87 protein-coding genes and 6 tRNA genes are annotated in these 93,497 nt (G+C 66.9%); 29 read left to right on the top strand and 64 right to left on the bottom strand.

Annotated elements, in window-relative coordinates; translation table 11 throughout:
• Positions 1–133: 133 nt before the first annotated feature.
• The 16 genes from J8I33_RS26640 to hpnI form a co-directional block, all read right to left on the bottom strand.
• Entirely contained in the window at positions 134–928 is a 795-nt protein-coding gene (locus J8I33_RS26640; protein WP_050011412.1) for an ABC transporter substrate-binding protein, read from the bottom strand.
• 329 nt (positions 929–1,257) lie between these two features.
• Positions 1,258–2,286, bottom strand: coding sequence for a succinylglutamate desuccinylase (astE, locus tag J8I33_RS26635; protein ID WP_176016678.1), 1,029 nt, complete (start codon positions 2,284–2,286; stop codon positions 1,258–1,260).
• Between the two features lie 7 nt (positions 2,287–2,293).
• The gene (gene astB, locus J8I33_RS26630) at positions 2,294–3,634 is read right to left on the bottom strand and encodes an N-succinylarginine dihydrolase (RefSeq protein ID WP_209939438.1); all 1,341 of its coding nucleotides are present in this window, start codon (positions 3,632–3,634) and stop codon (positions 2,294–2,296) included.
• 14 nt (positions 3,635–3,648) lie between these two features.
• Positions 3,649–5,112, bottom strand: a complete 1,464-nt coding sequence (gene astD, locus J8I33_RS26625) for a succinylglutamate-semialdehyde dehydrogenase (protein WP_209939437.1) — start codon at positions 5,110–5,112, stop codon at positions 3,649–3,651.
• A gap of 7 nt (positions 5,113–5,119) precedes the next feature.
• Positions 5,120–6,151 carry an arginine N-succinyltransferase gene (gene astA / locus J8I33_RS26620; protein WP_209939436.1) on the bottom strand — a complete coding sequence of 344 codons (1,032 nt, stop codon included), beginning with the start codon at positions 6,149–6,151 and terminating at the stop codon, positions 5,120–5,122.
• The gene (aruF, locus tag J8I33_RS26615; RefSeq protein ID WP_209928744.1) at positions 6,148–7,215 is read right to left on the bottom strand and encodes an arginine/ornithine succinyltransferase subunit alpha; all 1,068 of its coding nucleotides are present in this window, start codon (positions 7,213–7,215) and stop codon (positions 6,148–6,150) included. Before aruF ends, astA begins: the two co-directional genes overlap by 4 nt.
• A gap of 31 nt (positions 7,216–7,246) precedes the next feature.
• Positions 7,247–8,479, bottom strand: coding sequence for an aspartate aminotransferase family protein (locus J8I33_RS26610; RefSeq protein WP_209939435.1), 1,233 nt, complete (start codon positions 8,477–8,479; stop codon positions 7,247–7,249).
• A 1,017-nt stretch (positions 8,480–9,496) separates the two neighbouring features.
• A complete protein-coding gene (locus tag J8I33_RS26605) occupies positions 9,497–10,537 on the bottom strand; it encodes a GlxA family transcriptional regulator (RefSeq protein ID WP_089488286.1) in 1,041 nt (346 codons plus the stop codon).
• Between the two features lie 21 nt (positions 10,538–10,558).
• Positions 10,559–11,359 carry an ATP-binding cassette domain-containing protein gene (locus tag J8I33_RS26600; RefSeq protein WP_006488736.1) on the bottom strand — a complete coding sequence of 267 codons (801 nt, stop codon included), beginning with the start codon at positions 11,357–11,359 and terminating at the stop codon, positions 10,559–10,561.
• Between the two features lie 20 nt (positions 11,360–11,379).
• The gene (locus J8I33_RS26595; RefSeq protein ID WP_006476443.1) at positions 11,380–12,093 is read right to left on the bottom strand and encodes an ABC transporter permease; all 714 of its coding nucleotides are present in this window, start codon (positions 12,091–12,093) and stop codon (positions 11,380–11,382) included.
• Complete coding sequence (gene hisQ / locus J8I33_RS26590; RefSeq protein WP_011544981.1) at positions 12,090–12,779, bottom strand: histidine ABC transporter permease HisQ; 690 nt, start codon at positions 12,777–12,779, stop codon at positions 12,090–12,092. Before hisQ ends, J8I33_RS26595 begins: the two co-directional genes overlap by 4 nt.
• 364 nt (positions 12,780–13,143) lie before the next feature.
• Entirely contained in the window at positions 13,144–13,698 is a 555-nt protein-coding gene (locus tag J8I33_RS26585) for a hypothetical protein (protein ID WP_050011421.1), read from the bottom strand.
• A gap of 85 nt (positions 13,699–13,783) precedes the next feature.
• Positions 13,784–14,833, bottom strand: a complete 1,050-nt coding sequence (locus J8I33_RS26580; protein ID WP_209939434.1) for a lysylphosphatidylglycerol synthase domain-containing protein — start codon at positions 14,831–14,833, stop codon at positions 13,784–13,786.
• Positions 14,830–15,714: a hopanoid biosynthesis-associated protein HpnK gene (gene hpnK, locus J8I33_RS26575; protein WP_050011423.1), complete on the bottom strand. Its 885-nt coding sequence runs from the start codon at positions 15,712–15,714 to the stop codon at positions 14,830–14,832. The genes J8I33_RS26580 and hpnK overlap by 4 nt, the downstream gene beginning before the upstream one ends.
• 3 nt (positions 15,715–15,717) lie before the next feature.
• The gene (gene hpnJ, locus J8I33_RS26570; protein WP_050011424.1) at positions 15,718–17,139 is read right to left on the bottom strand and encodes a hopanoid biosynthesis associated radical SAM protein HpnJ; all 1,422 of its coding nucleotides are present in this window, start codon (positions 17,137–17,139) and stop codon (positions 15,718–15,720) included.
• 155 nt (positions 17,140–17,294) lie between these two features.
• Positions 17,295–18,470 (bottom strand): bacteriohopanetetrol glucosamine biosynthesis glycosyltransferase HpnI, encoded by a 1,176-nt coding sequence (gene hpnI, locus J8I33_RS26565; RefSeq protein ID WP_209939433.1) that lies wholly within the window; start codon positions 18,468–18,470, stop codon positions 17,295–17,297.
• A 637-nt stretch (positions 18,471–19,107) separates the two neighbouring features.
• On the opposite strand from hpnI, the gene J8I33_RS26560 reads away from it, so the two are divergent.
• Positions 19,108–20,106 carry an LLM class flavin-dependent oxidoreductase gene (locus J8I33_RS26560; protein ID WP_124556936.1) on the top strand — a complete coding sequence of 333 codons (999 nt, stop codon included), beginning with the start codon at positions 19,108–19,110 and terminating at the stop codon, positions 20,104–20,106.
• A gap of 36 nt (positions 20,107–20,142) precedes the next feature.
• On the opposite strand, the gene J8I33_RS26555 is transcribed toward J8I33_RS26560, so the two are convergent.
• The gene (locus J8I33_RS26555) at positions 20,143–21,204 is read right to left on the bottom strand and encodes an alpha/beta hydrolase (RefSeq protein ID WP_124629910.1); all 1,062 of its coding nucleotides are present in this window, start codon (positions 21,202–21,204) and stop codon (positions 20,143–20,145) included.
• 194 nt (positions 21,205–21,398) lie between these two features.
• On the opposite strand from J8I33_RS26555, the gene pdxY reads away from it, so the two are divergent.
• The 3 genes from pdxY (at position 21,399) to J8I33_RS26540 (ending at position 26,241) form a co-directional block, all read left to right on the top strand.
• Positions 21,399–22,259: a pyridoxal kinase PdxY gene (gene pdxY, locus J8I33_RS26550; protein WP_050011428.1), complete on the top strand. Its 861-nt coding sequence runs from the start codon at positions 21,399–21,401 to the stop codon at positions 22,257–22,259.
• A gap of 320 nt (positions 22,260–22,579) precedes the next feature.
• Positions 22,580–24,724: a phospholipase C, phosphocholine-specific gene (locus J8I33_RS26545; RefSeq protein ID WP_209939432.1), complete on the top strand. Its 2,145-nt coding sequence runs from the start codon at positions 22,580–22,582 to the stop codon at positions 24,722–24,724.
• A 368-nt stretch (positions 24,725–25,092) separates the two neighbouring features.
• Entirely contained in the window at positions 25,093–26,241 is a 1,149-nt protein-coding gene (locus tag J8I33_RS26540) for a branched-chain amino acid ABC transporter substrate-binding protein (RefSeq protein WP_209939431.1), read from the top strand.
• A 135-nt stretch (positions 26,242–26,376) separates the two neighbouring features.
• Here the strand turns inward: J8I33_RS26540 and J8I33_RS26535 are convergent, their stop codons facing one another.
• Positions 26,377–27,126: a FadR/GntR family transcriptional regulator gene (locus tag J8I33_RS26535; protein ID WP_011544971.1), complete on the bottom strand. Its 750-nt coding sequence runs from the start codon at positions 27,124–27,126 to the stop codon at positions 26,377–26,379.
• A 362-nt stretch (positions 27,127–27,488) separates the two neighbouring features.
• Here J8I33_RS26535 and gudD point away from each other — a divergent pair, with 362 nt between their 5' ends.
• Entirely contained in the window at positions 27,489–28,841 is a 1,353-nt protein-coding gene (gene gudD, locus J8I33_RS26530; RefSeq protein ID WP_050011431.1) for a glucarate dehydratase, read from the top strand.
• A 22-nt stretch (positions 28,842–28,863) separates the two neighbouring features.
• Here the strand turns inward: gudD and J8I33_RS26525 are convergent, their stop codons facing one another.
• From J8I33_RS26525 to J8I33_RS26515, 3 genes are all read right to left on the bottom strand, one after another.
• On the bottom strand, positions 28,864–29,328 hold the full coding sequence (locus J8I33_RS26525; protein ID WP_209939430.1) for a DUF2214 family protein: 465 nt from the start codon (positions 29,326–29,328) through the stop codon (positions 28,864–28,866).
• Between the two features lie 38 nt (positions 29,329–29,366).
• Positions 29,367–30,176 (bottom strand): hypothetical protein, encoded by an 810-nt coding sequence (locus J8I33_RS26520; protein WP_209939429.1) that lies wholly within the window; start codon positions 30,174–30,176, stop codon positions 29,367–29,369.
• Positions 30,177–30,402: 226 nt separating this feature from the next.
• A complete protein-coding gene (locus tag J8I33_RS26515) occupies positions 30,403–31,467 on the bottom strand; it encodes a glycosyltransferase family 4 protein (protein WP_006476459.1) in 1,065 nt (354 codons plus the stop codon).
• A gap of 561 nt (positions 31,468–32,028) precedes the next feature.
• Here J8I33_RS26515 and J8I33_RS26510 point away from each other — a divergent pair.
• On the top strand, positions 32,029–33,861 hold the full coding sequence (locus J8I33_RS26510) for an ABC transporter ATP-binding protein (protein WP_204383731.1): 1,833 nt from the start codon (positions 32,029–32,031) through the stop codon (positions 33,859–33,861).
• Between the two features lie 87 nt (positions 33,862–33,948).
• Here J8I33_RS26510 and otsA read toward each other — a convergent pair whose 3' ends face one another.
• Both otsA and otsB read right to left on the bottom strand, forming a co-directional pair.
• Positions 33,949–35,334, bottom strand: coding sequence for an alpha,alpha-trehalose-phosphate synthase (UDP-forming) (gene otsA / locus J8I33_RS26505; protein ID WP_204383729.1), 1,386 nt, complete (start codon positions 35,332–35,334; stop codon positions 33,949–33,951).
• Positions 35,331–36,083: a trehalose-phosphatase gene (gene otsB, locus J8I33_RS26500; RefSeq protein ID WP_124556928.1), complete on the bottom strand. Its 753-nt coding sequence runs from the start codon at positions 36,081–36,083 to the stop codon at positions 35,331–35,333. The genes otsA and otsB overlap by 4 nt, the downstream gene beginning before the upstream one ends.
• Before the next feature lie 281 nt (positions 36,084–36,364).
• Here otsB and J8I33_RS26495 point away from each other — a divergent pair, with 281 nt between their 5' ends.
• The 3 genes from J8I33_RS26495 to J8I33_RS26485 are packed head-to-tail and all read left to right on the top strand — an operon-like array spanning position 36,365 to position 38,314.
• Positions 36,365–36,979 (top strand): SCO family protein, encoded by a 615-nt coding sequence (locus J8I33_RS26495; RefSeq protein WP_124556927.1) that lies wholly within the window; start codon positions 36,365–36,367, stop codon positions 36,977–36,979.
• 8 nt (positions 36,980–36,987) lie between these two features.
• Positions 36,988–37,434 carry a copper chaperone PCu(A)C gene (locus J8I33_RS26490; RefSeq protein ID WP_050011440.1) on the top strand — a complete coding sequence of 149 codons (447 nt, stop codon included), beginning with the start codon at positions 36,988–36,990 and terminating at the stop codon, positions 37,432–37,434.
• A 10-nt stretch (positions 37,435–37,444) separates the two neighbouring features.
• The gene (locus J8I33_RS26485) at positions 37,445–38,314 is read left to right on the top strand and encodes a cytochrome c oxidase assembly protein (RefSeq protein WP_209939428.1); all 870 of its coding nucleotides are present in this window, start codon (positions 37,445–37,447) and stop codon (positions 38,312–38,314) included.
• Positions 38,315–38,336: 22 nt separating this feature from the next.
• Here the strand turns inward: J8I33_RS26485 and J8I33_RS26480 are convergent, their stop codons facing one another.
• Both J8I33_RS26480 and J8I33_RS26475 read right to left on the bottom strand, forming a co-directional pair.
• The gene (locus J8I33_RS26480; protein WP_089488277.1) at positions 38,337–38,828 is read right to left on the bottom strand and encodes a GNAT family N-acetyltransferase; all 492 of its coding nucleotides are present in this window, start codon (positions 38,826–38,828) and stop codon (positions 38,337–38,339) included.
• Positions 38,829–38,963: 135 nt separating this feature from the next.
• Complete coding sequence (locus J8I33_RS26475) at positions 38,964–39,830, bottom strand: pirin family protein (RefSeq protein ID WP_050011444.1); 867 nt, start codon at positions 39,828–39,830, stop codon at positions 38,964–38,966.
• Between the two features lie 111 nt (positions 39,831–39,941).
• Between J8I33_RS26475 and J8I33_RS26470 the strand changes: the two genes are divergently transcribed.
• A complete protein-coding gene (locus J8I33_RS26470; protein ID WP_050011446.1) occupies positions 39,942–40,859 on the top strand; it encodes a LysR family transcriptional regulator in 918 nt (305 codons plus the stop codon).
• 103 nt (positions 40,860–40,962) lie between these two features.
• Positions 40,963–41,466 (top strand): GAF domain-containing protein, encoded by a 504-nt coding sequence (locus J8I33_RS26465; RefSeq protein ID WP_089488276.1) that lies wholly within the window; start codon positions 40,963–40,965, stop codon positions 41,464–41,466.
• Between the two features lie 109 nt (positions 41,467–41,575).
• On the opposite strand, the gene map is transcribed toward J8I33_RS26465, so the two are convergent.
• Together map and J8I33_RS26455 are read right to left on the bottom strand one after the other, a co-directional pair.
• Complete coding sequence (gene map / locus J8I33_RS26460; protein WP_089488275.1) at positions 41,576–42,382, bottom strand: type I methionyl aminopeptidase; 807 nt, start codon at positions 42,380–42,382, stop codon at positions 41,576–41,578.
• The gene (locus tag J8I33_RS26455; RefSeq protein ID WP_050011449.1) at positions 42,382–42,618 is read right to left on the bottom strand and encodes a ParD-like family protein; all 237 of its coding nucleotides are present in this window, start codon (positions 42,616–42,618) and stop codon (positions 42,382–42,384) included. The genes map and J8I33_RS26455 overlap by 1 nt, the downstream gene beginning before the upstream one ends.
• Before the next feature lie 146 nt (positions 42,619–42,764).
• Between J8I33_RS26455 and J8I33_RS26450 the strand changes: the two genes are divergently transcribed.
• From J8I33_RS26450 to J8I33_RS26435, 4 genes are all read left to right on the top strand, one after another.
• Entirely contained in the window at positions 42,765–43,385 is a 621-nt protein-coding gene (locus tag J8I33_RS26450) for a helix-turn-helix domain-containing protein (protein ID WP_209939427.1), read from the top strand.
• 48 nt (positions 43,386–43,433) lie between these two features.
• Positions 43,434–43,982 (top strand): GNAT family N-acetyltransferase, encoded by a 549-nt coding sequence (locus J8I33_RS26445; RefSeq protein ID WP_209939426.1) that lies wholly within the window; start codon positions 43,434–43,436, stop codon positions 43,980–43,982.
• An 817-nt stretch (positions 43,983–44,799) separates the two neighbouring features.
• Positions 44,800–45,489: a hypothetical protein gene (locus tag J8I33_RS26440; protein ID WP_050011453.1), complete on the top strand. Its 690-nt coding sequence runs from the start codon at positions 44,800–44,802 to the stop codon at positions 45,487–45,489.
• A gap of 87 nt (positions 45,490–45,576) precedes the next feature.
• On the top strand, positions 45,577–45,807 hold the full coding sequence (locus J8I33_RS26435; protein WP_080334137.1) for a hypothetical protein: 231 nt from the start codon (positions 45,577–45,579) through the stop codon (positions 45,805–45,807).
• A gap of 975 nt (positions 45,808–46,782) precedes the next feature.
• Here the strand turns inward: J8I33_RS26435 and J8I33_RS26430 are convergent.
• The 6 genes from J8I33_RS26430 to uvrC form a co-directional block, all read right to left on the bottom strand.
• Positions 46,783–46,856: transfer RNA gene (locus tag J8I33_RS26430), tRNA-Cys, on the bottom strand.
• Between the two features lie 98 nt (positions 46,857–46,954).
• A tRNA-Gly gene (locus J8I33_RS26425) sits at positions 46,955–47,030 on the bottom strand.
• 51 nt (positions 47,031–47,081) lie between these two features.
• Positions 47,082–47,157: transfer RNA gene (locus J8I33_RS26420), tRNA-Gly, on the bottom strand.
• Positions 47,158–47,208: 51 nt separating this feature from the next.
• A tRNA-Gly gene (locus J8I33_RS26415) sits at positions 47,209–47,284 on the bottom strand.
• Between the two features lie 141 nt (positions 47,285–47,425).
• A complete protein-coding gene (pgsA, locus tag J8I33_RS26410; RefSeq protein ID WP_006482193.1) occupies positions 47,426–48,013 on the bottom strand; it encodes a CDP-diacylglycerol--glycerol-3-phosphate 3-phosphatidyltransferase in 588 nt (195 codons plus the stop codon).
• A 90-nt stretch (positions 48,014–48,103) separates the two neighbouring features.
• Positions 48,104–50,149: an excinuclease ABC subunit UvrC gene (uvrC, locus tag J8I33_RS26405; protein WP_209939425.1), complete on the bottom strand. Its 2,046-nt coding sequence runs from the start codon at positions 50,147–50,149 to the stop codon at positions 48,104–48,106.
• A gap of 76 nt (positions 50,150–50,225) precedes the next feature.
• On the opposite strand from uvrC, the gene earP reads away from it, so the two are divergent.
• The 3 genes from earP (at position 50,226) to J8I33_RS26390 (ending at position 53,767) form a co-directional block, all read left to right on the top strand.
• Positions 50,226–51,419: an elongation factor P maturation arginine rhamnosyltransferase EarP gene (gene earP / locus J8I33_RS26400; protein WP_209939424.1), complete on the top strand. Its 1,194-nt coding sequence runs from the start codon at positions 50,226–50,228 to the stop codon at positions 51,417–51,419.
• Between the two features lie 137 nt (positions 51,420–51,556).
• Positions 51,557–52,114, top strand: a complete 558-nt coding sequence (efp, locus tag J8I33_RS26395; RefSeq protein WP_044844759.1) for an elongation factor P — start codon at positions 51,557–51,559, stop codon at positions 52,112–52,114.
• A 267-nt stretch (positions 52,115–52,381) separates the two neighbouring features.
• Positions 52,382–53,767: a sigma-54 dependent transcriptional regulator gene (locus J8I33_RS26390; RefSeq protein WP_050011458.1), complete on the top strand. Its 1,386-nt coding sequence runs from the start codon at positions 52,382–52,384 to the stop codon at positions 53,765–53,767.
• Between the two features lie 101 nt (positions 53,768–53,868).
• Here J8I33_RS26390 and nagZ read toward each other — a convergent pair whose 3' ends face one another.
• The 22 genes from nagZ to J8I33_RS26280 form a co-directional block, all read right to left on the bottom strand.
• Positions 53,869–54,897, bottom strand: coding sequence for a beta-N-acetylhexosaminidase (gene nagZ, locus J8I33_RS26385; protein WP_209939423.1), 1,029 nt, complete (start codon positions 54,895–54,897; stop codon positions 53,869–53,871).
• Positions 54,898–54,913: 16 nt separating this feature from the next.
• Entirely contained in the window at positions 54,914–55,384 is a 471-nt protein-coding gene (acpS, locus tag J8I33_RS26380; protein WP_209939422.1) for a holo-ACP synthase, read from the bottom strand.
• 81 nt (positions 55,385–55,465) lie between these two features.
• The gene (pdxJ, locus tag J8I33_RS26375; protein ID WP_050011462.1) at positions 55,466–56,242 is read right to left on the bottom strand and encodes a pyridoxine 5'-phosphate synthase; all 777 of its coding nucleotides are present in this window, start codon (positions 56,240–56,242) and stop codon (positions 55,466–55,468) included.
• Positions 56,239–57,075 (bottom strand): DNA repair protein RecO, encoded by an 837-nt coding sequence (recO, locus tag J8I33_RS26370; RefSeq protein WP_209939421.1) that lies wholly within the window; start codon positions 57,073–57,075, stop codon positions 56,239–56,241. The genes pdxJ and recO overlap by 4 nt, the downstream gene beginning before the upstream one ends.
• Entirely contained in the window at positions 57,062–57,961 is a 900-nt protein-coding gene (gene era / locus J8I33_RS26365) for a GTPase Era (RefSeq protein ID WP_050011463.1), read from the bottom strand. The genes recO and era overlap by 14 nt, the downstream gene beginning before the upstream one ends.
• A gap of 60 nt (positions 57,962–58,021) precedes the next feature.
• Positions 58,022–59,257 (bottom strand): ribonuclease III, encoded by a 1,236-nt coding sequence (gene rnc / locus J8I33_RS26360; protein ID WP_209939440.1) that lies wholly within the window; start codon positions 59,255–59,257, stop codon positions 58,022–58,024.
• 154 nt (positions 59,258–59,411) lie between these two features.
• Positions 59,412–60,305 (bottom strand): signal peptidase I, encoded by an 894-nt coding sequence (gene lepB, locus J8I33_RS26355; protein WP_050011465.1) that lies wholly within the window; start codon positions 60,303–60,305, stop codon positions 59,412–59,414.
• A gap of 16 nt (positions 60,306–60,321) precedes the next feature.
• Positions 60,322–62,115 (bottom strand): translation elongation factor 4, encoded by a 1,794-nt coding sequence (lepA, locus tag J8I33_RS26350; protein WP_069620550.1) that lies wholly within the window; start codon positions 62,113–62,115, stop codon positions 60,322–60,324.
• Between the two features lie 196 nt (positions 62,116–62,311).
• Entirely contained in the window at positions 62,312–62,548 is a 237-nt protein-coding gene (locus J8I33_RS26345) for a glutaredoxin family protein (protein ID WP_050011469.1), read from the bottom strand.
• 7 nt (positions 62,549–62,555) lie between these two features.
• Positions 62,556–64,058: a DegQ family serine endoprotease gene (locus J8I33_RS26340; protein WP_124651223.1), complete on the bottom strand. Its 1,503-nt coding sequence runs from the start codon at positions 64,056–64,058 to the stop codon at positions 62,556–62,558.
• A 16-nt stretch (positions 64,059–64,074) separates the two neighbouring features.
• Complete coding sequence (locus J8I33_RS26335) at positions 64,075–65,127, bottom strand: MucB/RseB C-terminal domain-containing protein (RefSeq protein ID WP_050011471.1); 1,053 nt, start codon at positions 65,125–65,127, stop codon at positions 64,075–64,077.
• A 5-nt stretch (positions 65,128–65,132) separates the two neighbouring features.
• A complete protein-coding gene (locus tag J8I33_RS26330; protein WP_209939420.1) occupies positions 65,133–65,750 on the bottom strand; it encodes an RseA family anti-sigma factor in 618 nt (205 codons plus the stop codon).
• Between the two features lie 86 nt (positions 65,751–65,836).
• Positions 65,837–66,436: an RNA polymerase sigma factor RpoE gene (rpoE, locus tag J8I33_RS26325; RefSeq protein ID WP_006490873.1), complete on the bottom strand. Its 600-nt coding sequence runs from the start codon at positions 66,434–66,436 to the stop codon at positions 65,837–65,839.
• A 91-nt stretch (positions 66,437–66,527) separates the two neighbouring features.
• On the bottom strand, positions 66,528–66,992 hold the full coding sequence (locus J8I33_RS26320) for a hypothetical protein (protein ID WP_050011473.1): 465 nt from the start codon (positions 66,990–66,992) through the stop codon (positions 66,528–66,530).
• Positions 66,993–67,003: 11 nt separating this feature from the next.
• Positions 67,004–68,236, bottom strand: a complete 1,233-nt coding sequence (gene fabF, locus J8I33_RS26315) for a beta-ketoacyl-ACP synthase II (protein WP_050011474.1) — start codon at positions 68,234–68,236, stop codon at positions 67,004–67,006.
• A gap of 164 nt (positions 68,237–68,400) precedes the next feature.
• On the bottom strand, positions 68,401–68,640 hold the full coding sequence (gene acpP, locus J8I33_RS26310; RefSeq protein WP_004197638.1) for an acyl carrier protein: 240 nt from the start codon (positions 68,638–68,640) through the stop codon (positions 68,401–68,403).
• Positions 68,641–68,784: 144 nt separating this feature from the next.
• Complete coding sequence (gene fabG / locus J8I33_RS26305; RefSeq protein ID WP_006476504.1) at positions 68,785–69,534, bottom strand: 3-oxoacyl-ACP reductase FabG; 750 nt, start codon at positions 69,532–69,534, stop codon at positions 68,785–68,787.
• Between the two features lie 36 nt (positions 69,535–69,570).
• Positions 69,571–70,503 (bottom strand): ACP S-malonyltransferase, encoded by a 933-nt coding sequence (gene fabD / locus J8I33_RS26300; protein ID WP_012492432.1) that lies wholly within the window; start codon positions 70,501–70,503, stop codon positions 69,571–69,573.
• An 84-nt stretch (positions 70,504–70,587) separates the two neighbouring features.
• Positions 70,588–71,577 carry a beta-ketoacyl-ACP synthase III gene (locus J8I33_RS26295; protein ID WP_209929184.1) on the bottom strand — a complete coding sequence of 330 codons (990 nt, stop codon included), beginning with the start codon at positions 71,575–71,577 and terminating at the stop codon, positions 70,588–70,590.
• Complete coding sequence (gene plsX, locus J8I33_RS26290) at positions 71,578–72,684, bottom strand: phosphate acyltransferase PlsX (protein ID WP_124556911.1); 1,107 nt, start codon at positions 72,682–72,684, stop codon at positions 71,578–71,580.
• Positions 72,685–72,813: 129 nt separating this feature from the next.
• The gene (rpmF, locus tag J8I33_RS26285; RefSeq protein WP_006051932.1) at positions 72,814–72,993 is read right to left on the bottom strand and encodes a 50S ribosomal protein L32; all 180 of its coding nucleotides are present in this window, start codon (positions 72,991–72,993) and stop codon (positions 72,814–72,816) included.
• Between the two features lie 97 nt (positions 72,994–73,090).
• A complete protein-coding gene (locus J8I33_RS26280; protein ID WP_050011478.1) occupies positions 73,091–73,726 on the bottom strand; it encodes a DUF177 domain-containing protein in 636 nt (211 codons plus the stop codon).
• 230 nt (positions 73,727–73,956) lie between these two features.
• Between J8I33_RS26280 and J8I33_RS26275 the strand changes: the two genes are divergently transcribed.
• Both J8I33_RS26275 and J8I33_RS26270 read left to right on the top strand, forming a co-directional pair.
• Positions 73,957–74,589 carry a Maf-like protein gene (locus J8I33_RS26275; protein WP_209939419.1) on the top strand — a complete coding sequence of 211 codons (633 nt, stop codon included), beginning with the start codon at positions 73,957–73,959 and terminating at the stop codon, positions 74,587–74,589.
• Positions 74,586–75,308 (top strand): SAM-dependent methyltransferase, encoded by a 723-nt coding sequence (locus J8I33_RS26270; protein ID WP_209939418.1) that lies wholly within the window; start codon positions 74,586–74,588, stop codon positions 75,306–75,308. Before J8I33_RS26275 ends, J8I33_RS26270 begins: the two co-directional genes overlap by 4 nt.
• Positions 75,309–75,419: 111 nt before the next feature.
• Here the strand turns inward: J8I33_RS26270 and J8I33_RS26265 are convergent, their stop codons facing one another.
• The 4 genes from J8I33_RS26265 to J8I33_RS26250 are packed head-to-tail and all read right to left on the bottom strand — an operon-like array spanning position 75,420 to position 78,491.
• Positions 75,420–76,412, bottom strand: coding sequence for a S49 family peptidase (locus J8I33_RS26265; protein ID WP_050011480.1), 993 nt, complete (start codon positions 76,410–76,412; stop codon positions 75,420–75,422).
• A gap of 12 nt (positions 76,413–76,424) precedes the next feature.
• A complete protein-coding gene (locus J8I33_RS26260; RefSeq protein WP_050011481.1) occupies positions 76,425–76,826 on the bottom strand; it encodes a Rieske 2Fe-2S domain-containing protein in 402 nt (133 codons plus the stop codon).
• The gene (locus J8I33_RS26255; protein ID WP_209929188.1) at positions 76,823–77,482 is read right to left on the bottom strand and encodes an HAD-IA family hydrolase; all 660 of its coding nucleotides are present in this window, start codon (positions 77,480–77,482) and stop codon (positions 76,823–76,825) included. Before J8I33_RS26255 ends, J8I33_RS26260 begins: the two co-directional genes overlap by 4 nt.
• A 4-nt stretch (positions 77,483–77,486) precedes the next feature.
• Positions 77,487–78,491: an RluA family pseudouridine synthase gene (locus J8I33_RS26250; RefSeq protein WP_209929190.1), complete on the bottom strand. Its 1,005-nt coding sequence runs from the start codon at positions 78,489–78,491 to the stop codon at positions 77,487–77,489.
• Positions 78,492–79,211: 720 nt separating this feature from the next.
• On the opposite strand from J8I33_RS26250, the gene J8I33_RS26245 reads away from it, so the two are divergent.
• The 6 genes from J8I33_RS26245 (at position 79,212) to J8I33_RS26220 (ending at position 86,505) form a co-directional block, all read left to right on the top strand.
• Complete coding sequence (locus tag J8I33_RS26245) at positions 79,212–82,409, top strand: Rne/Rng family ribonuclease (RefSeq protein WP_209939417.1); 3,198 nt, start codon at positions 79,212–79,214, stop codon at positions 82,407–82,409.
• A gap of 132 nt (positions 82,410–82,541) precedes the next feature.
• On the top strand, positions 82,542–83,654 hold the full coding sequence (gene moaA, locus J8I33_RS26240) for a GTP 3',8-cyclase MoaA (protein WP_124594702.1): 1,113 nt from the start codon (positions 82,542–82,544) through the stop codon (positions 83,652–83,654).
• Positions 83,655–83,682: 28 nt separating this feature from the next.
• A complete protein-coding gene (gene mobA / locus J8I33_RS26235) occupies positions 83,683–84,300 on the top strand; it encodes a molybdenum cofactor guanylyltransferase MobA (protein ID WP_050011486.1) in 618 nt (205 codons plus the stop codon).
• 111 nt (positions 84,301–84,411) lie between these two features.
• Complete coding sequence (gene glp, locus J8I33_RS26230; protein ID WP_209939416.1) at positions 84,412–85,710, top strand: gephyrin-like molybdotransferase Glp; 1,299 nt, start codon at positions 84,412–84,414, stop codon at positions 85,708–85,710.
• A 37-nt stretch (positions 85,711–85,747) separates the two neighbouring features.
• On the top strand, positions 85,748–86,023 hold the full coding sequence (locus J8I33_RS26225) for a hypothetical protein (protein ID WP_006476519.1): 276 nt from the start codon (positions 85,748–85,750) through the stop codon (positions 86,021–86,023).
• The gene (locus tag J8I33_RS26220; protein WP_209939415.1) at positions 86,020–86,505 is read left to right on the top strand and encodes a GNAT family N-acetyltransferase; all 486 of its coding nucleotides are present in this window, start codon (positions 86,020–86,022) and stop codon (positions 86,503–86,505) included. Before J8I33_RS26225 ends, J8I33_RS26220 begins: the two co-directional genes overlap by 4 nt.
• Positions 86,506–86,587: 82 nt before the next feature.
• Here the strand turns inward: J8I33_RS26220 and rmuC are convergent, their stop codons facing one another.
• From rmuC to pncB, 5 genes are all read right to left on the bottom strand, one after another.
• Positions 86,588–88,066, bottom strand: coding sequence for a DNA recombination protein RmuC (gene rmuC / locus J8I33_RS26215; RefSeq protein ID WP_050011489.1), 1,479 nt, complete (start codon positions 88,064–88,066; stop codon positions 86,588–86,590).
• Positions 88,063–89,052, bottom strand: a complete 990-nt coding sequence (locus J8I33_RS26210; RefSeq protein WP_050011803.1) for a D-glycerate dehydrogenase — start codon at positions 89,050–89,052, stop codon at positions 88,063–88,065. The genes rmuC and J8I33_RS26210 overlap by 4 nt, the downstream gene beginning before the upstream one ends.
• Before the next feature lie 81 nt (positions 89,053–89,133).
• Positions 89,134–90,564: a sodium:proton antiporter gene (locus tag J8I33_RS26205; protein ID WP_209929003.1), complete on the bottom strand. Its 1,431-nt coding sequence runs from the start codon at positions 90,562–90,564 to the stop codon at positions 89,134–89,136.
• A gap of 43 nt (positions 90,565–90,607) precedes the next feature.
• A complete protein-coding gene (locus J8I33_RS26200) occupies positions 90,608–91,270 on the bottom strand; it encodes a lactate utilization protein C (protein ID WP_050011491.1) in 663 nt (220 codons plus the stop codon).
• Between the two features lie 87 nt (positions 91,271–91,357).
• Complete coding sequence (gene pncB / locus J8I33_RS26195; RefSeq protein WP_050011492.1) at positions 91,358–92,557, bottom strand: nicotinate phosphoribosyltransferase; 1,200 nt, start codon at positions 92,555–92,557, stop codon at positions 91,358–91,360.
• A gap of 286 nt (positions 92,558–92,843) precedes the next feature.
• On the opposite strand from pncB, the gene fdxA reads away from it, so the two are divergent.
• The 3 genes from fdxA (at position 92,844) to J8I33_RS26180 (ending at position 93,497) form a co-directional block, all read left to right on the top strand.
• Entirely contained in the window at positions 92,844–93,167 is a 324-nt protein-coding gene (gene fdxA / locus J8I33_RS26190) for a ferredoxin FdxA (protein WP_011544919.1), read from the top strand.
• Between the two features lie 106 nt (positions 93,168–93,273).
• Positions 93,274–93,349 (top strand) — tRNA-Asn (locus tag J8I33_RS26185).
• Between the two features lie 72 nt (positions 93,350–93,421).
• Positions 93,422–93,497 (top strand) — tRNA-Asn (locus tag J8I33_RS26180).

The following is a 93,497-nucleotide window of genomic DNA, read 5'->3' as shown; positions in this document are numbered from 1 at the left end:
TGGCTAACACTTCCCCTTGCCGGGCGTGTAGAGGACTTTCACCTCCAAGTGAGTGCGCCCTGCCGGGCGCACCAAAAGCAAACCGGCCGCATCAGCGGCCGGTTTTTTACCATCGTGCGATCGAGCGAGGCGCTTACTTGAGCGTGACAGGCACGCTGAAGTACTTCTTCGCGAGGTTGTCGATCGTGCCGTCGGCCTTCAGGTCCTTCAGCGCCTGATCGAGCGCGGTCTTCAGCGCCGCGTCGTTCTTGCGCAGGCCGAAGCCGACGCCCGAGCCGAGGATCTCGGCGTCGCTGACCGTGCCGCCCGCGAACGCGAAGCCCTGGCCTTGCGGCTTCGTCAGGAAGCCCTTCGAGCCCGCTTCCGAATCCTGGAACGTCGCGTCGAGACGGCCCGACTTCAGGTCGGCATACGCCAGATCCTGCGTCTGATACGGCACGACATCAACGCCGGCCGGCGCCCACTTCTTCTTCGCGTACGCTTCCTGGATCGTGCCCTGCAGCACGCCGACGCGCTTGCCCTTCAGCGATTGCGGGGTCGGCAGCAGGCCGCTGCCCTGCTTCGCGATCAGTTGGTTCGGAATCGTGTAGATCGGATCGGTGAACGCGATCGCATGCTTGCGCTGGTCGGTGATCGTCATGTCCGAGTTGATCGCGTCGAACTTGCGCGCCTGCAGCGCCGGGATCAGGCCGTCGAAGTCGTTCTCGACCCACACGCACTTCGTCTTCAGCTTCGCGCACACCGCGTTGCCGATGTCGATGTCGAAGCCGGTCAGCTTGCCGTCGGGCGTCTTGTATTCGAACGGTGCGTACGAGGCCTCGACGCCGAACCGGATCTCCTTCAGATCCGCGGCAAACGCGCTGCCTGCCGCCACCGCCGATGCCGCTACCACCGCGTGCGCGGCCACTTTACGCCAATCCAACTTCATCAGGTGTTCTCCTCGATACTCGAATGTTCCGGAACGACGGACGCATGCATCATTGCAGGGTCGAATGCCCCCGACAATGCCCACGCGGCGCCGTGATGCGGCGCAACAGCCGCAAGGCCGCGATTGTACCAATCCGCGCGGCCCGATACGGCAAAGCGGCCGCCGGTGCGCGATGCTGCGCTGCGCGCACGGCGGCCGCCGCGCGACCCGTCGAACTTGCAAGACGGTGTCGCAAATATGCAAGCGCGCCGTCCGCGCGGCGGGCGGGCGTCATCGCAAAAAATGAATCGACTGCCGGACGATGCGCGGTCCGTACGATTGCACGTCGATCAGACGAGCGCCGCCAGCGTGTCGCGCGTCGTATCGACGACGAGCAGGCCCGCGCGCAAACCCGGCTTCACGGTCGGGTTCGGAAATACGATGCGTTCCTCGTCGTGCTTCACCGTATAGCGGTAGTCGCCGTCCTGCGCGAGCACCGTGCCGCGCGCGAACGCGGTGAAGTTCGCGACGTCGGCCGCGACGAACAGCTCCAGCGCATCGCTCTGCTTGGTGATCTGATCGATCACCGTGAACACCCGCGGCAATGAGGCGTCGACGTCACGCCGCTCACCCGACACGAGCTTGCGCACCGCGCGGTCGGCCGGCGCGAAGCGCGTCAGGTCGTTCTGGCCGAACGGCCGCACCTTGCCGAGTTCCAGCGTGCACGCGAGCGCGCCGCACTGCTCAGCCGTGAAATGCGAATACGTGTTGCCCTTCGCGGTATGCAGCAGCACGGCCGCGATGCGTGCATCGCCGAGCCATTCGACCATCGCGCGCGTCGGCGGCGTGCCCGTATGCGGCAGCAGCGCGAATTGCTCGAAGACCGATGCGCGAATCGCCGTGTGCATGTCGATGTGCCAGCGCGCGCTGCCTGCCGGCGCGGCCGCGAAGAATGCGGCGGCCGCCGCCTCGAGCTGCGCGGCGCGCGGCGCTTCGCGGCTCGCGCTCACCTGCGCGTGACGGCCGCTGAACAGGCGGTTCAGGTCGTCGTCGAGATAGCGTTCGCCCGCACGCATCGCCGGCACGTTGCCGAGCACGACCAGCAGCCGGCACGCGAGCGGCAGCGCGCCCGCCGCGAGATCGCGCACCAGCATCGACAGCAGCTCGATCGGCGCCGTCTCGTCGCCGTGCACGCCGGCCGACACGAGCACGCTCGCGCGCGCCGCCGCGTCGGCGGCTGCCGGTTCGAACGCGAGCAGCCCGTCGCCGAGCCAGCGCCAGCGCACCGCGCCGCCCGCGCACGCGCCGTCCCGTTCGGCCGGCGCGCCACCGGCCAACGTGAACGCGAGGAAGTCGTCGAGCAGCGCGGCGGCCGGCATCCGTGCCTCAGCGCTGGAAGTCATACAGCGAACCGACGCGCAGGATCTGCGTGAGCTCATCGAGCGCCGTGCGCGATTCGTCGAGCAGCGCCGGATCGGCGAGGTCTTCCGGGGCGAGGCGATCGCGATAGTGCGTGTCGATCCACGCGTCGAGCGACGCGAACAGCATGTCGTTGATCCACACGTTCGACGTGACGGCCGCGCGCTCGGCTTCGGTCAGCACGACGCGCAGACGCAGGCACGCGGGGCCGCCGCCGTTCTTCATGCTTTCGCGCAGGTCGAACACGAGCACGTCGTGAATCGGGCCGTTGCCGGCAGCCAGTTGATCGAGATAGGCGGCGACCCGCTCGTTCTCGCGGCATTCCTGCGGCACGACGAGCACCTGCGAGCCGTCCGCGCGCGACAGCAGCTGGCTGTTGAACAGATACGACGTGACCGCATCGTTCACGCTCACCGCTGCGTCGGGCACCTCGATCACGTTCAGGCGCGCCCCGCGTGCGTCGAGCGCGGCGGTCAGCGTGTCGTAGATCGCCTGCTTGTTGACGAACGCGCGTTCGTGCGTGAACAGCGTGTCCCGGTTGCCGACCGAGATCACGTCGTTGTGGAACACGCCCGCGTCGATCACGTCCGGATCCTGTTGCGCGTAGACCGTCGCTTCCTCGGCGAGCCCGTGGCGATGCGCGACTGCGCGGCTCGCCTCGAAGGTCTGCCGTGCCGGGAAGCGCTTCGGCTCGGGGCCGCGGCGGTATTCGGCGCGGCCGTACACGAAGAATTCGACGCCCGGCTTGCCGTATTCCGCGCAGAAGCGCGTGTGGTTCGCCGCGCCTTCGTCGCCGAGCGCCGGCGTGCCCGTCAATGCTTCGTGCACCGCGAAGTGCGTGGGGTCCGCGAACAGCGTCGACAGCGTGCGGCGCGTCGCTTCGTGCTCGATCGCGCGATGCAGCTTGCTGCACAGGTTCGCCGGCGTGAAATGCACGCGGCCGTCGCTCGTGTCGGCCGACGGGCTGACGGTGGCCGCGTTCGCGGTCCACATCGCCGACGCCGAGCTCGCCGCGGCGAGCAGTTCGGGCGCCTGCTTCGCCGCCTTCGCGATCACGTCCGCGTCTTTGCCGGAGAAGCCGAGCTCGCGCAACAGGCGCAGCGACGGCCGCTCCTGCGGCGGCAGCACGCCTTGCGCGAAACCGAGGTCCGCGAGCTGCTTCATCTTGCGCAGCCCCTGCTTCGCGGCGGCCTTCGGGTTCGCGGCCGACTTCTCGTTGTTCAGCGACGCCACGTTGCCGAACGACAGCCCGGCGTAGTTGTGGGTCGGGCCGACGAGCCCGTCGAAATTGGCTTCTTGTGCGTTCATCGTCGCTCCCTCGATCAGAAATGCAGGCCCGGCGACAGGCTCGCGGGCAGAGTCAGTTGCGTGCTTTCCACCGACGCCATCGGGTACGCGCAATAGTCGGCCGCGTAGTACGCGCTCGGCCGATGGTTGCCCGAGCGGCCCGTGCCGCCGAACGGCGCGGCCGACGATGCGCCGTTGGTCGGGCGGTTCCAGTTGACGATCCCGGCGCGGATCGTGCGGCGGAAGTGATCCCATGCGTTGGCGTCATCGGCCAGCAAGCCCGCGGACAGGCCGAACGCCGTGTCGTTCGCGCGCTCGATCGCTTCGTCGAACGTCGCGTAGCGGACGATCTGCGCGAGCGGGCCGAAATGTTCTTCGTCGGGCAGGTTCGCGACGCCCGTCACGTCGACGATCGCCGCGTTCACGAAGCCGAGGCGCGGATCGCGCTGCGTCATCGCGATGATCGGCTTCGCGCCCTGCTCGACCAGGCGCGCCTGCGCATCGACCAGCTTCGCGGCCGCACGTGCCGAGATCACCGCGCCCATGAACGGCTGCGGATCGGCATCGAACACGTCGGCGGTGATTTTCGACGTGACGTCGGCAAAGCGTGCGAGCAAGCGATCGCCGAACGCGCCCTGCGGCACGAAGATGCGGCGTGCGCACGTGCAGCGCTGGCCGGCCGACAGGAACGCCGACTGGATCGTGTGATGCACGGCGGCGTCGATGTCCTCGACCTCGCCGATCACGAGCGGGTTGTTGCCGCCCATCTCGAGCGCGAGCACGATTTCCGGACGGCCGCCGAACTGCTTGTGCAGCAGCGTGCCGGTATCCGAGCTGCCGGTGAAGAATAGCCCGTCGATCTGGCGGTGATTCGCGAGCGCGATGCCGGTGTCCTTCTCGCCCTGCACGAGATTCAGCACGCCGGCCGGCAGCCCGGCTTCGCGCCACACGTCGACCGTCGCGCGCGCGACGCCCGGGGCAAGCTCCGACGGCTTGAACACCACGGTGTTGCCGGCGATCAGCGCCGGCACGATATGACCGTTCGGCAAGTGGCCGGGGAAGTTGTACGGGCCGAACACCGCGACGACGCCGTGCGGGCGGTGACGCAGCACCGCGACGCCGTCGGCCATGTCCTGGCGCTTCTCGCCGGTGCGTTCCTGATAGGCCTGGATCGAGATGCCGACCTTCGCGGCCATCGCCGCGACTTCGGTGCGCGCTTCCCACAGCGGCTTGCCGGTCTCGCGGCCGATCGCGGTCGCGATCGCTTCCTTGCGTTCGGTGAGCAACGCGGCAAAGCGCTTGACGATTTCGCAGCGCGCTTCGAAGTCAAGCGCCGACCAGCCGGCGAATGCGCGGCGTGCGCTCGCGACCGCACGGTCGACGTCCGCTGCCGATGCGCTGCCGCCCTGCCATGCGATTTCATCGGTACCCGGGTTGCGCGACGCGAAGACGGGGCCCGAGCCTGCGACCCAGGCGCCGTCGATGAAGAGTTCCGTCATGATTCGTTTATCCCTGTTTGACTTTGAGCGGCAGCACGCGGACCGGATCGCCGGCCTTCACGTCGAGCGCGGCGGCATCGTCGGCCGACAACACGAACGCGCCGTTCTCAACCACGCCCGGCGCGACGCCGACGCGGAAATCGCCGAGCGACGTGTTCGACACGAGCGACCGGGGCGCGTTATCGCTTGCATCCGGCACGCCGATCGCAACCGGCACGACGACGCTCTCGCGCACCGTGCGCAGGTCGTTCACATGGCATTCGAGCACCGGGCCCGCGTCGAAGATGTCGACGTGATTCTGGTAGCGCAGCCCTTCCGCTTCGAGCATCTTGCGGGCCGGCAGCGTGTCGCGATGCGTGAGGCCGACCGCGTCCTGCGCGTCCTGCGGCAGCAGGTCGACGTACACCGGGTAGCGCGGCATCAGTTCCGCGAGGAACGACTTGCGGCCGTGCGAGCTCAGGTAATCGGCCGCGTTGAAATCGATCTGGTAGAAGTGCGAACCGACCGCGCGCCAGAATGGCGACGTGCCGTCCTCGTCGAAGTGGCCGCGCAGTTCCGCGCAGATGCGTTCCGGAAAGCGGTCGCGGAACTGCGCGATGAACATGAAGCGCGAGCGCGACAGCAGGCCGCCGACGCCGCCCGTCCGATAGCGCGGGCTCAGGAACAGCGAGCACACTTCCGCGTAGCCCGTCAGGTCGTGCGAGATGTTCAGCGCGGACATCCGCGTCCACACGCCGAGCTCCTGGCTCGCATGCACGACCGTGCTCACGCGATAGTTGTAGAACGGTTGTTCGAGGCCGACCTGCGTCTCGATTCCGCACACGCCCGCGATGTCGCGCGTCTTCGAATCTTCCATCACGAAGAAGTAGCCGGCCTCGCCGGGCGCCGCGTGGCCTTCGAGCGTGCGGCGCGAGCGTTCGATGCGCGCGGCCAGCGCGTCGCGGTCGGGCTTGAACGTGGTCAGGCCCGGCCCGGTTTCCTGCGCGAGCGACACGAGCGCGTCGACGTCGCCCGTTTGTACGACCCGAACGACGATCATGCTGCGTCTCCCTTCAAATCTTCATCGTCGCGGCGATGCAGCGGCACGCAGCGCACGACATCGCCTTCCTTCACATCGAGCGCCGCGCGCACGTCGCCGGCGAGCGGCGCCTCGGTGCTCCGCGCATCGGCCGTGTCGCCCGGCAGGTCGGCCAGCACGCAGCGGAACGATTCGCCGCTGCCCGTCGACACCATGTACGCGACGTCGCCCTGCTGATGCGCGGCCTCGCGCACGACGCGCTCCGACGCCTGCTTCACGCACGCGGTGCGGTCGACCTGCGCGGTCAGCACCGGGCCCGCGTCGAAGATGTCGACGAAGCGGTCAGGCTCGAAGCCTTCCTCGAGATGGATGTCGTACGCGAGCAATGCCGTTTCGTTCGGCTCGCCGAGCACGCGCTGAGCGGCTTCCGGCAACAGCGGCACGTACAGCGGATAGGCCGGCATCACTTCCGCGATGAACGTGCGGCTGCGACCGCCCGATGCGATGTCGACGTCGGTGAAGTCGCGGCCGAAGAACTTGCGGCCCACCGCTTCCCAGAACGGCGACGCGCCGTTGCCGTCGCTCACGCCGAGCAGCAGCGTGAACACTTCCGGCGTGAAGCGGCGGCGGTTCGCGGCGATATACATCATCCGGGCGCGCGAGATCAGGTGCGCGGCCGCGTCGCCGCGCAGCGACGGATCGACGTAGAAGCCCGCGAGCCGGCTCTTGCCGGTCAGCTCGTGCGACATCGTGAGCGCGTGGATCTTGCGGTTCACGTGCAGCTCGCGCGACGCGTGGATCAGCGCGTCGTTGCGGAACGCGTAGAACGGTTCCGAGTAGCCGGCCGCGGCCACGATGCTCGCCGTGCCGAGCAGCTTGCCGGTTGTCGAATCCTCGAGCACGAAGAGGTAGAACTCCTCGCCGGCGAAGTCGACGTCCGCGCGAAACGAATCCTCGGAGAGCGCCACGCGCGCTTCGAGCGCCGCGCGGTCGTGCGGCAGCGAGTGCAGGACCGGCTGCGCGGTGCGCGCCATGTGCGCGAGCGCATCGAGATCCGTGAGTTTGCCGGGGCGAACAAATAGCATCGTCGTTCCTGTCTGCGATGGGGGGCGCCGATCAGCGCGCGGTGGCTTCCTGTGCGGCAAGCACTTGTTCGACCGCCTTCTCGAAGCGCTTCACGCCTTCGTCGAGCAGGTCGAACGGGATCACCAGCGACGGAACGAAGCGCAGCACGTTCGGGCCGGCGATCAGCATGATCAGCCCGTGCTCGGCGGCGGCGGTGACGAAATCCTTCGCGCGACCGTCGAATGCGGCGGTGAGTTCCGCGCCGACCAGCAGGCCCTTGCCGCGGATGTCCTTGAAGATGCCGAAGCGCGCGTTGATGCGTTCGAGTGCGCCCTTCAGGCGCACGCTGCGTTCGCGCACGCCTTCGAGCAGCGCCGGGTCGCCGATCAGTTCGACGACCTTGTCCGCGATCGCCGATGCGAGCGGGTTGCCGCCGTACGTCGTGCCGTGCACGCCGACCTTGAAGTGCGCGGCCAGTTCGTTCGTCGTCAGCATCGCGCCGATCGGGAAGCCGTTGCCGAGCGCCTTGGCGGTCGTCAGGATGTCCGGCGTGACGCCCGTGTCCATGTAGGCGTAGAACTGGCCGGTGCGGCCCACGCCCGTTTGCACTTCGTCGAAGATCAGCAGTGCGCCGTTGGCGTCGCACGCTTCGCGCAGTGCCTTCAGGAATGCCGGATCGGCCGGGATCACGCCGCCCTCGCCTTGCACCGGCTCGACGATCACGGCGCAGGTTTTCGGGCCGATTGCGGCCTTCGCGGCTTCGATGTCGTTGAACGGCAGGTGCTTGATGCCTTCCGGCACCGGGCCGAAGCCTTCCGAGTATTTCGGCTGGCCGCCGACGCTGACCGTGAAGAACGTGCGGCCGTGGAACGACTGCACGAACGACACGATTTCGTATTTGTCTGCGCCGTGGCGGTCGAACGCGACGCGGCGCGCGAGCTTCAGTGCGGCTTCGTTCGCTTCCGCGCCCGAGTTCGCGAAGAATGCGCGGTCGGCGAAGGTCAGCGATTCGAGGCGCTTCGCGAGGCGCAGCACCGGCTCGTTCGTGTAGCCGTTGCCGATGTGCCAGAGCTTGCGGCCTTGTTCGTCCAGCACCTTCAGCAGTTCCGGGTGGCCGTGGCCCAGCGACGTGACCGCGATGCCGCACGCGAAATCCACGTACTCGCGGCCGGCCGTGTCCCACACGCGGGAGCCCTCTGCACGGTCCGGCACGAACGGCGCGGGAGAGAATACCGGCACCATCACTTCGTCGAATGTCTGGCGGGTCACGGTCGAGGTCGTCATGGTCGTTCCTTTCGGTTTCGTAAGAGGGTTCAACAGGATCAAGTTTAGGGAAGGGTGACGCAAGCGTCTTGCGGAATTGCGACGGGTTCTATCGGAAGGTTTTGGTTTTGCCCTTTCGGGCTGGCCGGGGCGGCTACGCCGTGTCGGTATTTTGGGGCTTTTTCTCGCTCGTCTGGGGTCGGCTTCCCGGGTCGTGACGCACCTGCGATCGTGTCGGTCTATTAGCGTCGCCCCTCCGCGGGGCAGCGGTCACTTTTCTTTGTCTTGCCAAAGAAAAGTAACCAAAAGAAAGGCGCTCGGATATCGCATAACCTCCCGGTGCCATCGCCAACGAAGTGGTCCGCACAAAAGTGTCCGCGCCAGTCACGAAACCGGAGTGGTTCGAGCAATGGTTCTGACACCACTGCCTGCCCCACGGAGCGGTATACCGCTCGCTAGCTCCGTCCTCGCTTCGCTCGGCCGATAGGTCCATCCCGGCCAATGCCGCCATCTTCCGCCCGTTGCAAGGCACTCGCTCTACTTTCGATAAACGGGAATTCGCTGCTCTGCCCGTGAAAAAATGGGGGACACAAATACATCGTCTCGCGCAGACATCGATCGTCAAACGATCCGGTCATACAAATGCGGAGAGCAGAAAAAGTGCCTGGCAGTCGACAGTTCATGCAGGAAGCAAGAGCGCCCTCCCCGCCCTGAAGTACCTTCCAGCCGAGCGTAGCGAGGATGGAGCTAGCGGACGGTATACCACTCCGTGGGGTAACGAGAGATGTCAGAACCATTGCTCGAACCACTCCGGATTCCTGACTGGCGCGGACACTTTTGTGCGGACCACTTGGGGTGCCATGGCACCGGTAAGTCATGCGTTATCCGAGCGCCTTTCTTTTGGTTACTTTTCTTTGGCAAGACAAAGAAAAGTGACCGCTGCCCCGCGGAGGGGCGACGCTAATAGACCGACACGATCACAGGTGCTTCACGCCAACCGCGGGCGGACCGCCAACCAAACCAAGTCAAACCCGGATCTCAATCCTTCCCGCGCTCGACGAGCGCCCCACCCCGAGGTTCGCTGCCGCCGCCGGTCTGCTTCTCGAGCCACGCTCTTCGATCCTCCCGAGGCGTAACACCAAACCTTTCGCGATAAGCGTTAGAGAAGTGCGCAGCAGAAGAGAACCCACAAGCGAGAGAAACCTGAACGACAGACTTGCTGGTCCGCTGCAACTGCGTCCTTGCCTTGAGCAACCGAAGATTGAGGTAATACTTCGAGGGCATTGCCCCGAGATACTGTCGAAAGAGCCGCTCCAGTTGCCGGCGTGAAACGCCGACGAGCCCGGCGATCTCATCGGTAGTAAGCGGATCCTCGATATTGGCTTCCATCAAAAGCAAAGCATCATTCAACCGAGGATGTCGCTCACCGGGCGCGGTAACAAAAGGAATCCGTTGGCGCTCCTCACCACTCCGCAGCGTCCCGGCCCCGAGCGCATCAGCAATCCGCTCCGCGAGATCCACCCCATGTTCCCGGCCAATCATGGCCAACATGAAATCGACGGTCGCCTGCCCACCGGCACAGGTGGCCCGATCGCGATCGATCTCGAAGATCTGCTGCGTGACGATCGACCGCTCGAACTGCTCGGCGAACTGCTGATACGTCTCCCAGTTCACGCTCACGCGATACCCGGAAAGCTGCCCGGCCATCGCCAGCCACCACACGCCGTGATGAATGCCGGTCACAACGGGCGTACGCTGCCCGACCCGCGCGAGACTCGCGAGAAACAACCGGTAATCGGCAAACTGCTGAAACCGCTCGGACACGACGATTACCCAGTCGCACGCGATCGCATCGTTGAACGCCGCATCGGCATGCCACTGCGCGCCGCCCGCGAGCGGCACCGGCCGACCGTCCCACGAACACACCTGCCAGCGATACAGCAGGCGTCCGTCGATCTCGTTCGCGAGATTCAGCGCATCGACGATCGGACCCACGCCCGACATCGACACGGGCGGCAATGCAACGATCGCCACCTGCGTCGTGCGGGTGGCGCCTGCGGGACGAGACACCGGTACCACGTTGAAACCTGCCCTGTCGCGTTACTTGAGGCTGCCCGACAGGAACTGCTTGAGCCGCTCGCTCTGCGGGCGCACCAGCACCTCCTTCGGATCGCCCTCTTCCTCGGTCCGCCCCTGATGCAGGAACATCACATGATTCGACACGTTGCGCGCGAAACCCATCTCGTGCGTGACGACGATCATCGTGCGGCCTTCCTCGGCCAGCTTCTGCATCACCTTCAGCACTTCGCCCACCAGTTCCGGATCGAGCGCGGAGGTCGGCTCGTCGAACAGCATCACGTCCGGATGCATCGCCAGCGCCCGCGCGATCGCCACGCGCTGCTGCTGGCCGCCCGACAGATGCGACGGATACTGCTTCTCGACGCGCGGCGGCAGACCGACCTTCTCCAGGTACTCGCGCGCACGCTCCTCGGCTTCCTTCTTCGAAATGCCGAGCACGTGCACGGGCGCTTCCATCACGTTCTCGAGCACGTTCATGTGCGCCCACAGGTTGAAGTGCTGGAACACCATCGCGAGCTTCGTGCGGATGCGCTGCAACTGCTTGTGATCGGCGACTTCGAGCGCGCCGGCGCGGTCGGTCTTCGTGCGCACGGCCTCGCCGTCGACGACGATCTGCCCCGCATTCGGCCGCTCGAGAAAATTGATGCAGCGCAGGAACGTGCTCTTGCCCGAGCCGCTCGCGCCGATGATGCTGATGACGTCGCCGGCCTTCGCGTTCAGCGACACGCCCTTGAGCACCTCGTTGTCGCCATAGCGCTTGTGGATGTCGACCGCGGCAAGCTTGACGGAAGCGGACGCGCTCGTTTGAGTGATCTCGGCCAACTGGCTCTCCTCGAAGTAATTCAATGACGGGCGGCCGCGAGATACGCGAGCCAGTGGCGCTCCGCGCGGCGAAACGCCGCGACGAGTGCGAACGATACCGCAAGATAGATCAGCGCGGCGATCCCGAACGACTGGAACGCCATGTAGGTCGCGGAATTGGCGTCGCGCGCGACCTTCAGGATGTCCGGCACGGTCGCGGTGAACGCGACGGTCGTCGCGTGCAGCATCAGGATCACCTCGTTGCTGTACAGCGGCAGCGCGCGGCGCAGCGCCGACGGCAGGATCACGCGGCGGTACATCGTGAACGGCGACATCCCGTAGGCCCGCGCCGCCTCGACCTCGCCGTGCGGGATCGCACGAATCGCGCCGGCGAAGATCTCGGTGGTGTACGCGCAGGTGTTCAGCGCGAACGCGAGGATCGCGCAGTTGAAACCGCTGCGGAAAAACGCGTCGAGCAGCGAGTGCGAGCGCACGAACTCGAGGCTGTACATGCCCGTGTACATCAGCAGCAGCTGCACGTAGAGCGGCGTGCCGCGGAACACGTACGTGTAGAACCGCACGGGCATCGACACCCACTTGTTCCTCGACACGCGCGCGACCGCGAGCGGCACCGCGCACACGAAGCCGAGCGAAATCGACGCGACGAGCAGCCACAGCGTCACCGCGAGGCCGGACAGGCGCTGGCCGTCCCAGAAAAGGAACGCCTTGCCGAATTCCTGGAGGATCTCGATCATAGTTCTGCGTGCCGCACGCCCATGGAATAACGCTTCTCGAGCTGGATCAGCACGAGGTTGGAGACGGTCGTGATCGCGAGATAGATCAGCGCCGCGACGAGGATGAAGAAGAACATGTTGAACGTGCTCTTGCCGGCGTCCTGCGCGGCCTTCACGACGTCCGCGAGACCGATGATCGACACCAGCGCGGTCGCCTTCACGAGCACCTGCCAGTTGTTGCCGATGCCCGGCAGCGCAAAGCGCATCATCTGCGGAAACATGATCCGCACGAACACGCGCGCGCCGCTCATCCCGTAAGCCGAACCGGCTTCGAGCTGGCCGCGCGGCACCGACAGGAACGCGCCGCGAAACGTCTCGGTGAAGTACGCGCCGTAGATGAAGCCGAGCGTCAGCACGCCGGCCACGAACGGATCGATGTCGATCTGGTTCCAGCCGACGAGGTCGGTGAACTGATTCAGCCAGATCTGGATGCTGTAGAACAGCAGCAGCATCAGCACAAGGTCGGGCACCGAGCGGATCAGCGTCGTATAACCGGTCGCGATCGCTCGCAGCACCCGGTTGTGCGACAGCTTCGCCACCGCGCCGATCAGCCCCAGCGCCACCGCAGTGGCGAGCGACAGCACCGACAGCTCGATGGTCTGCACGGTGCCGGCCCAGAGGACGGGACCAAAGCCGTAAAGGAACACGCGCGTCTCCAGAGTTGAATGAATGCCGACGCGTATGCCTGTCCCGCGCCGGGCTGACGCGGATAGTCGCAAGCGAAATTATTTGCCTCAAATCACCGTGCGCGCGATTGCTGCGTCGCAACAATTCGTCCCATCATTTCTGCGCACGGCCTACGCCGCTGTTTCAAAAGGAAAAAACCCGCTTCCTGACAGTCCGATGACGCGCCGGGAAGCGGGCTTTTTGCAATTTTCCGGTCGCTTTTTCGATATAGCGCCGGCTTGGCCGTCAGGCCGAATGGGCAGATCCGGACCGACGCCACACAATCGCTCGCTCATGCCCGCGACGCGCTGCGCGGGCTGGCTGAAGAAGCGCCGCGCGTGAGCGTCACCGCCCTTTCAGGATGTCGGAGCGCGATGTCGTATAGACGAGCCCGTCCGGGCCGAAATGGACGTTGAAGAACGCGTCGGTGTTGACGCCGTCCTCGAGCCAGCGCCAGCTCCAGACCGTCTCGGGTTTCAGCGGATACTGCGCGACGTCGCCGGGCTTGCCGAGCAGGCGCCGCACCTCGTCCTCGTCCATCCCCGGGCGCACTTTCGCGAAATTCTCGGCGGTCAGCACCTGCGTCGCGCCCGTGTAGCGCCCGTTCGCGTCGAGATCGACGAACCACGTCTGGTTGCCCATCGGGCCGCGCGGATATTCGAGACGCTTCGAGCCGTCGGTGAACGTGCGCTCGGTCTCGGGTTTGCCCATCGTGCCACGCACGTCGGCCTCGGTCGATTCGCCGACCTTCAGCCCCTTCAGCAGCAGCGGCGCGGGCTTGATCGCGTTGAAGAAGTCCCTGATACGTTGCACGTCGAGATGGCCTTGGTCGTCGCAACCGGTCAGCGCCAGCGCGGCGGCCAGCATCGTCACGGAAAGCAGCCGGAAACGAAAAATCATCGGAAGAATGGAGCGTGGAGAAACACGCGAAGGATACCCGCGCGGCGCCGAAAGCGCGAGACGGGCCGCGCGGCCCGTCGGAGGTTCAATGCGTCGTTTCGGTTTCGGTCCGGGCTTCGGACGCCCGAGTCGCCGGCGGCGCCGGGCGCGGCCCACTCGGCGGCGCGCCCGGACGGCCGCGCGTGCGCACCAGCTCGGCAAGCTGCCACGAGCCGAGCGCGAGGCAGCCGAACAGCACTTCGCGGCCACGCTTGACCACCGCGAGCGACAGCGCCGTCTCGCGGTCGACGCCGAACATCTGCGCGAGCAGCACGACGGTCGCCTCCTGCACGCCGAGCCCGCCCGGCACCATGAACGCCGCATGCCGGACGGCCTGCGTCATCGCCTCGATCGCGATCGCGCCGCCGATCGACACCGGATGGCCGAGCAGCGCGAGCGCCCAGTAGATCTCGAGCGCGCCGAGCACGTAGCCGGCCAATTGCCAGAAGAACGCGCTGAACAACAGACCCGTGCGCGACATCAGCGAATCGATGTCGGCGTCGAGCCGGCGGCCGTCGACGCCCTGCAGCAGCCGGTGCGAATCGCCGAGCAGGCGGCCCGCGAAACGCTCGATCGCATGGAAGATGCCGCCGCGCCGCATCAGCACGACGCCGAGCACCGGCAACGGCAGCGTCAGCAGCAGCGCGAGGCCGATCGTGCCGCCGCCCATGTTGTCGGTCGTCGCGAGCAGCAGCACGAGGCCGAGCGCCGCGAACGCATACTGGACGACGATCGTCACGAGCACCTCGACGATCACCGACGCGGTCACGCGGCTCGCGTCGGGCACCTGCCAGCGCGCGAGCCGGATGCCGACGATCTCTCCGCCGATCCCGACCACGGGCAGCAGCCGGTTCACGGCCTCGCGCACGGTCGCGATCCACCACAGGAACGCCAGCGACGCGCGCCGGTCGAGCAACTGGTGCCACGCGTATGCATCGAGCAGCAGCGGCAGCGCGTGGAACGGCACGAGCCACAGCAGCGCGTAACCGGCGCGCGCGAGCATCTGCGACACGTCGCCGACGCCTTCGTGCAGCCCCAGCGCGAGCAGGATGCCGATGCCGATCGGCCAGCCGAGCCACTTGATCCACTTGCTCATGACGGCTGCGCTCCCGGTGCGCGCGACGCATGCGCGCCGCGCCGGGCCGCGGGCCCGCCGAACACGTCGGCAAAGCCGCCGGTCGCGACGCCCGCCGCCTTCAGCGCGGCCGCGACACGCGGCGACAGCAGCGCATCCAGTTCGTCGACCGGTCGGTAGCCGGCCATCGTCGGCGTGATCGGACCGTCGCCGGCTTCGGCCGGATGGCAGTAGATCTCGCCGACGCCCGGCGGCAGCTTCGCGAGCGCGTCGAGCAGCACGGCCTCGTCCATCGCACCCGTATGCTCGATGCCGACCACGTAGTCGTTGTGCGCGAGCCCGGCCCGGTCGAGCCGCGCGCGCACCAGCGCGATCCACGGCTTGAGCAGCGCGGGCGCGCTCGTTTCGTACGGCAGCCGCACCGCGCGCAGCCCGTAGTCGCGGCCGATCTCGACGATCATCGACAGCACGGTCGGGTGCAGGTGGAAATGCTTGTGCGCGTTCACGTGATCGAGCGGCAGGCCGCTCGCCGCGAACGCGTCGAACTGCGCACGGATCTCGCGGCGCAGTTGCGCGCGCACGTGCGGCAGGAAGAAGAAGCGACAGCCGTCCTTCGCCATCGCGTCGCCGAAGCGCCCGTCAAGGCCGACGAGCGCGGGAATCTCGTGCGCGGGCAGCGTGGCCGGCCCGTCCGCGAGCACCAGATGCAGGCCGACCGCGAGCGACGGCAGCCGCCGCGCGCGCTCGATCGCATCCTGCGCCGCAGGCGCACCGACCATCAGGCTGGCGGCGTTCAGCACGCCGTCGCGATGCGCACGCTCGACCGCCGCGTTGACGCGCGGGTGCAGCCCGAAGTCGTCCGCGGTAAAGATCAGCGCCCGCGCCGCCCGCTGCGTCGTCACGGATCAGGCCTCGTGCGCGCGCAGGAAACGGAAGAACTCGACGCCTTCGCGCAGGCGACGCTTCATCATGTCCCAGCTCGTCAGCATCTCGCGCACGATTTCCCAGATCTTCGACGGGCGGAAGTAGAACTGGCGATAGAACTGCTCGAGATGGTGATAGATCTCGTCGCGCGACAGGTGCGGATAGCCGATCGCCGCGAGCTGCACGCCTTCCTTGCTGACCAGGTTGATGGTCTTGTTCTCTTCCATCCAGCCGTTCTCGACGGCCTGCTTGTACAACGTCGTGCCCGGATACGGCGCGGCGAGCGACACCTGGATCGTGTGCGGGTTGATTTCCTTCGCGTACTCGATCGTCTTCCTGATCGTCTCCTGCGTCTCGCCCGGCAGGCCGAGGATGAAGGTGCCGTGGATCTTGATGCCGAGCTTCTTGCAGTCCGCGCTGAAGCGGCGCGCGAAATCGGTGCGCACGCCCTTCTTGATGTTCACGAGGATCTGGTCGTCGCCCGATTCGAAGCCGACCAGCAGCAGGCGCAGGCCGTTGTCCTTCATGATCTTCAGCGACTTGTACGGCACGTTGGCCTTCGCGTTGCACGACCACGTGATGCCGAGCTTGCCCAGGCCGATGGCGATGGCTTCGGCGCGCGGCAGGTCGTCGGTGAAGGTGTCGTCGTCGAACATCAGTTCCTTCACTTCCGGCATGTTGTCGCGGATCCACTTCGCTTCCGCGAGCACGTTCTCGACCGAGCGCGTGCGGTAGCGATGGCCGCTGACCGTCTGCGGCCACAGGCAGAACGTGCAGCGCGACTTGCAGCCGCGGCCCGTGTAGATCGACACGTACGGATAGTTCAGGTAGCCGATGAAGTAGTTGTCGATCTTCAGGTCGCGCTTGTAGACGGGCGCGACGAACGGCAGCTCGTCCATGTTCTCCAGGATCGGACGCGCTTCGTTGTGCTCGATCGAGCCGTCCTTCGCGCGCCAGCTCAAGCCCTTGATTTCGGGGAACGGCTTGCCTTCGGCGATTTCCTTGCAGGTGTAGTCGAATTCCTCGCGACACACGAAGTCGATCGCGTCGCTCGCCGTCAGCGAGTTGTGCGGATCGACCATCACCTTCGCGCCGACCATGCCGACCCGCATCGACGGCTTCATCTTCTTCAGGTCCTGCGCGAACATCGCGTCGGTCGGGAACGACGGCGTGCTCGTATGGATGATCACGAGGTCGTAGTCGTTGGCGATCTTCAGCGTTTCCTCGACCGACAGCCCGTCGGCCGGCGCATCGACGACGCGGCTGCCCGGCACGAGCGCGGCCGGCTGCGCGAGCCAGGTCGGATACCAGAAGGAACGGATTTCGCGCTTCGCCTGATAGCGCGAGCCGGCTCCGCCGTCGAAGCCGTCATACGAAGGGGCCTGCAAGAACAGCGTTTTCATGAATGCTCCGGTAGCCTGCATAGTTCGTTTCGTTACAACGATTCAGTCAAAAAACCGCGGGCCGCCCTGCCGGCGCCCGCCTCTCTGTCATGTCGCGCCGCGCGGCTTCGCCGTGCGACGCGTCTCGGCCCGCGGGCCGGGTTCGATCGACGGCGCTAGCGGCCGTCCACTGCTTCCACGGCCGCCGTCGCGCGTTCGCCGCCGACGACCGTCATCCTGGCGCCGCGCCACACGACCTGCGTGCCGAACACGGCCACGAGCCACTCGAGCGCGAGCAGCGTGTCGCGCACCGCGACGAGCGGCAGGTCGCGCCAGAACGCGCGCCAGCCGTCCTCGCCGCGCGCGTGCAGCACGAGCCGCCCGAATGCGCCGACCGCGGCCGCCCCGCCCGCCAGCGTGCCGGCGAAGGTGCCGTCGAGGCGCAATGCCAGCACCGCGCCGATCGCGAGCCACGGCACGGTAAACGTGATGAACAGGAACGCGAAGCCGGCCCGGTTCAGCGAACGAATCGTGCGCAGCCAGCGCGTCTCGCGGTGCCACAGCGGCCCGAACGACGGTTCGATCACGTCGGTCGCGACCTCGACCTCGGACAGCACGGTGCGCCGCCCGAGGCGGCGCGGCAGCTCGGCCAGCCAGAAATCGTCGGCCAGCTCGTCCTTCAGCGCGAAGAGACCGCCGATCCGGTCGAGCGTGTCGCGCGTGAGCGCGAGCGTCGCGCCGAAGCCGAAGCGGCTCGAGCGGCCGAGGTGGGTGATCCGCACCGACGGCGCGAACCACGCGTCGACGAACTGCGCGCCGATCCGCGTCCAGAAGCCGCCGACGCTGCGCGCATGATACAGGCACGTGACGACCCCGACCGACGGGTCCGCGAGCGGCGCCGTCACGCGCTCCAGATAGTCGGGCTGCACCGCGATGTCGCTGTCCGCGATCACGATGCGGCCGTATTTCGCGCGCTCGGCGAGATTGATGAGGTTGCTGACCTTCAGGTTCTTGCCGTGCACACGCGCGTCGATCACGAGCGTGATGTCGCAATCCGGATGATCGGCGCGCAGCCGCTCGACGACGGCCGCGGCCGGATCGGCCGACGATGCGACGCCGAACAGCACCTCGTAGCGAGGATGGCGCTGCGCGCAGAAGGTCGCGAGGTTTTCATACAGGTGCGGCTCCGCGCCGCACAGCGGCTTCAGCACGCTGACCGGCTCGAAGCCGTCGCGCACCGTCGTGCGCGGCGTGCGCGGCCGCGGCGCGAAGGCCGCGACGAGCGCATAGCCGGCCGCGGCCAGCGTGAACGCGATCAGGAGCCAGTCGAGCAGCGTGGCGGTGGGCGTCATGTGCGATGCCTCCCGGCGACGTGGGCGCCATGGCAAACGCTTGAGCGTGATTGAGCGTGATGCGGTATTCCGACAACGACGAACGCGGGCACGACCCGACTCCTTGTTCCAGCAGCGTCTGTAAGGGGAAGGCGCGACCCGTTGTTCGGGTTCGGCCATGCCCGGCTTCGCGTGGCGTATCCCCGCGCAGCGCCCGGACGGCATGCGGGAAGACTCGAATGGCTCCATCGGCACAAGATGGGCAGGCGGCGGATTTTAGCAGTCTGCGCCCCCCCGCGCGCGGTGCTACGCGAAACGGACTAGTGCAATTCCGGCAAAGCTGAGCGGTCGACGAGCCTGATCGGCCCGGCCACGTTCACATTAGCGTAAGCACTTTGCAGGCGTATTGCAGTCTTTAAAATCAAACGTTTCGTGCAAATTTGTATGTCGATGCGGTTTCACTTCCAATCGCCGTAAAGTTTGGTAATTAATCAGCGATTAGATTGATTTTCGCAACGATGGTCGCAAGCAACCCTGCACCCCTGTAAGGCGCATGGGTATCCGCGCGCCGCCAGCACGTTCCGGAACCCTTTGGCAAAATCCTTGGCGTCTGTTGCGTCAGCGCATCACCACGCCACCCCGTTTCGAAGGTCTTCCGATGACACCGTTTTCCGTACTCGATCTCGCGCCCATTCCGGCCGGCGCCGACGCCTCGCAGGCGTTCCGCAACACCGTCGATCTCGCGCAGCACGCGGAGCGCTGGGGCTACCGGCGTTACTGGCTGGCCGAGCATCACAACATGCCGGGGATCGCGAGTGCGGCCACCGCCGTCGTGATCGGCCACGTCGCGGGCGCCACGCAGACGATCCGGGTCGGCTCGGGCGGCATCATGCTGCCGAACCATGCGCCGCTCGTGATCGCCGAGCAGTTCGGCACGCTCGCGTCGCTGTATCCGGGGCGCATCGACCTCGGCCTCGGCCGCGCGCCCGGCACCGACCAGACCACGTCGCGCGCGCTGCGCCGCGACCTGATCGGTAGCGCGGATTCGTTCCCGGACGACGTCGCCGAACTGCAGCGCTACTTCGCGGAGCCGGTCCCCGGCCAGCGCGTGCGCGCGGTGCCTGGCGCGGGGCTCGACGTCCCGGTGTGGCTGCTCGGTTCGAGCCTGTTCAGCGCGCAGCTCGCGGCGATGCTCGGGCTGCCGTTCGCGTTCGCGTCGCACTTCGCGCCCGACTATCTGATGCGGGCGCTCGAGATCTATCGCGCGCAGTACCGGCCGTCGGCCGCGTGGCCGAAGCCGCATGCGATGGTCGGCGTCAACGTGTTCGCGGCCGAGACCGACGACGAGGCGCGGCGCCTGTTCACGTCGCTGCAACAGCAGTTCATCAACCTGCGGCGCGGCACGCCGGGCAAGCTGCCGCCGCCCGTCGACGCGCTCGAGGCGAACGAACTCGAACTCGCGACCGTCGCGCATTCGCTGTCGTTCGCGGCGGTCGGCTCGCGCGACACGGTGCGCGACAAGCTGCGCGACCGTATCGCGCAGACGGGCGCCGACGAGCTGATCATCACCGCGCAGATCTACGATCATGCCGCGCGGCTGCGCTCGTTCGAACTGGCCGCGCAGATCCGCGACGAACTCGCGAGCGAGGCAAGCTGACGGCACGATCGCGCGCGGCCGGCCGCCCGCGCCGCGTCACTGCGGGCGCACGGCGTCCAGCCCGTCGAGCAGCGCCTTGTGGAACGCGTCCGGGTCCTGGATCTGCGGCGCGTGGCCGAGCGCCGGGAATTCGACGAGCTGCGCGCCGGGAATCGCGGCCTGCGTGCGCTTCGCGAGTTCCGGATAGCGGCCGAGCTTCGCGTGCACGTCGGGCGGCGCGACGTCCTTGCCGATCGCGGTCGTGTCCTTGTCGCCGATCATCAGCAGCGTCGGCACGCGAATCGCGCCGAATTCGTAGACCACCGGCTGCGTGAGGATCATGTCGTAGATCAGCGCGGAGTTCCACGCGACCGCGTCGCGGCCGGCGCCGCGATACATGCCGGCGAGCATCTGCACCCAGCGCTCGTACGACGGCGCCCACTTGCCCGCGTAGTAGGTCGCCTGCTCGTAGCGGCGGATGCCGTCGGCGTTGGTCTTCAGCTCGCGCGCATACCAGTAGTCGACCGACAGCGGCGGCACGCCGAGCGCCTTCCAGTCCTCGAGGCCGATCGGGTTCACGAGCACGAGCTGGTCGGTCGCCTTCGGATACATCAGCGCGTAGCGGATCGCGAGCATCCCGCCCGTCGAGTGGCCGACGATCGTCGCCGATTTCACACCGACCGATTCGAGCAGCGCGTGCGTGTTGCGCGCGAGTTGCTGGAAGCTGTACTGGTAGCGCTCGGGCTTCGACGACTTGCAGAAGCCGATCTGGTCGGGCGCGATCACGCGATAGCCGGCGCGGCTCAGCACGCCGATCGTGTCCTCCCAGGTCGCCGCGCAGAAGTTCTTGCCGTGCAGCAGCACGACGGTGCGGCCGTTCGGGTGCGCGGGCTGCACGTCGAGGTACGCCATCTCGAGGGTTTCGCGCTGCGACACGAACGCGTATTCGTGCACGGGCGCCGGATACGCGAACCCTTCCAGACGCGGGCCGTACGCGGGCCCGTCGTTGGCGGCGGGCGTCGCGGCGACGCTCGCAACGGGCATCGCGCACGCGGCGGCGGCGCTCGCGCCGAGCACGGCGGCGCGCGCGGCGGACAGGATCTTGCAAATCGAAAGCATGGCGATCACGGTGATGGGGGGACGCGCGCGGGCTGCCGGGTTGCCGCGGGCTGTCTCGGGCTGTCTCGCGCCCCGCGATTCTACGCGGTCGCGTGACGACGGCGCGCAACACTCCAACGCCGCGCGACTTCCGCGCGTACGACGAACTCGGGTATCGTGTGACGTGACCCTGAAACGCGTGCAGGCGAATTCCCATGAAAAACGTCCTCAGCATTCAGTCGCACGTCATCTACGGCCATGCCGGCAACAGCGCGGCCGTGTTCCCGATGCAGCGCCTCGGCGTCAACGTCTGGCCGCTCAACACCGTCCAGTTGTCGAATCACATGCAGTACGGCCACTGGGCCGGCAGCGCGATCGACGCCGCGAAGATGGAACAGCTCGTCGACGGCATCGCCGCCATCGGCGCGCTCAAGCGTTGCGACGCGGTGCTGTCCGGCTTCCTCGGCTCGCCGCCGCAGGCACGCGCGGCGGTCGAGATCGTGCGCTCGGTGAAGGCGATGAATCCGAACGCGTGGTACTTCTGCGATCCGGCGATGGGCCAGACGGGCGGCGTCCGGCCCGAGCCCGGCGTCGAGGAATTCATCGTGCAGGAGGTGCCCGCGCTCGCGGACGGCATGTCGCCGAACCATACCGAACTGCAGAAGCTCGCCGGGCGACGCATCGAGACCGTGGCGGAAGCCGTCGACGCGTGCCGCGCGCTGATCCGCCGCGGCCCGAAGATCATCCTCGTCAAGCACCTGCACGACCGCAACAGCCCGGCCGACCGCTTCAACATGCTCGCCGTCACCGAAACCGAAGCGTGGATCGGCCAGCGGCCGCTGTATGCGTTTCCGCGCCATCCGGTCGGTGTCGGCGACCTGACCAGCGCGATCTTCGTCGCGTGCCGGCTGCGCGGCGACTCGGTGCGCGCCGCGTTCGAACACACGCTCGCGGCCGTGCACGCGGTCGTGAAGGCCACCTACGACGCACGCCGCTACGAGCTCGAGCTCGTCGCCGCGCAGGATGAAATCGCGCGGCCGAGCGAATGGTTCGGCGCGTGGGTGACCGACGCCTGACGCGTGCGCATCGCCCTGCTCGCCGCGGCTGCCTGCTGCCGCACCTCGGCCGTCCTGCGGCTCCCTCGCTGTTCCCGCTGTCCGCGTGCCGCGCAGCACCCGCCTCGCCCGTTGCCGCTGCCCCGCAGTCCGTGCGGCGGCGCACCGCCGGCTGCAACCCGGTCCACGCGTGCAAACGTTTCCGGACTTCACATGAATGACACCGATTCCTCGCTATGCTCGCGGCGGCACGCATCGGCGCAGCCGCATCCTGCGACCCGGTGTGCGCCTTTTCCGCAGGTCCCGCCAATCGGCTCCCTCTTTACCCCACGATAACGACCATGACCCGATCGAACCGTCGTGACTTCCTGCGCGTCGCCGCCGGCACTGCCGGCGCCGCCGCGCTGAACCTGTTTCCGCCCGTGATCCGCGATGCGCTCGCGATTCCCGCGAACCGCCGTACCGGCACGATCCGCGATATCGAACACATCGTGATCCTGATGCAGGAGAACCGCTCGTTCGACCATTACTTCGGCACGATGCGCGGTGTCCGCGGCTTCGGTGACCCGCGCCCGCTGCGCCTCGCGAACGGCAAGTCGGTGTTTCACCAGCCGGTCGGCCCGGCCGAACTGCTGCCGTTCCACCCGGGCGCCGACAAGCTCGGCCTGCAGTTCCTGCAGGACCTGCCGCACGGCTGGCAGGACATGCACGCTGCCTGGAACAAGGGCCGCTACGACCAGTGGGTGCCGAACAAGGGCACGACGACGATGGCGTACCTGAAGCGCGACGACATCCCGTTCCACTACCAGCTCGCCGACGCGTTCACGATCTGCGACGCGTACCACTGCGCGTTCCCGGGCTCGACCGACCCGAACCGCTATTACATGTGGACCGGCTACGTCGGCAACGACGGCACGGGCGGCGGCCCGGTGCTCGGCAACGATGAAAAGGGCTACGGCTGGACGACCTATCCGGAAGTGCTCGAACAGGCCGGCGTGTCGTGGAAGATCTACCAGGACGTCGGCACGGGGCTCGACGCGAAGGGTTCGTGGGGCTGGACGTCCAACCCGTACATCGGCAACTACGGCGACAACGCGCTGCTCTACTTCAACCAGTACCGCACCGCGCTGCCGGGCACGCCGCTGTACGACAAGGCGCGCACCGGCACCAACATCAGCGCCGGCGGCACGCTGTTCGACGTGCTGCAGCAGGACGTGAAGAACGGCACGCTGCCGCAGGTGTCGTGGATCTGCGCGCCGGAAGCATATTCCGAGCACCCGAACTGGCCGGCCAACTACGGCGCGTGGTACATCGAGCAGGTGCTGAAGGCGCTCGTGTCGAATCCGGACGTGTGGAGCAAGACCGCGCTCTTCATCACGTATGACGAAAACGACGGCTTCTTCGATCACGTGCCGCCGCCGTTCGCGCCGCAGTCGCGCGACAACGGGTTGTCGACGGTCGCGACGACCAACGAGGTCTATGCCGGCGACGCGTCGCACATGGCCGGTCCGTACGGGCTCGGGCCGCGCGTGCCGATGCTGGTCGTGTCGCCGTGGACCAAGGGCGGCTGGGTCTGCTCGCAGACCTTCGATCACACGTCGCTGCTGCAATTCATCGAGGCGCGGTTCGGCGCGCAGTATCCGATCACGGCCGCCAACGTGTCGCCGTGGCGCCGCGCGGTGTGCGGCGACCTGACGTCGGCGTTCGAGTTCGCGACCGCGGACGCCGCGTGGCCGACGCTGCCCGACGCGAGCGGCTACGCGCCGCCCGACCGCGTGCGCCATCCCGACTACATCCCGGTGCCGCCGGTGCTGCAGAAGCTGCCGAAACAGGAAGCCGGGCTGCGTCCGGCGCGCGCGCTGCCGTACGAGCTGTTCGTGCACGGCCGCGTCGAAGCCGCGAACGGGCAGTTCCGGCTGACCTTCGTGAACACGGGCCGCGCAGGCGCCGCGTTCCAGGTCCAGTCGCGCAACCGCGTCGACGGCCCGTGGGCGTACACGGTCGAAGCCGGCAAACGCATCGCCGATACGTGGAGCGCCGCCGCGTCGCTCGGCCTGTACGACCTCGACGTGTACGGCCCGAACGGCTTCTACTGCCATTTCCGCGGCCCGTTCGCGACCGGCGTCGGCAGCGCGAGCGTGAACCCCGAAGTGATCTACGGCTACGACGTCGCGAACGGCAACATCACGCTGCGCCTGATGAACCGCGGCCACAAGGCCGTGCGGCTGAAGGTCACGAACGCGTACGGCCACGGTCACGCGCGCACGTTCGACCTCGCGCCGGGCGCGCACGTCGACGATTACTGGGACCTGCGCGGCAGCCACGGCTGGTATGACCTGACCGTCAGCGACGGCCGCCAGCTCGGCTTCCTGCGCCGCTTCGCGGGCCACGTCGAAACGGGCCGCCCGAGCACCAGCGACCCGCTGATCCGCACGACCGCGTCGCACGACGACGCCGAAGCCGCATCGGACGCCCTGTCCGACTGACGTCGACCCACGCGCGGCGCGGCCCCGGCGGGCTGCGCCGCGTCTTTGCCCCGCAGCACTCCCCCCTCTGCGCCCGTTCCGTTCGCGACGGGAAACTCCCGATACCGGCCGCCCGCGCTCGCGCGGAAGCTATGCGCAAATCCGCATCGAATGCGCGACAAATTTCCAAGACCCGCGCATATCGGCGACCTATATATCGAAGCAATCGGGGCTCTTCACGGAGCCTGACGGGAGATGTTTCCGAGGATCACGCTGCCGACCTCCCTGCCCGATTCCGAGAAGCGGTCGAACCGCCCGCCCGTCGCACGCGCCCGGCCCGCCCGGACGCGCGCGGTACCCACTCGCCGGTGTCGAACAAGAGGAACAACATGAAATTCCGTCATTCCCTGCTGTCGGTGTCCATTGCCTCCGCGCTTGCCCTCCTCTCGCAACAGGCTGCTCACGCTGCCGACGCAACCGACGTGAAGGTCGGCTTCGCCGCGCCGCTCACGGGCGTGAACGCCGGCTACGGCAAGGATCTGCAGAACGGCGTGCAGCTCGCGCTCGACGATGCGGTCGCGCAGAAGGTGCAGATCGCCGGCAAGCCTGCCCACTTCAATCTCGTCGTGCAGGACGACCAGGCCGACCCGCGCATCGGCGTGCAGGCCGCGCAGGCGCTGGTCGACCAGAACGTGTCGGTCGTGGTCGGCCACTTCAACTCGGGGACGACGATTCCGGCGTCGGTGGTCTACGACAAGGCCGGCATTCCGGTGATCGACCCGGCCGCGACCAACCCGACGCTCACGTCGCGCGGGCTCGCGAACATGTTCATGGTGATCGCGACCGACGGCCAGAACGCCGGCAACGCGGGCAAGTACGCGGTCGACGTGACGAAGGCGAAGCGCATCGCGATCATCGACGACCGCACCGCGTTCGGCCAGGGCGAGGCCGACGAATTCGAGAAGGCCGTGAAGGCTGCCGGCGGCACGATCATCGGACGCGAGTTCACCAACAACCAGGCCGTCGATTTCCGCGCGCAGATCACGAGCCTGAAGGGCAAGAACCCGGACCTGATCTTCTTCGGCGGCCTCGATTCGCTCGCCGCGAACTTCATCAAGCAGATGCGTCAGCTCGGGCTGAACGCGCAGTTCGTCGGCGGCGGCGGCGTGAAGGACAACGAGTTCATCAAGATCGCGGGCCCGGCCGCCGAAGGCGCGATGGCATGGGAATACGGCCGGCCGCTCGACGAGCTGCCGCAGGGCAAGGATTTCGAGGCGCGCTTCAAGAAGCGCTTCGGCGTCGACGTGCTGTCGTACGCGCAGTTCGGCTATGACGCGGCGTGGGCGGCGATCAAGGCGATGCAGGCGGCCGGTTCGACCGACCCGAAGGCCTATCGCCCGGCGCTGAAGAAAGTCGACTTCGAAGGCGTGACCGGCCGCATCTCGTTCGCGAACGACGGCTCGCTGAAGAGCGGGATGTCGACGCTGTACCAGGTGAAGAACGGCGCGTGGAAGACGATCGTGACCAAGGGAGGCTGATCGGCGAGGCAGGCGGCCGGCGGCGGGCACGCCGCCCGGCCGTGAAGATCGGCGGAATCACCCCGATCTCATATGACGACTGATGTTAAAGCGATTTCACCCGCGCGCAGCCGCGCGGGCTCCGCAACCCGGCGGTCAGCCGGCTTCGGCCTCCGCCGCCTCGTGCGCGCGGCGCAGCCGCTCGCGGCTGTTCGTGAGATGCGTGCGCATCGCGGCGCGGGCCGCTTCCGGGTCGTGGCGCGCGATTGCCTCGTAGATGTCCTCGTGCTCGTGATTCAGCCGGCCGACGTAGCGCTCGAGGTCGTCGCCGGCAAAGCGCGCCGAATTCACGCGCGTGCGCGGGATGATCGACGTGCCGAGCTGCGTCATGATGTCGACGAAATAGCGGTTGCCGGTGGATTGCGCGATCTGCAGGTGGAACTGGAAGTCGAGCTGCGCGGTGTCGCGGCCGCCGCCCGCGCCCGTCGCGATCGCGTCGAGCGCGCGCCGCAGCGCGGCGAGGTCGGCATCGTTCGCGCGCTGCGCGGCGAGGCTCGCGCACTCGCTTTCGAGGCTGATGCGCAGCTCCAGCACCGCGAGCACGTCGCGCAGCGTCGTGATCGTCGCGGGATCGATGCCGAGCGTCTGGCGGCGCGACGGCTCGAGCACGAAGCTGCCGATGCCGTGGCGCGTCTCGACGAGGCCGCTCGCCTGCATCCGCGAGATCGCCTCGCGCACGACCGTCCGGCTCACGCCCTGCGCCGCCATGACTTCGGTTTCGGTCGGCAGCTTGTCGCCGGGACGCAGCGTGCCGTTTTCGATCTGCGCGGTCAGCGCGTCGACGACATCTTGTGCGAGGCTGCGTGCGCGACGGCGCGGCGCTGCGGGAAGCGTAGGCACGGACATGTGGCCGGTTCCTTTTTGAATGATCGTAATGTGAGCCGAGGGTTTACGCGGGGTTTGAGCGAAAGCCGATGATTCATTATACTGCGTCACAAGTCATCCGACGACTGATGATCGGCGCACAGTCTCCTGTCGACTCAGGTCGGCTGTTCAGTCCCGCCTGGTCCCGTGCGTAACGATCGATCGACCCGTGTTCGCGTGCTGCGCTCCATGGGCCCGGTTGTCGCTTCCACCCCGTGTTCGGGTTGCGTCGACATGCGGGGCTTGCGCGCCGCGCACGTCGGTTGTCGAATGATCGCACCTCACGCCGCGCGCGGCAAAGCTTTTGCCGCACGGCATCGCCTACTTTTTCGCCATCGCCGCCCATGAACGCCGTCACTGCCTCGCCTTCCCACGACACGCCGCGCATCGTCGACCTGCAAGCGATTCCGGTCGCCGGCCACGACAGCATGCTGCTCAACCTGAGCGGCGCGCACGGCCCGTTCTTCACCCGCAACCTCGTGATCCTGAAGGACAGCGCGGGCCGCACGGGCGTCGGCGAAGTGCCGGGCGGCGAGAGCATCCGCCGCACGCTCGACGACGCGCGCGCGCTCGTCGTCGGCCAGCCGGTCGGCAACTATCACGCGGTGCTCAACGACGTGCGTCGCACCTTCGCCGACCGCGACGCGAGCGGCCGCGGGCTGCAGACCTTCGACCTGCGCACGACGATCCACGCGGTCACCGCGCTCGAAGCCGCGCTGCTCGACCTGCTCGGCCAGCATCTCGGCGTGCCGGTCGCCGCGCTGCTCGGCGAAGGCCAGCAGCGCGAGCGGGTCGAAATGCTCGGCTACCTGTTCTACGTCGGCGATCGCACGAAGACGGCGCTCCCCTATCGCGACGGCCGCGGCGCGACCGACGACTGGACCCGCGTGCGCGACGACGCCGCGCTGACGCCCGAAGCCGTCGTGCGGCTCGCCGAAGCCGCGCATGCGCGCTACGGCTTCAACGACTTCAAGCTGAAGGGTGGCGTGTTCGACGGGGCGAGCGAGATCGAAGCCGTGACGGCGCTCGCCGAGCGCTTCCCCGACGCGCGCGTGACGCTCGATCCGAACGGCGCATGGTCCCTCGACGAGGCCGTGCGACTGTGCCGCGATCAGCATCACGTGCTCGCGTATGCGGAAGATCCGTGCGGCGCGGAGAACGGTTACTCGGGCCGCGAGGTGATGGCCGAATTCCGCCGCGCGACGGGGCTGCCGACGGCCACCAACATGATCGCGACCGACTGGCGGCAGATGGGCCATGCGGTGCAGTTGCACGCCGTCGACATCCCGCTCGCCGATCCGCATTTCTGGACGATGCAGGGCTCGGTGCGGGTCGCGCAGATGTGCCGCGACTGGGGCCTCACGTGGGGTTCGCATTCGAACAACCACTTCGACGTGTCGCTCGCGATGTTCACGCACGTCGCGGCCGCGGCGCCCGGCCAGGTCACCGCGATCGACACGCACTGGATCTGGCAGGACGGCGAACGGCTGACGCGCGAGCCGCTGAAGATCGAGAACGGGCTGGTGGAAGTGCCGAAGCGGCCGGGGCTCGGCATCGACATCGACATGGATGCGGTCGCGCTCGCGCACGAGTTGTACAAGCAGCACGGCCTCGGCGCCCGCGACGACGCGGCGGCGATGCAGTATCTGATCCCGGGCTGGACGTTCAACAACAAGCGCCCGTGCCTCGTGCGTTGAGGGCGCGACGAACCGGGCGCCCCTAGCCGGGCGCCCCTAGCCCCCGCGCCATCCCCGACGCGGCGAACACGATGACGATCACCAGCACCGCCTGCCAGTGGCCGATCCGCACATAGGTGCGCGCACGGCCGATATCGGGCATCTGCTGCCGCCGCGCGGCGACACGCCAGCGGATCAGCCCCAGCATCGGCACGACCTCGAGCAGCAGGATCAGCACGAGCGCGGTCATCTTCAGGTGAAAGAGCGGTTCGTGCAGGTAGTACGCGGTGCCTTTCTCGAAACCGCCGAACGCGCGTGCGACGCCCGTCGCGATCAGCACGAGCGCCGACACGCCCCAGACCGCGTCGGCCTTGAACACGCCGGGCAAATCGACCGCCTGCGCGGATGCGATGAGCCGGCGCAACGCGCGGTTACGCGCCGCGATCGCGGCAAACGCGACGCCGAACGCACTCAGGTGAATGGCAGCCAGCAACCAACGGACGATCATCGCGCCTCCTTGTCGCCCGCGCCCGGTGCGCGAGCCTGTCAGACGATTTGCTTGAGCGCCGCGTCGAGCGCGAGCACCGCGACGCGGTCCCCTTCGGTCGCGAGCGGCGTGCGCATCACGACCTGCCGGTTGTGGCCGACAGCCGCCGGCGAATCCCACAGCAGTTCCACCTTCGGCCGATTGAACAGGCTGCCGCGACGCGGCGGCACGACCGCCTGCTGCGCGCCCTGCTCGCCCGCGGCGGGCGCGGCAGGTGCGACCCGGCCGGGCCAGCGCACCGACAGTTCGCGCGCGTCGTACTGGCCGACCTTGCGGCTTTCCATCCAGACGATCGCGGTGCGCGTCAGCACGTCGAGCGAGATCGCATACCGGCCGACCGCGAAGCGGCGCGCGGCCACGTTGGTCCGCCACAGCGGCCGCGGCCGGCAGATCCAGACGATCGCCGCGTACAGCGCCGGCGCGGCGACGAGCCAGCCGTTGGTCGCCGTCACCGCATGCAGCGCGCGGCGCCAGCCGGCCGCCCACGTGAACGCGCCGATCGACCACGCGGCAAACAGGAAACCGATCAGCGCGAACACGCGCAGCGCCTGGCGCAGCCACTGCGGCAGCGGATGGAACGGCCGCTCGGGCCGCGCGGCGGCGCCCGGCAGCGCGAGCAGCAGGAAGATCAGGATGAGGTAGAGGAATGCCCACGGCGACGACACCATCGCCGACAGCGACGAGCGATAGCCCATCTGGGACATCGAGAACAGCCAGCGCGCGAGCAGCACGAGACCGATCGCGCGCAACGCGAAGATCACGCCGGCGCCGGGGGCCGGCGCTGCGCGCGTGGTTTTCGTTCTCGCCAAGACTGCTCTCCTCTGGATAGTCGTACCGGGCCGGATTTCACGGCACGGCCATTATAGGGACATTACCGTCTGGACAGACGGCAGGATGGCGTGCCGGGCCGCTTCGGAGGCCGTTCGCAGCGTCGGGCGCGGCGAGAATACAACAGATCCGCGCCGCAGATGTGACAACGCCCCGCCGGAAAACCCGGACGGGGCGTCGTGGCGGCCGCGCGGCGGCGGCCCGCAATCAGCTTGCGTTGACTTCGCGGAGCACCGTGCGGCGCTTCTGGCGCAGCAGTTCCTCGTAGCCCTTCACGTAGTTCTGCGCCATCACCTTCGACGAAAAACGGGCTTCGAACGCGGCGCGAACCTTCTCGCGCGGCAGCGTATCGAGACGCTTGAGCGCGGCGACGGCCGACAATTCGTCTTCGACGACGAAGCCCGACACGCCGTTGTCGATCACTTCCGGCACCGAGCCGCGCTTGAACGCGATCACCGGCGTGCCGCAGGCCATCGCCTCGATCATCACCAGGCCGAAGGGCTCCGGCCAGTCGATCGGGAACAGCAGCGCATGCGCGTTGCCGAGGAATTCGGTCTTCTCCGACTCGCTGATTTCGCCGATGTACTCGACGTGCGGCAGCGCGAACAGCGGCTTGATCTTCTCTTCGTAGTACGCGCGGTCGGCCTTGTCGAGCTTCGCGGCAATCTTGATCGGCAAGCCGGCCTGCTCGGCGATGCGGATCGCCGTGTCGACGCGCTTCTCCGGCGAGATGCGGCCGAGGAACGCGAGGTAGCTCGGCTTCACGTTCGGGATCGGCGTCAGCAGGTTTTCCGGCAGGCCGTGGTAGACGGTCGACAGCCAGTTCGCCTGCGGCAGCGGGATGCGCTGGTTGTCGGAGATCGACACGACCGGCACGTCGCTGAACGCGTTGAAGATCGGCTGCAGTTCCGGCAGGTCGAGACGGCCGTGCATCGTCGTCAGATGCGGGACCGGCTGGCGCGAGAACAGCGAGAACGGGTAGTAGTCGATATGGCAGTGCAGGACGTCGAACTCTTCCGCGCGGCGGCGCACCTGCTCGAGGAGCAGCATGTGCGGGGCCATCACGTCGCGGATCGTCGGGTCGAGGCGCAGCGCCTGCGGCCAGCACGCTTCGAGCTTCGCGGAGGTTTGCGAATCGCCGCTCGCGAAGAGCGTGACGTCATGCCCCATCTCGACGAGTGCTTCGGTCAGATAGGACACCACTCGCTCGGTACCGCCGTACAGTTTCGGGGGCACCGCTTCATGCAACGGAGCGATTTGGGCGATTCGCATGCGTAACTCCTAAAAAATCGGCAAAAAACCAGGTATGGGTCGGCAACCTGCCGGTGGTCCGGGCTGGAAACATGTCGTCCGAACCTCGGACGAATCAGCCTGCCGGGGGCGTCGAACCCGCGCTGCTCAAGGAGCGTCGGCGACGCGACAGGCATAGAACGTTTGAAACGAAGACCCGTTGACAGGGGTTCGTAAAAAAACCTGGAATCGAACCCGGAGCCGATTATCTAGGGTTATTCCCGATACGGCGCACGACATTTCAAACACTTTACTTTGTTACAAAGGCGCAACACTTTGCAACCCGCGGACTCGGGCGTCCGTTCTAGAGTGGAAGGCCGTTTTGGCGATCCTTGTTAACCCGCAGCTGCCGGCAGCGTGATTCCGGCACGGAGGACGGGATGCCGGATTTTATCTCAAAATCGAGCGCGAGCCCCTGGCCAAGGCAAGATTCGCGCAGCGCGACGCGCGGCGTTGTTTACAATGCCGGATTATTCAGTCCGGGCGAACGCCGGCCTGCGACCCAGCCGCCCCGCTCAATCACCGAATCACCGCACCCATATTTTGGAATCTCTCACCCCCGCCCAGCGCAACGCCCACAACGCGAAGCTGTCGAGCTACGCGCATCGGCCGATCGCGTTCCTGTTCCGCTACATCCGCCTCCACCCCGTCGCGCACCTGGTCGTGCTCTGCAGCGTGCTGGCCGCCGTCGGCTGCGCGCTCGGCTCGCAATATGCGATCAAGCACCTGATCGACGTGCTCGCGACCGGACGCCATCACCCGGGCCCGCTGTGGAGCGCGTTCGCGCTGCTCGTCGGGCTGATCGCGGCCGACAACCTGCTGTGGCGCGTCGGCGGCTGGGTCGCCGCGCACACGTTCGTCGCGGTCACCGGCGACCTGCGGCGCGACCTGTTCCAGTACCTGATCGGCCATTCGCCGACGTATTACTCGGAGAAGCAGCCCGGCACGCTCGCCAGCCGCATCACGGCCACGTCGAACGCGGTCTACACGTCGGAGAACACGATGGCGTGGAACGTGCTGCCGCCGTGCATCGCGGTGATGGGCGCGATCCTGATGATCATCGTCGTCAATCCGCTGATGGCGGCCGGCCTGCTCGGCTGTTCGGCCGTACTGTCCGTCATCCTGTTCAAGCTCGCCGGCCGCGGCTCCGCACGCCATCACGCGTTCGCGGCGAAGGCCGCGGCGGTCGACGGCGAGCTCGTCGACGTGATCGGCAACATGGGCCTTGTGCGCGCGTTCGGGATGACGCTGCGCGAACAGAAGCGCTTCAGCGCGACGGTGAAGGCCGAGATGGACGCACGCCAGCAGAGCCTGCTCTATCTCGAAAAGCTGCGGCTGCTGCACGCGGTGATCACCGCGATGCTGTCCGCCGGCCTGCTTGGCTGGGCGCTGTGGCTGTGGGACCAGGGCCGCGCGACGTCGGGCGACATCGTGCTCGTCAGCTCGCTCGGCTTCACGATCCTGCACGGCACGCGCGACCTCGCGGTCGCGCTCGTCGACGTCACGCAGCACGTCGCGCGCCTGTCCGAAGCGGTGAAGACGCTGCTCGAGCCGCACGGGATGCCGGACCGCTCGGACGCGCAGCCGCTGTCGGCCACGGGCGGCCGCGTCGACTTCGAGCGCGTGACGTTCGCGTACCCGCACCGCCGCGCGATCCTCGACCACTTCGACCTGCATATCGAGCCGGGCCAGCGCGTCGGCCTGATCGGCAAGTCGGGCGCGGGCAAATCGACCGTGCTCGCGCTGCTGCAGCGCTTCTACGACACGCAGGACGGCGTCGTGAAGGTCGACGGCCAGGACGTGAAGGCCATCACGCAGGACAGCCTGCGCCACGCGATCGCGCTGGTGCCGCAGGACATCTCGCTGCTGCACCGGACCATCTACGACAACATCGCGTACGGCCGCCCCGACGCGACCCGCGACGAAGTGCTCGCCGCAGCGCGCGACGCGCGCTGCGCGGAGTTCATCGAGGCGATGCCGGAAGGCTATGACACGATCGTCGGCGACCGCGGCGTCAAGCTGTCGGGCGGCCAGCGCCAGCGCATCGCGATCGCGCGCGCGATCCTGAAGAATGCGCCGATTCTGCTGCTCGACGAAGCGACGTCGGCGCTCGACAGCGCATCCGAGGAAGCGATCCAGAGCGCGCTCGACCGACTGATGGTCGGCCGCACGGTGATCGCGATCGCGCACCGCCTGTCGACGCTGCGCAACTTCGACCGCATCATCGTGATGAGCAACGGCAAGGTGATCGACGACGGCCCGCCCGAGGTGCTGCGCAGCCGCCCCGGCCTGTACCGCGATCTGCTCGCGAAGCAGCACGGCCGCCATCATGCGGCCACCGACGGCAACACGCCGACCGGCGAACGCGTGGCCTGACGCGCGTCGGCATCCGGCCAACGAAAAAGCCGCCGTGCTTGCTCGCACGGCGGCTTTTTCAATTGCAGCGGCAGCAATGGATCGGGATCAGACCTGCTGCAGATCGCGCAGAAAATTGTCCCGCCACACCGACACGTTGTTCTCGCGAAGCTGCGCGATCATGTCCGCATAGCGTGCGCGCCGTTCGGCGAGCGGCATCGTCAGCGCCTGCGACAGCGCATCGGCCATCCCGTCGATATCGATCGGATTGACGATCAGCGCGCCCGTGAGCTCGCGCGCGGCGCCCGCGAAGCGCGACAGCACCAGCACGCCCGGATCGTCCGGATTCTGCGCGGACACGTACTCCTTCGCGACGAGGTTCATCCCGTCGCGCAGCGGCGTCACGAAACCCACGCGCGCGAGCCGGTACAGCGCGGCCAGCAGCTGCCGGTCGTACTGGCGGTGAATGTAGAGGATCGGCGCCCAGTCGAGCTCCGCGTAGCGCCCGTTGATGCGCCCCGACTCCGCTTCGAGCTGCAGCCGGATGTCCTGATACGCGCGCAGGTCCGCGCGCGTCGACGGCGCGATCTGCAGGAACGACACGCGGTTGCGAATCGACGCCTGATGCTCGAGCAGCTTCTCGAACGCCCGGAAGCGCTCGACGAGCCCCTTCGAATAATCGAGCCGGTCGACGCTCATGATCAGTTGCCGCCCGCGCAGCGACGTCGCGAGCGTGCGCACCGCCTTGCCGTGCTCGCCCGCCTGCGCGAGCGACGCGATCTCGTCCGGATACACGCCGATCGGATAGGCGGCCGCGCGCAGCGTCTGGCCGAACGCCCGCACGTGCGCCGTGTGCCCGTCGTGCTCGACCTCGCCGTCCGCCTCGAACGCGATGTAGTCGCAGAACGCGCGCAGATCGGGCTCGGTCTGGAAGCCGAGCAGATCGAACGCGCACAGCGACTCGACGAGCTCGCGGTGCGGCGGCACGTTGACGAGCACCTGCGCGGCCGGAAACGGGATGTGCAGGAAGAAGCCGATGCGGTTCTTCACGCCGGCGTCGCGCAGCGCGCGCGCGAACGGAATCAGGTGATAGTCGTGCACCCAGATCACGTCGTCGTCCTGCAGCAGCGGCACGAGCTGCTGCGCGAGCCACACGTTGACGCGGCGGTAGCCGTCGAATTCGTGGCGATCGTACTGGATCAGGTCCGCGCGGTAGTGAAACGCGGGCCACAGCGTCGCGTTCGAGAAACCGCGGTAGTACTGGTCGTAATCGCGGCGCGACAGCCCGACGGTCGCGAACGTCACCGGCCCGCGCTCCTCGATGCGGATCTGCGGCTGCGGCGCGCCGGACGCGACCACTTCGCCGCTCCAGCCGAACCACATGCCGCCGGTTTCCTTCAGCGCGTCGTAGACGCCGATCGCGAGGCCGCCCGCCGCCGGTTCGCCTTCCGAAATCGGTGCGACGCGGTTTGAAACGATGATGAGCCGGCTCATGCGTGCGGTTGCCCCGCGTCGAGCCAGCGTGCGATCTGCTCATGCAGTGCGTCGACCGAATCGAGCCGCATCCGCGCGGACGTCTCGCCCGCGCCGACCTTGATCGACAGGCCGCCGCGCGCGTTGACCACCGCGAAGCCCTTCTCGTCGGTCAGGTCGTCGCCCGCGAACAGCGGCACGCGGCCCGCAAACGGCGGCTCGTCGAGGAACGCGGCCAGCGCGCGCCCCTTGTCGACGCCCTTCGGCTTGATCTCGAACACCATCTTGCCGGGTTGCAGCACGTACGCATCCGGATAGTCGGCGACGAGGCGCTCGGCCGCTTCGCGCGCCACCGCCTCGCGCTCGGGCGCATTGCGAAAGTGCAGCGCGACGGCCGCACCCTTGATTTCGAGCAGCATGCCCGGATGGCGATCGACCACGCCCGCGAGCTCGCGCTCGATGCGCAGCAGGCGCTCGTCGTTGAAGCCGATGCGCTGCGTGTCGCCGTTCGCGTCGCGGCGCTCCGCGCCGTGCAGGCCGGCGATCGGCAGCCCGGGCATCTTCAGGAACGTGTCGAGGTTGTCGATCCCGCGTCCGGACACGATCGCGACCGCGCCGTGCGAGCGGCGCGACAACTCGTCGAGCAGCGTCAGCAGCGACGGCGGAACGTGAATGCTGTCGGGGGTCGGCGCCAGCTCGACGAGCGTGCCGTCGAAGTCGAAGAAGAACGCGGTATCGGTCAGGGACAGGGAAGCCGGAACGGATTGCATCGATTCGATAGTCTGAGGGCGGCCGGCACATGCCGGCCGCCGCTGCGCGAATGGAGTTGTGCGCATCTTACCGCGCCTGCGCCCCCAGATGGGCGAAACCGGGGCAGCGCGGACGTCGCGCCGCCCGCCGCGTCAACTGCGACATATTGCCCCGCTCGCCGGCCCCGTACCGGTTTCAAAAGGACGCAGGCGCGCGAATTGCGCTACAGTCGCAACCGCCTGCCGCGCGACGCATGGCATCGCGCCGGCCGGTCACCCATTTCGCCCGATCGAGCCCCAGGATGCCGTCTCGCCTCTCCCGCCTCATCCGCACGGCCGCGGCCCTCGCCGCCGCCGTGGCGCTCGCCGCGTGCACGCACGACGAGCCGCGCTGGAACCTGACCAACGTCACCGGCCACCTGCCCGACCTGTCGTTCGAGCTGACGGGCGGCGACGGCCGTCCCGTCGACGCCGACGCGTTCCGCGGCCGCGTCGCGCTCGTCTACTTCGGCTACACGCACTGCCCCGACGTCTGCCCCGAAACGCTGGCGCGGTTGATGGAAGTGCTGGCGAAGCTCGGCCCGCAGGCGGATAACGTGCGCATCCTGTTCGTCTCGGTCGACCCCGCGCGCGATACGCCGCAGGCGATGCAGTCCTATGTCGCCGCGTTCGACGCTGCGCATGCGCGTGGCCTGACCGGCACCGATGGCCAGATCGAATCGCTCGCGAAGCGCTATCGCGTCGCGTACCAGATGGAAAAACGCGATCCGTCCGGCGGCTACGAAGTGACGCACAGCTCGGCCGTCTACGTCTTCGACGCGACCGGCCGCGCACGCCTGCTCGCGACCGATCGCGATTCGCCCGACGCCATCGCCGCCGATGTGCGCCGGATCATCGACACTGCCTCAACGACCTGAATTCCGCCATGAACACGAAAACGACCTTCAAGACGTTCGCCCTCGTCGCCGCGCTGTGCGCCGGCGCGCACGCGTATGCCGCCGGCGCGATCAGCGCTCAGAACGCGTGGGTGCGCTGGCTGCCGAACAAGCTGCCCGCGGGCGGCTACGTGACGCTCGTGAACACCGGCGACAAGCCGATCGACCTCGTTGACGTCGACAGCCCCGACTACGGGATGGCGATGCTGCACCAGACGGTGTCGAACGGCTCGACGCAGAAGATGGAAATGGTCGACAAGCTGACGATCCCCGCGCGCGGCAAGGTCGACATCGCGCCGGGCGGCTATCACTTCATGCTCGAGGAACCGAAGCACGCGATCAAGCCCGGCGACACCGTGCACCTGCGCCTGAAATTCTCCGACGGCGAAACGGTCGATGCGCCGTTCGCCGTGAAATCGCCGGCCAAGACGAAGTGATGCGCGCGCGATGAACGTCCTGTACTGGCTCGATCCGTGGGAACCGTCGCCGACCGTGGTCATCGCGGTGCTGACGGCCGCCGTGCTGTTCGCGCGCGGCGCGAGGAAGGCGAAGGTGTCGCCGCTGCGGCAGTTCTCGTTCTGGTTCGGGCTGACCGCGCTCTACATCGCGCTGCACACGCGGCTCGACTACTTCTTCGAGCACGAATTCTTCCTGCACCGCGCGCAGCACCTCGTGCTGCACCATCTCGGGCCGTTCTTCATCGCGCTGTCCTATCCGGGCGCGGCGATCCGTGCGGGCATTCCGTTCCGCTGGCGGCAGCGCTTCGTGCGCCCCGCGCTCGCGTGGGCGCCGGTGCGGGCGACGCTCGACGTGGTGTTCCATCCGGTCGTCGCAGTCGTGCTGTTCGTCGGGCTGATCTATTTCTGGCTGCTGTCGCCGATCCACTTCATCGCGATGCTCGACTGGCGCCTCTATCGCGTGATGAACTGGAGCATGGTGATCGACGGGCTGCTGTTCTGGTGGCTCGTCGTCGATCCGCGCCCCGCGCCGCCCGCGCGGCTGTCGCCGGGCCGCCGGATCCTGATCGTCGTCGCGGCGATCCCGCCGCAGATCGCCCTCGGCGCGCTGATCTTCTTCACGCCGCACGAGCTGTATCCGATCTATTCGATCTGCGGCCGCGCGTTCACGTGGCTGAGCCCGCTGCGCGACCAGCAGATCGGCGGCCTGCTGCTGTGGATTCCCGGCTCGATGATGAGCGTGATCGGCGCGCTGATCGCACTGCGGCACTGGCTGCGGCTGTCCGCGCGCGGGCGCCTGATCGGCGAACGGGTCGTGCAGCGCGCGGACAAGCCGCCGGTCGCACGCACCGCGCACTGACCGCCGCGGCGCGCGGCGCGCGTCATGCTCGCGCGCTGCTCATCCACACGTGCGGGATGCCGTCCTCGTCGTGCACGTCCGAACTCGGCGTGAAGCCGAATGCCCCGTAGAAACGCTGCAAGTGGGCCTGCGCATGCAGGCTCACCGGCGTATCCGGCCATTGCGCGCGGATATGCTCGAGCGCGCGCGACAGCAGCCCGTTGCCGAGGCCCGCGCCGCGAAACGCGGCGGTCGTCAGCACGCGGCCGATGCGCACGTCGGTGTGCTGCGCGTCCGGCAGCAACACGCGCAGATAGCCGGCCAGGCGGCCGGCCGGATCGAAGGCGGCCAGGTGCCACGCGGCCTGGTCCGCATCGTCGATGTCGCGATACACGCAGTTCTGTTCGACGACGAATACGGCGCTGCGCGCTTCGAGGATCGAATAGATTTCGCGTGCCGTCAGCGCGTCGAAGGGTTTCCAGCGCCAGTCGAGATCGGCGGCGCTCGGGGATGCGGCGGGTGCGGAGGCGTTCATGTGCGGTCCTGATTCGGGCGCGCCGGCCGGCGCGCGGCAACCGTCGATTATGCCTCGAAGCACGCGTCGCGCGCGACCGCCTGCCCGCGCGCGAAAAAAAGGCCCCGCATCGCGCGGGGCCTGCTCGTCATGCGGTCATGCCGGCATCTGGCCGAAGCGGCCGCTGTTGAAATCGTCGATCGCGGTCCGGATTTCCTCTTGCGAATTCATCACGAACGGGCCGTAACCGACGACCGGCTCGTCGATCGGCTCGCCGCTCAGGATCAGCAGCTTCGCGTCGCCGTTCGCTTCGATCTCGACGTCGCTGCCGTCGCGGCCGAGTTGCACGAACTGCGCTTCGCGCGCCACCGTCTCGCCGTTCACCAGCACGGTGCCGCTCAGCACGACCACCGCGAGCGTGCGCCCTTCGGCGACCGGGAACCGCGCATGGCCGCCCGCCACGAGCCGCACGTCCCACACGTCGATCGGCGTGTGCGTGCGGGCCGGGCCGCGCCGCCCGTCGAACTCACCGGCGATGATCCGCGCGCGCCCCGCGCCGTCCGGCAGCTCGACCACCGGGATATCGGCGTTCAGCAGCGTCTGGTAGCCGGGCGCGCCCATCTTGTCCGCGGCGGGCAGGTTCACCCACAGCTGCACCATCTCGAGCGGGCCGCCCCGCGTCGTGAACGCCTCCGAGTGGAATTCCTCGTGCAGGATCCCGCTCGCGGCCGTCATCCACTGCACGTCGCCCGGGCCGATCGTGCCGCCCGCGCCCGTCGAGTCGCGGTGCGCGACTTCGCCGTCATAGACGATCGTCACCGTTTCGAACCCGCGGTGCGGATGCTGGCCGACACCGCGCGGCGCGCTCGCCGGTTCGAACGTCGCCGGACCGGCGTAATCGAGCAGCAGGAATGGGCTCAGGTGCGTGCCGTGAGACTGGTAGCTGAACATCGAACGCACCGGGAAACCGTCGCCGACCCAATGGCCGCGCGGCGCACTGTACACACCCTGGATCTTCTTCATTTGCCTTCTCCGAATTGCGGCGAAACCCGTGTTTCGCATCCTTGAGCGACAATATAGAGATGGAACGATCGATCCGGTAGACTGCCGGAATCGCACTCAGCGTTCCATTTCATGAACGATAAAGCGCGGGATCTGAACGATCTCTACTACTTCGTGCAGGTCGTCGAACATGGTGGCTTCGCGCCGGCCGGGCGCGCGCTGGACATGCCGAAATCGAAGCTGAGCCGCCGTATCGCGCTGCTCGAGGCGCGGCTCGGGATGCGGCTGATCCAGCGTTCGACGCGCCGCTTCACGGTCACCGACGTCGGGCAGACCTATTACGCGCATTGCCGCGCGATGCTCGTCGAGGCCGATGCCGCCGACGAGGCGATCGCGCTGCTGCACGAGGAGCCGCGCGGCATCGTGCGCGTCAGTTGCCCGATCGTGCTGCTCGATTCGCTGGTCGGCACGATGATCGCCGCGTTCATGGCCGCGTGCCCGCGCGTCGAGATTCACCTGGAAGCCACCAACCGGCGCGTCGACGTGGTCGGCGAAGGGATCGACGTCGCGATCCGCGTGCGGCCGCCGCCGCTCGAGGACAGCGATCTCGCGCTGCGCGTGCTCGCCGAGCGCGGCCAGTGCCTCGTCGCGAGCCCCGCGCTGCTGCGCGAGCATGGCGTACCGGCCGTTCCCGCCGATCTGACGCGCCTGCCGAGCCTCGATCACGGCGTGCCGCAGTCCACGCACGTGTGGCGGCTGCGCGGGCCCGACGGCGCGCACGCGGAAATCCATCACCAGCCGCGCTTCGTGACGGGCGGCATGCTCGCGCTGCGCGCGGCGGCCGCCGCGGGCGTCGGCGTCGTGCAGTTGCCGACGATGATGGTGCGCGACGAGGTGTCGCGCGGTGAACTGGTCACCGTGCTGCCCGACTGGGCGCCGCGCCGCGAAATCGTGCACGCGGTGTTCGCGTCGCGCCGCGGGCTGCTGCCCGCGGTGCGGGCGTTGCTCGATTTCCTGGCCGAGCGGTTCGCCGAACTCGAACCCGACTGAACGCGCCGCATCACGCACAACCGTGCGCTGCAGACCGCGCGCGCGTGCCGTAGACTGCGGTACGCGCAATGCGCATTTTCACAACCCCTATCGCTTTCCCGCCATGTTCACGCTGTCCAACGACCCTACCGCCTCCAAGGCCGATCAATACGCGACGCTCGTCGAGCAGGCACGCGCGCTCGTCGAATCCGAACGCGACCTGACCGCGAACGCCGCGAATTTCTCCGCGCTCGTGTATCACTCGCTCGATCGCCTGAACTGGGCGGGCTTCTACTTCTTCGACGGCACCGAGCTCGTGGTCGGGCCGTTCCAGGGCAAGCCCGCGTGCGTGCGGATCGCGCTCGGCAAGGGCGTGTGCGGCACGGCCGCGCAAACGCGCGAGACGCAGGTCGTGCGCGACGTGCACGACTTCCCGGGCCATATCGCGTGCGATGCGGCGTCGGAATCGGAAATCGTCGTGCCGCTGGTGGCCGCCGACGGCACGCTGATCGGCGTATGGGACGTCGACAGCCCGGTCGCCGCGCGCTTCGACGACGAAGACCGCCAAGGGATGGAAGCGCTGTGCCGCGTGTTCGTCGAACACGCGTGGCAGAAGGCGCGCGGTTAGGCGTCGCGGCGCCGCGGCGCCGCGGCGCTGGCCGCCGAACGACACGGGCCCCGCGAAGGGGCCCGTTTCATTGCAATGCCGCGCCGCCGTCTGCGGCGCACGACCGGCGTCAGGCTGCGTGCGTGCCCGAAAGCGCGGCGAACCCCTGCGGCTTCGCGTCCTCGGTCAACACCTCGAAGCCCGTTTCCGTCACCACGACCATGTGCTCCCACTGCGCGGACAGCGAATGGTCCGCCGTGACGACGGTCCAGCCGTCGGCCAGCATGCGCGTGTCGCGCTTGCCCGCGTTCAGCATCGGCTCGATCGTGAAGATCATCCCCGGCCGCAGCGGCAGGCCGGTGCCCGGGCGACCGTAATGCAGCACCTGCGGCTCGTCGTGATAGACGTCGCCGATCCCGTGTCCGCAATACTCGCGCACCACGCTGAATCCTTCGCGATGGGCGACCTGCTGGATCGCATAGCCGACGTCGCCGAGCGTCGCGCCGGGACGCACCGCGCGGATGCCGGCATGCATCGCCTCGTAGGTCGACGCGACGAGCCGCCGCGCGAGTTCGTTCGGTTCGCCGACGAAATACATGCGGCTCGTATCGCCGAACCAGCCGTCCTTGATCACCGCGATGTCGAGGTTCACGATATCGCCGTCACGCATCGGCCGCGACGTCGGAATGCCGTGACAGACCACGTGATTGACCGACGTGCACAGCGTCTTCGGATAGCCGTGGTAGCCGATGTTCGCGGGGATCGCGCCCAGTTCGTCGACGATGTATTCGCGGCAGCGCGCGTCGAGCTCGTCGGTGGTGACGCCCGGCTTCACGTGCTCGGTGATCATCGTCAGCACCTGCGACGCGAGCTTCGCGGCTTCGCGCGACTTGGCGATTTCCGCGGCACCGCGGATCGGAATTTCGCGTTTCGCCATTACGCCACCTGCTCGATGCTCTGCGCGACCGTCTCGGCCGGCCCCACGTCGCCGCCCCGCGCCTCGGCCTCGATCAACATCTTGCAGATGTCGCCGTAGGAGAGCGCCGGATTGAGTTCCGCCAGCATCCCGACGCGCAGCCAGTGTTCGGCCTGTGCATTGATCGAACGGCTCAGCGCCGTGCTCGTCGAGCGCAGCCGTTCATGCATGTGCTCGGAAATCTTGATGATGCCCATATATCCCCAATTAAACGAAACGTAGCTGTTTTGTATATTACGCCGTGCACGACGACCGAGCAAGCCGTTCGCGCCCGCCTCCCGCCGCCCTGCGGCCGGAAATGCCGTTGACATCAAATTCCAGTTTGCTGGAAAATCAATCCATCATGAAAGAATCAACGATCACCGCGGCCGACGATACCGGCATCAACGAGCGCATTGCCCGGCGCGTGCGCGACCTGCGCACCGTCCGAGGCTACACACTCGACGCGCTGGCCGCGCGTTCCGGCGTCAGCCGTTCGATGATCTCGCTCATCGAACGCGCGGCGGCCAGCCCGACGGCCGTCGTGCTCGACAAGCTCGCGGCCGGCCTCGGCGTGTCGCTGGCCGGGCTGTTCGGCGGCGACCGGGACGACGCGCCCGCCCAGCCGCTCGCACGGCGCGCGCAGCAGGCCGAATGGCGCGATCCGGCGTCCGGCTATGTGCGACGCAACCTGTCGCCGGCCGGCTGGCCGTCGCCGATCCAGCTCGTCGAGGTCGATTTCCCGCCCGCCGCGCGCGTCGCGTACGACAGCGGCGGGCGCGAAAGCGCGCTGCATCAGCAGGTGTGGATCATCAGCGGCCGCGTCGACGTCACGTTCGGCGATACGCTTCACGAACTTCGCGAAGGCGACTGCCTGGCGATGCGGCTCGACCAGCCGCTGATCTTCAGCAATCCGTCGCCGCATGCGGCGCGCTATATCGTCGCGATTTGCGATGCATCCGCCGCCGGCATGCGCGGCGCGTAATGCGCGCGCCGTGTGTGCAACCGGTTTAGCCAAACAGGAAGGAAACGTATGAATTCCCCGACACAGCGCGACGACGTGCGCCTGATCGATTGCAGCGAGGCCGAACACGCGGCGGCCATTCTCGAGATCCTGAACGACGCGATCGTGAACTCGACCGCGCTGTACGACTACCGGCCGCGCCCGCCGGAAGCGATGATCACGTGGTTCGCGACGAAGCGCGCGGGCGGCTTTCCGATCATCGGCGCCGTCGACGCGGCGGGCACGCTGCTCGGCTTCGCGAGCTGGGGTACGTTCCGCGCGTTTCCGGCGTTCAAGTACACGGTCGAGCACAGCGTCTACGTGCGCAACGATCAGCGCGGTCGCGGGCTCGGCGAACTGCTGCTGCGCGAAGTGGTCCGGCGTGCGCGCGAAGCGCAGGTCCACGTGCTGGTCGGCTGCATCGACGCGGCCAACGCCGGCAGCATCGCACTGCATACGAAACTGGGGTTCGAGCACGCGGGCACGATCGCGGAGGCCGGATTCAAATTCGGCCGTTGGCTCGATGCGGCGTTCTATCAACTGAAGCTCGAGACGCCGGAGCAGCCGGTGGATGGGTAATTACTTTGCGGCCGGCGCATAAATCGACGCCAAGACTTACCCCACCTCACCCGCATCGTTTTGCCACCGGACGCTCTCTTCCGACCAGTCTCTCGACCCACTATGTAACGACGCGCGAGCGGCACGGGCAATTTTCAGCAGAGCGGCAACGGCAGCCGTATTTTTATTGATCAGGCATTCACCTTGAATGCCGCCTTCTTTTACGTGGAAATATAATCGACGCAAGATGCGACGGCTAGCATTTACTGCGGCAACCGTCTTTAAATGCGCAATAGAGATCGGTCACGCAAGCACGTCTGATGCAGATATCGTGATCTGCACCTGAATTCGAAGCCGAAACTACAACGCCCAGTGCTGACAAAAATAATCTTCATTTCCAATGGAGAAACATTCAATTTAATTGGATATAAAATCATCAAATCAATTGCTACGGGTAAACGATAGATAGCTTGTCACACCTTATTTAAGGAAATTTCCTAATATGATCTGACGGGGATCCACAGATCTGATTATTGCTTGCCACATGAAAATCATTACGGCACCATTTTTTTAAAATTATCGGGAAATTTCACCAGGACCCCTGGCGGCCGCAGACAGGGCAGAAAGACCTATTGCCGACGAAAAAACATTTTCTGGGCGCGAACGCTGAACATTGCCGAAAATATACAGCCCGAATCGCAGATGCCGTGAATTTTGCCTGCCAAAGAGTATCGGATCGTCAATCGCAGATTGCGGAGGCGTTTATGTAAAAAATCAAGCCATCCATGAACCGAGTGTGGCGAAACACCAAATCCATCTTTCATCGTGGAGACCGAAAATGACTTCCTATTATGTCGACTTCAACAACGACACCAAGCAAACCTGGACCATGGCTGTATATCAGACCCTGCCGAGTTCCATTGGATTGGAAAGCGTGTCGTGGAAGCAAACGACCGTTCCTCAAAGTGGCGCCAGCGGTGTGACGTGGGATATTTTCTATAACGTCGCCATTGCCAATTACCAGCAGATTGGCGGCATCGGAGTCTACAAAGCCAGTCAGACGCTGACGACGGAATTGGGGACGTCATGGGACTGCATTTTTAAAGACAACGTCCAGCAATTGGTGCCGGGGTCCGGTTCCGTACCTCCGGATTCCGTCCTGATCAACAACAAGTCGACCAATCTCGCGAACCTTGGTATCGGCATGAGCGGTCAGGGATCCGTGTTCAAGAAGGGCGTGGTCAGCGGCGCATCGGCTCAGTTCCAGGTGACACCGACTTATTGGGTCGGCTTGTTCAATTCACTCGTCCTCGGCGAAGTGATCTCGAGCAACGTCGTCGTGGGTCCGCTACAGCTGTCTTATCCCAGCGGGCAGAACCTCGCAACCGTCAATGCATACATGGACGGCAACACGATCAAGCTCAACGTCACATATGGCCAGCAAGTGGCCGTCGAAAATAGTGTGGTGGACAGAATCATTGCTGCGCAACCGACGCGATCAGGGATTTTGCTCGAGTACGGCAACTAAACGGCTACGTGCTCTTGTCATGCGAGGGACAGGCGCCGTTACGGCGCCTGTCTTGTTACACAAAATTTTCCGATGTGGACAATTGATATGCGAACCATTGCCAAGATTCTCTTTCCGACCTTGATGGCCTGCCTTGTATTCAACGGAGAAGCCGGCGCCGCCGAAAAATCCTTTTGCTATTACCATCACAATTGCCCTGCCGACGGAAAACTGCCGAAAGGTCAATTGCCCGAGCAATATACCAAGCGCCAGTGCACGAACGGTGGAGGAAAGAGCTGGGGCGACGGCCCGAAGAGCTGTGAGAACGTAAACGATTGACGGGCCTTGGTATTGAGGGACGACTTCAGACGTGATTGCACGAATTTCGACGATGCCGACATTTTTGCCGGACCGAACCCGTCGGCAAAGGAATTTTCCTGTGAACCGCCCTGGTTATTCGGAGATTTTCTGTCGATACCGCCTATGTCGATTGACACGTAGCAATCCATCGCGACGAGATCGACGGTCAATCGTCCCTCAAAATCACAATGCCTGCCCGGACGATGCAATAGCAGGAAGAATGGCGTAGTTATTTAACATCCCAACGACTGCTTTTATATTTGTGGCGCATCTTTATCTCGTGCCTAAACGGTGCGCTCGCAGCCCCCTGCCACTTCCCTCGTTGTGGCAGGGGTTTTTTAGTGTCTTCCGATATTACGGCCGCACGGTCGGGCCCTGCCATAGAAAGACCTTCCAAACGGGTTGGACGAGTTGCGCGGCGGCTGGAGCGCAGCCACCTTCAAGAAATGACGCTCGAACAGCCCTTCGTGCCGGAACTCTGCATGTGCGCCCGAAGCCGGAGGGCGGCGCGACCGCCACCATTGATGGAAAGCCCATTACCGGCGGCGGCCGCAAGCACCACTCCTCCCCGCAGTACGAAGCCCTCGTTCCGATCCTGCGGCCACGGGGCGGTATTACCCTCACACGTTCGACGGCCGAAAAATCGCCATCGATGGCATGAAAACCGCGTGTGGAGCGACGCTGATCGCATCCTGGTCGTCCCGACGTCGGCTCGGGTAACGCGACGACTGGTGTCGCTACGTCCGCCCAGTAACCCTGAAACCCGATGCGGTGAGGAACGGTGCCCGTTCCTGACCATGCCCGAGCCGATGCTTCGCCTGCAGGCGTGGTTACGCGTGCCTCTTGAGTGGTTCGAGGCGGCTTTGTATTGCTCCGGGTGATTTACTTACGAGAATGAAAGCGCCGCAGAAAAAAGAAAAGCCCTGACGAATCAGGGCTTTATCTCGTTCTACCTGGAGGCGCGAGCCGGAGTCGAACCGGCCTAAACGGCTTTGCAGGCCGCTGCATAACCGCTTTGCTATCGCGCCAAAAGCGGACTGTCCGGATGCCGTGAGGCAAGCGGCAGATTTTTATTCGAGGACCGGAAGTCCATCAAATAAAAAGGGAAGCGTGGCTTCCCCATTACTGGAGCGGGAGACGAGTCTCGAACTCGCGACCTCAACCTTGGCAAGGTTGCGCTCTACCAACTGAGCTACTCCCGCATTGTCCTGCACCTGCAGCGCTTCGCCGACCAACACGCTGCCAGAAAAATCTGGAGCGGGAGACGAGTCTCGAACTCGCGACCTCAACCTTGGCAAGGTTGCGCTCTACCAACTGAGCTACTCCCGCATTGTCCTGCACCTGCAGCGCTTCGCCGACCAACACGCTGCCAGAAAAATCTGGAGCGGGAGACGAGTCTCGAACTCGCGACCTCAACCTTGGCAAGGTTGCGCTCTACCAACTGAGCTACTCCCGCGTATTGCTGCGCTACTGCTTCCCCGTCACACACTTAATTCGTCGTGCAGCGGAGAAGCGAGATTATGTCGAAGGCACATTCGTGTGTCAAGGGCTTTTCCAGCCCTTTTTACAAAAACCGCTGCCGAACCGGCGCAGCAGGTCACGCGCCGCCGCGCTCGCGAATCTGCGGCCATGCGAGCTTCATGTAGTACAGCATCGACCAGATGGTCAGCACCGCGGCCAGGTACATCAGCCACTCGCCCCACACGCGCGTATCGATCGTCACGATGCCGAGCGGCAGCGGCCCATAGAACAGCAGCATCGGAATCGCGACCATCTGGCACGCGGTCTTGAACTTGCCGAGCTGGTTCACCGCGACGCTCTTCGACGCGCCGATCTGCGCCATCCATTCGCGCAGCGCCGAAATCGCGATCTCGCGACCGACGATCACGAGCGCGATCGCCGCGTCGACCCGCGAAATCTGCACGAGGATCAGCAGCGCGGCCGTGACCATCAGCTTGTCCGCCACCGGGTCGAGAAACGCGCCGAACGACGACGTCTGGTTCCACTTGCGCGCGAGGAAGCCGTCGAACCAGTCGGTCAGCGCGGCGAGGATGAAGATCGCCGCCGCCGCGAGATTGCGGTGCGCGCCGCCCATCACCGTGTCCGGCAGATAGAACACGCCGACGACGAGCGGAATCAGCACGATCCGTACCCACGTCAGGAAAATCGGGAAATTGAACGGCATGGCATGCGGGACAGTAAAGGATTCGCAATTGTGCCGTGTCGACCGGCCTGCCACAAGAACGCTGGCAACGCCGCCGGCCGCACGGCCGCGTCAGTGAAGCTGCTTGTAGATCTGCTCGGCGAGCGCGCGCGAAATGCCTTCGACGCTCGCCAGTTCCTCGACACTCGCGGCCACCACGCCGCGCAGCCCGCCGAAGCGCGCGAGCAGCCGCTGCCGGCGCTTCGCGCCGACGCCTTCGAGCTCCTCGAGCCGCGACGTCTGGCGCGCCTTCGCCCGCTTCGCCCGCATGCCGGTGATCGCGAAGCGGTGCGCCTCGTCGCGGATCTGCGCGACGAGCATCAGCGCGGCGCTCTCCTTGCCGAGTTCGAGCGGCGCGCGGCCGTCCGCGAACACGAGCGTCTCGAGGCCGACCTTGCGCCCCTCGCCTTTCGCGACGCCGACCAGCATCGACGTGTCGAGGCCGAGCTCGGTGAACACCTGCCGCGCGATCTCGACCTGACCCTTGCCACCGTCGATCAGCACGATGTTCGGCAGCAGGCTCGACGCTTCGGCCTCGCGCGTCGATTCGCCGTCGATGCCGGCCGCTTCGTCGGCGGCCGCCGCCTGCGCGGCCTGCTCGACCATCTTCTCGTAGCGGCGCGTGAGCACCTGCCGCATCGCCGCGTAATCGTCGCCCGGCGTGATGCCCGTGATGTTGTAGCGGCGGTATTCGCTCGACTGCATCTTGTGATGGTGATAGACGACGCACGACGCCTGCGTCGCCTCGCCCATCGTATGGCTGATGTCGAAGCATTCGATCCGCAGCGTCGCCAGATCGTCGCTGTCGTAGCTGAGCGTGTCCGCCAGCGCACGTGTGCGCGCCTGTTGCGAGCCCTGCTCGGACAGCAGCCGCGCGAGCGCGAGCCGCGCGTTCTGCTCGGCCATCGACAGCCACGCGCGCCGCTGTCCCTGCGGCTGCCGCACCAGCGACACCTTGTAGCCGGCCTGCTCGGACAGCAGCTCCAGCAGGTCGCGGCTCGCCGGCGCATGGCTGACGACGAGCACGGGCGGCACGCGGTTGCCGAGATAGTGTTGCGCGATGAACGCATCGAGCACCTCGGCCTCGACCGACGCTGCGGCCGCGCCGCGCGCGCCGCCGGCCTCTTCCGCAGCCTGATCGGGCACCGCATCGACCGTCGAGCCGACCGTCGCACCGACCGCATCCACCGGTTCGGCCTCTTCGCCGAGACCGCCCTCGGCGAGCGTCAGTGCGCTTTCGACATGCGTCGGGAAATATGCCTTGTCGCCGAGGTGCCGGCCGCCGCGCACCATCGCGAGGTTCACGCACACGCGTCCGCCCAGCGCGACGACGGCCAGGATGTCGACGTCGCTGTCGCTGCCGACCTCGATCGCCTGCTGGTGCAGCACCGTCGCGAGCGAGCTCATCTGGTTGCGCACGGCCGCCGCCTGCTCGAATTTCAGCTCGGCCGCGAACGCGTGCATCTTCTGCTCGAGTTCCTTCATCACTTCGGACTGCCGGCCGAGCAGGAACCGCGCGGCGTTCGACACGTCGACCGCGTAATCCTCGCCGGAGATCGCGCCGACGCACGGCGCCGTGCAACGCCCGATCTGATGCAGCAGGCACGGCCGCGTGCGGTTGTTGAAGACGGAATCCTCGCAGGTGCGCAACTGGAACACGCGCTGCAGGATCTGGATGCTCTCGCGCACGGCCCATGCGCTCGGGAACGGCCCGAAGTACTGGTTCTGCTTGTCGACCGAGCCGCGGTAGTACGCCATCCGCGGAAAACGGTGCGCGGTGAGCTTCAGGTACGGATACGACTTGTCGTCGCGAAACAGGATGTTGTAACGCGGCGCGAGCGCCTTGATCAGGTTGTTCTCGAGCAGCAGCGCTTCGGCTTCCGAGCGCGTGACCGTCGTTTCGATGCGCGCGATGCGCGTGACCATCATCGCGATGCGCGGCGACAGTTGCGTCTTCGTGAAATAGCTCGACACGCGCTTTTTCAGGTCGCGCGCCTTGCCGACGTAGAGCACGGCGCCCGCCGTGTCGTAATAGCGATAGACGCCCGGCATATGCGGCAACTGCGCAAGGATCTTCTTCGGTTCGAACGGAGTATCGGAGGCTTCTGGGGATGTCATGCGTGATCCGGGCGCCTTGTAACGCGGAACGGGTCTATTAGAATCGCCAGTTTAGAGCATTCACCCGCCCGCTTCGATGCCACACCCCGCCGCTGCCCCCCTCTCCGCCGTCCCGCTCGCGCCGGGCGAACCGATCGCCTGCGACCTCTTCTGCACGGTGATCGACAATTTCGGCGACATCGGCGTGTGCTGGCGCGTCGCGCGCCAGCTCGCGCACGAGCACGGCTGGCAGGTTCGGCTGTTCGTCGACGACCTGCACACGTTCGCGCGCCTGCTGCCCGAAGTCGATCCCGACGCGGGGCGGCAAACGGTCGATGCGATCGTGATCGAGCACTGGCACGCGGAAGTCGGCGACGCGCTGGACATCGCCGATGTCGTGATCGAGGCATTCGCGTGCGAACTGCCCGGCCCGTATCTCGCGGCGATGGCGCGGCGCGCGCGGCGCCCCGTGTGGATCAACCTCGAGTACCTGAGCGCCGAGGACTGGGTCGCCGATTTCCATTTGCGGCCGTCGCCGCATCCGCGCTACCCGCTGCTGAAGACGTTCTTCTTCCCGGGCCTGTCGGCCGGGACCGGCGGCGTGCCGAAGGAGCGCGACCTCGACACGCGCCGCGCGGCCTTCGACGCCGATCCGTCAGCGCGCGCCGCGTGGTGGCAGCGCGCGACCGGCGGCCCGCCGCCGGCGCCCGGCACGACGGTCGTCAGCCTGTTCGCCTACGAGAATCCGGCCGTCGACGCACTGCTCGCGCAGTGGCGCGACGGTCCGTCGACGGTCGTTGCGCTCGTGCCGGTCGGGCGGCTGTCGCCCGCCGTCGCGCGGTTTTTCGGGGTCGAAGCGTTCGAGGCGGGCGCCCACGTGCACAGCGGCAACCTGAGCGCCCATGGCCTCGCGTTCGTGCCGCAGGCCGACTACGACCCGCTGCTGTGGGTCGCCGATCTCAATTTCGTGCGCGGCGAGGATTCGTTCGTGCGCGCGCAATGGGCGCGCAAGCCGTTCGTGTGGCACATCTACCCGCAGGCCGACGACGTGCACCTGCCCAAGCTCGACGCCGCACTCGCGCACCTGTCGGCCGGCCTCGCCGATGCGCCGCGCGTGGCGCTCGAACGGTTCTGGCATGCATGGAACGGCGCCGGCACGCCCGACTGGGCCGATTTCTGGCAACATCGCGCCGCGCTGCACGCCAATGCACGCCGCTGGGCCGACGCGCTCTCGGCCGTCGGCGATCTCGCGGGAAAGCTGGCGGAATACGCAAAATCTCAGTTAAAATAAGCGGTTATCCGACGGCTGACCACGCAAGCGCTCGCGTTTGGGCGCTTGGCGCCCCCCGGAACGCCCCGCCGCTTGCGCCGTCAGCCGTTGCGCAACGCTCAGGCACCTATTTATTTGATTGGATCAGGACAGTTTTTATGAAGACCGCACAGGAACTCCGCGTAGGCAACGTCGTGCAGATCGGCAGCGAAGCATGGGTCATCGCAAAGGCGGAATACAACAAGTCGGGCCGTAACTCGGCCGTCGTCAAGATGAAGATGAAGAACCTGCTGACGAACGCAGGTCAGGAATCGGTCTACAAGGCTGACGACAAGTTCGACGTCGTCGTGCTCGACCGCAAGGAAGTGACGTACTCGTACTTCGCCGACCCGATGTACGTGTTCATGGACGCCGACTACAACCAGTACGAAGTCGAAGCCGAAATGATGGGCGAAGCGCTGAACTACCTCGAAGACGGCATGGCTTGCGAAGTCGTGTTCTACAACGAGAAGGCGATCTCGGTCGAACTGCCGACGATCCTCGTTCGCGAAATCACCTACACGGAACCGGCCGTGAAGGGCGACACGTCGTCGGGCAAGGTGCTGAAGAACGCGAAGCTGGCGACCGGCTTCGAACTGCAAGTGCCGCTGTTCTGCAACACCGGCGACAAGATCGAAATCGATACGCGCACGAACGAATACCGCAGCCGCGCGTAATCGTCGGCGATACCCGCATCGAACAAAGCGCCCTTCGGGGCGCTTTTTGTTTGTCTGGCGTCAACAGCTGCCACAACTCGGCGCCGGAAGCAGCACAAAAGCCACCGGTAAAGATATTCAATTTGTATCATCGGTAACTGTTTTATAGCGCCGGAGAAATAATGCGCGTGACGCGTTCGGTGGGGCATAAAATCAGTCTTTAATCCGACATGCGGCTGCGGTCCGCTGGCCGACAGCCCGCCTCTCTTGACTCGACTCGCGTCCACCATGCCACACGCCCTGATTGTCGAAGACGATCCCAACAGCCTGTCAGGCCTCACCGCGCTGCTCGCCGCAGACGGCTTCTCGGTCGACACGGCCACGTCGCTCGCCGAAGCGCGCACGGCGCTCGGCCGCTCGATTCCCGACGTCGTGCTCGTCGACCTGAACCTGCCGGACGGCAGCGGGTTCGACCTGCTCCAGCACCTGCCGCAGCAACAGCCGAACGGCTCGCTGCCCGTAATCGTGCTGACCGGCAACGCGACGGTCGAGAGCGCCATCGAGGGCCTGCGTCACGGCATCTGGGACTACCTGCTCAAGCCGATCAACATCCCGCGTCTGCGCAGCCTGCTCGCGCGGATTCCCCGCCCGTACGAACTGATCGACGAAGTGCAGTCGCTGCGTGCGTCGCTGCGCCATCTCGGCCGCTTCGGCGCGCTCGTCGGTCGCAGCGACGCGATGCAGCACGTGTACGACATGATCGAGCACAACGCCCGCACCGAAACGGCCGTGCTGTTCTCGGGCGAAGCCGGCACCGGCAAGAAGCTGGCCGCGCGCACGCTGCACGAACTGAGCCGGCGCCGCAAGGGGCCGTTCGTCTCGTTCGACTGCCGGATGCTCGCGCAGGCCGGCCGGCACGGCGCGTCGCTCGACAGCGTGCTGTTCGGCCATGAACGCGGCGCGTTCGACGGCGCCGAACGCCGCGAATCGGGCCTGTTCGAGCAGGCCGGCGGCGGCACGCTGTTCCTCGACGAAATCACCGCATTGCCGCTCGTGCTCCAGGAAGCGCTGCTGCACGCGCTCGATTCGCAGAACTTCATGCGGATCGGCGGCACGAGTTCGATCACCAGCGATTTCCGGCTGATCGCGGCCACGCGCCGTCCGGCGCGCGAAGCGGTGGCGAACGGCACGCTGCGCGAGGATCTGTGGCTGCGTCTCGACGCGGCGTCGATCACGATGCCGCCGCTGCGCGAGCGCGACGGCGATGCGCTCGCGATCGCGGACGCGCAGATCGACGAACTGAACCGCGAAGCGCGCGCGACCGGCCGCAGCACGACCGACAAGCGCGCGGCGCCAGGCTTCGTGCGCGATTGTCTGTCGTACGAATGGCCGGGCAACGTGCGCGAACTGCAGGAACGCGTGCGTTTCGCGTACGACGCATCGGGCGACTTCATCGAGACGCTGCGTGCCGGCGAGGCCAGCTTCTCCGCCGGCGCCGCGCTGAACGGCAGCAGCGTGCAGATCAAGGTCGGCACGCCGCTGTCGGACGTCGAGGATCTGCTGATCCGCGCGACGCTCGACGCGGTCGGCGGGACGCGCCACCGTGCGGCGACGCTGCTCGGCATCAGCCCGAAGACGCTGTACAACAAGTTGCAGCGCATGAAGGTGAACTGAGCGGCGGGCGCCTGAATACGGGCGCTGGTCGGATCTGACCGTTAGTTGCGTTCAAATTCATTCCGGCGACCGGAACGGCGCTGCGCGCCATCCCTGTCCGCTTACGCCAGCGCGCTCTTCAGCAGCGCCTGCGCCCGCAGATACTCGGGCTGCGCGATCAGCTTGTCCCATTTGAGCGCCTTGCCGTGCGCGCGCATCCGCTTGATGCGCCGCACCGATTCGGCCGAAGCCCGCGCCTTCAATCCGTTCAGCACGACTTCGGCCGCGTCCGGCTGGTTACACACGAGCACCATGTCGCAACCGGCGGCGAGCGCGGCGTCGGCCGCCTGCGTGAGCGTGCCGCCTTCGCGGGCAGCCTCCATCGACAGGTCGTCGCTGAAGATCGCGCCCGTGAAGCCGAGCTTGCCGCGCAGGATGTCCTGCAACCACACGCGCGAGAATCCGGCCGGCCGCTTGTCGACCTGCGTGTAGATCACGTGCGCCGGAATCACCGCGGCAAGCGACAACCCGAGCCAGTCGTACGGCGCGACGTCCTGCTCGATGATCGCATCGAGCGGGCGGTCGTCGGTCGGCAGCGCGACGTGCGAATCGGCCTCCGCGAAACCGTGCCCGGGAAAATGCTTGCCGCAGTTCGCCATGCCGGCGAGCGACAGCCCGTGGTTCAGGCTCTTCGCGAGCAGCGTGACGACGCGCGGATCGCGATGGAACGCACGATCGCCGATCACCTTCGAGTGCCCGTAGTCGAGGTCGAGCACGGGCGTGAAGCTCATGTCGATCCCGCACGCGCGCAATTCGGCAGCGAGGATGTAGCCAACGGCGGTCGCGACCTTCGTCGCGAGCAGCACGTCGCGATCCCACAGTTCGCCGAGGCGGCGCATCGCGGGCAGCACCGTGAAGCCGTCGGTGCGGAACCGCTGCACGCGCCCGCCCTCGTGATCGACGGCGATCAGGATGTCTTCGCGCACCGCGCGGATCGCGTCGGTCAGCGCGGTCAGTTGCGCACGATTCTGGAAGTGCCGCGCGAACAGGATCACGCCGCCGGTATTCGGATGCGCGAGGCGCCGCGCGTCGTCGCGCGACAGGGTCGTGCCGACGACGTCGAGCATGACCGGGCCGGGAGTCGTTTTCATCAGATCGGGAATTCCGTCAGGAGGAGGTTCGGGAAACAGGTGCAGGGGCACGCGCGGCGGCCGTTTCAGCGTCCGTTTTGGCGTCCGTTTTGGCGTCCGTCTCGGCGACCACGAACGACACCGCGTAGTCGCGTTCGTCGCTGACCGTCACGCGCGCCGTGATGCCACGCGCGGCCAGCCAGTCGGCCAGCTCGCCCGATGCGACCACGTACGGCTCGCCGCTCGGATGGTTGAGCGTCTGCAGCGCGCGCCACGTCATCGGCCAGTGCATGCCGAGCCCGATTGCCTTCGAGAACGCTTCCTTCGCGGAAAAACGCGTCGCGAGAAACGCGATGCCGCGCGCCTCGGAGCGTGCGCGCCGCGCATGGAACACGCGCAGTTCGTCGGGGCCGAGCACCTTCTCGGCAAACCGGCCGCCCGTGCGTTCGAGCACGGCCGCGACGCGGCTCACCTGCGCGATGTCGGTACCGATGCCGTAGATCGCCATGTCAGCCTCCGCCGGAGTGGCCCGGCAAGGCCGGGGCAGGCGCGTCGCACACGCCGTGCGGGGCGCGGCAGCCTCGCATCGTCAGCGTGCGCCGCCGTGCAGCGCGGCGACGCGTGCGGCGACCATGATCGCCTTCATCTCGCGCACCGCGTTGTCCCAGCCCGCGAAGATCGCGTGCGCGACGATCGCGTGGCCGATGTTCAGTTCGACGATGCCGTCGATCGCGGCGATCTGCTGCACGTTCGTGTAGTGCAACCCGTGGCCCGCATTGACCTTCAGGCCCAGCCGCGCGCCGGCCTGCACGCCCGCGACGATACGCTCATATTCGCGCTGCTGCTCCGCTTCGTCGTGCGCTTCGGCGTAGCGGCCCGTATGCAGCTCGATCACCGGCGCGCCGGCTTCGTGCGCGGCGCGGATCTGCGTGTCGTCCGGGTCGATGAACAGCGACACGCGCACGCCCACGTCGGCGAGCTGCTTGCACGCCGCGCGCACGGCCTCGAAGTGGCCGGCCACGTCGAGACCGCCTTCGGTCGTCAGTTCCGCGCGCTTCTCCGGCACGAGGCACGCGTCGTGCGGACGCACTTCGCACGCGATGTCGAGCATCTCGGCCGTCACCGCGCATTCGAGATTCATGCGCGTCTTCAGCAGCGGGCGCAGTTCGCGCACGTCGGCGTCGACGATGTGACGACGATCCTCGCGCAAATGCAGCGTGATCGCGTCCGCACCGGCCTCTTCGGCGGCGAGCGCCGCGCGGATCGGATCGGGATAGCGCGTGCCGCGCGCATTGCGCAGCGTCGCGACGTGGTCGATGTTCACGCCAAGGTCGATGGCGGTGGGCGTGGTCAGGAAGAAGCTCATAGGTTTTGCAGGTCGATCAGGATCTGACGCGTGGCGAGCGGCGTGCCGCCGAGATAGGTGTTCAGCAGGAAGCGCATCAGCGTCTTGCTCTGCGCGACCGTCTGGGCTCGATGGTAATCGTCCTGCTCCATGTCGAGCAACGTCTGCCCGGTGATGACCGGCCAGTGCGACGGCACGTCGTCGTCCGCATTGCGCACGCCGCGCTCCGGATCGAACACGTAGCGGCGCTCGGGTTCGACCGCGCGACGCGCGACCGTGCGGTTCAGCGCCATCGCATAGCCGGTCTCGCGCAGCAGCACGCGCTCGAACGAGCGCAGCACCTGCACGGCGGGCTCGCCGTGCGCGAGACGCGTGAGCGTCAGCACGTAATGATTGAACAGCGGCGGCTGCGGATCCTCGCGCGCGCAGAATTTCACGAGCAACTCGTTCGCGTAGAAACCGCACAACAGTCCGTCGCCGCCGAGCGGCAGCATCCCGCCGACCCACTCGGCGCCCGTCAGCGTGCGCACCTCGGATTTGCCGGACCACGACAGCAGTAGCGGCTGGAAGGTCTGCAATACGCCGCGCAACGCGGAGTGCGGGCGCTTCGCGCCCTTCGCGACGAGCGCGAGCCGGCCATAATCACGCGTCAGCACGTCGACGATCAGGCTCGTTTCCCGATACGGGTAGCTGTGCAGCACGAACGCCGGCTGCTCGGCGACGCGGAAATCGGACGTGCGAGACGTCGCGCGCCGCGCTTTGCGCGGCGGTTCAGGCGGTGCCGGCAGCGGCGCGTCGTTCGCGCCGGCCGTCACCGCGTCTTCAGTCGACGTCAGCGCGTCATTCGTACCCATAGGCGCGCAGCCCCGCCTCGTTGTCGGCCCAGCCGCTCTTCACCTTCACGAAGGTCTCGAGGTACACGGGGCCGTCGAACAGCTTTTCCATGTCCATCCGCGCCTCGGTGCTGATCTGCTTGAGTTTCTCGCCCTTCTTGCCGATCACCATCGCCTTGTGCGAATCGCGCTCGACGAGGATCGTCGCGAAGATGCGCTTCAGGCGGCCCTCCTCCTCGAACTTGTCGATCAGCACGGTGCTCGTGTACGGCAGCTCGTCGCCGGTCCAGCGGAATACCTTCTCGCGCAGGATTTCGGCCGCGAGAAAGCGCGAGCTGCGGTCGGTCAGTTCGTCCTCGCCGTAGATCGGCTCGCCTTCCGGCAGGTACGGCTTGATCGTGTCCAGCAGGCGCTTGATGTCTTCCGGCTTCTGCGCGGACAGCGGCACGAGCTCGGTGAACTCGCGCAGCCCGCTCACCTTCTGCATGAACGGGAACAGCGTGGCCTTGTCGTTCACGCGGTCGATCTTGTTCGCGATCAGCAGCGTCGGCATGCCGGGCGGGATCAGGTCGAGCACCTTCTGGTCGTCGGGCCCGAAGCGGCCGGCCTCGATCACGAACAGGATCACGTCGACCGACGTCAGCGTCGACGTGACCGCGCGGTTCAGCGAACGGTTCAGCGCGGTGCTGTGACGGGTCTGGAAGCCGGGCGTGTCGACGAACACGAATTGCGCGTCGTCGAACGTGTTGATGCCGGTGATGCGGTGACGGGTCGTCTGCGCCTTGCGCGACGTGATGCTGATCTTCTGGCCGACGAGTGCGTTCATCAACGTCGACTTGCCGACGTTCGGGCGGCCCACGATCGCGATCATGCCGCAACGGAAACCGGTAGGAGCGGGAGTGTTCATATCGTTTGGGAGACAGGTTCGGAAACGGCCGCGCGGCGCGCGGCACGATCGATGGGCAATTCAGTGGTCGGCATCGGCCACGCGCGCCTGCGCGGCAGCCAGGCTCGCGCCGCCGGGCGGCGTGTCGGCGTCGGGCGCCGCGGCATCGCGTGCGCGCGCCGGCGCGCGCGCGGCGGTGTCGGCGCCCGCCGCAGGCTTGTCGGCCGACGACGATGCCGGATCGGCCGCATGGCCGGCCGGTTTGTCGGCTGCGCGCGGCGCGGCCTCGGCGGGCTTTTCCGCGGCCTTGTCGGCCCGCTCGGCCGGTTTGTCGGCCACCTTGTCGGTCGCCGGTTTCACCGTCCGTTCACCCTTGTCCGTTGCCGGCTCGACATGCGCCGCGCGAATCGCGGCCATCGGCGCGACGGCCGGCTCGACGCCCGCAGCTGCAGTAGCAGCCGCAACGGTTGCCGCCGGCACCGCGCCGGCCGCCCGGGCCTCGCGCGCCGCCGCACGTTCCTTCCGCTCGGGCGAGCGCAGGTCGAGCGCTTCCTGCACGCCCTTCACGCCCGGCACGATCTCGGGTTCGACATGCTTGGACCCACGCGCGTTTTTCGAGCGCTTCGGCTTCGCGGCCAGCATCGGCGCGGCCGCCATCACTTCGTCGAGTGCCTTCTTCGCGGCGGCCTGCTCGGCCGCGCGCCGGCTCGCGCCGGAACCCGATACCTTCACGTCCAGCTTCGGCACCGTGCACTCGACCTCGAACTGCTGATTGTGCGCCGCACCATGCGTCGCGACGACCGTATAGGTGGGCAGCGCGATCTTGTGCCCCTGCAGGTATTCCTGCAGCAGCGTCTTCGCGTCCTTGCCGAGCGTGCGCGGATCGATGTGGTCGAGAATCGGGATATAGAGGCGCTTGATGACCCCTTGGGCGGCTTCGAAGCCGCCATCGAGGAATACGGCCCCGATGATGGCTTCGAACGCGTCCGCGAGGATCGACGGGCGGCGGAACCCGCCGCTGCGCAACTCGCCCTCGCCCAGCCGCAAGCCGTCCGAAATATTCAGGGCCTGAGCAATTTCGTACAGCGACTGCTGTTTGACGAGGTTGGCGCGTACGCGCGACAGGTCACCTTCGTCCAGCTTGCCGAACCGCTGGAACAAAAGGGCGGCCACCGCGCAATTCAGAACGGAATCGCCGAGAAACTCGAGCCGTTCGTTGTGCGTGGCACTGTGACTGCGATGGGTCAAAGCCTGGCGCAACAATTCCGCATTGCGAAATTCGTAGCGCAGCCGGCTTTCCAACTGGGATGAGGGCATGTGCAGGAGTATAACGCGGGCGCCCGGTCGGGCCGAAACGGCACGGCCGGACACGAAAAGGCGTGACGAGGCGGTGTTACCGCCGGTTCTTAAAGTCGTTCGGCACGACGCGACGCGGCCCGTGCGTCGCGTCGTGCGTGTACATCGAAGGCGGTCAGTTGAAGGAACCGATGCGCTTCAGGTCGCCGAAGTTCATCCAGATGAAGAACGCGCGGCCGACGATGTTCTGGTCCGGCACGAAACCCCAGTAGCGGCTGTCCGCGCTGTTGTCGCGGTTGTCGCCCATCATGAAGTAATGACCGGGCGGCACCTTGCAGATCACGCCGCGGCTGTTGTACGTGCAGTTGTCGCGATACGGATAGTCGTATGCGCCCATCACGAACGGCGGCACGGCCGGGTTGTTGAGGATCGCGTTCTTCTTGGTGCCGATCGTTTCCTCGAACTGCTTCGCGTAATTCTGGCGCTCGTCGTCGAAGAAATCGGGCAGCGGCGTTTCCGGCACCGGCTGGCCGTTGATCGTCAGCTGCTTGTCCTGGTACGCGACCGTGTCGCCCGGCAGGCCGATCACGCGCTTGATGTAGTCGACCGACTCGTCCTTCGGATAGCGGAACACGACGACGTCGCCGCGCGACAGCGGACTGCCCTGCGTGATCTTCGTGTTGGTGACCGGCAGGCGCAGCCCGTACTCGAACTTGTTGACGAGGATGAAGTCGCCGACGAGCAACGTCGGCACCATCGAGCCCGACGGAATCTTGAACGGCTCGACGATGAACGAACGCACGACGAACACGGCCAGGATCACCGGGAAGAAGCTTGCCGTGTACTCGAGCCACCACGGCTGGCGCAGCTTTTCGTCACGCAGCTTCGACCGCGTCTGCGTCGCGTTTTCGTCCGCGAAACGCTTGTCGATGCGCGACTGCTGGCGATCGAACTCCTCGATCGCCGAGTCGGCCGCCTTGCGACGCCGCGGCAGGAACACCAGTTTGTCCAACACCCACGCTACGCCCGTCACGACGACGAGCACAAAAAGAATCAGCGCAAAATTCATAAAAGGATCAGTCCTGTTATTTGTCTTCGACGCGCAAGATCGCGAGGAACGCCTCCTGCGGGATCTCGACCGAACCCACCTGCTTCATGCGTTTCTTACCTTCTTTCTGCTTCTCGAGCAGTTTCTTCTTCCGCGTGATGTCGCCGCCGTAGCACTTCGCGAGCACGTTCTTGCGCAGTGCCTTGATGTTCTCGCGCGCAACGATGTGCGCGCCAATCGCGGCCTGGATCGCCACGTCGTACATCTGGCGCGGAATGATCTCGCGCATCTTCGCGGCGACTTCGCGGCCGCGATATTGCGACTGCGACCGGTGCACGATGATCGACAGCGCATCGACCTTGTCGCCGTTGATCAGCATGTCGACCTTCACGACGTCCGACGAACGGTATTCCTTGAACTCGTAGTCCATCGACGCATAGCCGCGCGACACCGACTTCAGGCGATCGAAGAAGTCGAGCACGATCTCGGCCATCGGGATCTCGTACGTGAGCTGCACCTGACGGCCGTGATACTGCATGTTGATCTGCGAGCCGCGCTTCTGCTCGCACAGCGTGATCACCGAGCCGACGTAATCCTGCGGCATGTACAGGTTCACGGTGACGATCGGCTCGCGCACTTCGGCGATGCGGCCGGGCTCCGGCATCTTCGCCGGGTTCTCGACCATGATCGTCGAGCCGTCGCTCTGCACGACCTCGTAGACGACCGTCGGCGCGGTCGTGATGAGGTCCATGTCGAACTCGCGCTCGAGCCGCTCCTGCACGATTTCCATGTGCAGCAGCCCGAGGAAGCCGCAGCGGAAACCGAAGCCGAGCGCCTGCGACACTTCCGGCTCGTACTGCAGCGACGCGTCGTTCAGCTTCAGCTTCTCGAGCGATTCGCGCAGCGCGTCGTACTGGTTCGCCTCGACCGGGTACAGCCCCGCGAACACCTGCGGCTTCACTTCCTTGAAGCCCGGCAGCGGCTCGGCGGCGGGCTTGGTCGCGTGCGTGACGGTATCGCCGACCTTCGCGGCCGTCAGTTCCTTGATGCCGGCGATGATGAAGCCCACCTGCCCGGCCGACAGCGACTCGAGATTGCGCGACTTCGGCGTGAACACGCCGACGTGCTCGACCGGATACTGCGCGCCGGTCGCCATCATCTTGATCTTGTCCTTCGGACGCAGCGTGCCGTTGACGATACGCACGAGCATCACGACGCCGACGTAGTTGTCGAACCACGAATCGATGATCAGCGCCTGCAGCGGCGCGGCCGGATCGCCCTTCGGCGGCGGCACCTTCGCGATCAGCGACTCGAGCACGTCTTCGACGCCGAGGCCCGTCTTCGCGCTGCAGCGCGTCGCGTCGGTCGCGTCGATGCCGATCACGTCCTCGATCTCCTCGATCGCGTTCTCGGGGTTCGCGGCCGGCAGGTCGATCTTGTTCAGCACCGGCACGACCTCGACGCCGAGCTCGATCGCCGTGTAGCAGTTCGCGACCGTCTGCGCCTCGACGCCCTGGCTCGCGTCGACCACCAGCAGCGCGCCTTCGCACGCGGACAGCGAACGGCTGACCTCGTACGAGAAGTCGACGTGCCCCGGCGTGTCGATCAGGTTCAGGTTGTAGACCTTGCCGTCGCGTGCGCGATAGGACAACGCGGCCGTCTGCGCCTTGATCGTGATGCCGCGCTCGCGCTCGATGTCCATCGAGTCGAGCACCTGCGCTTCCATTTCACGGTCGGCGAGGCCGCCGCATACCTGGATGATGCGATCCGCGAGTGTCGACTTGCCATGGTCGATGTGCGCGATGATCGAGAAATTGCGAATATGATCCATTCAGTGCCGATCAAGCGAAAAAGGCGCGCTCGACGACTGCGGAGCACGCCTTGTGTAAGTCGGTGAAAAAACGGCTTATTTTAGCCGAAAAGGCTTACGCCGGGCGGGATTTCGGACGCCCGCCCCGCGGGAGCCGGCGGCGCGCCCGCCGGATCAAACCCCGTATGAAGCGGCACGGGGCCGCGGCAAGCCAGGCTCAACGCCGGGCCGCCAGCGCGCCGCGCACCCGGGCGTCGTCGAACCGGTGGCGGCACACTTCCGCGCCGTCCAGCAGCAGCACCGGCACGTCCTCGTCGTAACGCGCGACGAGCGCCGCATCGGTGTCGATGTCGACGTAGTCGACCGAGACGCCGAATTCGGCCGCCACCGGCGCCAGTGCGTCGCGCATGTCGTCGCACAGGTGGCACCAGCCGCGGCCGTAGAGCGTGAACATCGGCGCGTTACTTCTGGGTCGCGCGCGGCCGCACCGGCACGAACTGCGTGTTGTCGCCGCGCCGCACGAGCACCGCGACCGCCTTCTGCGGATCGAGCTGCGCGGTCACGTCGGCGAACTGCTTCGCGTTCGCGATGTCGATGTCGCCGACGCGCAGCACGATGTCGCCGCGCTGCAGGCCCGCACGGGCGGCCGGGCCGTCGACGCCATCGATCTGCACACCGTTCTTCAGCTTCAGCGTCTTCAGTTGCTCCGCCGTCAGGTCGCTGACCGTCAGGCCGAGCGAATTGGCCTGACGCGGCTTCTGCGGCGCGTTCTTGCGCTGCTCGGCCTTCGCCGTCGACTCGGCCGGCGTCTCGGCGATCGTGATCGGCAGATCGCGTGCCTGACCCTTGCGCCACACGCTAACCGTCGCCTTCGTGCCGGGCTTCGTGTCGCCGACCATGCGCGGCAGGTCCGACGCCGCCTCGACCGGACGACCGTTGAACTTCAGGATAATGTCGCCCGGCTGGATGCCGGCCTTGTCGGCCGGGCCGCCCGGCTCGACGCTGCTGACGAGCGCGCCTTCGGCCTTCGGCAGCCCGATCGAGTCGGCCACGTCCTTCGTCACCTCGCCGATCGCCACCGCGATCCGGCCGCGCGTGACCTTGCCGGTCGCCTTCAGCTGGTCGGCCACGCGCATCGCCTCGTCGATCGGAATCGCGAACGAAATGCCCATGAAGCCGCCAGTGCGGCTGTAGATCTGCGAGTTGATGCCGATCACCTCGCCCTGCATGTTGATCAGCGGCCCGCCCGAGTTGCCGGGGTTCACGGCGACGTCGGTCTGGATGAACGGCAGGTAGTCGCCCGTGTTGCGGCTCTTCGAGCTGACGATGCCGGCCGTGACCGTGTTGTCGAGGCCGAACGGCGAACCGATCGCGACGACCCACTCGCCGACGCGCACCTTGTTCGAATCGCCGATCGCGACCACCGGCAGGTTCGACGCCTGGATCTTGACGACCGCGACGTCCGTGCGGTCGTCGACGCCGATCAGCTTCGCCTTGAATTCGCGCTTGTCGGTCAGCGTCACGTAGATGGTGTCCGCATCGTCGACGACGTGCGCATTGGTCATCACGTAACCGTCGGCCGACACGATGAAGCCCGAGCCGACGCCGCGGTTCTGCTCGGTGTCGGGCCCATTGTCCGGCGCCGGCGCGTTCTTCGGGTTGCCGCCGTTGCCGCCGCCGTTGCCGGGCGCCTGCGGCAGCGGAATGCCGAAGAAGCGCCGGAAGAATTCCGACATGTCGCCGTTGTCGAAGCCGGGCGGGAGCACGCCGCGCGGGCCGGGTACCGGCACGTTCGCGGTGGTCCGGATGTTCACGACCGCGGGGCCCACCTTTTCGACGAGGTCGGCGAAATCGGGCAGGCTGGCAGCGGGAGGCGTGACAGCGACAGCGGTTTGCGGGACGAGCGGCAGGCAGGCACACAGCGCCGCCGCCGCGAGCACTTTGCGCAGCGTGAGTTTCGTCATGTCGGGAGCCGTAGCGTTACTTGGAAGCCTTGTATTCTATGGCAGACGCGAACTGCTGCAACGTTGCCGGCGGCACTTCGCCGAGCACGGTGATCCAGTAGTCGCCGCGGCGCTTCACGAGAACGTGCGTGGCGCCGGTGCTGCCCGCGCCTTCCTTGCGCGTGTTTTTCTCGGCCGGCTCGATGAAGACCGAGACCGTCGCGAGGCCGTCGGTGAAGACGGCCTGGTCGACCGGGATCGGCGGATCGCCCGCATCGCGCGCGGCCATCGGCCGGCGCACTTCACGAATCTTCTGGAAGCCGGCGACGCTCGGCGCGAGCTGCCAGCCCTGCGCTTCCATGTCGACCGTCGCGACCGGCGGACGCACGACCGTCCAGCCGCCCAGGTTGCGCATGCCCGCTGCGATCGCAGCCTTGTCGCCACTTGCGCCGCCCGTCTGCACTTGCGAGAACGCGATCTGCTCGAGCACGCGATCGTTCGCGTCGAGCGTCTGCGAACGCAGCAGCAGCCCGGTGCGCGCGTCGGCCCACAGCTTGTACGTGAAACGGTACGCGTCCTTCGGCACGAGCTCGACGACTTGTGCGTCGATCCCGGCCACGCGGTCCTTGCCGAGCGACTTCGCATCGTAGACGGACATCACGTGCTCGCCGCTCGCGCCGAGCAGCGCGGGGAACGAATCACGCGTCTGACGGCGCTCGACCACGCACAGCTTGCGTTCGGGCACGAACGTGTACAGCTCGTCGTTGTGCCGCAGCAGTTTGCGCGGCTTGCCGTCGAGCGTTTCGATCCGCTCGAACTCGCCGTCGCGGGACGAGACGTGCGCGATGCGCGACGACTGCACGTATCCGCCGCGCTGGTAGACGAACGTACCTTCGTAGCTCTGCTGCTGCGCGGCCTGCTGGACGCGGTCGAGCCAGTCCGCGGCGCCCTTGCGGGTCGCGACGGGATCGTCCGGTTGCTGGGCGCTGGCGGGAAGGGATTGAACGGACAACAGGGCGGCTGCGCAAAGCAGGAGGGCCGGCAGCCGCTTCCATCCGGAGATGGCGTGATTCAACTGCAATGTCCGCATCGGGTTTATTGGCCTGGCGTGGTGGTCACGGCAGCGCGGATCAGCGGCATCGAACCCGTGACGACGGGCTGCTGCGCGAATTGCTGGTGCGCTTCAAGATATTGGTCGAGGCTCGCGTCGCGAATGATGTTGACGTCCTGCAGGCCCGGCTGGGTCGATGCCTGCGCAACCGTCACGCGCTGCAGGTTGCCGCTCTGCGGCGCGCCTGCCGACGCGACCTGAACGGCGCCCGGCGCACCGGCCGTCTGCATCTGCGGGACGACGATCCACGTCAGCGTGGCGGCCGCGGCGGCCACCGCGAACGCGGGCACGACACGGCGGCGCAGCGACAGCAGCTTGCGCGCGACCGGTGCAGCCGCCGGCGCCAGCAGGTGCGGCTCGCTTTCGAGCGCCGCCGACATGCGCGCGGTGAACGCGACGCTCAGCGCGGGCGGCAGCGCGAGCTCGTCCGAGCGCAGCGCATCGCCAATCAGATGGTAATGGGCCCACACGGCGCGATCCGCGCGGTCGAGCTCAGCCAGAAACTGCCCGTGATCCGGGCCATCGAACATTTCGCCGTCGACCAGCGCGGAAAGGCGCTCGCCGCGCGAGCACGCTTGCGATTGCGTATTGACCGACCCCATGATGCTCCCCATCTTGCACACCCCGTCGTGACTTCACGACTCTATCCGTAACTAGACCCCGACCCGCGTCGTTCCGCCCGTCGCGCTTACCAGCGCTTGCCTTCGGGCGTATCGAGCAGCGGACGCAATTTGGCAGCGATTGCTTCGCGCGCGCGGAAGATCCGCGACCGGACCGTCCCGATCGGACAGCCCATCATTTCCGCGATCTCTTCGTAGCTCAGGCCCTCGATCTCGCGCAGCGTGATTGCCTGGCGCAGTTCTTCGGGCAGCAGAGCCATTGCAGCGTTGACCGTCTCGGCAATCTGCTTGCTCATCAACATCGACTCAGGCGTGTTGATATCCCTTAGTTGGTCTGCGTCGGAGAAAGTTTCCGCTTCCTCCGCATCGGCCTCGGTCGAGGTCGGCGCCCGGCGGCCTTGCGTCGCAAGGTAGTTCTTCGCCGTGTTGACGGCAATTCGGTACAACCACGTATAGAACGCCGATTCGCCGCGGAATTGCGGCAGCGCACGATACGCCTTGATGAACGCGTCCTGGGCCACGTCCTCGACCTCGGCGGGATCCCGCACGAGGCGCGAGATCAGCCGAATGATCTTGCGGTGGTATTTGGAGACCAGGAGTTCGAACGCCGCCTTGTCGCCCTTCTGTACGCGCTCGACCAGAGCCTGATCGATTTCTTTTTCACTCACCTGACAAATCCGTTAACTAGGGATGCAACGCGGAGCGTTATTGTAGCGTTCCGGCGCCGGCCGCTGGTTACGGTCGGTAACCGCGCGGCCGTCATGCCCGCGCCGCCGCCCCGGCCGTTCTCGCCAGCACCGACAGCGCACTGAACGACGCGGCATCGAGCGCGTCGGCCGGAATCAGCAGCGGCCGCGCGCGCCGGGCACCCTGCCCGACCGACAGCACCAGCAGCAGGCTGCTCCAGTGCGCATGGCCCGTCACACGGCCGCGGGCCAGCAAGCGCCCGGTGCGGCCAAACGCCGCAATCTCCCCGAACGCATCGATTTGCAGCTCGGCCGGCAGCCGGCGGGCGCAAGCCCGCGCCGCGCATACGGCCAGCAGCGCCGCCGTCACAGCCGCCACGCCTGCGCCGGCGGCAGCGCCCGCGCGCGGCGCCCAGAACAGGTACGCCGATGCGGCAGCCGACGCGACGAACGCGGCCAGCACGAGATACGACACGGCCGAGGCCCGCAACGCAAAGCGCTGCGGACGCCCGGCCGGAGCATCGAATGGACTCGTCAAGCGATTCGACGTCAGACGCGCTTGAACACCAGCGTGCCGTTGGTCCCGCCGAAGCCGAAGTTGTTCTTCACGGCCACGTCGATCTTCATGTCACGCGCGGTGTTCGCGCAGTAATCGAGATCGCACTCGGGGTCCTGGTTGAAGATGTTGATGGTCGGCGGCGACACGTTGTTGTGCAGCGCCAGCACCGTGAACACCGATTCGAGGCCGCCCGCGCCACCCAGCAGGTGGCCCGTCATCGACTTCGTCGAGTTCACGACGAGCTTGTACGCGTGCTCGCCGAACGCCGCCTTCACCGCGTCGGACTCGTTCTTGTCGCCCAGCGGCGTGGACGTGCCATGCGCGTTCAGGTACTGGACCTCGTCGGCGTTCATGCCGGCGTCGCGCAGGGCCGCGACCATGCAGCGGCGCGGACCATCCATGTTCGGCGCGGTCATGTGGTACGCGTCGCCCGTCATGCCGAAGCCTGCGACTTCCGCATAGATCTTCGCGCCGCGCGCCTTCGCCGCCTCGTACTCTTCGAGCACCATCACGCCGGAACCCTCGCCCAGCACGAAGCCGTCGCGGTCCTTGTCCCACGGACGCGACGCGGTCGCCGGATCGTCGTTGCGGGTCGACAGCGCGCGTGCTGCCGCGAAACCGCCGATGCCGAGCGGCGAGACCGTCGATTCGGCGCCGCCCGCGACCATCACGTCGGCGTCGCCGGCCTGGATCAGGCGCGCGGCGAGGCCGATGGAGTGCAGGCCGGTCGTGCAGGCCGTGACGGCCGCGAGGTTCGGGCCCTTCAGGCCGAACATGATGCTCAGGTGACCCGAGATCATGTTGATGATCGAACCCGGCACGAAGAACGGCGAAATCCGGCGCGCGCCGCGATCGACGTAGGTCTGGTGCGTATCCTCGATCATCGGCAGGCCGCCGATGCCGGAACCGACCAGCACGCCGATGCGTTCCGCGTTGGCTTCGGTCACTTCCAGCCCGCTGTCCCGGATGGCCTGGACGCCGGCGGCGATGCCGTAATGGATGAACGTATCCATGTTCCGGGCTTCCTTCGCCGGGATGTACTCCTCGGCGCTGAAACCCTTCACTTCGCCCGCGAAATGGCAGGCGAGGTTCGACGCATCGAACTTCGTGACGGTGGCGATACCGGACTTGCCGGCGACGAGATTGGCCCAGCCGTCGGCAACATTATTGCCAACAGGCGAAATCAGCCCCAGGCCTGTAACGACAACACGACGGCGGCTCACGGTAACCTCTTTTCCATTATTGGATGACAAAAACAAAAGCCACAGTGGCCACAGGAACCAGCCCTGCGAGCCCTGTGGCTGTTAGTCCGTCCGGCGCGGAGCCGGCAGGATGGCGCGTCAATCGCGATGATCGCGGCGACGTGGCGGACAAGCGCGAAAGGCGCTTACGCCTTGACGTTTGCGCGAGCGTAGTCGATCGCTTGCTGAACGGTCGTGATCTTCTCTGCTTCTTCGTCCGGGATTTCCATGCCGAACTCGTCTTCCAGAGCCATCACCAGTTCGACCGTGTCGAGCGAATCGGCGCCCAGGTCGTTCACGAACGAAGCTTCGTTCTTGATCTCGGCTTCCGCGACGCCCAGTTGCTCAGCGACGATCTTCTTGACACGTTGTTCGATGTTGTCCATTACCCCTCCGAGGGAAAGTTCAGATTTACAAGTGCGCGCATTTTATCAGGTTTGCTGACGGCAAAACGCGCGTTGGCTTGATGGTCGATCAAGCGCCGGTCCGCCTGAAAAACGGGATACGGCGCGGATGGTAAACGAAAACCGTTACGACATGTACATGCCGCCGTTCACGTGCAGCGTCGTACCGGTGATGTAACCGGCCTGCGGCGATGCGAGGAACGCGACGGCATGGGCGATGTCCTCCGGGCTGCCGAGGCGGCCGAGCGGAATCTGGGTCTTGAGCGCGGCCTGCTGTTCTTCCGGCAGCGTCTTCGTCATGTCGGTGTCGATGAAGCCCGGCGCCACGCAGTTCACGGTGATGCCGCGGCTACCGATCTCGCGCGCGAGCGCCCGCGTCATGCCCGCGACGCCGGCCTTCGCGGCCGCGTAGTTGACCTGACCCGGATTGCCGGCCGAGCCGACCACCGACGTGATGTTGATGATACGGCCGCCGCGCGCCTTCATCATCGGGCGCAGCACCGCACGCGACAGGCGGAACACCGACTTCAGGTTGGTGTCGATCACCGCGTCCCAGTCCTCGTCCTTCATCCGCATCGCGAGCTGGTCCTGCGTGATGCCCGCGTTGTTGACGAGCACGTTCAGCGCGCCGAATTCCTTCACGGTCGCATCGATCAGCGCCTCGGCGGCTGCCGCGTCGTTGACGTTCAGCACCGCGCCGCGGCCCGTGACGCCCGCTTCCGCGAACGCCGCGGTGATCGCGGCGGCGCCCGATTCGCTCGTCGCCGTGCCGATCACCGTCGCGCCCAGGCGCGCGAGTTCGAGCGCGATCGAACGGCCGATGCCGCGCGACGCGCCGGTCACGATCGCAACCTGTTTATCGAGAGTCTTGTCCATGAATCGAATATCCGTTGCTTGGGAAAAGGCGCCGCGTCAGGCGGTCGCGAGCTTGAGCGCTTCGTCGAGCGAAGCCGGATCGAACACCGACGCACCCGTCAGGTTGCCGTCGATGCGCTTCGTCAGGCCGGCCAGCACCTTGCCCGGACCGCATTCGATCACGTGCGTGACGCCCGTGCCGGCGATGTGCCGCACGCACTCGACCCAGCGCACCGGGCCTGCGGCCTGGCGCACCAGCGCATCCTTGATCGCGGCCGGATCGCTGACCACGGCGACGTCGATGTTGTTGACGACCGGAATCTGCGGCGCCTTCACGTCGACGTTCGCGAGATAGTCGCGCAGCTGGTCCGACGCCGGCTTGAGCAGCGACGAATGGAACGGCGCCGACACCGGCAGCGGCAGCGCGCGCTTCGCGCCCTTCGCCTTCGCGATCTCGCATGCCTTTTCGACCGCGGCCTTGCTGCCGGCGATCACGACCTGCGCGGGCGCATTGAAGTTCACCGCTTCGACGACGCCCGCTTCCGCGGCTTCGGCGCACACCGCGCGCACCGTGTCGTCGTCGAGGCCCAAGATCGCGGCCATGCCGCCCTGGCCGACCGGCACGGCCGTCTGCATCGCCTGCGCACGGAAGCGCACGAGCGGCACCGCGTCCTTGAACGCAAGCGCGCCGGCCGCGACGAGCGCCGTGTATTCGCCGAGGCTGTGGCCGGCGACGATCGACGGCGCCGGGCCGCCTGCCTGCTGCCACGCGCGGTAGCACGCGTATGCGGCGGTCAGCATCACGGGCTGCGTGTTGGTGGTCAGGTTCAGCTCTTCGGCCGGACCTTCGGCGATCAGCTTGCCGAGATCCTGATTGAGCGCATCGGACGCTTCCTGGAGCGTCTCGCGCACGACGGCCAGATCGGCGAATGCGTTGAGCATGCCGATCGCTTGCGAGCCCTGCCCCGGAAAAACGAATGCAAATTTCATATCGTCCCCAATTGAATCGATTCGGACGGTGCGCACGAACGGCGCGCCGACGGGATCCGCGCGCGGCTTGTCGCGCGCCGCGGATCAGAAGCGGAAGACCGACGCGCCCCAGGTGAAGCCGCCGCCGACGCCTTCGATCAGCACGTGTTGGCCACGCTGGATGCGGCCGTCACGCACCGCGGCGTCGAGCGCCAGCGGGATCGACGCCGCCGACGTGTTGCCGTGCTGGTCGACCGTCACGACCATGCGCTCCTGCGGCAGGCCGAGCTTGCGGCAGGTGCTGGTCATGATGCGGATGTTGGCCTGGTGCGGAATCAGCCAGTCGATTTGCTCGGGCGCGAGATTCGCCTTCGCGAGCGCTTCGATCGCGACTTTTTCGAGCACGTTGACCGCGAGCTTGAATACGGCCTGCCCGTCCATGTGCAGGAATGCGCTGCCGTCGATCACGCCGCGATTGACGTTGCCCGGCGTGCACAGGATGTTCGAGTAGCTGCCGTCCGCGTGCAGCGCGCTGCCGAGCACGCCCGGTTCTTCCGACGCGGACAGGATCACCGCGCCCGCGCCGTCGCCGAACAGCACGCAGGTCGTGCGGTCCTTGAAGTCGAGAATGCGCGAGAACGTCTCCGCGCCGACGATCAGCGCGGTGCGGTGCTGGCCGCTGCGGATGAAGCTGTCGGCCGTGGCCATCGCATACGCGAAACCCGAGCATACGGCCTGCACGTCGAATGCCGCACCGCCGTTCTTGATGCCGAGCTTGTTCTGCAGCAGGCACGCGGTGCTCGGGAACACGAAATCGGGGGTCGAAGTCGCGACGATGATCAGGTCGATCGACTGCGGATCGATACCGGCCGCTTCGATCGCACGACGCGACGCCTCGAGCGCGAGATCGCTCGTCGCGACGTCGGGTGCGGCGAAATGGCGCGCGTGGATGCCCGTGCGCGCGACGATCCATTCGTCGCTGGTCTCGATGCCTTCCTTCGCAAGACGATCGGTCAACTGCTGGTTCGTGACGCGGTCGGGCGGCAGGTAGCTGCCCGTGCCGAGCACGCGGGAATAGAGAGTCGATTGGGCCATTTATGCTTTAGAGGATTGCGCAGCGGAAGGTTCGGCGTGATGGCCTGCGGCCGGGCTTGCCTGGCCCGCGCCGCCCGCGTCGTGTCCGCCATCGCCGAGCGACACTGAATTATCCGCCATCGCGCGCGCGAGGCGCTCCAGCACCCCGTTTTTGACGGCATCATACCCGCGTTTGATCGCCCACTCAAACGCGTACGCGTCGGCCGAACCGTGGCTCTTGATCACGAGGCTCTTCAGCCCCAGCAGCGCCGCGCCGTTGTACTGGCGGTGGTCGACGCGCTTCTTGAAACGCATCAGCACCGGCAGCGCGAGCAACGCCATCAGCCTCGACATCAGCGAACGGCCGAACTCCTCGCGGATGATGTTCGACAGCATCTGCGCGAGCCCTTCGGACGTCTTCAGCGCGACGTTGCCGACGAAGCCGTCGCACACGATCACGTCGACGGTGCCCTTGTAGATGTCGTTGCCTTCCACGTTGCCGCGGAAATTGAGCGTGCTGGCGCGCAGCAGCTCGCCTGCGCGCTTGATCGTCTCGTTGCCCTTGATGACCTCTTCGCCGATGTTCAGCAGGCCGATCGTCGGGCGCTCCTTGCCTTCGAGCGCGGCCACGAGCGCGTGCCCCATCTCCGCGAACTGCAGCAGGTGCTGCGGCTCGCAGTCGACGTTCGCGCCGAGGTCCAGCATCATCGTGTAGCCGGTCGGGTTCGGCAGCGCGGACGCGATCGCGGGCCGCTCGATGCCGGGCAGCGTCTTGAGCACGTAACGGGAAACGGCCATCAGCGCGCCGGTATTGCCGGCCGAGATGCAGGCCTGCGCCGCGCCTTCCTTGACGTGGTTGAGCGCGACGCGCATCGAAGAATCCTTCTTCTTGCGCAGCGCCACTTCGACAGGATCGTCCATCGCCACGACTTCGGTGGCGGGCACGATGGTCAACGCGGGATCGTCGAGGGCTTTCAGCTTCTTCAGCTGAGCGCGAATCGCGCTTTCGATGCCGACGAGCATCAGGTGCGCATCGGGATGCGCGCGGACGAACTTGACTGCCGCGGGAACGGTCACGGACGGGCCGTGGTCGCCTCCCATGCAATCGATTGTGAGCTTTACGGTCATGGAATGCGACGAATTTCAGGCACAAAAAAGCGGCAGTTGAATGCCGCCTTTTTGTTGAGCCAGGAAAGTGTCAAGCGAACCAGTTGTCACGCGAACGGCGAGCGTAGCGCGCAACGCGTGACTTGACGCTTAGTCGTTCTTCGTCTTGACGACTTTCTTGCCGCGATAGTAGCCGTTCGGGCTGACGTGGTGACGCAGATGCACTTCACCCGTGCTCGGCTCGACTGCCAGCGGCGCTGCCGTCAGGAAATCGTGCGAACGATGCATGCCGCGCTTCGACGGCGACTTCTTGTTTTGCTGGACTGCCATGACTAACTCCTAAATAATTTTCCGGATTCTAACACAGCCCGATCCGGCGCTTAACTACCCTGGCCCAAAGCCCTACGCCTTCCCGCGCCACAACTGCTTAGTGTTTCTTGGTGCCGTCACCGTCCTTCTTCAACGCTTGCAGCGCTGCGAACGGATTCGGCCGTTTGCCTTCGTCCCCGGCTTCGTCGGACTCCTCGTCCGCCGCTTCCGCGGGACCGCTCGCGCCCGACACGAGGCTTTCGTGAACTGCCGGGCAAACCTCGTGCTTGGGCACGAGCGGCAACGAAAGCAGCAATTCCTCTTCGATCAAGTCGACGAGATCGAACTGGCGTGAGCCCACGATCACATCGGCTTCATCGTCGTCGAGCGGAAATTCCTCAGCTTCTTCTTCGGTCGCGACGACCCGGTACGTCATGTCGACGTCGAACGTCTGATCGTACGGCGTCACGCAGCGCTGGCACGTGAGCCACGCATGGCCGTGCACCGCGAGGCGCAGATACGGCTGCTGCCCGTCGGCGCCGTCGTCCTGCAACTCCTTCTGCGTGAACCCTTCCGCCTGCCACGTGAAGACCGTGTCGCGATCTGGCGCGTCCGTCGGCACTTCGTTTAACATGCGCGGCAGTTGCGAGAGGCGCACCGCCCCGGCTGCCTGCCGCCCGCTGCGGGCGAACTCGAACAGGTCGACCGCGTGCGGATCGAGCGCCGCCGCAGGTTTGCCAGAAGAAGTGTTCATGTGCGCTCCTGCCTACAGGCTGACTTGCGGATCCGGCTTGGCACCGCTCGCGTACGGCTCATCGAAGGATGACGTACTTTACTTCCGAAGACCCGGCAGGCGCCACCACAACGAAAGCCTGCCGACGAAAAGCGGGAAAGCATACCTGTTTTACCTTTTGCGGTCAATCACTTAAGCTTGCGTCCGCGCAACGCCGCGCCACACCTGACGACTCACCGATCCAACCGACCATGCCGGATACCGTTTGCCGCCCGCCGCGGCTGATTCTTGCCTCCAGTTCCCGCTACCGCCGCGCGCTCCTCGAGCGCCTCGGCGTGCCCTTCGACGTCGTGTCGCCCGACCTCGACGAAACCCCGCTCGCCGGCGAAACGCCGGCCGCGACCGCGCTGCGCCTCGCCGGCACGAAGGCGCGGGCCGTGGCCGCGACGATCGATGCGCCGGACGGCGTGCTCGTGATCGGGTCGGACCAGGTCGCGACCTTCGACGGGCACCAGATCGGCAAGCCCGGCACGCACGAGCGCGCGCTCGCGCAGCTCATGTCGATGCAGGGCCGCGAAGTCGAATTCCACAGTGCGCTCTGCCTGTACGACAGCCGCACCGACGACGCGCAGGTCGAGGACATCGTCACGCACGTGCGCTTCCGTTCGCTGCCCGAAGCCGAACTCGACGCCTACCTGCGCGCGGAAACGCCGTACGACGTGGCCGGCAGCGCGAAGTCCGAAGGGCTCGGCATCGCGCTGCTCGACGCGATCGACTCGGACGACCCGACCGCGCTCGTCGGCCTGCCGCTGATCGCCCTCACGCGGATGCTGCGCGCCGCCGACTATCCGCTGTTTGCCACCACCCGAGGAGACCGCGCATGACCGCCGGCACGCTTTATCTGGTCCCGAACACGCTCGGCGAAGGCGACGAATCGATGCTCGCCGCCGTGCTGCCCGCCGCCGTGCAGGCGCGCGCCGGCACGCTCGGCTATTACATCGGCGAGAACGCGAAAACGACGCGCGCGTTTCTGAAGAAGATCGGCACGACGCGGCCGATCCAGGAAATCGAGATCAGCGAGCTGAACGTCAATACGCCGGCCGGCGCCATCGACCGGCTGCTCGCGCCCGTGCTGGCCGGCGCGGACGCGGGCCTCGTGTCGGAAGCCGGCTGCCCGGCCGTCGCCGACCCCGGCGCGCTGCTGGTGCGCCGCGCGCACGAGCGCGGCGTGAAGGTCGTGCCGCTCGTCGGGCCGAGTTCGATCCTGCTCGCGCTGATGGCGTCGGGCCTGAACGGCCAGAGCTTCGCGTTCAACGGCTATCTGCCGGTCGATGCGACCGCGCGCGCGAAACGGCTGCGCGAACTCGAGCAACTGTCGCGCAAGGCGCGCCAGACGCAGATCTTCATCGAAACGCCGTACCGGAATCACGCGATGCTCGACACGCTGGTCGCGACCTGCGCGCCGTCGACGCAGATCTGCGTCGCGGCCGACCTGACCCTCGCGACCGAAACGATCGCGAGCCGCACGGTGGCCGACTGGAAAAAAGCGCCTGCGCCGAATCTGCACAAGCGCCCCGCGATCTTCCTGCTGCTCGCGAATTGATGCCGCGAACGGCGATCCGCCAGCCAGATGAAAGGCGGGCCGTCGCGGCCCGCCGATTGCCGCCAGCCGATTGCCGCCAGCCGTCAGCCGTCAGCCGTCAGCCGTCAGCCGTCAGCGCAGGCTGACCGACGCGCCGCCGGCCGTCAGCGCCTTCATCGCGGCGCCGCCGACGGCCGCGCCGAACTTGCGCGCGACGCGATTCGTCAGGCTTTCCTTCACCGTGTAGTCGACCAGATCCGGCGCCTTCAGCACGTCGCGTGCGACCGTGTCGGTCGTGCCGTAGCCGTCGGCGAGGCCCAGTTCGACGCTCTTTTCGCCGGTCCAGAACAGGCCCGAGAACATGTCGGGCGTCTCGTGCAGCCGCTTGCCGCGGCCATCCTTCACCGCCTTGATGAACTGCGCATGCACCTGGTCGAGCAGTGCCTGCGCGTGCGCGTCCATCTTCGGCGTTTCCGGCGAGAACGGATCGTAGAAGCCCTTGTTTTCGCCCGACGTGTGCAGGCGCCGCTCGACGCCGAGCTTGCCCATCAGCCCGGTGAAGCCGAACCCGTCCATCAGCACGCCGATCGACCCGACGATGCTCGCCTTGTCGACGAAGATCTTGTCGGCGGCGGACGCGATGTAATAGCCGCCCGACGCGCACATGTCGGTCACGACGACGTACAGCGGCTTGTCCGGATACTTGCCGCGCAACCGCCGGATCTCGTCGTAGACCATCCCGGCCTGCACCGGGCTGCCGCCCGGGCTGTTGATCCGCAGCACGACGCCGACCGTGCCGTCGTCGTCGAAGGCGGCGTCGAGCGCCGTGTTGATGTCGTCGGCGTTCGCGTTGACGCCGGCCGCGATCTCGCCGTCGATCGTCACGAGCGCCGTATGCCGCCCGCTCGCCGAAAACTTCGAATCGCTCGAGAAATCGATCAGCGCAAACGCGAACAGCACGAACACGCCGAGAAACGCGAAGCGGAAGAAGATCTTCCAGCGCCGTGCCGCGCGCTGCTCCTTGACGGCCGCGAGCGCGATCCGCTCGAGCGCCGCGCGCTCCCAGCTCGGTTCACGGCTGTCGGGACGGGAGGAGGAATCCGGGGAATTCGGTTGGTCGGCCATGCAGTAGTGTCGTCAATCGGTCGTGGCGGAAGTGGCAGGATGCAGGTCCGCATCGGGCACCCAGAATACCGCACGGCCGTCGGGCGTGTCGCGCTCGTCGACCTCGACCGGTCGCAGGCGGCCGCCGCGGCACGGGCCGCCGACGCACTTGCCGGTATCCGGCGCGTAGATCGCGCCGTGCGTCGCGCACATCAGATAGAGGCCCGACGACTCGAAGAACTGCCCTTCGGCCCAGTCGAGCTCCATCGGCACGTGCGCGCAGCGGTTCAGGTAGCCGTACGCGCGGCCGTCGTAACGCACGAAGAACACGACGGCCTGCTCGCCGCGCAGCGTCGCGTCGACGCGCACGCCGACGCCGCCGTCGGTCAGCGCGTCGGACGCGCATACGCGCACGGCGTCCGGCGCCGCGCTCATGCGTGCTCCCGCAGCCAGGCGGCCAGCGCGCCGACGTCCGGCGCGACGAAGCGCGGCGTGAGCGCCGCCAGCGCATCGGCCGGGTGCGCGCCGTACGCGACGCCGACGCCGGCCGCGCCGGCGCTGGCGGCCATCTGCAGGTCGTGCGTAGTGTCGCCGATCATCACGGTGCGCGACAGGTCCTGCCCCAATTCCCGCGACAACTCGTGCAGCATCGCCGGATGCGGTTTCGAGAACGTCTCGTCCGCGCAGCGCGTCGCATCGAACCAGCTCGTCAGTTTCGACTGGTCGAGCACGCGGTTCAGCCCGACCCGCCCTTTGCCGGTTGCGACGGCGAGCAGGTAGCCCGTGTCGCGCAGTTCGGCGAGCAGCTCGCGCACGCCGGCGAACAGTTGGATACGCTGGTCGTCGAGCAGATAGTGATAGCGATAGCGTTCGGCCAGCCGCGCATAGTCGGACGGATCGAGGGTCGGAGCCGCGATCTGCAGCGCGTCGCGCAGCCCGAGGCCGATCACGTAGCGCGAGGCCTCGTCGGACGGCGTGGGCAGACCGAGATCGCGGCATGCGGCCTGGATGCTGTGCGCGATGTGCGCAGTCGAATCCATCAGCGTGCCGTCCCAGTCGAAGACGATCAGGTCAAATTGCTGTCGAGCCATGCGTTCAGGCGGTATCGCGCAATGCGCTGAGTTGATCGAGGAAGCGCCGGCATTCGGCCGGCAACGGCGCATCGAACTGCAGCGCCTCGCCGGTCAGCGGATGCGCGAGCTTGAGGCGGTGCGCATGCAGGAACATCCGCTTCAGCGACGGCTGCGCGTTCGCGCGCGCCAGCGCCTTGTTCAGTGCGAAATCGCCATACTTCGCGTCGCCGGCGATCGGCAAGCCGAGATGCGCGAGGTGCACCCGTATCTGATGGGTCCGACCCGTTTTGAGTTCCGCTTCGACGAGCACATAGTCGGACCAGCGGTCGACGAGGTTGAACACCGTATGCGAGGCCAGCCCATCGTCCTGCACGCGCACGCGGCGCTCCCCTTCCGGGGTCGAATACTTGAACAGCGGCGCCTTCACCGCGCGGCGCCGGCCCCAGTCGGGTTGCCATTCGCCGTGCGCGCACGCGAAGTAGCGCTTGTCCATCCGGTTCTCGCGGATCTGCTCGTGCAGCGCGACGAGCGCCGTGCGCTTCTTCGCGAGCATCAGGATGCCGGACGTCTCGCGGTCGAGCCGGTGCACCAGTTCGAGGAATTTCGCGCGCGGGCGCGCCTGCCGCATCTGCTCGATCACGCCGAACGCGACGCCGCTGCCGCCGTGGACCGCGACCCCGGCCGGCTTGTCGATCACGAGCATCGCGTCGTCCTCGTACAGCACGTCGAAATTCGCGGGCGGCACGACCGGCGTGTCGGCGCGTGCGAGGTCGGCCGCGGCCACGCGCACCGGCGGCACGCGGACGAGGTCGCCCAGTTCCAGGCGGTACTGCGCGTCGATCCGGCCCTTGTTCACGCGCACTTCGCCGCTGCGCAGGATCCGGTAAATATGGCTTTTCGGCACGCCTTTACAGACGCGCAACAGGAAATTGTCGATGCGCTGACCGGCCGAGTTTTCGTCGATCTCGATCATCGATACCTGGCCGCTTGCGACCGAATTCTGGGATATTTTGCCTAACTCATTCATACTGAATATAATTTTGCCCAGCCTGACGTTGTGGGTGGCCTGATCGGCCGGCCCCGGCTGAATTGGGCAAGGCGCAAGCGCAAACCGCTATTTTACTTGCGCCGGGGGTCCGCTGCTCGCCCCTAATCAAAGAGATGCAGCAAGTTGCACGCACGGCGCCGCCCGTCGGCAAGGATCGCGCCCACAGGCGGATTCGGTCGGCAAGGCGCCGCGGTAACGGAAAGTTGGTTGAAAAGAATTTGATCGGCAGCCCGACGGCGCGCAGTGCGTCCGCAGGCTGCCGGTTGCGAAAATTACGGCGTTGCGCCCGATTTGGCCCCGCGAAGCGTGCGGGGCTTGGCGACGTCAAACCAGGGAAGTACACCCCAAGCGGGAAAGTCGGGCTGGATTCGATACTCCCCGCTGCGGCCCAAGCCGCAGCATCTGCCGCCCGTCGGCGCGCGCGACGCATTGCGCGCGCCCGTGGCAATGCCCGGACAGGCTTAGCGCGCTTTTGCAGCGTGCGGTGTGTGAACGCCGTGCTTTGAAGCCGTATTCGCAGGTGCCCTATGGCCGCCGGCCCCGTCTTTCGGGCCCAAGCGCCTCTTCAGGCAATTCTCCCCGCCAGCGTTCCCGCTCCAGCGTGCTCGTGACAACACAACAAGGTGCGGCCTGCCGTCGTTCCCGCCCTCGCGACTGACAACCGCGAGGCGCCGGCAGCGGAGCCGCCTGGAGTCGTTCATGAAACGCATGCTGTTCAATGCGACGCAGCAGGAGGAGCTGCGCGTCGCCATCGTCGATGGGCAAAAGCTCATCGACATCGACATCGAAACCGCCGGGCGCGAACAGCGCAAAGGCAATATCTACAAAGGTGTCATCACCCGTATCGAGCCGTCGCTCGAAGCGTGCTTCGTCAACTACGGCGAAGACCGCCACGGCTTCCTGCCGTTCAAGGAAGTCGCCCGCCAGTACTTCAAGGACGGCATCGACATGCGCTCCGCGCGCATTCAGGATGCGCTGCGCGAAGGCCAGGAGCTGATCGTCCAGGTCGAGAAGGAAGAGCGTGGCAACAAGGGCGCCGCCCTCACCACCTTCATCTCGCTCGCCGGCCGCTACCTCGTGCTGATGCCGAACAATCCGCGCGGCGGCGGCGTGTCGCGCCGGATCGAAGGCGACGAGCGCCAGGAACTGCGCGAAACGATGGCGCAACTGCAGATTCCGGACGGCATGAGCATGATCGCCCGTACCGCGGGCATCGGCCGCAGCGCCGAGGAACTGCAATGGGACCTGAATTACCTGCTGCAACTGTGGCGCGCGATCGAAGCGGCGTCGCAAAGCGGCAACGCCGGCCAGCCGATGCTGATCTATCTGGAATCGAGCCTCGTGATCCGCGCGATCCGGGACTATTTCCAGCCCGATATCGGCGAAATCCTGATCGACACGAACGAAATCCACGATCAGGCCCGTGCGTTCATGGACATCGTGATGCCGGACAACGTCGCGAAGGTGAAGCGCTACCACGACGACGTGCCGCTGTTCTCGCGTTTCCAGATCGAGCACCAGATCGAAACCGCGTACTCGCGCACGGTGCCGCTGCCGTCCGGTGGCGCGATCGTGATCGACCACACCGAAGCGCTCGTCGCGATCGACGTGAACTCGGCCCGCGCGACCAAGGGCGCGGACATCGAGGAAACGGCCACCCGCACGAACCTCGAAGCGGCCGACGAAGTCGCCCGCCAGCTGCGCCTGCGCGACCTCGGCGGCCTGATCGTGATCGATTTCATCGACATGGAATCGGCGAAGAGCCAGCGTGAAGTCGAGCAGCGCCTGAAGGACGCGCTCAAGCACGACCGTGCGCGCGTGCAGATGGGCAAGATCTCCCGCTTCGGCCTGATGGAGCTGTCGCGCCAGCGCCTGCGCCCGGCGCTGTCGGAAGGCAGCCACGTGACGTGCCCGCGCTGCAACGGCACCGGCCACATCCGCGATACCGAATCGTCCGCGCTGCAGGTCCTGCGGATCATTCAGGAAGAAGCGATGAAGGAAAACACCGCGGCGATCCACTGCCAGGTGCCGGTCGAGGTGACCGCCTTCCTGCTGAACGAAAAGCGTCAGGAAATCAACAAGATCGAGTCGCGCTTCAAGGTCGGCATCGTGCTGATCCCGAACAAGCACCTCGATACGCCGCACTACAAGCTCGAGCGCCTGCGTCACGACGACGCGCGCCTCGACGATCCGCGCGCATCCTGGAAGATGGCCGAGGAAGCGGCCCGCGAGCTCGAGTCGGAAACCGGCTACAGCAAGCGTGCGGCCGAAGTGAAGCCGAAGCAGGAAGCCGCGGTCAAGGGCATCACGCCCGAGCGTCCGGCACCGAGCCCGGCGCCGCAGCGTCCGGTCGAACCCGTTGCGGCCCCCGCCCCGGCGCCCGTCGCCGCGGCAAGCGGCGGCTTCATCGGCTGGCTGAAGGGCCTGTTCGGCGTGTCGCCGGCACCGGCGCCCGCACCGGTCGCGCCAGCCCCGGCGAAGGAGCAGGCAGCCCGCCCGGCTCGCGAGCGCACCGAAAAGACCGAGCAGCGCGGCGGCGATCGCAACCGCAACCGTCGCGGCGGCGCCCAGCAGGCGCAAGGCGGCCGTGACCAGGCAGCCGCCGGCCGTGGCCAGCCGCAACGCCAGGAGCGCGAAGGCAAGGAAGTGCGCGAACCGCGTGAAGGCCGTGAGCCGCGCGAGGGTCGTGAGCTGCGTGAGGGCCGCGAGGGTCGCGAAAACCGCGAAGGTCGTGAAAACCGTGAGGGTCGCGAAGGCCGCGAGGGCCGTGGCCCGCGCGAAGGTCGCGAGCCGCGTGAAGCCCGTGAGCCGCGCGAACCGCGTGAAAACCGCGAACCGCGCGAGCGCGTCGAACAGCCGGAAGGCGTCGAAGCAGCCGGCCGTGGCGAGCGCCAGGAACGCGGCGAGCGTCGCGAGCGCGGCGAACGCCGCAAGCCGACCCAGCATGCGGCCACGCTCGAAACCGTCACCCGCGGCGAAAACCATCCGGAACCGGAAACCGACAAGGCTGTTGCAGAAGCCCTGCCCGGCGCGGAACTGGCAGCCGATGCGGAAGCCGGCGCACGTGACGGCGAAGAACGCCGCCGTCGCCGTCGCGGCCGCCGCGGCGGTCGTCGCGAGCGCGAGGAAGACGGCTCGGTCGACCAGGCCGAGCAAGGCGCCGAAGGCGAAGTCGCGGCGCAAGCCGCGACGCCGGTCGCGGCCGAACCGGCCCACACTGCCGCACCGGTAGTCGTCGCGGCCGCGGCCAGCGCGGTCGCCGTGGAAGCCGTCGCCGAGCAGCATGCCGCACCAGCCGCTGTCGAAGCGCAGCCGGCGCCGGCACACGCCGAAGCGGCTCCGGCCGCCCCGGTCGAGCCCGTCGTCGCCGTCCAGGCAGCAGAACCGGCACCGGTCGCACCGGCGGTCGCGGAAGCGAGCCCGGCGCCGGTCGCGGTATCGCCGACCGATGCGTTCGAAGTGCCGGCGGCCGCGCCGGTCGCTGTCGACGCGCCGCAAGCCGCGCCGGTCGCTGTCGAGGCGCCGCAAGCCGCACCGGTCGAGCCAGCCGCACCGGCCGTCGCGATCGAAGCCGCTCCGGTGGCAGTCGAACCGGCACCGGTCGAAGCAGCACCGGTCGAAGCAGCGCCTGTCGACGCAGCACCGGTCGAGGCCGTCGCCGCACCGGCACCGACGCCGGCTCCCGCACAACCGGCAGCCGCGCCCGCTTCGGCGAGCCTGGATGTCGTGCTGGAGCAGGCCGGTCTCGTCTGGGTGAACACGGACGCCGACAAGTTCGCGGCCGCGCAGGAAGCCGCATCGCGACTCCCGCGCCCGGCCCGCGTGCCGCGCGAACGCAAGGTGCTGCCGCCGGCCGATACGGCCCCGATGCAGCAGGTCGAAACGACGCACCACTGAACGGCGCATCGCACGACCTAGGAAAAGCCCGCCTCCGGCGGGCTTTTTCACGTCCGCGCTGCGGGTTTCCGCCCACCGGCCCCGCCGGCCGGTTGCGGCTAAAATAGCAGTCTGGTTCGCACTTCTTCCAACATGTCCCGACGCATCATTCCCCTCGCCGACGTCAGCGGGATGCCGGACGTCTCCGGCGTCGCGCATGCCCCCGACGGCACGCTGGCCGACACGTTCGCCCGGCCGCTGCGCGACCTGCGCATTTCGGTGACGGATCGCTGCAACTTCCGTTGCGTGTACTGCATGCCGCGCGCGGTCTTCGACAAGGACTATCCGTTCCTGCCGCACAGCGCGCTGCTTACGCACGAGGAAATCGAGCGCGTCGCGCGGCTCTTCGTCGCACACGGCGTCGAGAAGATCCGCATCACGGGCGGCGAGCCGCTGCTTCGCAAGAACCTCGAATTCCTGATCGAGCGGCTCGCGCGCCTGACGACGCACGCAGGCCGCCCGCTCGACCTGACGCTGACGACCAACGGCTCGCTGCTCGCGCGCAAGGCGCGCGCGCTGAAGGACGCCGGGCTCACGCGCGTCACGGTCAGCCTCGATGCGCTCGACGATACGCTGTTCAAGCGCATGAACGATGCGGAGTTCGCGAGCGCCGACGTGCTCGACGGCATCTTCGCCGCACAGGCCGCGGGCCTCGCGCCGGTCAAGGTCAACATGGTCGTGAAGCGCGGCACCAACGACAGCGAGATCCTGCCGATGGCCGAGCGTTTTCGCGGCACCGGCGTGATCCTGCGCTTCATCGAATACATGGACGTCGGCACGTCGAACGGCTGGAACATGACCGAGGTGCTGCCGTCGGCGGACGTCGTCGCGCGCATCGCCGAACATTTCCCGCTCGTGCCGCTCGAGCCGCACACGGCGGCCGAGACCGCGCAGCGCTGGGGCTATGCGGACGGCAGCGGCGAGATCGGCGTGATCTCGAGCGTCACGCAGGCCTTCTGCGGCGACTGCACGCGCGCGCGGCTGTCGACCGAAGGCAAGCTGTACCTGTGCCTGTTCGCGTCGACGGGGCACGATCTGCGTGCGCTCGTGCGCGGCGGCGCGACCGATGCCGAGATCGCGACCGCGATCGCCCGCATCTGGCACGCGCGCACCGACCGCTATTCGCAACTGCGCGGCAGCGCATCGGCCGACGGCGCGCCCGACGGCGCCGGCAAGCGCGTCGAAATGTCGTATATCGGCGGCTGACGCACGCCGCTCTGTCCATCCGCGCACGATGCCCGCTCCCGCCTCCCCGTCGATCGCCGGCCTGCTGCTCGCGGGCGGGCGCGCCACGCGCATGGACGGCGTCGACAAGGGCCTGCAACTGCTCGACGGTACGCCGCTCGCGCTGCACGTACTGCGCCGGCTGTCGCCGCAGGTCGACGAGACGGTGATCAGCGCGAATCGCCATGCCGATCGCTATGCCGAACTCGGTGCGCCGTTCGACGCGCGCATCGTCGCCGACGAAACCCCTGACTTCCCCGGGCCGCTCGCGGGCCTGCTTGCCGGCATGCGCGCGGCGCGCGCACCGCTGGTCGCGTGCTCGCCGTGCGATACGCCCTATCTGCCCGCCGACCTCGTCGCGCGGCTGCATGCGGCGCTCGACGCGCAACAGGCCGATATCGCGATGGCGGTCACCGTCGACGCGCAGCAGATGCGCTCGCCGCAGCCGACGTTCGCGCTGCTGCGCACGTCGCTGGCGGACGACCTCGCCGCCCGACTCGCGGCCGGCGACCGCAAGATGCGTGCGTGGTACGCACGCCACACGACGGTCGAAGTCGAGTTTCGCGACGAGCGTGCGTTTTACAATGCCAATTCCTGGCAGGAACTGGCCGCGCTGGCCCGCCGTTGACGGCCCCGCGCCGTTCCCGCCCGGCGTCTGCCGCACGCGAAACCCGCGCCCCGGCACCCTCCTCGCGCCACCGGCCACGAACCCGATACGCCTTGCGGCGCAGTCCGACTGATGATCACGCAATCCTCGCCCGCCTCCCGAACCGCACCCGACCCCGATGCCCCGCTGTCGCTCGCCGACGCGCAGGCACTCGCGTGCCGCTTCGCGGTGCCCGTCGACGCGTGCGATACGGTGGCGCTGCGCGAGGCGCTCGATCGCGTGCTCGCGGCCGACGTGAGCGCGCCATTCGACATTCCCGCGTACGACAACTCGGCGATGGACGGCTATGCGTTCGACGGCGGAGCCGCGGCACTCGCGTCGGCGCAGGGCGAGGTCGCGATGACGGTTGTCGGCACCGCGTTCGCCGGCCATCCGTTCGACGGCGCCGTGGCGGCCGGTGCATGCGTGCGCATCATGACGGGCGCGCCGATGCCGGCCGGATGCGACACGGTGATTCCGCAGGAACGCGTTCGCGTCGACGGCGACGCGATTCGCTTCGCCGCGCACGACGTCGCGCGCAGCGCGAACTGCCGCAAGGCCGGCGAGGATCTCGCGCGCGGCACCTGTGCGCTCGCCGCGGGCCGCATTTTGCGGCCGTCCGATCTCGGCCTGCTCGCGTCGTTCGGCATCGTCGACGTCACGGTGCGCCGGCGCGTGCGCGTCGCCGTGTTCTCGACCGGCGACGAGTTGCGCGAGCCCGGCGAACCACTCGGCCGCGGCGCGCTGTACGACAGCAATCGCGGGATGCTGATCGCAATGCTCGAACGGCTGCACGTGGACGCGATCGATCTCGGGATCGTCCGCGACGACCCGGCCGCGCTCGAAGCCGCATTGCGCGACGCCATCGCCGCGCAGGCCGATGCGGTGATCACGTCCGGCGGCGTGTCGGTCGGCGAAGCCGATTTCACGCGCGACGTGATGGCCCGGCTCGGCGACGTGACGTTCGCGAGCCTCGCGCTGCGACCGGGCCGCCCGCTCGCGTGCGGTACGCTCGCCCGCGCGGCCGACGACGCCGGCCACGCGCTGTTCTTCGGCTTGCCCGGCAATCCGGTCGCGTCCGCCGTGACGTTCCATGCGATCGTGCGCCCCGCGCTGCTGACGCTGGCCGGCGCGCGCACGCCGCCGCCGGCCATGTACACGGCGCTCAGCACGCAACCGTTGAAGAAACGCCCCGGCCGCACCGACTACCTGCGCGGCATCGCGACGCGCGCCGCCGACGGTCAATGGCACGTCGTACCGGTCGGATCGCAAAGCTCGGCGTCGCTGAGCGGTCTCGCGGCCGCCAACTGTTTCATCGTCCTGGGCCACGATTCCGCGGCAGTCGACGCGGGCGCCCCGGTCGACATCCTGCCGCTCGACGGCCTGATCTGAATTCCAATCGGTATATTTCTACGGGGGCAATCCGCACATGAAGAAACAAATCTCGTCGATCGCCGCGGGGCAGACCGCCAAGGCGCTGATCCTCGTCTACCTGACGTTCAGCGTGCCGATCGTGCTGCTCGGCATTCTCGTTGCGTATATCCGTTACGGGATGGTCGAGTTGAGCACGATCCTGAGCGCACTGCTGCTGAACGCGATCCTCGGTTTCGTGCTGCTGTGGATCGCGTGCCATGCGTACAACTGGGTCGCATCGCGCTTCGGCGGCATCGAGATCGTGCTGTCCGATCCGCCGGAAGAAGCGTGAGCGGCACGCCGCTGATCCGCGCGGCCGACACGCGCGACGTCGGCACGATCCTCGCGCTGATGCGCGAGCTGGCCGAGTTCGAAAAGCTCACCGAGCTGTTCGTCGCGACCGAAGCCGATCTCGCCGACGCGCTGTTCGGCGAGCATCCTGCCGCCGAGGCACGCGTAGCCGAACAAGACGGCACGATCGTCGCGTACGCGCTGTTCTTCCACAACTATTCGACGTTCCTCGGCCGCCGCGGGCTCTATCTCGAGGATCTGTACGTGCAGCCGTCGCAGCGCGGCACGGGCCTCGGCACCGCGATGCTGCGCCATCTCGCGGCGCTCGCCGTCGAGCGCCGTTGCGCGCGCTTCGAATGGTCGGTGCTCGACTGGAATCAGCCGGCGATCGACTTCTACGAGAAGATGGGCGCGACCGTGCTGCCGGAGTGGCGCATCGTGCGCGTGACGGGCGACGCGCTGGACATGCTCGCCGCGCATTGAACGCGAGCCGGCTGCGCCGGTGACCGCTGCAAAGGAAAACGGGCGCCCGTTTCTTCTGTCCGACAGTTGCCAGCAACGCGCGTCACGCGTCGTCCGCGTCGGCGCCTTCGGCCTCTTCCGCGCCGAGCAACCCGGCCGCCGTATCGCCCGGCAACGCCTCGACCTGCTTCAGCTTGCGGTTCATCACACGTGTGCGCTGCTCGGCGGACTCGATCGAGCGCGTGACCGTTTCGAGCTGCGCCTTCGTGCGCGCGAGCACGTCGCCGAACTTGCCGAACTCCGTCTTGACCGCGCCGAGCACCTGCCACACCTCGCTCGAACGCTGCTCGATCGCGAGCGTGCGGAACCCCATCTGCAGGCTGTTGAGCAGCGCGGTGAGCGTGGTCGGCCCCGCGACCGTCACGCGATAGTCGCGCTGCAGCAGGTCGGTCAGCCCCGGGCGGCGCAGGATCTCCGCATAGAGCCCCTCGGTCGGCAGGAACAGCAGCGCGAAATCGGTCGTGTACGGCGGCGCGACGTACTTCTCGGCGATCGTGCGCGCTTCCATCCGCACCCGCGCCTCGAGCGCACGCGCCGCCTCCTCGACGGCCACCGCGTCGGCACGCTCCTGCGCGTCGATCAGCCGCTCGTAGTCTTCGCGCGGGAATTTCGCGTCGATTGGCAGCCACACCGGCGACGCGTCGCGCGTGCCGGCGTCCCGCCCCGGCAGCCGGATCGCGAATTCGACGCGCTCGGTACGCTTCGGCACCGTCACGACGTTCTTCGCGTACTGGTCGGGCGTAAGCATCTGTTCGAGCAGCGCCTCGAGCTGCACTTCGCCCCAGGTGCCGCGCGTCTTCACGTTGGTCAGCACCTTCTTCAGATCGCCGACGCCGGCCGCGAGCGTCTGCATCTCGCCGAGCCCGCGATGCACTTGTTCGAGCCGGTCCGACACGAGCTTGAACGATTCGCCGAGCCGCTGCTCGAGCGTCGCGTGCAGCTTCTCGTCGACGGTGCGGCGCATCTCCTCGAGCTTCGCCGCGTTGTTCGTCTCGATTTCCTTCAGCCGCTGTTCGAGCGTCGCACGCACCTCGCCGATCCGGCGGTCGTTCGCCTCGGTCAGTTGCGTGAGCTGCCGGTTCAGCGTGTCGCCGAACAGCCGCAGCGCGCCCGTTTGCTCCTCGCGTGCCTGCTGGGCCTGGCGCTGCACGCTCTCGCGCATCGCGTCGAACTGCTGCGCGTTGCCGGCGACGAGCTTGCCGAGCTGCTGCGCGAACCCCTCGATCTGGTTGTTCTGCACGGTCGCGACGCTCGTCAGTTGCGCGGCGAGTGTCTGCTGCAACTGGGCGAAGCTGCCGGCCAGCTCGGTACGCGAGCCGCGTGCGGTCTCGACGATCTCGCCGCGCAATTCGCGTTCGAGCCGCTCGACCGCGCGCGCCTGCGCATGCGCGGCGTCCTCGATCTGGTCGCCGAGCACGGCCGCGTCGTCGTGGCGGCCGCCGCCGCGCACGAGCGCGACGATCGCCACCGCGAGCGCGACGGCCAGCACGACGACCGCCGCAAGCAACAACGTCGTCGTCATGCGCGCGGCTTCCCGATCACGTCAGGGTTGATCGGATTCGGCGGCTGCCCCGCACGCGGCCCTTCGCCCAGCGCGGCGATCAGGTTGTCGGCGGCGAGATTGGCCATCGCGCGGCGAGTCTTTTCGGTCGCGCTCGCGATATGCGGCGTCAGCACGACGTTCGGCACCTCGAGCAGCGCCGGATGCACGCTCGGCTCGCCCTCGTACACGTCGAGGCCGGCCGCGGCGATCGTCCCGTCGCGCAGCGCGGCGGCCAGCGCCGCGTCGTCGACGATCCCGCCGCGCGCGATGTTGGTCAGCGTCGCGGTGGGTTTCATCTTCGCGAGCTCGGCCGCGCCGATCGTGTGATGGTTCTCCTTCGTGTACGGCAGCACGAGCACGACATGATCGGCCCGCGCAAGCAGCGCATCCTTCGACACGTATTCGGCATCCAGCTCGGCCTCGATCTCGGGTGCGACGCGCGACCGGTTGTGATAGATCACCTGCATCCCGAAACCGCGCGCGCGGCGCGCAAGCGCCTGGCCGATACGGCCCATCCCGATCACGCCGAGCGTCGAACCGTAGATGTCGGTGCCGAGGAAGCCGTCGTACGCCCACTTCCGCCAGTGACCGGCGCGCAGCCAGTGTTCGGATTCGGCGATCCGGCGTGCGGCGGCCATCATCAGCGCCCAGCCGAAATCGGCGGTCGACTCGTTCAGCACGTCCGGCGTGTTGGTGCCGAGCACGTTCGCCGCGTTGAACGCGGCCATGTCAAAGTTGTTGTAGCCGACCGCCATGTTCGCCACGACCCGCAGGCGCGGCGCCGCCGCGAGCGTGGCCGCGCCGACCGGGTCGCCGGCCGTCAGCGCGCCGTCCTTGTCGGCCAGACGCGCGGCAAGCGCGTCGGGCGCGAGCGCATCGCCGTCGTTCCAGTCGACGTCGAAATACTGCTTGAGCCGTTCGATCACGTCCGGAAAGATCGGACGCGCGACCAGGATCTTCTGCATCGCCATCTCCGCATACCGCGGACGGATCGCGGCGCGCGATGCGCCGCCGGAGCCGCCCGCTCGGGGTTGAAAAACGTCAGCTTACGCCGTGAAGAAAAGCCAGGACGTCAGCAGGAATACCGGTATCAGCACGACGAGCGCCCAGCCGAGGTACGCGAAGAAGCTCGGCATCTTCACGCCGCGCGATTCGGCGATCGCCTTCACCATGAAGTTCGGCGCGTTGCCGATATAGCTGTTTGCGCCCATGAACACCGCGCCGGCGGAAATCGCGGCGAGCGTCGACGCGCCGGTCGTCATCAGTGTCTGCGCGTCGCCGCCCGCGAGGTTGAAGAACACGAGATAGGTCGGCGCGTTGTCGAGGAACGACGACAGGATGCCGGTCGCCCAGAAGTACATTGCATCGACCGGCTTGCCGTCGGGGCCCGTGACGAGATGGACGATCTGCGCGAACGCGCCGTCCGCACCCGCGCGCAGGATCACGATCACCGGCGCGATCGTCACGAAGATGCCCGCGAACAGCTTCGCGACTTCTTCGATCGGCGCCCAGTTGAACGCGTTGCCGTCGCGCGCGGAACGCGGCGTCAGCGCGAGCGACGCGAGCGTCACGACCACGAGCGCGACGTCGCGCACGAGATTCTGCAGCGCGACGTGCGTGCCCCAAACGTCGAACGAGATGCCCGGCTTCCACACGCCGCTCATCAGCACGAGCGCGATCACGGCCGCCAGCAGCACGAAGTTGATCTTGCCGTCGATCGACAGCGCCGCGCCGTCGGGCGTCGGATCGAGCGCGGCCGGCCGCTCCTCGCCGCCCTTCCGGTAGAAGTACGTATCGAGCGCGAAGAACAGCGCGAGCAGCACCGCGCAGATGAACAGCATCGGCAGCGCGAGATGGGTGGTCGTCCAGAAGAAGCTCACGCCGTTCAGGAAGCCGAGGAACAGCGGCGGATCGCCGAGCGGCGACAGCGAGCCACCCGCGTTCGCGACGAGGAAGATGAAGAAGATCACGACGTGCACGACATGCTTGCGGTTGTCGTTGGCGCGCAGCAGCGGCCGGATCAGCAGCATCGCGGCGCCCGTCGTGCCCATCACGCTCGCGAGCAGCGTGCCGAGCGCGAGGATCGCGGTATTCAGCTTCGGCGAACCGTGCAGGTTGCCGTTCACGCAGATGCCGCCCGCGACCGTATAGAGCGCGGTGAGCAGCACGATGAACGGAATGTATTCCTCGAGCAGCGCATGCACGAGCGTGCCGAACGCGGCGCCGGCGCCGAACGCGACCGCGAACGGCGCGAGGAACACGATCGCCCAGCCGGCCGCGATCTTGCCGAAGTGGTGATGCCAGAACACCGGGGCGACGAGCGGGAACAGCGCGATGGACAGCAGGATCCCGGCGAACGGGATGCCCCAGAGCGCGGACAGCGTGGCACCGTCGAGCGTGGCGGCCGATGCGAGCGCGGGAGCGGCGCCAAGCGCGATTCCCGACGCCATGCCCGCCCAGGCGGCATGTCGTTTCATGCGGAACTTCCTTGTTCGAGTAACTGTGAATGCGGCGGGCGCGTCATGCGCCCCGTACGACGATCGCGTGCACGCGGTACGGGCCGTGTGCGCCCAGAATGATCGTTTGCTCGATGTCGCCCGTGCGCGATGGGCCCGACACGAAATTGACCGCGCGCGGCAGCTCGCCGCGCTCCGCGCGAATCAGCGCGAACGCGTCTTCATGACCGGCGACGATGCGCGACGCCGGCACGATCGCGATGTGGGTTTCCGGCAAAAGACCGGCCGATGCGTAAGTGTCGGGACCGGACAGCAGCACCAGCGACCCCGTTTCGGCGGTCGCGCAGAAGCAGCCGGTCAGGCCGACGAGATCGCCGTCGCGCGGCTTGCGGCACTCGACCGACAGGCCGGCGCCGGCCCAGTCGAAATCGGCCAGCGTGCGCCATGCGACGGCCTGCGTCGGCAGACCCTGAGCGGCAAGATAGCGGGCGGCGGCAGCAGGCACGTCGGCCAGCGTCGCGACTTCGTCGACCGTGGTCGACAGGCGCCCCGCTTCGTCGACGAAAGCAGCGACGAGGTCGGCCGGCGCTGGCGGGCGCGGGCCCTGCGGATGCCGCGCGAGATAGTCGGCGACGCCGTCGCGCTCCGCTGCATCGGGTTCGGCCGCGCGCCCCTGCGCCGCGCGAATGCGCGCGAGGATCTGGCGACGGGCGGCGGAAGTGTCCATGAACGGTCCTCGTGACGTTGGCGTGCAATACGTCGGATTATACCGGCCACCCCTGCCGCGACACACCTTCGGCCGAACGGCCAACGCCTACTTCGACGCGTCTTCCTCGACCGGCTGCGCGATGCCGAACACCTGGCGCAGGTACGCGAGATAGGCCTTGTCGTCGCACATGCTCTTGCCCGGCGAATCCGACAGCTTCGCGACCGGCTGGCCGTTGCAGCGAACCATCTTGATCACGATCTGCAGCGGCACGTAGCCGAGATCGTTGGTGAGGTTGGTGCCGACGCCGAACGCGAGCTTGCAGCGGCCGCGGAACCGTTCGTACAGCTGCATGACCTTCGGGATGTCGAGCGCGTCCGAGAACACGAGCACCTTGGTGCGCGGGTCGCAGCGGTTCGCCTCGTAGTGGCGCAGCATCCGCTCGCCCCAGTCGAACGGATCGCCCGAATCGTGGCGCGCGCCGTCGAACAGCTTGCAGAAATACATGTCGAAGTCGTTCAGGAACGCGTCCATCCCGTAGACGTCCGACAGCGCGATCCCGAGGTCGCCGCGATATTCCTTCGCCCACATCTCGAAGCCGTAGATCTGCGAATCGCGCAGCCGCGGGCCGAGCGCCTGGCACGCCTGCAGGTATTCGTGCGCCATCGTGCCGAGCGGCGTGATGTCGTGCTTCATCGCGTACAGCACGTTGCTCGTGCCCGCGAACTGCGGGCCGAGCCCGTCGCGCAGCGTGAGCGCGACTTCCTCGTGCCAGACCTTCGAGAAGCGCCGGCGCGTGCCGTAGTCGGCGATCTTGCAGTCGGCGAATTCGGGCTTCGCGCCGAGCAGCTTGATCTTCTCGCGCAGCCGCTCGCGCCCTTCGCGATAGTCGGGCTCGCGCTGCGTGTTGCGGAAATAGACTTCGTTGACGATCGCGAGCACCGGGATCTCGAACAGGATCGTGTGCAGCCACGGCCCCTCGATCACGACGTCGATCTCGCCGTTGCCCTTCGGCGACGGCGTGATCGAGATGTACTTCTCGTTCAGGTGGAACAACGCGAGGAAGTCGACGAAGTCGCTCTTGATGAAGCGCATCCGCCGCAGGTAGTCGAGTTCGACGTCGGAAAAGCGCAGCGAGCACAGGCCGCGCACCTCGTCGCGAATCTCGTCGATGTACGGCACGAGATCGACGCCGGGCGTGCGGCAGCGGAACCGGTATTCGACGTTTGCAGCGGGAAAGTGATGCAGGACGACCTGCATCATCGTGAACTTGTAGAGATCCGTGTCCAGCAGCGAAGTGATGATCATGATGACGGCAGCGCCAATATCGTGACAGGGCACCGGCGCACCGCGCGCCGCCCGGTCTGTCGGCCATGTTACCCGAATGCGGGCCCGACCATCGTGAAACCGGCCGCCGCCTTGCCGTATCGTGCCGGTGCCTGGCGTACGGGTATCCGTGTCGCGCGCCCCATAAACTAATCACGAAACGATATAAGCCGGATAGCCGACCTCGTCATGCGGGTTTGGCGCTTCAGTTACAATGCCGCTTTTGGCGCAAACGCCACCCCATATACCGCCAAGCAGGAGCGTTTTAATGACTCACGTTGTGACCGAAGGCTGCATCAAGTGCAAATACACGGATTGCGTGGATGTGTGCCCGGTGGATTGCTTCCGTGAAGGTCCCAACTTTCTCGCCATCGATCCGGACGAGTGCATCGACTGCGCCGTGTGCGTCGCCGAATGCCCGACCAATGCGATCTATGCCGAAGAAGACGTTCCGGGCGACCAGCAGCAGTTCACCGAGCTGAACGCCGAGCTGGCGAAGAACTGGCCGTCGATCACGAAGACCAAGCCGGCACCGGCCGACGCGGACGAATGGAAGGACGTGCAGGACAAGCTGCACCTGCTCGAGCGCTGATCGCACGGCGGCGACCGCAAAAAAATTTCATGCGTCGCGGCTTCGAAGTGTTGACAGGTTAGCGAACACTCCATACAATCTCGTTTCTCTGCTGTTGCTTGTTTGTTCCCCGATAGCTCAGTCGGTAGAGCGCCGGACTGTTAATCCGTAGGTCCCTGGTTCGAGCCCAGGTCGGGGAGCCAAAAACGCAAAAGCCCGTTGAAAGTGGACGGGTTTTTTGTTGGAAAACATAGCACGCAGATGTACCGATTTATTCCCCGATAGCTCAGTCGGTAGAGCGCCGGACTGTTAATCCGTAGGTCCCTGGTTCGAGCCCAGGTCGGGGAGCCA

Origin of the sequence: Burkholderia sp. AcTa6-5, assembly GCF_017815075.1 — a bacterium.
In the GTDB taxonomy this organism is placed as follows: domain Bacteria; phylum Pseudomonadota; class Gammaproteobacteria; order Burkholderiales; family Burkholderiaceae; genus Burkholderia; species Burkholderia sola.
Note: the sequence above shows the minus strand (reverse complement) of the source record. Positions and strands in the feature narration are given on the sequence as shown.

Excerpts from the sequence above, each read along its gene's own strand:
- J8I33_RS26560 (WP_124556936.1), top strand. The coding sequence starts at position 19,108 with ATGACACCGTTTTCCGTACTCGATCTCGCGCCCATTCCGGCCGGCGCC.
- J8I33_RS26610 (WP_209939435.1), bottom strand. The coding sequence starts at position 8,479 with ATGACGACCTCGACCGTGACCCGCCAGACATTCGACGAAGTGATGGTG.
- moaA (WP_124594702.1), top strand. The coding sequence starts at position 82,542 with ATGTCCCGACGCATCATTCCCCTCGCCGACGTCAGCGGGATGCCGGAC.
- pncB (WP_050011492.1), bottom strand. The coding sequence starts at position 92,557 with ATGATCATCACTTCGCTGCTGGACACGGATCTCTACAAGTTCACGATG.
- J8I33_RS26390 (WP_050011458.1), top strand. The coding sequence starts at position 52,382 with ATGCCACACGCCCTGATTGTCGAAGACGATCCCAACAGCCTGTCAGGC.
- J8I33_RS26515 (WP_006476459.1), bottom strand. The coding sequence starts at position 31,467 with ATGCGAATCGCCCAAATCGCTCCGTTGCATGAAGCGGTGCCCCCGAAA.
- J8I33_RS26580 (WP_209939434.1), bottom strand. The coding sequence starts at position 14,833 with ATGAGCAAGTGGATCAAGTGGCTCGGCTGGCCGATCGGCATCGGCATC.
- hpnI (WP_209939433.1), bottom strand. The coding sequence starts at position 18,470 with ATGACGCCCACCGCCACGCTGCTCGACTGGCTCCTGATCGCGTTCACG.
- J8I33_RS26255 (WP_209929188.1), bottom strand. The coding sequence starts at position 77,482 with ATGGCTCGACAGCAATTTGACCTGATCGTCTTCGACTGGGACGGCACG.
- fdxA (WP_011544919.1), top strand. The coding sequence starts at position 92,844 with ATGACTCACGTTGTGACCGAAGGCTGCATCAAGTGCAAATACACGGAT.
- J8I33_RS26640 (WP_050011412.1), bottom strand. The coding sequence starts at position 928 with ATGAAGTTGGATTGGCGTAAAGTGGCCGCGCACGCGGTGGTAGCGGCA.
- J8I33_RS26265 (WP_050011480.1), bottom strand. The coding sequence starts at position 76,412 with ATGGCCGACCAACCGAATTCCCCGGATTCCTCCTCCCGTCCCGACAGC.
- earP (WP_209939424.1), top strand. The coding sequence starts at position 50,226 with ATGCCACACCCCGCCGCTGCCCCCCTCTCCGCCGTCCCGCTCGCGCCG.
- J8I33_RS26260 (WP_050011481.1), bottom strand. The coding sequence starts at position 76,826 with ATGAGCGCGGCGCCGGACGCCGTGCGCGTATGCGCGTCCGACGCGCTG.
- J8I33_RS26495 (WP_124556927.1), top strand. The coding sequence starts at position 36,365 with ATGCCGTCTCGCCTCTCCCGCCTCATCCGCACGGCCGCGGCCCTCGCC.
- efp (WP_044844759.1), top strand. The coding sequence starts at position 51,557 with ATGAAGACCGCACAGGAACTCCGCGTAGGCAACGTCGTGCAGATCGGC.
- rnc (WP_209939440.1), bottom strand. The coding sequence starts at position 59,257 with ATGCCCTCATCCCAGTTGGAAAGCCGGCTGCGCTACGAATTTCGCAAT.
- J8I33_RS26335 (WP_050011471.1), bottom strand. The coding sequence starts at position 65,127 with ATGCGGACATTGCAGTTGAATCACGCCATCTCCGGATGGAAGCGGCTG.
- acpS (WP_209939422.1), bottom strand. The coding sequence starts at position 55,384 with ATGGCGATCTACGGCATCGGTACCGACATCGCGCAGGTGAGCCGCGTC.
- rpmF (WP_006051932.1), bottom strand. The coding sequence starts at position 72,993 with ATGGCAGTCCAGCAAAACAAGAAGTCGCCGTCGAAGCGCGGCATGCAT.
- J8I33_RS26330 (WP_209939420.1), bottom strand. The coding sequence starts at position 65,750 with ATGGGGTCGGTCAATACGCAATCGCAAGCGTGCTCGCGCGGCGAGCGC.
- fabD (WP_012492432.1), bottom strand. The coding sequence starts at position 70,503 with ATGAAATTTGCATTCGTTTTTCCGGGGCAGGGCTCGCAAGCGATCGGC.
- J8I33_RS26225 (WP_006476519.1), top strand. The coding sequence starts at position 85,748 with ATGAAGAAACAAATCTCGTCGATCGCCGCGGGGCAGACCGCCAAGGCG.
- J8I33_RS26280 (WP_050011478.1), bottom strand. The coding sequence starts at position 73,726 with ATGAACACTTCTTCTGGCAAACCTGCGGCGGCGCTCGATCCGCACGCG.
- astA (WP_209939436.1), bottom strand. The coding sequence starts at position 6,151 with ATGATCGTCGTTCGGGTCGTACAAACGGGCGACGTCGACGCGCTCGTG.
- J8I33_RS26455 (WP_050011449.1), bottom strand. The coding sequence starts at position 42,618 with ATGGGCATCATCAAGATTTCCGAGCACATGCATGAACGGCTGCGCTCG.
- J8I33_RS26435 (WP_080334137.1), top strand. The coding sequence starts at position 45,577 with ATGCGAACCATTGCCAAGATTCTCTTTCCGACCTTGATGGCCTGCCTT.
- aruF (WP_209928744.1), bottom strand. The coding sequence starts at position 7,215 with ATGCTATTTGTTCGCCCCGGCAAACTCACGGATCTCGATGCGCTCGCG.
- J8I33_RS26200 (WP_050011491.1), bottom strand. The coding sequence starts at position 91,270 with ATGGACACTTCCGCCGCCCGTCGCCAGATCCTCGCGCGCATTCGCGCG.
- nagZ (WP_209939423.1), bottom strand. The coding sequence starts at position 54,897 with ATGAAAACGACTCCCGGCCCGGTCATGCTCGACGTCGTCGGCACGACC.
- rmuC (WP_050011489.1), bottom strand. The coding sequence starts at position 88,066 with ATGACGACGACGTTGTTGCTTGCGGCGGTCGTCGTGCTGGCCGTCGCG.
- era (WP_050011463.1), bottom strand. The coding sequence starts at position 57,961 with ATGAACACTCCCGCTCCTACCGGTTTCCGTTGCGGCATGATCGCGATC.
- J8I33_RS26440 (WP_050011453.1), top strand. The coding sequence starts at position 44,800 with ATGACTTCCTATTATGTCGACTTCAACAACGACACCAAGCAAACCTGG.
- J8I33_RS26465 (WP_089488276.1), top strand. The coding sequence starts at position 40,963 with ATGTTCACGCTGTCCAACGACCCTACCGCCTCCAAGGCCGATCAATAC.
- lepA (WP_069620550.1), bottom strand. The coding sequence starts at position 62,115 with ATGGATCATATTCGCAATTTCTCGATCATCGCGCACATCGACCATGGC.
- pgsA (WP_006482193.1), bottom strand. The coding sequence starts at position 48,013 with ATGCCGTTCAATTTCCCGATTTTCCTGACGTGGGTACGGATCGTGCTG.
- J8I33_RS26595 (WP_006476443.1), bottom strand. The coding sequence starts at position 12,093 with ATGATCGAGATCCTCCAGGAATTCGGCAAGGCGTTCCTTTTCTGGGAC.
- J8I33_RS26275 (WP_209939419.1), top strand. The coding sequence starts at position 73,957 with ATGCCGGATACCGTTTGCCGCCCGCCGCGGCTGATTCTTGCCTCCAGT.
- glp (WP_209939416.1), top strand. The coding sequence starts at position 84,412 with ATGATCACGCAATCCTCGCCCGCCTCCCGAACCGCACCCGACCCCGAT.
- J8I33_RS26450 (WP_209939427.1), top strand. The coding sequence starts at position 42,765 with ATGAAAGAATCAACGATCACCGCGGCCGACGATACCGGCATCAACGAG.
- J8I33_RS26555 (WP_124629910.1), bottom strand. The coding sequence starts at position 21,204 with ATGCTTTCGATTTGCAAGATCCTGTCCGCCGCGCGCGCCGCCGTGCTC.
- J8I33_RS26295 (WP_209929184.1), bottom strand. The coding sequence starts at position 71,577 with ATGGCCCAATCGACTCTCTATTCCCGCGTGCTCGGCACGGGCAGCTAC.
- gudD (WP_050011431.1), top strand. The coding sequence starts at position 27,489 with ATGAACGCCGTCACTGCCTCGCCTTCCCACGACACGCCGCGCATCGTC.
- J8I33_RS26540 (WP_209939431.1), top strand. The coding sequence starts at position 25,093 with ATGAAATTCCGTCATTCCCTGCTGTCGGTGTCCATTGCCTCCGCGCTT.
- J8I33_RS26345 (WP_050011469.1), bottom strand. The coding sequence starts at position 62,548 with ATGTTCACGCTCTACGGCCGCGGCTGGTGCCACCTGTGCGACGACATG.
- map (WP_089488275.1), bottom strand. The coding sequence starts at position 42,382 with ATGGCGAAACGCGAAATTCCGATCCGCGGTGCCGCGGAAATCGCCAAG.
- J8I33_RS26250 (WP_209929190.1), bottom strand. The coding sequence starts at position 78,491 with ATGAATGAGTTAGGCAAAATATCCCAGAATTCGGTCGCAAGCGGCCAG.
- astD (WP_209939437.1), bottom strand. The coding sequence starts at position 5,112 with ATGACGGAACTCTTCATCGACGGCGCCTGGGTCGCAGGCTCGGGCCCC.
- J8I33_RS26525 (WP_209939430.1), bottom strand. The coding sequence starts at position 29,328 with ATGATCGTCCGTTGGTTGCTGGCTGCCATTCACCTGAGTGCGTTCGGC.
- otsA (WP_204383729.1), bottom strand. The coding sequence starts at position 35,334 with ATGAGCCGGCTCATCATCGTTTCAAACCGCGTCGCACCGATTTCGGAA.
- J8I33_RS26585 (WP_050011421.1), bottom strand. The coding sequence starts at position 13,698 with ATGATTTTTCGTTTCCGGCTGCTTTCCGTGACGATGCTGGCCGCCGCG.
- J8I33_RS26485 (WP_209939428.1), top strand. The coding sequence starts at position 37,445 with ATGAACGTCCTGTACTGGCTCGATCCGTGGGAACCGTCGCCGACCGTG.
- J8I33_RS26270 (WP_209939418.1), top strand. The coding sequence starts at position 74,586 with ATGACCGCCGGCACGCTTTATCTGGTCCCGAACACGCTCGGCGAAGGC.
- pdxJ (WP_050011462.1), bottom strand. The coding sequence starts at position 56,242 with ATGAGCTTCTTCCTGACCACGCCCACCGCCATCGACCTTGGCGTGAAC.
- J8I33_RS26545 (WP_209939432.1), top strand. The coding sequence starts at position 22,580 with ATGACCCGATCGAACCGTCGTGACTTCCTGCGCGTCGCCGCCGGCACT.
- J8I33_RS26245 (WP_209939417.1), top strand. The coding sequence starts at position 79,212 with ATGAAACGCATGCTGTTCAATGCGACGCAGCAGGAGGAGCTGCGCGTC.
- lepB (WP_050011465.1), bottom strand. The coding sequence starts at position 60,305 with ATGAATTTTGCGCTGATTCTTTTTGTGCTCGTCGTCGTGACGGGCGTA.
- J8I33_RS26205 (WP_209929003.1), bottom strand. The coding sequence starts at position 90,564 with ATGAAACGACATGCCGCCTGGGCGGGCATGGCGTCGGGAATCGCGCTT.
- J8I33_RS26490 (WP_050011440.1), top strand. The coding sequence starts at position 36,988 with ATGAACACGAAAACGACCTTCAAGACGTTCGCCCTCGTCGCCGCGCTG.
- otsB (WP_124556928.1), bottom strand. The coding sequence starts at position 36,083 with ATGCAATCCGTTCCGGCTTCCCTGTCCCTGACCGATACCGCGTTCTTC.
- plsX (WP_124556911.1), bottom strand. The coding sequence starts at position 72,684 with ATGACCGTAAAGCTCACAATCGATTGCATGGGAGGCGACCACGGCCCG.
- recO (WP_209939421.1), bottom strand. The coding sequence starts at position 57,075 with ATGGGTACGAATGACGCGCTGACGTCGACTGAAGACGCGGTGACGGCC.
- mobA (WP_050011486.1), top strand. The coding sequence starts at position 83,683 with ATGCCCGCTCCCGCCTCCCCGTCGATCGCCGGCCTGCTGCTCGCGGGC.
- J8I33_RS26470 (WP_050011446.1), top strand. The coding sequence starts at position 39,942 with ATGAACGATAAAGCGCGGGATCTGAACGATCTCTACTACTTCGTGCAG.
- acpP (WP_004197638.1), bottom strand. The coding sequence starts at position 68,640 with ATGGACAACATCGAACAACGTGTCAAGAAGATCGTCGCTGAGCAACTG.
- pdxY (WP_050011428.1), top strand. The coding sequence starts at position 21,399 with ATGAAAAACGTCCTCAGCATTCAGTCGCACGTCATCTACGGCCATGCC.
- J8I33_RS26480 (WP_089488277.1), bottom strand. The coding sequence starts at position 38,828 with ATGAACGCCTCCGCACCCGCCGCATCCCCGAGCGCCGCCGATCTCGAC.
- J8I33_RS26210 (WP_050011803.1), bottom strand. The coding sequence starts at position 89,052 with ATGCAGAAGATCCTGGTCGCGCGTCCGATCTTTCCGGACGTGATCGAA.
- J8I33_RS26445 (WP_209939426.1), top strand. The coding sequence starts at position 43,434 with ATGAATTCCCCGACACAGCGCGACGACGTGCGCCTGATCGATTGCAGC.
- astB (WP_209939438.1), bottom strand. The coding sequence starts at position 3,634 with ATGAACGCACAAGAAGCCAATTTCGACGGGCTCGTCGGCCCGACCCAC.
- uvrC (WP_209939425.1), bottom strand. The coding sequence starts at position 50,149 with ATGACATCCCCAGAAGCCTCCGATACTCCGTTCGAACCGAAGAAGATC.
- J8I33_RS26340 (WP_124651223.1), bottom strand. The coding sequence starts at position 64,058 with ATGACGAAACTCACGCTGCGCAAAGTGCTCGCGGCGGCGGCGCTGTGT.
- fabG (WP_006476504.1), bottom strand. The coding sequence starts at position 69,534 with ATGGACAAGACTCTCGATAAACAGGTTGCGATCGTGACCGGCGCGTCG.
- J8I33_RS26535 (WP_011544971.1), bottom strand. The coding sequence starts at position 27,126 with ATGTCCGTGCCTACGCTTCCCGCAGCGCCGCGCCGTCGCGCACGCAGC.
- astE (WP_176016678.1), bottom strand. The coding sequence starts at position 2,286 with ATGCCGGCCGCCGCGCTGCTCGACGACTTCCTCGCGTTCACGTTGGCC.
- hpnJ (WP_050011424.1), bottom strand. The coding sequence starts at position 17,139 with ATGAAAACGCTGTTCTTGCAGGCCCCTTCGTATGACGGCTTCGACGGC.
- J8I33_RS26475 (WP_050011444.1), bottom strand. The coding sequence starts at position 39,830 with ATGAAGAAGATCCAGGGTGTGTACAGTGCGCCGCGCGGCCATTGGGTC.